Below are 115,343 nucleotides of genomic sequence, written 5' to 3' on the forward strand. Positions count from 1 at the left end.
CACCGTGCATGTTGCAGCTGCGAAAGGAGGGTGCTAAGCGCCGCCGCCCTGCAATAGGCCGCATTCAAGGCAGCGCCGGGATGCATACGGGAATGCCGTTTCTATGAGCGAACTTTCCTCGGATCAGGACGGCACTGCGGAAGGCGGTAGTCCGCAAGGGCACCGTAGGAGTCCGAAGGCGGCGCTTGCGGTCGGTGCGATCGGGATCGTGTTCGGCGATATCGGGACCAGCCCGATCTACGCCTTTCGTGAAACATTCGCGGGTCCCCATCCGCTCGCGCTCGACACTCTGCACCTCTTGGGCGTGCTCAGCCTGATCTTTTGGGCCATGACCATCATCGTATCGCTCCAGTACGTCACTGTCCTGATGCGGGCGGACAACAAGGGGCAGGGCGGTACGCTCGCGCTGGTCGCTCTCATATCGAGTCGGATCGGCCGAACGGGCTATGGCTGGCTCGCCGTCATGCTGGGCGTTTTCGCCACCGCCCTGTTCTACGGGGACAGCATGATCACGCCCGCGGTGTCGGTACTATCGGCCGTCGAGGGTCTGACCACAGTCGAAGAGAGTCTTGAGCCGCTCGTCATCCCGATCGCGCTCGTCCTTCTCATCGGCCTGTTCCTCCTCCAGCGGCGCGGTACAGCCAGGGTCGGGAAGCTTTTCGCCCCGGTGATGATCACCTATTTCGTCGTGCTGGCGGTACTGGGGCTGATCCACATCGTGCAGTATCCTGGCGTGCTGGTGGCACTCAACCCCTGGTACGCAATCCAGTTCTTCATGACCGACAAGCTGCTTGCATTCCTGGCGCTCGGCTCGGTGGTGCTCGCCGTGACGGGGGCGGAGGCGCTCTACGCCGATATGGGGCACTTCGGCCGCGGCGCGCTGCGGATAAGCTGGTTCGGCTTCGTCATGCCGTGCTTGCTGCTGAACTATTTCGGCCAGGCCGCGATGGTCATGGGTTTGGAGGCGGCAGCGGCGGCTGACGCCATTCGCAACCCGTTCTTCCTGATGGCACCGGAAGTCTACCGTCTGCCGCTGGTGATCCTGGCGACTTGCGCCACTTTCATCGCCAGCCAGGCGGTCATCTCCGGCGCCTTTTCAGTGACGCACCAGGCGATCCAGCTCGGCTTCGTACCGCGCCTCTCGATTCTTCACACGAGCGAGACCGAGCACGGGCAGATCTACATTCCATTCGTCAACTGGGTGTTGATGGTCGCGGTGATATTGCTGGTCATCACGTTCCAGAACTCGTCCAACCTCGCGAGCGCCTATGGCATTGCGGTCACCGGTGCGATGCTGATCGACACCTGCCTGATGGCAGTGTTGTTCGTCGCCGTCTGGCGCTGGAAGCTCTGGATGGCCGTTCCCATTGCGGCCGTGTTCTTCCTGGTCGATGGCGCCTTCTTCGGAGCAAACCTCCCAAAGGTGCCCGACGGGGGCTGGTTCCCGCTCTTGGTCGGTGCGATCGCCTTCACTTTCCTCACCACCTGGGCGCGCGGACGCAAGCTGATGCGCGATCGGATGAGCGAAGTGGCGCTGCCGATCGAGATCTTCGCCAAGTCCGCGATGAACAGCGCGATCCGCGTGCCGGGCACGGCGATCTTCATGGCCTCCGCCACGGCCGGCGTACCCTCCGCGCTGCTCCACAACATCAAGCACAACAAGGTGCTGCACGAGCGGGTCGTGATCTTGACCGTCGAGATCGCGGAGGAGCCCTACGTCGATCCCGAGTTCCGGACTCAGTTCGACAATCTGGGGGATGGATTCTACCGCATGGTGCTGCGCTACGGCTTCATGGAAGAAACCGACGTGCCGGCTGCGCTCAAGAAGGTTCACCACTGCGGCGGCGACTTCGACATGATGCAGACGAGCTTCTTCCTCAGCCGCCAGACGCTGCTGCCGTCGAAGAACCCGAGCATGATGATCTGGCGGGAGAAGATCTTCTCGTGGATGCTGCGCAACGCGGCGACCGCGATGGAGTTCTTCCGCCTGCCGTCCAACCGCGTCGTCGAGCTGGGTAGCCAAGTCGAGATCTAGGGTGGGGCGACGGAGCGATCATGCCCTCGTTGCAGCGTTCGCTGGAATGACGTGGTTTGTCGGACGTCTTGCGGATCAGGCCGTCGGCGGTGGGATCTGCTCTTCTTCCGTCACTCCTTCCGCCGCCAGCCCGTGCCGCAGGAGCATCGGGATCTGCGTGAAGGTGAAGAGGAAGCTCAGCGGCAGGAAGACCCAGAGCTTGGCCCAGAGCCAGTTTTCGAACGACAGCGTTGCCCGCAGCACTTCGTTGAGCGCGGCGAGGGCGAAGAAGAACAGGCCCCAGTTGCGCGAGAGCTTGAGCCATCCTTGCTCGTCTAGCCCCTCGAAGGCGGCGCCGAGGAGGATCTCGAGCAAGGCGCGTCCGCGCAGCCACCCGATTATCAAAGCCAGGCCGAACAGCACGTAGATCACCGTCGGCTTAATCTGGATGAAGCTCTCGTCGCGCAGCCAGATGGTCAGCGCGCCGAAGCCCACGATCATGGCCGTGGAGAGCCATAGCATCGGGGAGATGCGGCCGAACTTCCATTTCGAGAAGCCCAGCGCGATGACTGCGGCGACCATGAAGGCCACCGTCCCGCGGATGACCGCCGCGATCTCGCCCAAGGGGCTGGATTCGTCGGGCGCATAGAACTTGTAGGTCCCGAGGAAGACGAGCAGCGGCCCATAATCGACCAGAATGTTGAGCCAGCCGGACTTCGGCTTCGCCTCGCCTGCCATTATGCAACTCCCGCAATCACGCGCGCGACGAGGTCAGGATCGAACGGGCGCAGGTCGTCGATCTTCTCGCCCACGCCGATCGCGTGGATCGGCAGGCCGTATTGCTCGGCCGCGGCGACGAGCACGCCGCCGCGTGCGGTGCCGTCGAGCTTGGTCATGATGAGCCCGGTCACGCCGGCAACCTCCTTGAATACGTCGATCTGGCTGAGTGCATTCTGGCCGTTGGTCGCATCGAGGACGAGCACCACGTCATGCGGCGCCTCGGGATTGAGGCGGCCGAGCACGCGGCGGATCTTTGCCAGCTCGTCCATCAACTCGCGCTTGTTCTGCAGCCGGCCCGCGGTGTCGACCACCAGCGCATCGATGCCCTGTTTGGTCGCCGCCTTGACCCCGTCGAACACAACCGAGGCCGGGTCGCCGCCTTCGGGCCCGCGCACGATCGGCGCGCCGATCCGCTCGGCCCAGGTGGCGAGTTGGCCGATTGCCGCCGCGCGGAACGTGTCGCCCGCCGCCAGCATGACGCCGTAGTCTTCCTCCTGGAACCAGTGCGCGAGCTTGGCGATGGTGGTCGTCTTGCCGCTGCCGTTCACGCCGATCACCAGGATCACCTGCGGGCGCGGGAAGGCGACGATCTCGATCGGTTTGGCGACCGGACGCAGGATGGTCGCGATCTCCTCGGCCACCGCTTCCTTCAGTTCACGCTCGGAGATCTCAAGACCGAAGCGCTTCTCGGCCAGCCGCGCGCGGATGCGGGCAGCGGCGGAGGGACCGAGATCGGAAAGGATCAGCGCATCCTCGACATCGTCGAGCGTCGCGTCGTCGAGCCGCGCGGTGCCGATCGCTCCAGCAAGATTGGTCGAAAGGCGTTCGGAGGTCTTACGGAAGCCGCCGAAGAGCCGCTCGCTCCAGCTCGTCTCACTCATGAGAGCAGGCCTTTCTCGTGTCGCTGGGGGGTGACTGTCACGACCGTGCCGCTCGCGGTTCCCTCGGGCACGACGAGGCGGGCGAAGTGCGGCGCATAGCCGGTGCCGTCGCTTTCCGCGAGCACCGATTGCGGAGCGCCCATGAGCGTATCCAGCCAGACGTTCCGCGTATGGGCGACTTCGGCGCGCAGTTCGGCGGCACGCGCCTTCACCACCGTGCGTGCCGCTTGGGGCATGCGGGCGGCCGGGGTGCCTGGGCGCGGGGAGTAGGGGAACACGTGACCGTGAACGATGGCCAACTCGCGCACGATCGAGAGGTTGTCGGCGTGCGCCGCCTCGTCCTCGGTCGGAAACCCGGCGATCAGGTCGGCGCCGATCGCGATCTCGGGACGCGCCTGCTTGAGCCGGGCGACCAACTCGACGGCGTCTGTGCGCAAGTGGCGGCGCTTCATGCGCTTGAGGATCAAATCGTTGCCGTGCTGCAGCGAGAGATGGAGATGCGGCATCAGTCGCGGCTCGCCCGCGAAGAGATCGAACAGCAGCGGATCGATCTCGATCCCGTCGAGCGAGGACATGCGGAGGCGGCGGAGCTCCGGGAAGCTGTCGAGGATCGCCTGCACGAGGCGGCCGAGGGGAGGGCGGCCGGGCAGGTCGTGACCCCATGATGTCACGTCCACGCCGGTCAGCACGACTTCGGGGGCGCCCTGCACGAGATGGCCTTCGATCTCGGCGAGGGCCTGCGGAATCGTCAGTGAACGGCTCGGACCGCGGCCTTGGGGTATGACGCAGAAGGTGCAGCTATGATCGCACCCGTTCTGGACCGCGACGAAGGCTCGGGTGCGGCGCAGGGGGGCAGGCGGCGCGCGCTCGGGCGCGTTCCAAGCCCGCCGGTCGAGCTTGCGCGTGTTTGCAACCAGCCCGTCGACCTCGGGCATGCCGGCGAGCTGCTCCCGCTCGACCTCCGCCGCGCAGCCGGTGACGAGCAGGCGTGCCTCGGGCCGCTCGCGGCGCACCTTGCGGATGGCCTGCCGCGTGGTGCGGACGGCCTCGGCCGTGACTGCGCAGCTATTGACGACGACGACGTCACACTCGCCCGCGAGCATGGCGCGGATACGCTCGCTCTCGGCGATGTTGAGGCGGCAGCCGAGCGAGATCACCTCGGGGCCTGCGCTCATACGAAATCGTCCCACTCGAAGCTGCCGCGGTACGCCTCGGCCGCGGGGCCCGTCATCGTGATGCGGCCGTCCTCGCCCCAGGTGATCGTCAGCACTCCGCCGGGCAGTTGCACCTCGACCTCGCGCTCGACCAGCACGCGGCGCATTGCAGCGACGGCCGTTGCGCAGGCGCCGGTGCCGCAGGCGCGGGTCAGGCCTGCGCCGCGCTCCCACACGCGCAGGCGAATGCGCCGGCGGCTCTCCACCGTCGCGACGTTCACATTGATGCGCTCGGGAAACAGCGGGTCGCGTTCGATCTCGGGACCGAGCGTGTCCAGCGTCACTGCGTCGCTGTCCTCGACGAAGAACACCGCATGCGGATTGCCGACGTTCACTGCCGCCGGGCTCTCGAGCGGTTCCCACGCGACCGGCATCGTCAGCGTGTCCATCGCGTAGGCGAGGGGGATATCCTCCCAGCCGAAGCGCGGCACGCCCATGTCGACGCTCGCGCCGCCGTTCGCAGGCTGCACGCGGATCGTGCCGCCTGTCGTCTCGACCGAGGCCTCAGCTCCGTGGAGCAGCGCCACCGCGCGCGAGGCATTACCGCAGGCCTCGACCTCACTGCCATCCGAATTGAAGATGCGCATGCGGAAATCGGCGGCTTCGGAAGGCTCGAGCAGGATCACCTGATCGCACCCGATCCCGGTGCGCCGGTCGGCCAGCGCCGCAGCGATGGGCGGCGTCATCGCGGGCAGGCGCTCGCCGCGCGCGTCGAGCACGACGAAGTCATTGCCGAGACCGTGCATCTTGACGAAGGGAACGCGCATCGCTGGCGCATCTATGCGCCGCATGGCGGCACGTCCAGTGTCAGGCGCTCTCGCTCATCGCCTCGGTGGCGTCCGGCGTGTCTCTGCCGTCTGCGAGCCGTCCCAGCGCCCCGAGCCGCTCACGTACCTGTTCGATGGTCTCGGGGCGGCCGTAGATATAGCCCTGACCCTTGATCTGCCCCAGTTCACGCAGGCGCGCCAGGACTGCGTCGTCCTCGATTCCCTCCGCGGTGATCGGCATGCCGAGCCCTTCGCCAAGCGATACGATGGCATCGACGATCTTCGACCCGTCGCCGTCCTGCCCGATCTCGCTGACGAAGCTGCGGTCGATCTTGATCCGGTCGAACGGCAGCGACCGCAGCTGGGCGAGGCTGGAATAGCCAGTGCCGAAATCATCGAGGCTGATCTTGATACCCTGGTTACGCAGGCTGAGGATCATCGAGCGGACCAGCGCGACGTTTTCGTGCAAACAGCTCTCGGTGATCTCGATCTCGAACCGCTGCGGCGGGAAGTTGTGCTTCACCAGCAGCTTGAGCATGCGGTGGGCGAACCACGGATCGTTGAGTTGCAGCGGCGAGACGTTGACCGAGAGCGTCAGCGCCGGATCCCATTGCCGCGCATCCTGGAGCGCGCGCTCGATGAGCTGTTCGGACAGGAGCGCGATGACGCCCATGTCCTCCGCGATCGGAATGAACACGTCGGGGGAGACGAGCCCGAAGTTGGGCGAGTTCCAACGCGCGAGCATCTCGAACCCGGTAAGCTCGCCGGTTTCGAGGTCGATCTGCTGTTCGTAGTAAGGGACGAATTCGCCATTCGCGAGGCCCGCGCGAATGCCCGCTTCGAGCGCCTTGCGGAAGCGCAGCTCGTTTTCCATCTGCGCCTCGAACCAGTAGTAGCGGTTCTTCCCGCGCTTCTTGGCATGGTACATCGCGATGTCGGCGCGGTGCAGGAACGCTTGAGCCTCGAGCCGCCCGTCGAAGGGTTCGCACGCTGTCGAGGCAATCCCGACCGATACCGTGATCTCGGCGGAATGGCCGGAGATCTCGACCGGATCGGAAATCCGCGCAATCAGGCGCTGTATCAGCCGGTCGACCCGCGCCGGATTCGACACGTCATACGGGAGCACGCAGGCGAACTCGTCACCGCCGAGACGCGCGACGAGCGCCTCGTGCGGGAGGAGCGCGCGGAGGCGCCCGGCGGCTTCCCGCAGCACTTTGTCGCCGGCCATGTGACCGTTGAGGTCGTTGATCTGTTTGAAATTGTCGAGGTCGATCATGACGAAGGCGACCGCGCTTTCCGTGTCGGCACATCGCGCGATCAGCCCTTCGGCCGCAGAGGGAAGACTGCGGCGGTTGAGGCAGCCGGTCAGTGGGTCGGTCTCCGCGAGCAGGCGCGCGCGCTCTTCCGCCGCCTTGCGTTGCTCTATCTCGGCGATGAGCTCGGCATAGCGGCGCCAGCCGAAGATGATCAGCGCGATGTTGAGCAGCATGGCGCTGACGAGCAGGCTATCTGGTGCGGGGCCGGTGCCCAGCCAGTTGCGGATGGCCTTCGGCAGCACCGATCCGCCCGTGCCGACGAACATGATGATCGCCGCGGCCGCGATACCCATGGCCACGAGGTCGCGCTCGACGCTCGGAGTTTTCGGTTCTGTCTGCTCGCCCTTCGCCATAGATTCGGCGGCAGCGGCCGCCTCGCCCCCCGGATGTCGGATTGGCAGCCTATAGCCGGCCGGATTGAAGAAGAAGTTAAACACCGCGCGCGGGCGCCGGCGGTGGTCAGGCGGCGCGCGGGGCGCTATCGCGAGCCGCAGTTCCTGATCCACGATCCGAAGGAGAGTGCTCGCGTGCCTCGCTACTGGCTGATGAAATCCGAACCCGACGTCTACGGCTGGGACGACCTTGTCGCGGAAGGCGAGGGGACGTGGGACGGCGTGCGCAATTACCGCGCGAAGAACAACCTCGCCGCAATGAAGGTCGGCGACCAGGCGTTCTTCTACCATTCGAACGTCGGCCTGGAGATCGTCGGGATCATCGAGATCAGCGTGGCCGGGATCACCGATCCGACCGATCCCGAGGGAAAGTGGACGGCGGTGAAGGTCAAGCCGAAGGAGAAGCTGCCGCGGCCGGTGACGCTGAAGGAGGTCAAGGCGGAACCGGCGCTTTCGGAGATGGAACTGGTCCGCCAGTCGCGGCTGTCCGTGTCGGAAGTGCGGCCGGCTGAATGGAAGAAAATTCTTTCCATGGCAGGTATTTAACCGAACGGAACCGAGCCGTTCCCGCCAGCGTTGATCCTACAAGACGGCGCGCAATTCCGCCGCCGCGCGAAACGCAGGAGAGTTCCCCAATGGGCGAGTTCAAGGACAAGGCCAAAGGCGTCGGTAACGAAATCGCAGGCAACGCCAAGCAGGCGGCTGCAGAAATCGCGGGGAACCCCCGCCTCGATGCCGAAGGCAAGGCGCAGGAGCGCAAGGGTGAGGCGCAGAATCTCAGGGGCGACGTGAAGGGGGCTCTCGGCGACAAGGTCTGATCTATCCGCCTCCACGAAAGGGCCGCCCCGCATTGGCGGCCCTTTCTGGTATGCGGCCGCGGCCGCGAAACCGTCCCGCGGCGCGACAATCGGCAAAGCGCGGGAGCCGAATGGTTAGTAAAACGTTAATCGGTCGCCATGCGCCGATCACTGGTCCTCACCAACGAATCCGCCCGCCATCCATTCCGCGCGACCCTGCCGCCGCATGTCACGCGAACCGAGGAGATGCCGGCGGCCAATCGGTCACAGTGGCGTCCCTCGCTGGAGGACGTGCGGACTTTCGCGGCGGTCTATGTCGGGGGCGTCGTGGGGGTGACGGCGTTTATCGCCTGAGTGGTCAGTCAGCCGGCGATTCGGCCAGATAGAGCTTCCTTCCCAGCCAGCTCGACACCAGGCACATCGCCGCGCTGAGCAGGAGCTGGTCGACGATCGCCACGTCTGCCGCGCTCAGCCCCATGGCGAGCAGGGCGCCAGCCACCATCGCGCCCGAGTTTACAATGTTGTTCGCGGCGATCGTGCGCGCGGTCTGCGTCTTGGGCACGAATGTCGTCAGGAAGGCATAGAGCGGCACGACGAACATACCCCCGGCAATGGCGATTCCGAGAAGGCAGAGGAGCAGCGCTATCGCAAGCGGTTGGGCCATGAATTGGGCCACGTCCATCAGCAGGTCCCCCGGTGCCGGCGTCCACGCACGGCAGACGAGGTAGAAGGCGAGAACGAACAGCGCCATCACGATCACCGACATGGGCGAGTAGCGGGCCGAGACAGTGCCCTTGAGCAGCGCGTTGACCGACACCGAGCCGATCGCCACCCCGACCGAGAAGATCACCAGGAACAGGCTTGCGACTTCCGGGCTGGCGGTCAGCACGTTCTTGGCCAGGGGCGGGAACTGGATGAACAGTACCGCACCGATCGTCCAGAAGAAGCTGATCGCCCTGATCGCGAGGAACACCCGGTCGTCGTGCATCGTATTGCGCACGAGCACGTAGGAGGAGCGGAAGACGTTGAAGTCGATCGGCTCGATCTCTCCCTGCGCGGGAGCGGGGGGGACGTAGCGCGAGGTGAGATAGCCCAACACGGCCGTAACGAAGACCACCGCCGCTGCCGCTTCGACCGGGATCCAGCCGGCGAGGATCGTCCCGAAGAGGATCGCGATGTATGTCCCGGCTTCCACCAGCCCGGTGCCGGCGAGAACTTCCTCCGGCTTCAGGTGCTGGGGCAGGATCGCGTACTTGATCGGCCCGAAGAAGGTCGAGTGGACGCCCATCGCGAACAGCGCCGCGAGAAGGAGCGGGATCGCTGCGTCGGCCAGAAACGGATGAGGGCGGGCGAGGCACTGCCCGGCCGCGGCCGCGCATTCGACATCCTGGCACGCGATCAGCAGGCCCGCTCCGCCGACCGCCATGATCCCGATCTCGCATGCCTTCACCACGCGCACGATGCGCGCCTTGTCGCCCATGTCGGCAAGCTGCCCGGCGAGCGCCGAGAGGACGAAGAACGGCAGGATGAACACGCCCGAGGCGACGGCGCTGAACATCGCCTCCTCGGCTTCCGAATTGTAGACGACGTAGACCACGAACAGGACCATCGCCGTCTTGTAGAGATTGTCGTTGAACGCGTTGAAAAGCTGCGTGACGAACAGCGGCAGGAACCGCCGGCGGCGCAGGATGTGCGTCGATGTCGTCATGCTTCTCGCGCAGTCCCTTGCGGTTCGCGCCTCCTGTAGAGGACGAGGCGGTGCGGACAAGGGCAAAGCATGGCTTTTTCCTTCGGGATAGAGAGGCTAGGGAGATCGCCGTGCTCAACTTGCCGAACATTCTGACGCTTTCGCGAATCGTCACGATACCGCTGCTCGTGGCGCTGCTGTGGTGGCCGGGCTGGGCCTTCGGATATCTTCTCGCCTTCGCGCTCTACTGTCTGATGGGCATAACCGATTACTTCGACGGCTACCTCGCGCGGGCGAGCGGCACGGTCTCGAAGCTGGGCGTGTTCCTCGACCCGATCGCGGACAAGATCATGATCGCTGCGGTGATTCTGGTGCTCACGGCCCAGGGCTGGCTGCGCGGGCCGGTCGCCGGGGACTTCCACGTGATCGCGGGCCTCATCATCCTGATGCGTGAGATCGCCGTGTCGGGCCTGCGGGAATTCCTCGGGCCGCTGCAGGTCTCGGTGCCGGTGAGCAAGCTCGCCAAGTGGAAGACGGCCGCGCAGATGGTCTCGCTCGGCGCGTTGATTCTGGCGGGCGCGCTGCCGGGCTGGATGATGGCGTTCGGAGAGGCGACCTTCAACGTCCCGCACCTCGTCGGCATCGTCACCCTGTGGACCGCCGCGGTGCTGACGGTGATTACCGGCTGGGACTACCTGCGCGTCGGCATCAAGCACATGGATTGAAGCAGAAGGACGGCGCCTCGCCGTTCAGAGCGCCGCTGCCAGCGCTTCGCGGTATGCAGCGCGGACGCGGGGAGAGGAGCGTGCCTGCGGGGCGGGGGTCGTCACGCACAGCGTGCCGGGGCCGTCGAGCGCGAGCTGCTTCAACAATCCCGCGATCTCCGCAAGCGTGCTCTTGTTGGCGCGGGCACGTTCGGGAAGCAGCTGGAGATCGAGGTGGGTCAGCCCGAACTGGAGCAACTCGCGGTAGGCGACGCGCTCGGTCAGCCCGCGGCCGATCCGGAAATCCTGCTGCTCCGCGAGCGCGGCAAGCGCCGTGTCGATCCGGCCGATCTGCCGGCGTTCCGTATGCCGCACGCGATTCTTCGCCACGAGCCAGTCGATCGGGCCGAACCCGCTGCGATGCCGCTCGCGGCGCAGCCCCGCGACAGTGGCGCCGAAGCAACTGGACTGGCCTGGGCGGCCCGTGATCGGATCGACCTGGCCCAGCACCTGCAGATCGATGAAAGATGCGTTGATCGGCGTGACGAGGGTGTCCGCCATGGCAACGGCCCGGCGGAAGATCGGACAGTCGGCGCCCGGCGCGTCGAGTACGATGTAGTCGGCGCGCGCGTCGAGCCGGACAATTTCCTGATAGAGTTGCGCGGTGCAAGGTCTCGTCAGCACCGCATGCGCGGGCATCGGCAGGGCTGCGCCGAGGACGCGCGCGGTCCCCTCGCGGAAGGACAGGCTCCGCTCGAGCGTCGATTGGCGCCAGTCGAGGTCCAGCGCGACCACACGATGGCCGGCATGCGCCAGCGTCACTGCGCAGTGGAATGCCAGCGTCGACTTGCCGACGCCGCCCTTCTCGTTGGCGAACGCGATCACGTGCCCCGCAAGTGCGGGGCGCGAGGCGATCTCCGCCACGATCACTTTGGGATGTTCGCCGTCGGTCCAGCCGCGCGCGAGGGGTTCGCCCCCGTTATCCGAATGCTCGAGATCTTTCCACACGATGCAGCTCCCCCACCCGGCGCTTCGCGAATCGGTTTATCCACAGCTTTTAGCACGATTTCGTCAACAGTACCTTGCACTGTCTTGATGGCGTGGAGGTGACACGCCGCTGCGCCAGATTCATCCGGCGCGCAATTCCTCCGCCAGCAACTCGAAATCGGCCTTGCGAGGGGAGTTCTTGCGCCAGATGAGAGCGATCTCCCGGCTGGCTGCCTGCGACTTGAGAGGGCGGGCGACGACCTCCGTTTCGTGCAGGATACCCGCCTCGATCGCCATCTCGGGCAGCATCGTCAGGCCGAGATCGTTGTTCACCATCTGCACCAGCGTGTGCAGGCTCGTGCCGATCATGGTCGCCGACGCGCGCAGCTCGGGCCGGTTGCAGGCGGCGAGGGCGTGTTCCTTGAGGCAGTGTCCGTCTTCGAGCAGCAGCAGCCGTCCCTCGTCGATCATCGACGGTGGGATCACCGCAGGCGGGTCGCGCGGATCGTCCTTCGGGAAGGCGACGAAGAGCCGGTCGTCGGCGATGTGCGCCATCTCGACTTCGCCGGTGGCGAAGGGGAGGGCGAGCAGCACGCAGTCGACCCGCCCGTGGTGCAGGCTCTCGACCGCGTCGTTGCTCGTCTCCTCGCGCAGGAAGAGCTTGAGATCCGGGCGCTCCCTGCGCAGGCGCGGCAGGATTCGCGGCAGCATGAAGGGCGCGATGGTAGGAATCACGCTCATCCGTAGCGTGCCCGACAGCGGCTTGCCGCTCGCACGAACGAGGTCCGACAGTTCCTCCGCCTCGCGCAGCAGGCGGTGCGCCTTCTCCACCACCTGCTCGCCCAAGGCCGTGAAGCGCACCACGCGGCGGCTGCGCTCGACGAGCGTGACGCCGAGCAGCGATTCGAGTTCGCGGATGCCGGCCGAGAGCGTCGACTGGGAAACGAAGCTCGCCTCCGCCGCGCGGCCGAAATGGCCATGCTCGTGCAGCGCCACGAGGTACTGGAGCTGCTTGATTGTGGGGAGATAGGTGGCCATTGCTAGATCACGGTCCCTCTAAGGAACACATCGCTCATTCCGAGGAGCGGCTTGGGAGCCGCCGAGCGGCGTCGCGAAGACATATGTCGACGGATCACTCGGCCGCTTCCGCCTCGGCCATGTCTTCCGCCACGTCGTCGATGTGCGTCATGTTCAGCTTGCCGCCCTTGACCGCGAAGGCCAGCTTGCCCTCGACCAGCTCGAGCGCGTCGCGGCCGAAGACCTCGAAGCGCCAGCCCTGGAGCACCGGTAGCTTGCGCACGCCGGCGGCGAGCGCCTCCATTTCATCGGAGCGCGTGAGCAGCCGCGCGGCAACGTCGATCTCGCGGGTGCGGATCTTGAGCAGCAGCTTGAGCAGATCAGCGACCAGCGCGCCTTCCTTGCCCAGCGGCGCGCCGCGCTTGGGCTTGTCGGGCATTTCATCGGCAGGCAGCGGCTCGGCTTTCTCGAGCACCTTCATCAGCCGCTTGCCGATGTCGTTGTCTTTCCAGGCGTTCGAAAGACCGCGAACCTTGATGAGGTCAGCCTGCTGCTTGGGCGGATGGCTGGCGATGTCGGCCAAGGTCTCGTCACGCATGATGCGGCCGCGTGGGATGTTCTTGTGCTGCGCCTCGCCCTCGCGCCAGGCGGCGAGCGCCTTCAGCCGGCCGAGCACGGCCGGATTGCGCCCAGCCTGCCGGATGCGGCGCCACGCCTCGCCCGCATCGTTGCGGTAGTTGGCGGGGTCGGCGAGCTTCTCCATCTCGGCATCGAGCCATTCGCCGCGCCCGGTCTTCATCAGCTTCTTCAGGATCTTGGGGAAGATCTTGGAAAGATGCGTGACATCGCCGATCGCATATTCGATCTGCCGGGCCGTCAGCGGGCGGCGGCTCCAATCGGTGAAGCGGGCGCCCTTGTCGACCGTGATGCCGAGCCATGCTTCGACGAGGTTGGCATAGCCGATCTGCTCCGACTGGCTGATCGCCATCATGGCGATCTGCGTGTCGAAGATCGGATGCGGCGTCTTCCCGGTCAGGTTGTAGATGATCTCGACGTCCTGCCCGCCTGCGTGGAAGACCTTGAGCACGTCCTCGTTGTCGCACATCAGGTCAAGCAGGGGGGTGAGGTCGATCCCGTCGGCCAGCGGGTCGATCGCGGCGGCTTCTTCCTCGTTGGCGATCTGCACCAGGCACAGTTCAGGCCAATAGGTGTTCTCGCGCATGAATTCGGTGTCGACGGTGACGAAGTCGGACTTCGCCAGACGCTCGCACAGCGCGGCGAGCGCGTCGGTGGTGGTAATCAGATCGTGTATCTTCATTCTGTCTTTTCTATCGTGGGGCGGAGTACCGCCACTCGGGTGCCCGGTGCCTTGACAAAGGCCCGTGCTTCCCCTGTTAGCGCGCGCGACATGCGCAGTGCGCCATCGGTGGCGCGCCCTTAGCGCCATAGCTCCGAAAATGGAAAGATTTTAGATGCACGCCTACCGTACCCACAACTGTGCACAGCTAGCGAAGGCGAACGTCGGCGAAACGGTTCGCCTCTCGGGCTGGATCCACCGCAAGCGCGACCATGGCGGGGTGCTGTTCGTCGATCTGCGTGACCATTACGGCCTCACGCAGATCGTGGCGGACGAGGATAGCCCCGCGCTCAGTGTACTCGACGGGCTGAAGCTGGAATCGGTCGTCACCATCGATGGCGAGGTCAAGGCGCGCGCGGAGGGCACGGTGAACCCGAACCTTCCGACCGGCGAGATCGAGGTCTTCGCACGCAGCGTGACGGTGCAGAGCCGTGCCGAGGAGCTGCCTCTGCCGGTCGCCGGCGAGCAGGAGTACCCGGAGGACATCCGTCTCAAGTACCGCTTCGTCGACCTGCGGCGCGAGACCATGCACCGCAACATCATGTTGCGCAGCCAGGTCATCACCTCGATCCGCCGCCGCATGACGGCGCAAGGCTTCACCGAATTCCAGACGCCGATCCTCGGCGCCTCCAGCCCCGAGGGCGCGCGCGACTACCTCGTGCCCAGCCGTCTGCACCCGGGCCGCTTCTACGCGCTCCCGCAGGCGCCGCAGATGTTCAAGCAGCTGCTGATGGTCGCGGGCTTCGACCGCTATTTCCAGATCGCGCCCTGTTTCCGCGACGAGGATCTGCGCGCCGACCGCAGCCCCGAGTTCTACCAGCTCGACTTCGAAATGAGCTTCGTCACGCAGGAAGACGTATTCCAGGCGATCGAGCCGGTGCTCGCCGGGGTGTTCGAGGAATTTGCGAACGGAAAGAGCGTGACGCCCGCGGGCGAATTCCCGCGCATCCCTTATGCCGACGCAATACTGAAGTACGGCACGGATAAGCCGGACCTGCGCAACCCGCTGATCATCAGCGACGTGACGCACCAATTCGAAACCTCGGGCTTCGGCCTGTTCGAGAAGATCGTCGGTTCCGGCGGCCGTGTCCGCGTCGTCCCGGCGCCGAACACGCACGAGAAGAGCCGCAAGTTCTTCGACGACATGAACGACTGGGCGCGGCGCGAAGGCTTTGCCGGTCTGGGCTACGTCACCCGCAAGGGCGGCGAGTTCGGCGGCCCGATAGCCAAGAACCACGGCACCGAGGGCATGGAGAAGCTCTACGCCGAGCTCGGTCTGGGCGAGAACGACGGCCTGTTCTTCGCCGCGGGCAAGGAGAAGGACGCGGCGAAGCTCGCCGGCGCTGCCCGTACCCGCGTCGCCGAGGAGCTCGGCCTGATCGAGCAGGGCTGCTTCAAATTCTGCTGGATCGTCGACTTCCCGATGTTCGAGTATGACGAGGAGCAGAAGAAGGTCGACTTCAGCCACAATCCGTTCTCGATGCCGCAGGGCGAGATGGAAGCGCTGGAGAACGAAGACCCCCTGACCATCAAGGCGTGGCAGTACGACATCGTCTGCAACGGCTACGAGTTGTCGTCGGGCGCGATCCGGAACCACCGGCCCGACATCATGTACAAGGCGTTCGAGATCGCCGGCTATTCGAAGGAAGAAGTCGACGCGAACTTCTCGGGCATGATCGAGGCGTTCAAGCTCGGCGCGCCGCCGCACGGCGGCTCGGCCCCGGGGATCGACCGCATCGTCATGCTGCTGGCGGACGAACCGAACATCCGCGAGGTCATCGCCTTCCCGCTCAACCAGCGCGCGCAGGACCTGATGATGGGCGCTCCCTCGGTGGCGAGCCCCCGCCAGCTTCGCGACGTGCACATCCGTACCGTGGAGGCGCCGAAGCCGCAGCCGGGTGCGGAAACGCGCGTCGATCAGGCCGGAGACGCTTGAGCGGGCACTTGCCAGCGCCTTCGCCGTTCATTAGGGCGAAAGCAACATTTAACCCCAATACACAGAGGGCATAATATGAGCGATACCGCCGACCGCGTGCAGAAGATCGTTGTCGAGCATCTGGGCGTCGAAGCCGACAAGGTGACCCAGGATGCGAGCTTCATCGACGATCTCGGCGCCGACAGCCTCGACATCGTCGAACTGGTGATGGCTTTCGAGGAAGAATTCGGCGTCGAAATCCCTGACGATGCGGCCGAGAAGATCACCACCGTGGGCGACGCCACGAAGTACATCGAAGAACACAAGGGCTAGGCTTTTCGCGCTTTTCCCGTTCGCTCGAGCTTGCATTAGCAAAAGCGACGAGGGAGAGGCCCGATCCCTGTTCGCGCAGGGAGATGCAGGCTCAGCCCTAACGGGTTGGGCCTGTTGTTCTTTCTGGAAGACGTAATCGGAGAATTGCATGCGCCGTGTGGTCGTAACCGGTCTGGGTCTCGTCACCCCGCTGGGTGCCGATGTCGAGACGACGTGGAAGAACCTCATCGCCGGCAAGAGCGGGGCGGGGCAGATCACCCGTTTCGACGCGAGCAACCAGAAGTGCACCATCGCCTGCGAAGTGAAGGCGAAGGATCACGAATGGGGTTTCGACCCCGACAAGCGCGTTGACCACAAGGTTCAGCGGCAGGTCGATCCGTTCATCATCTATGGCATCGATGCCGCCGGACAGGCGCTCGAGGACGCCGGCCTTGCCGAGATGGACGACGACCTCAAGCAGCGCACCGGCGTCTCGATCGGTTCGGGCATCGGCGGCCTGCCGGGGATCGAAAGCGAATCGATCGTCCTGCACGAGCGTGGCCCGAGCCGCGTGAGCCCGCACTTCGTTCACGGCCGACTGATCAATCTCATCTCGGGCCAGGTCTCGATCAAGTACGGCCTGATGGGCCCGAATCATGCAGTCGTGACCGCATGCTCGACCGGTGCGCACTCGATCGGCGATGCCGCGCGGATGATCCGCGACGGCGATGCCGACGTCATGCTCGCGGGCGGCGCGGAAGGCACGATCAACCCGTTGGGCGTGGCTGGTTTCGCGCAGGCGCGCGCGCTCAACATGAGCATGAATGACCGTCCGACCGAAGCGAGCCGCCCCTACGACAAGGACCGCGATGGCTTCGTCATGGGCGAGGGTGCGGGCGTCGTTGTGCTCGAGGAATACGAGCATGCCAAGGCGCGCGGCGCTAAGATCTATGCCGAGGTCGTCGGGTACGGCCTCTCGGGCGATGCCTACCACGTCACGGCGCCGCACCCGGAAGGCAAGGGCGCCGAACTCGCCATGCGCATGGCGATCCGCAAGTCCGGACTTGAGCCGGGCGACATTGACTACGTCAATGCGCACGGCACTTCGACGATGGCGGACACGATCGAGCTCGCCGCGGTCAAGCGCGTGCTCGGCAACGATCTCAGCGGCGCTTCGATGAGCAGCACCAAGTCCGCCATCGGGCACCTTCTAGGCGGCGCCGGTGCCGTGGAGAGCATCTTCTGCATCCTTGCGATGCGCGACCAGATCGTTCCGCCCACGCTCAACCTCGACAATCCGGACGAGGGGACCGAAGGCGTCGATCTCGTCCCGCATGAAGCGAAGAAGCGCGAGGTTCGCGCCGTGCTGAACAACAGCTTCGGCTTCGGCGGAACCAACGCCAGCCTGGTGATGAAGAAGGTCGACTGACATGCGGCGGCGCGGCTGCATGGCCGCCGGCGCGCTCGCCGCCCTGGCGCTCCTTTCGGCCGTGATCTTCGGCAGCCTGGCGTTCGGCTCCGCGCAAGTGGAGAAGGACACGGCCTTCATCGTCCCTTCGGGCGCGACGCTGACGGCCGCTGCACGCAAGCTGGAAGACGAAGGGCTGATTACCTCTGCCGACGGCTTCCTGCTACGGGCCAAGCTGCTTGGCAGTTCCGACCCGATCCAGGCCGGTGAGTTCCGTCTTCCGGCGGGGATCGGGCTGGGCGGCATCCTTGACACTTTCCAGCATGGCGAAGTGATCCGCCGCTTCATCACCATCCCGGAGGGTACGCCTTCGATCCTCGTCCACGAGAAGCTGATGGCGGAACCGCTGCTGACCGGCGAGATCCCGGTGCCGGAAGAAGGCTCGGTCCTACCTGACACTTATGCCTTCGAACGCGGCGAGGCGCGCACGGCGGTTCTGGCGCGGATGCAGGCTGCCATGCGCAACTACCTTGCCGAAGCTTGGCCCAAGCGCGGCAAGGACATCGCGGTCGACACGATAGAGGAGGCGGTGACGCTGGCGTCCATCGTGGAGAAGGAGACTGCGTTGCCGAAGGAGCGGCGGATGGTTGCCGGCCTCTACTCGAACCGGGTGAAGGAGGGCATGTTCCTCCAGGCCGATCCCACGATCATCTACCCGATCACCAAGGGCAAACCACTCGGCCGCCGTATCCGTCAGTCGGAAATCGCGGCGATCAACGACTACAATACCTATTCGATGGCGGGCCTTCCGAAGGGGCCGATCACCAATCCCGGGCGGGAGAGCATTGCCGGGGTGCTCAATCCCGCGAAGACCGATGCGCTCTATATGGTCGCAGACGGGACTGGCGGGCACGTGTTCAATTCGGACTATGCCGCGCACCAGGAAGCCGTCGACAAATGGTTCGCGATCCGCCGCGCGCGCGGCGAGATGTGACCGGGGCGGCACCTGCGCCGCTGATCGTCACGGCGGAGCTGCCGCCGGACATTCACCGCTGGGCTACGCGACTGCGCGCGGCGCACTATCCACCAGAGCGCAACTTTCTGGAGGCGCACGTCACGCTGTTCCATGCCCTGCCACCCGGCAGCGAAGACGAAGTGAAGGATCGTCTGGCAAGGCTCGCCGCGGAGCACGCGCCCATCGCAGCGCGGCTCGAAGGCGTCATGTCACTCGGGACTGGCACGGCACTCCATCTGACGAGTCCTGAGATGCTCGCGCTGCGCAGCGATCTCGCCGCGCAATTCCATGGCCTTCTCACCTTGCAAGACGCACACGAACCGCGCCTCCACGTCACGATCCAGAACAAGGTATCCTCGCAAGCTGCGCGGGATCTTCAGCGCAGGCTGTCCGCCCAGATCGAACCACGCGCTTTCACCTTCCCGGGACTCGCGCTGCACCGCTATCGCGGCGGGCCATGGGAGTTCGTGAAGCGCTGGCCGTTCCGGGGCAAAAAGCGAGGTTGACCGGCTCGCAAGCCCGCCCTAAATGCGCCGCCTGCCCCCGCGCCGGCGGAGGCTCGCCGAACCGCCATGCGATCGGCAAATGCCCATGGGGCGGAGTAGCTCAGCTGGTTAGAGCAGCGGAATCATAATCCGCGTGTCGGGGGTTCAAGTCCCTCCTCCGCTACCATTCGCGAATCCCTTCCAAACCTCGCATTTTTGGCGGGTTTCCGCCGATCTTGAGGTGGTGCAGCGCTCCAAAATCTCACGTTTCGCGGGACCGCGGGATGGTCAGATTTGGCCATTTTTGGCCCCGTTTTGACGCCACTTGTGTGAGAATTTGTGTGATCGTTTTATCGCCTCGATTGAGCCGAGGCTTCTATGGAAAAGGACGTAAATCTAACACCTTCGCGTATCGACCAGCTCGAGAAGGGGGCGATATTCGACCCCGGAATCCCCGGACTTTGTGTAATCGTCGTGGGCCGAGCAAGAAGTCTGGCGCTTCAACGGCGCATTGCGCAAACAAAAACCATTATAGAACTGAATCTCCTATTCCGTTGCCGCCGCGCGCGAGTGGGTGCGCCTGCTAGCAGATGCGTTGCCAGTTGCCCTGCTTTCTCTTGAAGGGTTTTGCCGCGGTCGCGCTGCGTATGGGTCAGGTTGGGTCAAGCAACTCCCAGAAACGCTGCAGCGGGATCGGTACCTTCCGCCATGTGCGGGGGAACCCAGCCAGTGCACAGCACTAAGAATAAGGGGCGGCGAATTACCGCCGCCCCTGGGATTCCAAGTGGAGTACGCCGGTTATTGCGGCTCAGGCGCTGTGTCGCCCTCCTGGGGGATGGGCTCACCGGTAACGTCGTCAATTCCGTCCCCGTCCTGATCGACCGGTTCTGGCGCAGGCTCCGGCGCCGGATCGGTGGGCGCCGGTTCAGGAGCAGGTGCTGGTGGGGCGGGTTCTTCTGGTGTTGGTGGCGGCGGGGTCTCGGTGTCCTGGGCCTGGATCGCCGTTCCGCCGGCAGCGAGGGCCAAAGCCAGGGCGGCTTTGGCGAGCACTGAATTCGACATCATCATCTTCATGGATCGTCCTCTTACATCCCCTGGTAAGGGGCAGACGATTCGATCTGGAGAAGGCTCCCAAGCCTGCGGCGGGGCGAAAGGGGCTTCCGACGAGCGGCCGCTTCTAGTGCTTTTGGGCTTGCGGCTCCGTATGGATGTGTGACCCTCCGACGGGTCACGCTCTTGGCGGACGCACTGATCATTCAAGCTGACCCTCGATGCCGAAGCATAACGGCCCTCCAGAGCTGCTGTGCTCCTACACGGCGCCCCGGGTGAGGATGATGTCGTAGTGTTGGGCGCGTTCGTCGAACCGCGAAAGCACCTCTCGGGCTCGCGGCGGGACGTGACTTTGCTCGAAGTCTTCGCCCGTAAATGCCCTGACCGCCTCAATATCGCGAAACCACATGATCGTGATGAACTCGACGTCCGAATCTCTTGCGCGGCGAAAGAGCTCGATTTTCTCGAAGCCCGGTATCTTCATCTCCAGGATCTCTGGGATAACTTCTCCCGTCACGATCGCCTGATACCGATCTGCGTTTTCAGGGGTGGTATATCCATGCCAGATGCGGCTGATCACTTGCGTCTCCTAACTTCTCCACCAAGGCGAGCACCGGAACCCTGGAAACGCCATGGCTGACATCCAACAACCTCCCGCTGTGCCCGCGCCCCGCGCTGTTTCTGCCTTCCGCTCGCCTGCGCCGACATCATATCGCACGCATGGTGCGGCAGTCTCATTCCCTTCGTTGTGCGTTACGGCCAATGCCAGCGTACCGTCTCGGTAATCTGCGAGAGAAAACGAGGCAAGGTCTGTTCATATGAGCTGATGTATGCCACGTCGTGCATATGAAAGGAATGGATATGGCTACCGTGCCCGGCGAGACACAGGCCCGTGACGGCAGGATACTGACTTCCGCCATCGCGCGCATCGCCGACTTTTGGGGGCTGACCAATGCAAAACTGGGGGCGGTCCTTGGTCTCTCGGCAGCCACGATCTCGCGGCTGCGTGCAGGTAAGGCGGAGCTTGATCCGGCCAGCAAGTCCTTCGAGGCGGGGCAATTTCTACTGCGATTGTTTCGCTCGCTCGATGCCCTCCTTGGCAGTGATGACCTGGCGGCGCGTTCCTGGCTGGCTACGCCGAACCTCGATCTTGATGCGCGCCCGATCGACATGATCGACAGTTTCAAGGGGCTCATGACCGTTTGTGACTATGTGGACGCTCACCGCGCTCGCGTCTGAGTTCCGCCGCTATCGCAAGACCGTCTGGCGCGTGGTCGAAGCGCAGCATCGCATCTCGACAAATCGTCTGACCGGCAGTCTTGCCGATCAGAAACGTCTCGAGGAACTCGCTGACACCGCCAAGCCGGATCTGCCAAGAGCGGCGCGAGATATCCATTATCTCCTCGCATCACCATTCCGCTATGGTCATGCTGTCGCCAGCCGCTTTCGTCGCGCGCACGAGCGTCCCGGCATTTTCTACGCGAGCGAGCGTGAAATCACTGCAATCACCGAGACAGCCTATTGGCGGTTGCGCTTCATCAGCCGGTCCCCGGGGTTCTTGCCCGGCAATCGCACCAGCGAGCACCTGAGCTTCAGCGTCCCGCTCGCTGCGGCACGGATGGTGGATCTGACGCGTGCGCCCTTCGATGCCTGTGCCGCGGATTGGACGGATTCCGCCGACTACACCGCCTGTCAGACTCTGGCTGCTGCGGCACGCGAGGCCGGCGCGCAGGCAATCCGCGTCAGATCGGCACGTGATCTAGACGGCATCAACGTTGCGCTGTTCGATCCCAGATGCTTTGCCAAATCCGAACCGTCCCATGGGCGTAACTGGCATTTGCGGCTCGAACGCGATCGTCTGAGCGCATTCGCCGCATTTCCCGGCGACGAGGTATTGCATTTCACGCCCGAGCAGTTCGGATTGCCAGGGCTAAGCTGATGGGGGCGCTCCCCGCACGATGGACCGCGGCCAAGGAGGTCCTCGAGGCGACAGCGTTCCTTGACCGCTTCCGTGGGCCTTCCGCCAATCCTGGCTAGCGTGCAGCATCGGCTATACGGTGAAAATCTGGCGCGATACCCGTGCCGATGTGCCGGGCCTTCCTGGCCGAACGCTGCAAGCGGGAGACGGTCGGTCTGCTGGCACCAAAGACGCTGATCTCGACTGCGGCGCGCTCTGGCGAGATCGAACGGGGTCCAGCTGCGAAGCTGCTTATCCGAGGAGCACCACTCCGCTAGGGAGACGAGTGGCTTCAACGTTCAGCAGGCGTTGAAGCTGGACCACGGCGAGGTCGATCTGATCGATGTGGGACACGCACGTTACTGGCCACGCCCTCTTACTGTTGTCCGTCAACACCAGGCGGCCGGGAGAATAGCGGTTGATCTGCGGAATGGCCCGCGAGACCGGCGTTTGGCGCAAAATAAGCAGTCCGCGGCGCCACGCAAGCCGGACCAGCGGATCGGCCGGTTCCTCGCGTACATCGCCGTTTGCGGCGAACATGATCTCGCGCACGGCCTGCAGCGTCTCGCTGTGATTCGCCCCGGGCGACTTCGACCGCTCCCTTCACGCAGGTCACGCACAAGTCGCCGTCGAAGGACTGGACGTTGAACGACGCCTGGCGCGCGGTGATGATTCCGCCCGCGGCCACGAGCCGGAACGGCTGTTCGAGCCTGGCGACGGTTACGAAGGCTTCACCGCCGATCAGCTCGAGCGCCTTGCCGCCATTCGCGCGCGAGGTGCTCGATCGCGGATTGAGCTCGACATCGACGCCGGCGATCGGGCTGAATGCAAGCCGTTCGCCGGGTGCGGTACGTTCATCGGCCGTCAGTTCGGCTAGCGAAGGCCACAGGCCAAGTGGCGGATTGATCGCCATCAGTCGCTGCCAGCGCGGGCGTCACGGCCCAGACCCTGCGAAAGGGATTTCGGTCCTGCCTCGGCACCGCCGTCAAGGCCTTCATTCAGAACGTCGCGATCCACCCGATCAGACGATGCCGCCGTTCGCGAAGACCGTCTGTCCGTTGATCCAGGCGCCATCGCCGCGGCAAAGGGCTGCGATGGTGTTTGCGATGTCGGAAGGTTCGCCGATCCGGCCATGCGGCGTGCGGGCAGCGAAACCCGCGATCTGTTCGGGGGTCTTGCCATCGGTGAAGAGTGTCGTGTCGACCACGCCGGGCGCGATCGCGTTCACCGATACCATGCGCCCTGCGAGCTCCTTCGCAAGCACGTTCGCGAACATGTCCTGCGCGCCCTTGGTGGCCGCGTAGGCGCCGTAAGTGGGAAGGCGCAATTGCGTGATGCTCGACGAGAGTGCGATGATGCGGCCGCCGTCCCGCACGCGCCGCGCCGCTTCGCGCAGCACGAGGAAGCTGCCCTTCTGATTGACATCGACCATGCGGATGAAGTCCGCATCGGTCATGTCGCGGAACGGCGCCAGCCGCATGACACCGGCGTTGCTCACCACCACGTCGACACCGCCGAATGCGCGATCGTTCTCATCGAACAGGCGGCGGACCGCCGCGGGATCGCTCACATCGGCCTGCACCCAGATGGCTCGCCCTCCCGCACCTTCGATCTCGCGAACGACGCCGGCCGCGAGATCGCGGTTAACCTCGCAATTGACGGTGACCGCGTAGCCGTCCTGCGCGAGACGTTTTGCCGTCGCGGCGCCGATGCCGCGGGAGGAGCCGGTCACTAGCGCCACTTTGCCATGCGCCGTCTGCGCAGACTCAGTCGCGTGAGCGCCGGCCGCACCGATCGCCAACATTGCGGGAGCCATGGCAGCCCCCGCCAGCACGGTCCGTCGCGGTATCTCGTGTCGTCCAGCCATCGGAGTCCCTTCCTGCTCGAGTACTGTCGGGACATCCATACCCGCCAGGCCGGTCCGGAACTTGCCGAGGTCTGCGCAAAACTTGCCTGATCTTGCAGTCCGGGTGATGTTCGCTTCCGCGGATGCTATGTCCCTCGCGCTGCTGGAGGCCCGCATGAACCCGCTCAAAGACGCCGTTCGGACCTATGCCGCCGCCCATTCAAACCCCGACGGGCTCGCTCTGACCCCCGTTCCGGGGCTGCGGATGATGTGCGTCGAGGCGCCGCGCAGCGAGCTTCATTCCATCTATCGGCCGCTCATTTGCCTAGTTCTGCAGGGCGCCAAGCGCATGACCGTGGGCCGGGAGCAACGGCTCTTTCTTGCCGGGCAGTCGGTGATCGTGAGCGCCGACATGCCGGTCGTGGGGCATATCGTGCAGGCGAGCCGGAACGAACCCTACCTCGCGGTCGCGGTGGAGCTTCAGTTGGCCACCCTGCGCGAGTTCGCCGCCCGGATGGGCAGCGTCCGCCCACCACGGCCTTCGCAGACCCGCACGCTCTTCGTCGAAAACACGACCGCCGCCGTCCTCGATTGTGCGTTGCGGTTGATGCGACTGCTCGACCAGCCGGAGGCGGTGCCGCTGCTCCACGCGGGGATCATGCGGGAACTGCACTACTGGCTTCTGTCCGGCCCGCATGGCGAAGCGCTGCTGGCCCTCGCGGACCCGACCAGCCACGCGAGCCGTCTCGCCGAGGCCGTCGCGATCTTGAGAGCCGGGTATCGGTCACGCATCCGCGTCGAGCAGCTTGCGGCGGCGGCGGGAATGAGCCTCACTGCCTTCCACAAACACTTCAAGCATATGACCTCGCTCACGCCGGGGCAGTACCAAAAGCGGCTGCGCCTGATCGAAGCGCGCCGCCTCATGCTGGAAGAAGGCATCTCGGTCAGCAGTGCCGCGTTCGAGGTGGGCTATGAAAGCATCTCGCAGTTCACGCGGGAGTATGGCCGACTGTTCAAGGCCCCGCCGAAGCGCGACGTTCTGCGCATCCGGGACTCGTCGCCCGAGGTCAATGGCGCGACGCAGCGAATTTCCGTGGAGCCGTTGGCGATGCTCTGAAGCGGTGCGATCAGGGAAGCGGGAATGCACACCTCATCGCGAGCATCATCTCCCCCTGATGCCGGACCGCAGAACGGCCAGTCCGCTCGTCGCCAAAGGTAGCTGAGCGCTGATAACGGCTGCAATTGATTGCGCTTGTTCCGAAGGCAATGTTCCGGTCGCCGCTACGCGCGGCTGACCTGCCCTTCGATGAGGTGGCAAAATAAGTCTGTTGCAATTCAGCTGCCACTTGCGAGAACGCCAGCAACGGAGGATCATCATGAAGCTTAGGTCAATCTTGCTTGCTGCGACGGCAGGGCTTTCGGCATGCGCCGAGCCATCTGACAGGATCACGTCCACGCCGACGTCGCCCAGCACCGCCACCGCGCCGGGATCGGTCCTCCCGGCCGGCCCCGTGCCCACACAGGCTTCCGAGGATGCGCGGCTGCTGGCCCTGGTCGATGCAGCCTTCGACGAGGCCGTAGCGCGCAGCCCCGAGGCGCTCACCAGCCTTGGCATCAAGCAGGACTACGGACGTCTTGACGACTACACCGATGCTCACCGCCTTGGGGATATGGAACTAGCCGAAGCCCACCTTGCAAGCATCAAGGCGGAAATCGACTATGAGGCGCTCAGCCCTGAGGGCCAGCTCACTTACGACTTGTTCGAGCGAGAGGTGGAGCGTGACCGGCGCAGCCTCGAATGGCGCTGGCACAACTTCATCTTCTCAACCAATGGCAGTCCCGCAGGGGAGATTCCGGCCTTTCTGATTAACCAGCACCGGATCGACAGTGTCGCCGATGCTGAGGCATATGTGTCGCGGCTGCGCGAAGTCGAGCGAGTGATGTCGGAGATCTCCGCGAATATCCGCACGCAGGCGGACAAAGGAATTGTGCCGCCCAAGTTCGTGTTCGACCCGGTTCGGACCGATGCCGAGAACGTGCTGGAAGGCGCTCCTTTCGAAGACGGGCCTCCCAGCACACTGCTTGCCGACTTCACTACCAAGGTCGAGGCACTGTCGGCTCCGCCTGAAGAGAAGGCGCGGCTGATCGCCGCCGCGGGCGAAGCGCTAACCGGTCCATTCAAGCGCGGCTATGGCACTTTTTTCGCTGCGATGGACGCGGTCGAGCCGCAGGCGACCAGCAATGACGGCGCCTGGCGGCTGCCTCGCGGCGGCGAGTATTACGCGAACAATCTGCGTAATTCGACCACGACGGAGCTGACGGCTGATCAGATTCATCAGATCGGTCTCGACGAGGTCAAGCGGATCCATGGCGAGATGGAGGCGATCATGGCGCAGGTCGGCTTCGAAGGCACGCTCCAGCAGTTCTTCCAGCACATCAAGACCGGCGATCAATTCAAGTATCCGAACACCCAGGCGGGCCGGGAGCAGTATCTTCAGGACGCCCGCGCCTTCATCGCCCAGGTGATGGACAAGGCGCCCGAGTATTTTCACCGTCTGCCTGAGGCGGAACTGGAAGTTCGCGCGGTGGAGGAGTGGCGCGAGGCCACCGCCTCGGTCGCGTTCTACAACCGGCCCGCGCCGGACGGTTCACGGCCTGGCATCTATTACGTGAATCTTGCTGACATGACTCAGGTGCTCAAACCGCAGATCGAAGGCATCAGCTATCACGAAGGGGCGCCGGGGCATCACTTCCAGATCGCCCGCGCGATGGAGCTGGAGGGGCTGCCCAAGTTCCGCCGCTTCGGCTTCTATGGAGCCTATACCGAGGGTTGGGGACTCTATGCCGAGCGACTCGGCCGCGAGATGGGCTTCTATCAGGACCCTTATTCCGAGTTCGGCCATCTCAGCCTGGAGCTCTGGCGCGCCGTTCGGCTGGTGACCGACACCGGACTCCACGCAAAGCGCTGGTCGCGCGAGGACGCGATCCGCTACTTCCAGGAGAACTCCCTCCTGTCGGAACGCGACATCGTCAAGGAGGTCGAGCGTTACATCAACTGGCCGGGCCAGGCGACGAGCTACAAAATAGGGCAGCTGAAAATCCTCGAACTGCGCCGCAAGGCGGAGCAAGCGCTGGGCGATCGGTTCGACGTTCGCGACTTCCACGAAATCGTGCTCGGCAATGGCCCGCTACCACTCGATGTGCTGGAGGAGCGGGTCGACGCTTACATCGCTAGTTAGACGCTTGCTGCAGGTCACGCGCTCGACCGACGAGCGGCACAGCTCCAGTGCGTGCCTGGGCGGCACCCATGCGGGGCGGCTGGTGGTGGGCAGGTGCATCGATGTGTGGCCGTCCGCCAGTCGAACGTATCCTTATCCGGCATCTCCAAACGGGTGCGGATCTGATCGATGCGGATCTGTGGGAACCAGATACAGGTCTTGCCGTGGACCGGCGGTAGGGCCCCTGAGATTGTTGCGACCTGTCTAGTATAAGCGGCGGGTCGCGCCGGGGATGCGAGATCGGTCTAGGCGGCCGCGGAGGCTTTTTCCGGAGCGACGATTATCGTGCCGCCTGTCGCGCAAAGGGCCTGTCGATCAGGTCGCTGCGAATGTAAGTGCCTCGATCTTGTTTCCGTCAGGGTCGCGGATGAAGGCGGCATAGTAGTGAGCGTCGTATTCCGGCCTCAGGCCGGGCGTCCCATCGCTCGTGCCGCCGTTTGCCAATGCTGCTTGGAAGAACGCGTTGACGGCGGCGCGCGTTTCCACTTCGAAGGCGATATGCGTGCCATTGCCTACCGTCGCCTGTTCTCCATCGGCAGGAAGGTTAAGGCTGAACACCGTGATACCCGCTCCATAACCCACCGTCTTCCGGGCCGGACCTCGTCGATCTTCATCGAAGTTCCGGGGGACGGACGCGCACCGGCGCTGTGCTAGGGCCATTATGACAAGCAGCCTCCCATGGACGACTGGCATACGGGCAAAAGCGCGTTGGGCCCTGTGATCGAGGGCGATCGCCTCTACGGCCGGGGCGGCGCCGACGATGGCTACGCCATCTTCAGTACAGTCCTGGCCATATCGGCGCTCCGCGACCAATCCGCGTCGTATCCGCCGCTCAAGATCCTTATCGAGGGAAGCGAAGAATCCGGAAGCGGCGATCTTGCTCCCACCATCGAACACCTTGGCGCGAGGCTGGGCGCTCCCGGTCTACTGGTCGCCCTCGACGGGTCGTGCGGCAACTATGATCAGTTGTGGACGACCACGTCGCTGCGCGGGCAAGTCGCCGGACGCTCACGGTTCGCACCATGCGAGAAGCCGTCCACTCCGGCGAAGCCTCCGGCGTTGTCCCTCCGAGCTTTCGCGTGGCGCAGCAGCTCATTGCGAGGCTGGAGGATACCGCAACCGGTGAGATAATCGACCAAGCCTTCCACGCGCCGATCCCTTCGGACCAGCGAGATCGGGCAGTGGCAGCGTGCGAGGTCATCGGCCATCCGCATCGTGCGCTTCCCTTATCAAATGCGACTACGCCGCTTACCGGCAGCGCGACGGACCAGCTGTTGAATCGATCGTGGCGGCCACAACTCACGATCACCGGCATCGATGGCTTGCCGGACGTCGCCAATGCTGCGGCGGTGATGTGGCCCTCGCTGACGCTCAAGCTCAGCCTCCGCCTCCCTCCGACGCTTGAGGCGGTCCAGGCGAGCCTGAGGCTGAAGATGCTCCTCGAGGAGGATCCACCCTACTACTGCGATGTCGATTTCAGCATCGATATGGTCTCCCAAGGCTGGGAAGCGCCGACGTTGAGCGCCAATCTTGCCGAACACCTTGCTGCCGCCTCGCACCTGTTCTTCGGCAAGACGGCGGCAAGTCTCGGCGGCGGCGGGGGCATTCCGTTCCTTGCGATGTTGGGCGAGCGGTTTGCAGGGTCGGAGTTCATCGTGACCGGAGTCCTCGGGCCCGAGTCAAACGCGCATGGGCCTAACGAATTTCTCCATCTGCCGACAGCGCACAAGCTGACCACCGCATTGGCCTACATCCTTCACAATATGGAGGACCGCTGAGAGATGAAACTGCTTTACCAAACGCACTCGCCCTTCGCTCGCAAGGCGCTTGTCTTTGCCCATGAGGCCGGGCTGGCGAACCAAATCCACGTCGAGCATCAAGAGACGAGCCCCACACGAAGCAATCCGGCCGTCTTCGATGAGAACCCCCTCGGCAAGGTGCCGGTCCTGTTACGGGCCGGTCAGGAGCCGATCTTCGATTCGAATGTCATCTGCGCCTTTCTCGACACGCTCCATCACGGCCCGAAGCTGATCCCCTTACAAGGCGAGGAGCGCTGGGCGCGCTCTGCGCTTTGAGGCGGCTGCGCAAGGCCTCGCCGATTCAGGCATCTCCCTTCGGTGGGAGCTGGTTCGGCGCCCCGAGGCGCTGCGCTATCAGCCTCTCGCCGACGGATACGCGCTCAAACTCACTTGCACTTATGCCTGGCTCGACCGGCAGATCGATGTCGAGGAACCAGTGAACATCGGTTCGATCGCTTTGGCCACGGCTCTCGATTGGCTTGAGTTTCGGCATCTCCCTTCGTTCCGCAATTACCCCAGGCTGAGTGTGTGGCTCGATCGTTTTACGCAGCGTTCTTCGATGCTTGCGACGCCTCTAGCCGGTGAAACGCAGGACTGAAAGCTTGCGACGGAGGGACGCCGAAGGCGAGGGCGGAGACATAGTGATGGCGCAGCGGCTCGCGCCCGACATGTTCCCGCTCTCGGCGCAGGTGCGTTTCGCGTGCTTTCAAGCTATCGAGGGCGTCTACCGCCTGCGCGGCGAGGACGTGCCCAGGAAGCACTTCGACTTCGCACCGAAAGTCTAGGCGCAGGGAGCGGCGGGACTCGTTGGACGATGCTCACGCTTGCCTCGGACAGACACTGTCTTTTCTGGGCCAACGAGGCGATGCGCTGCGGACGTAGATGATACGCCCGTGTCGCCGGAATTGCCGAACGGCATGGTCTTCGACATGACTGTGCAGCAATACGCGCGCGATTGGCTGCTTCCGCAGTTCTATTTCCACTTGACGATGGCTTACGCGATTCTGCGCAACCGCGGTGTTGAGCTCGGGAAGGCCGACCTTGTTGCGCACGTGCTCGCCTACCTTCGAGCAGGAACTGAACCTGCGGAGCGGTAGATCGCTCGCGGAACGTCGCAGAAGAATACTTGGAACTGTGCGCCGCGCGGGCTCGCACACAGGCACTCTGCCCTACCGCCTTATGCGCCTTATTTGATGCACCATGCTTCTAGCGCGGGCCCCAGTCGTCATTCTTACGGCAAGGCCCGCGAGCACTGTGCCCATGACCATCGCTGGACTACAAGCCAGGAGGGGCGCTGAAGCAGGAACGACGCGAGCGAACCTGCGATGACGGCAATGACGGCGTTTAGCGCGAGGCCAATGCCGATTTGCGTCGACCCCAGCACGAGCGACTGGACTAAGACGCTTCAAAGAGAGCCGGGCCACGCTCGAGCTGATCCTCTCGAAGCTGTAGCCGGGTCGCCGCCAGAGAAGGCGCGCCACCTGGCCAGATGAATGCGGTTGGGGCGTGCCCGCTGTGCTGCTACGGCGCGCGCATGCTGGCAATCAATGACATTACCGTGCGGCTTGGCGGCCGCACCATCCTCGACCGCGCAAGCGCCGCGATTCCGCCGGGCGGAAAAGTCGGCCTGATCGGCCGCAATGGCGCGGGCAAGTCCACCTTGATGAAGGTGATCGTCGGTCAGCTCGAACCCGACGAGGGCGGGACCGAGATGCCGCGCCGTACCCGGTTGGGCTATATCGCACAGGACGCCCCGAGCGGTTCGACCACGCCGGAACAGGCAGTGCTGGCGGCCGATGTCGAACGCGCCCGATTGCTCGAAGAATCGGAGACCTGCGTCGACCCCGACCGGCTTGGCGACATTCACGATCGGCTGCTCGCGATCGATGCCTATAGCGCGCCGTCGCGTGCAGGCCGGATCTTGACCGGCCTGGGATTCGACGAAGCGATGCAGGGCCAGCCGCTCGACAGCTTTTCCGGTGGCTGGCGCATGCGCGTGGCGCTGGCGGCGCTGCTGTTTTCCGCGCCTGACGTGCTGCTGCTCGACGAACCGTCGAACCACCTCGATCTCGAAGCTACCTTGTGGCTCGAGAACTTCCTCAAGTCCTACCCTGCGACGATGGTCGTTATCAGCCACGAACGCGACCTGCTGAATAATGTCGTAGACCATATCCTCCACCTTCAGGGCGGCAAGCTGACGCTCTATCCGGGAAGTTATGACAGCTTCGAGCGCCAACGGGCGGAACGCGCGGCGCAGCTTTCCGCGGCCAAGGCCTCTCAGGATGCGCAGCGCGCCCGGCTTCAGGATTATGTCGCGCGCAACAGCGCCCGCGCGTCGACCGCCAAGCAGGCGCAGTCGCGCGCCAAGATGCTGGCAAAGATGCAGCCGATCGCCGCCCTGATCGACGATCCCTCGCTGAGCTTCAATTTCCCCGATCCCGGCGAATTGAGGCCGCCGCTGATTTCGCTGGATCTTGCCGCGGTGGGCTATGCGGCCGATGCGCCGGTGTTGCGGCGGCTCAATTTGCGGATCGACCCCGACGACCGGATCGCCCTGCTGGGCCGCAACGGCAACGGCAAGACCACACTTGCCCGCCTGCTGGCTGCGCAGCTTCCCGCGATGGAAGGGGCCATGAATGCGTCCGCCAAGATGAAGGTGGGCTATTTCACCCAATATCAGGTGGAGGAACTGGCCACGGATGCCACTCCGCTGGAGCATATGACCCGCGTGATGGAAGGCAAACCGCCCCGCGAGGTTCGCGAACAACTGGGGCGCTTCGGCTTTTCCGGTAATCGCGCGACCACCGATGTCGGGCGGCTGTCCGGCGGCGAGCGCGCCAGGCTGGCGCTGGCGCTGATCACCCGCGATGCACCGCACATGCTGATCCTCGACGAGCCGACCAACCACCTCGATGTCGATGCGCGCGAGGCGCTGGTCCAGGCGCTCAACGACTACTCGGGCGCCGTGATCCTGATCAGCCACGATCGCCACATGGTGGAACTGACCGCCGACCGGTTGGTGCTGATCGATGACGGCACGGCCAAGGACTATGCCGGAAGCATGGAGGACTATATCGATTTCGTGCTGGGCCGGAACCAGCCCAGGAAGGGTCCGAGCGCCAAACCCGCGAAGACGGGCCGCAAGGGCTCTAACAAGGCGCGCAAAGAGGCACGCTCCATCAATTCAGAGGTCGCAGCGGTCGAGAAATCCATCGCCAGGCTTCAGACTGAATGTTCCGAAATCGACCAGGCGATAAACGAACCCGCGAAATCTCCGCCTCATCTGGCCGGCAAGACTGTGAACGACCTGGTGGTGCAAAGGGCGCAGGTGGCAAGCGCACTGGAAAAGCTCGAAGCTGAATGGTTGGCGCTGGGTGAGCAGCTTGAGCGCACGGTGTAAGTTCCGGTCTTTTGGGCGGAAGAAGATCAGGCAGATGGTTTCCTATCAGCTCTCCAAGGCCCACTGGCCGTTCGGGTTTGGTCTCGTTGAAGGCGATTGTGTCCTTTTGAACAGCATCACAATCGTGGGCCGAGAAGGAAGCGGCCCATTTGCTCTCCCTTCTTCAGCTGGATGTCCCGATTCGCAAAAGCCCACTCTGACATCGTGCCGCTACGCGTCGGATTGACCACGCCGTGCCACGCTCCGCCAATGCTTCCGACGATGGTGGCGCCGGCGAGCAGCATCACGAATATGCCATGGACACGCGCATCGTATCCCGCGATCGACGGCGCGGGCACCATCGAGCCGGCCGAACGCCGCGCGTGGCTGCAGGCCGCGCTCTGGCTGTCGCAAATACCGCGCGCAGGCTCGGTGCAGCGGCTCGATCCCTCCTTCGACTTCGCGCTGGCCCTGCTCGACGGAAGCACTCGCACCGATGCGATCGGCTTCTTGCCGCTGGATAGCGGCATAAACGCAGCCGCCTTCGGCCGTGCCCGGCAGACCGAGTGGGACGATTTCCGCTATAGCGCGCTGATCGTCACCGGGATCGGACCGGAGCTGGAGGACATGCCGCTCAGCCCCTGCGGCAAGTACCATCTTCGCCTTGCGGCACAGCAGTTCGCTCTCGGTGAGGCGCCGTTCATCATCGTCAGTGGCGGCCGTGCCCAGCCGCGCGCACCAACGTGCGCTGGACCGGGACGCTACCCTATGTCGCTATGGAGGCGTACGACCGGATCCGTGTGCATGCGACAGGTGCGGCAACTTGCTGCGGCGGACCGTGACACGAACTTTGCCGAGCAGACCTGTGCGTACGACGTGTTCCGCCTCGGCCATTACATCGGCGACGGCGCAAACCCGATGCACAATTCGATCCATTCGGACGGCTGGCGTGGCGATAATCCCAATGGGTTCACGATAGATCGGGGCGTCCACGGGAGGTTCGAAGGCCGCTTTGTCGAAGGTATCGAACTCGCGCCCTCCGACATCCTTCCGCGGATCGGCGCTCCTGCCCGGTCGGAGGGTGATATGTTCGATCTCGTGCTCGCCTACCTCGACGAATCCGGGGACAAGGTCGAGGAGGTCTACGGGCTGGAACAGCGCAACGGCTTCTCGGATTTCGCTGATCCAGATGTTCGGGCGATGGTCTATGAGCGCACCGCGGCCGGGGCTGCGATGCTGCGAGACACGCTGTGCCGCGCATGGGGCAGAAAGCGCCAACCCGCCGGCCGAAGTGACGCCTTCCCCGATCGACTTCGATAATCCTGCATTCAACCCTGCGACAGGATCAGCACCCGCAGCGCCGCGCTGACGCGGCCTTCAGGCGGCGGGCTTCGCACGCGGCGGATTGGCCCGCTCTGGGTGGTCAAAAAAATCCCCTCCCGAAGGAGGGGCAGGGTGGGAGGTTGGGGCGGACGAGCTAGCCGGCGCCGAGCATGTCCATATCGGTATAATCTTGGTTCTCACCGGCCATGGCCCAGATGAAGGCATAGGCTTTGGTGCCCACGCCCATGTGGATCGACCATGGTGGAGAGATCACGGCTTCCTCGTTCGCCATGATGATGTGGCGCGCCGGTTCACGCTCGCCCATGAAATGAATCACCCGGTCGCCTTCCGGATCCTCGAGTTCGAAATAGAAATAGATCTCGGTGCGGCGGTCGTGGACATGGGGCGGCATCGTGTTCCACACGTTCCCCTCCTTGAGCACCGTCACGCCCATGACGAGCTGGGCGGAATCGCACACGCCGGGAATGACGAGCTGATGGATAGTGCGCTCGTTCGCCGCCGCGTGGCTGCCGCGATCGAGCGTGTTGCCGTCGCTCAACGCAAGTTTGCGCGTCGCGAAAGCCTGGTGGGCCGGGCAGGAGGCCAGATAGAAGCGCGCGCCGGGTCGCGAAAACTCGATCTCTTCGGCCCCTTTCGTCACGTAGAGGCATTCCTTGTTCGCCAGGACGAAGCGCTCACCGTCGACCGTAACCGCTCCTTCGGTCGAACCCACGTTGACGATCCCCAGTTCGCGCCGCTCGAGAAAGGGCTTGTTCTTCGACGTGGCGGGCGCCTGCTGGCGAGGCAACCGTACTGGATCGGACTCGACTAAAACGCCCCCGATCACGAAGCGTTCGGCGTGCGTATAGTTCAGGACGCATGCGCCCTTGCGAAACAGATTCTGGATCAGATAGCGATCGCGCAGTTCTTCGTTCGAGGCGCCCGCCATCATGTCCGGATGGGTGGCATAATAGGTCCGATCGAACATCAGGCAGTTTCCCGTTTTGTGAAAGGCATGATCGGAGAAAGCCGAAACGATGTGGCTACCGCACCGCCGGTCGCGGTGCGCTGAAGTCGAGCTTTTCTGCTGCGGCGTAGGCGTCCCACTTCTGGCGGGTGTCGAAGCCGCCGGCGCCCCGGCTCCACGCCGAACCAGAGTAGTAGACGAACGGGGTGCCCGGCATGACCCGCACGATCATCAGGTGGTTGTCCGCATCGTCGCGCACCTCGACGATCGTCGAAGGATCGACGCGCAGCGCGATCGCCATCCGGCCGTGGGTCTCGTTGTCTGGGCCCCACCAAGTCATCAGGCCCTTGGCGCGATCGACCGTCACCTCACCGCCATCCGGCCCGGTCGTGCGCCGGCCGATGCCGATGCCGACCAGCAGCGGTTCCTGGCGGTTCGACGAGAGCGTCGAGACCATTCGGGTGAAATGCGTGCCCAGCGCCAGCGTAAAGCGCCGTGTTTCGCTCACCTGACGATCGACACCGACCGGCCAGGGCGCGTAATCTACCTCGAAATCAGCCACGTCGGCGCCGCTCGCGTGCACACGGTGTGCGACATAGTTGCGCGAGGTCCACAGCTTGTTGTCGTGCCAGATGCCGAGGCCGCCAGCGCCCCGACCAGTGCCGACATTGTAGAAGTCCAGCCCCTCGCCGTGATAGGCGTGCTGGTCGCCGGTGCGCAGCTGGCGATCGGCGAAGGGCCACGGATATTGTTTGCCCCAGCTGTCGATGCCCGAACCCGAGGGCGGTTCGACCGCTTCGAGGGCATGGCCGTAGACGCGGTGCGCGGTGCGGTCGTTCTCCCACAATAGATCGTCGTAGCGATAGTCCGCCTGGACGACGACCGCGGCTGGCGCGCGGTCCGCCGGCGGTGTCAGCACCGGAGGCTTGGTCGTCATGACCGGTGGTGCTTGGTCCTGCGGCGGCGCGACGCTGGCGCAGCCCGTAGTGGCCGCGGTAGCGGCAATCAGGATGTGAGCGATCAGGGACGACCGAAGTGCCAGGTTCACGTAGCGTATCCCTCTTTGGCGGGTGAAGAATGGGGCACGATGGCGGGGGCGAGGCGCGGTGCCAGGATGTGCACGATCGCCAGCGCGATGACGTAGGTGAAGCCAATCACGACGAAGATGGAGGTGTAGCTGCCAGTCGTGTCCAGGACATAGCCCGCGTATTGCGACATCAGCATCCCGCCGATCGCGCCGGCCATGCCGCCGAAGCCGACCACCGACCCGATCGCCCGTCGCGGCATCGTATCGGACACGAGTGTAAACAGATTGGCGGACCATCCCTGATGCGCCGCGGCGGCAAGGCCGACGATCGCGACTGCGAGCCAGAGTTGATCCGCGCTGGCGGCGAAGCTTACCGGCAGCACACAGAGCGCGCAGACGAGCATCGCGATCTTGCGCCCCGCATTGACGCTCCAGCCGCGTTGAATCAGCGTAGAGGAAAGCCACCCGCCGCCGATGCTGCCGACGTCTGCTATCAGATAAATGGCGATGAGCGGCGGGCCGAACGTGCGCAGGTCGAGTCCATGGGTCTTGGCAAAGAAATCGGGTAGCCAGAACAGGAAGAACCACCAGATCGGATCGGTCATGAACTTGGCGATCGCGAAGGCCCAGGTCTGCCGAAGCGGCAGGATCGCGCGCCACCGTACGGGCCGATCATCCTCGGCCGGATCGCTGCGAATATGGGCGAGTTCGGCGGCGCCGAGCTGCTGCGACTTTTCAGGGGCACGGTAGACGGCGAGCCACATTGCCAACCAGACGAATCCCAGTGCGCCGGTGATGATGAACGCCGCCTCCCATCCCATCGCAAGAGCGATCGGGGGCACGACGAGCGGCGTCACGACCGCGCCGACGTTGGAGCCAGCGTTGAAGATGCCGGTCGCGAAGGCGCGTTCCTTCTTCGGAAACCATTCGGAAACCGCTTTGATCGCCGCGGGGAAGTTGGCCGCTTCGCCGAGGCCGAGGGCGATTCGAGCGATGGCGAAGCTTACGACGCTTCGACCGAACGCGTGTGCCATCGCAGCAAAACTCCAGATCACGATGGCGATGGCGAAACCGCGGCGCACCCCGACGCGGTCGAGAAGACGACCGGCCCCTACCAGACCCACCGCGTAGGCGACCTGAAACCAGAAGACGATGTTGGCGTAGTCGCGCTCGCTCCAGCCGAATTCGAGTTCCAGCGTCGGCTTGAGGATGCCGATGATCTGCCGGTCGACATAGTTGATCGTCGTAGCAAAGAAGAGGAGTGCACAAATTACCCAGCGTTGGTGACCGATGCGCGGCGTTGGTCCTGCTGTGGCTTCACGTTCAGACATGCTGCTCCTCTCCGGGATCGTTGGTGCTCGCCTCGTTCGCTGGAACCGCAGCCTGCATTCGATCAGCGACCAAAGAGCGGTCTCCACAACCACGACCTGGCAGCGCAGCTTTGTTCATGGCAGATTGCCTGCTCATACCCTCTCCCGCCCTTCTTTAATGACCAGGTTGTATGACGACATACAAGGTGTTGTCAAACGAGTTGGTTCGAGCTACCCATGCATCCTGCCGAGTAGTGGGGGCAAACTCCCTGAGTCGGCGTGGGAGTCGAGCAGTGAGTGTGTCTGACGGCAGCGCTGAAGAAGTACGGTTTGCGCGAAAGCGCCGGCCAACCCTGGTGGATGCGGCGTGCGAGCACATTCGGAGCAGCATTCATTCCGGCGCGCATGCCCCGGGCGAGCGGTTGCCGACCGAGGCGGAGTTCGGAGATGTGCTGGGCGTCAGCCGAACTGTCGTGCGGGAGGCCGTGGCCAGGTTGGCCGCCGAAGGACTCGTCGAGCCTCGCCACGGCAAGGGTGTTTTCGTCAGCGAAACGGCGAAATACCAGGCATTTCAGATCACACGCGATGAGCTGGACAGCCTCAGTGACGTCATCCAGCTGCTCGAGCTGCGCCTCTCGGTCGAAACCGAGATGGCGAGCCTCGCGGCGGAGCGCCGTGGTGAAGTCGACCTGATGAACATGCGGCGGCAGCTCAAGCTGCTCGCGAGCGCGAAGGGGGACATCGACGAATCGGTCAGGGCCGATGTCGAATTCCATCGGGCGATCGCGAAGGCCAGCAACAACATCTATTTCACCAAGCTCATCGATTTTCTCGGCGTGCGGCTAGTTCCGCCGCGCTCGCTCTATCTCCGCCAAAAGGAAATCCAGGCGAGTCAGAGCTACATCGCGACGATCAGCGCTGAGCATGAAGCGATACTGGATGCAGTGGTTGCCGGGGATCCTCAAGCCGCACGAATTGCGGCGCGGGCGCACATGAGTGAGAGCCTTCGGCGGCATCGTGAGCTGGAAAGCGCCGCGACCGTGGTCGATCGAGATCGTCGACGAAGCGACTGACCCCGCTTGCATCGCGGGCGTGCTGACGGGGCGCAGCTAGGATTTCAGGCACCTGAGAAATGAGGGATCGAGGGAGCTTTGTACGTAAAAAATATAGGTATGACATCATACAGGAGAGGATCTATGCAAGCCAAATGGCTCACATCCGCAGCGCTGGCTGCCATCGCGCTTCACTCGGTTGCGCCCGGGGCAGCAAAGGCGCAGACCGCATCTGCCCCGGCGAACGAGGCCGCCCAAGCGCAAGGCTCTAGCCTCCAGGGTGCTACCGCAGCGGACCGGGCAAACGACCCGGCGAGCGGCGGCCAGGAAATTGTGGTCACCGGCATTCGCGAAAGCCTTGCCCAGGCCGCTGAGATCAAGCGGGCTTCGACCAACGTGGTCGATTCGATCGTCGCTGAGGACATCGGCAAGCTTCCCGACCTGACCACCGCGTCCGCCTTGCAACGCGTGCCGGGCGTTCAGGTGGTGGTCGGCGGCAACAACGAGATCGTTGGCGTTCGCATCCGCGGCCTGACCGACATCGTCACGACCCTCAACGGCCGCGAGATCTTCACCGGGGTCGGCCGCGGCTTTGCCTTTCAGGACCTCCCCGCCGAAGCGCTTGCCGGCGTGGACGTGTATAAGTCGAGTTCCGCCGAGCGGGTCGAGGGCGGTGTCGGCGGCGGCATCAACATGCGGCTGCGGCGCGCGCTCGATTTCGACAAACTGACGATCTCCGGCAGTGCCCGCGCGACCTACGCGGCGGAAGCCGGTGCCGACAACCCGGTCAATCCCGCGATCAGCGGCCTGATCGCAAACCGCTGGACGACCGGGATCGGCGACATCGCGGCGATGCTAGGCGTGTCGTACCAGCGCAACGAATATGCCCGACCCAACGCCTGGAACGACTGGACGCGCAGTTCCGACGCCGCGCCGAACAGCACCGTGCCCGGCATTCAGACCCCAACCGGCTTCGCGGCGTCGAGCGAATACGGCACTTATGAACGGCCCCAGGCGAATTTCTCGGTCGAATGGGCGCCCGATAGTGAGACCAAATTCTATCTTGAAGGGCTTTTCGCAGGCTATCGCGCCAATGAATTTCAGGCGCGGCCGACGTTCCGCGCCTTCACCGGATCGTCGTTCGAACCCGTGGTGGGCGACCGGTGCGAGGAATTCGGCGTCGGCCCGGACGGTTACAATACCTCGGATATTCGCGGCCCGGAAAATCCCGATGGCGAGGGCACCATTCAGGAGCTTTGCAACGCGACCGGCTATACCGCGCGCGATATCGAATATTACACCGCGACGGTGGCCAATCGCGCCCGGACCGACCTGTTCCTGATCGCCACCGGCTTCGAAAAGGACATCGGCGCCCTCAATTGGAAGACCGATATCTCCTATGAGGTGTCCAAGAACGAAAACAACAGCTTCCGTGTCGATATCGGCAAGCGCATTGCCGAACTCATCCAGGTTCGCGACGTCGACCACGCCCCTCAGGCGACCATGCCCGGCAACCCGATGAACGATCCGGAAGGCCTGACTTTCACCAACGGCATGTCGGAAAATATCAACCGCAGCAAGGGCGCGCTGCTCGCGGTGGCGAGCGACTTCCGATACGATGTCGGCAGCTTTGTCGATTATGTCGAAGCGGGTGTCCGCGTCGCCCGGCGCGAGGCCAATTTCCAGCAATATCTCGGCGGCCCACCCGCACCCGGCGGCTCGTTCGTTACCCCGCTATCCGCAGCCGGACTGCCGTCGGACATTCTGGTGGAATCGCCCGGCATCCCGCAGATGAACCACGGCGCGCCCGTTCTCCAGATCGACCCCAACTATCTGCTGCAGGACAGCATCAAGAGCCAGTTGCGCGAATTTTACGGTATTTCCCCCGAAACCCCGGCGTTCGATCCCACGCGCGATTATGACGCCGAGGAGCGGAGCTACGCGGGCTATCTCCAGGTCCGCTATGAATTCCCACTGACCGACACGATCATGGTCGATGGCCTGATCGGGACGCGCGTGACCCGCACCGACCGCAGGATCGTCGGGGCGGGGCTGGTTACCGATCCCGAAACCGACGTCTCGGAAGTGGTGGTCGTGAACCGGTCCACCAGCGACACCGATTTCCTGCCGAATGCGAGCGCCCGGATTAACTTTGGCGGCGGCCTCCAGGCGCGCTTCAACTATTCGAAGACGCTGTCGCGGCCGAGCTTCGGGCAGCTCAACCCCGGCCTGAGCTATGTCGTATCCTATGTGAACACGATCCAGAATTCGGGGTCCGGCGGCAACCCTGACCTCAGGCCGCAAAAGGCAGACAGCTTCGACGCCTCCCTCGAATATTATTTCGGACAGAGCAATTACGTCTCCGCCGTCGCCTTCTACCGCGACATCAAGGATCGCGTGATTAACGGCACCGAGGTCCGCACGATCGACGGCTTGCAATATGTCATTTCGACGCCGCGCAACCTCGGCTCGGCCACGGTTAAGGGCATCGAACTGAGTGGGCAGCTGTTCCTCGATTTTCTGCCCGAGGGCCTCGACGGCTTAGGGGTTCTCGGTAACTTCACCATCGTCGACAGCGAGGCGACAACGCCGGGGGACCGGCTGGAAGGGCTGGAACTGCTCGGGGTGTCCAAATACAATTACAACGCCGGCCTGATTTATGAAAAATACGGCGTTTCGGCGCGCATCATCTACACCTATCGCTCGCAATATTATGATGGCGACATCACCAACGGCCTGTCGCTGCGGCCGATCGTCTATCCGGTCGGCCTCAACGGTATCCGCGCAGGCGGCCGGCTCGACTTCGGTCTCAATTACGACATCACCGACGCGATCACGATCAATCTCGCCGGCACGAACATCACCGGGCAGAAGACCTACTCGTTCGAAACGCGGGAGGATTTCGTTCGCGATGTGCGAAACGACGACACGACTTATTCGATCGGCGTTCGCTTCGATTTCTGACCACCGCCTTGCCCGCGCGCGCCGCCTCTGGAAGGGTCGCGCGCGAGCATCATCAATTTGCAAAACGGGAGAGTAGCTTTGCGATATCGTATCAAGGGGGCGTTCGTCGGACTTGCCTTTGCGACCATGGCCATGGGGGCCGGGTCCGCTCAGGCGCAGGCGCAACGCGCCGCCACGACGCTGATGGCGCCTGCCACGCCCCTTTCCGGTGACGTACGGGTCGATCGGGCGCAGGATAGCGTCGCCATCACCTGGCCGGCCGGTGCGGAAGGCGAGCGCGGCCAGCTCGTTCTGGCCCTTGCCAAGGATGAGCCGCTGATCCGCTCGCTCGGCATCGCCGACAAGACGATCCTCGCCGGTGTCGACCCAGCCGCCGTGGTCACCATCGGTACACGCGATCTCAAGCAGGGTTGGACCGTCTTCTTCGACAATCCCCGCAACCGCCCGTTCGACAGCTTCCCGCTCGAACTGAAGCGCGACGCGATCCGAGTTGAGCAGGCCGGCGGCTATACCAAGGTCATCGTCGACGGTGCGACAGCAGGCCCGTTCAGCGGCACTTACGAGTTCACTATCTACCCCGGGTCGCGCCTGATCCGGTCGGCGTTGGTCATGTCCACGGAGCGCGACGCCACCGCCTACACCTTCGATACCGGATTGAGTGTTGCAGAATCGGCCGATCTGCCGTGGCGCGCCATTGCCTATACCGATATGTCGGACGACCTAGCGCGCGCAACGGGCGATACCCTCGCGGAGCCTGCCGCTTCGCCAAAGGTAAGAGGGCGGATGATCATCGCCGAAGGTGCGGCCGGCGGCGCGCTCGCGCTGCTGCCGCCGCCGCATCAGTATTTCTATCCGGTGGATTACGCCAACAACGACCACAGCGTCTGGTACGGCAATGACTACCGCAATCTCGAGGGCCGCACGGGCTTCGGTGTCCGGCAGACGCTGGAGGGTGACCGTCGCTACGTGCCTTGGGTCAATGCGCCGCCCGGCACCGAGCAGGACATGGGCGTCTTTTACCTGCTCGACGACGGCGATGCCGCGAGCGCGACGAAAGCCGCCTTCGCCTATACGCGTGGCGACCGGTTCAAGTCGCTCCCCGGCCATCGCACCTTCACCAGCCATTACCATGTCGAACACGCGGTCGATTTCCTGAACCAGAAGCGTTTCCAGCAATCGACCGGAGTTCCGGCGGGGCTGGAGAAGCCGGAGTTCATCGACCGATTCAAGGCGATGAACGTCGAGATCGTCCATCTCGGCGAATTGCACCTGTCGAGGGAGGACCTCGACCGCGCGGGCGATCGGCTGACGCTCCTCAAGACCATCCACGACGAAACTGCGCGCCTTTCCGACGAGGAACTGCTGCTGCTGCCGGGCGAGGAGCCCAACGTCCATCTCGGCGGCCATTGGGTGAGCTTCTTTCCCAAGCCGGTTTACTGGACCCTTGATCGCGAGGCCGGGCAGCCCTTCGTTGAAACCGACCCGGAACTCGGCAAGGTCTATCACGTCGGATCGCCCGAGGACGTGCTGAAGCTGATGGAGGCCGAAGGCGGGCTGATGTGGACGGCCCATCCGCGGATCAAGGGATCGACCGGCTATCCCGACAAATACCGCGACCAGCCTTTCTTCAAGAGCGACCGTTATCTCGGCGGTGCGTGGAAGGCGATGCCGGCCGACTATTCGCGGGGCCGGCTAGGCTGGCGCGTGCTCGACCTGCTCGACGACATGAACAACTGGGCGGCCAAGCCCAGCGAGCGCAAGTTCACGCCTGGCGAGGTCGACGTGTTTCAGATTTCGGGCGACAGCGAACTCTACGCGCATATGAACATCAATTACCTTCGCCTGGAGGGGCCACTGCCGAGCTACGAAGCCGGCTGGCAGCCGGTCGTCGATGCGCTGCGCGACGGTGCTTTCTTCACCACCACGGGCGAGGTTCTGATCCCCAGCTTCACTGTCGACGGCGCCCAAAGCGGTGAAACGACCGCGCCGGGCAGCCAAGCCACGGTGCGCGCCACGATCGAATGGACCTTCCCACTGGCCTTCGCCGAGATCGTCAGCGGCGACGGGGCCCAGGTCTATCGCGAGCGGATCGATTTGACCGACCATGGTGTGTTCGGAACGGCGACGATTGCGAAAACGCTCGACCTCAGCGGCCGCAAATGGGCGCGGCTGGAGGTGTGGGACGTCGCTGCCAATGGCGCCTTCACGCAGCCGGTCTTCTTTGGCGAGTAGCCCATCACGCGTCGGCGCCGTAGGTCTGCCTAACAGGTTTTGCCTACGGCCCCCGCGTGACGGATTTAACGCGCCGCTTGCTCGAAGATCGCTTGTTGGGCAGGGACGCGCGCGACCGATCCTTTGGGCTTCCTGGTAAACGCGTTGGGCAAGAGCTTCTTCGCGGCAACGGATGCCCTCGATCGATGAGAGAGGGAGTGCTCGCTAGTGCTCTTCGCCAGTGCCGGCGGAACTCCCGGCCTGAATAAACGCGAGCTGCCCCTTTTGTGGATCGAGGGAGGCGAACCAATCCCCCAGATCGCCGCAAATGAGCAAAAGCTTTCAATAGCGCAAGACTTGGCGTAACAAAAAAAGAAAATTGCTTTAAAAAAGCGAAGGGACGGGGATGATCAGTCGTCGAGAGTTCGTCGGGGGAACCGCAGTGAGCATGGCGATGATGCCTGCAGCGGGGCTTGCTAGCACGAATCGAGGGCCTGTTGCCGCGGTGAACGGCGCAGTATTCAACCGCGCACCTCTGGCCGACCAGCCTTTCGCGCCATTGCCGTTGGGGGCCGTGCGCGCGAAGGGTTGGCTTGCGACGCAACTGGAGACGATGGCGCAAGGGCTGACCGGCCGGCTCGACGAGTTCTATTCGCTAGTAGGCCCGCAGAACGCGTGGCTCGGCGGTGACGGCGACGCATGGGAGCGCGGGCCGTACTGGCTCGACGGCTTGGTTCCCCTTGCTCACATCCTCGACGACAAGCGTCTCAAGGACAAGGCGCAGCCGTGGGTCGAGTTCGCCCTTCGCAGCCAGCAGCCGAGCGGATATTTCGGCCCGCCGGATGATCGCGGAACGGGTAAGGACGAGCACGGAATTCAGCGCGAGAACTCGGCGGATTGGTGGCCCCGTATGGTCATGCTCAAAGTGCTCCAGCAGCACCACGAGGCCACGGGGGATCGGCGGGTGCTAGATTTCATGTCGCGCTACTTTGCGTATCAGCAGCGGCAGCTCCCGGCCCAGCGGCTCGACCACTGGACGAAATGGGCGCGGCATCGCGGCGGCGAGAACACCGCCAGCGCGCTCTGGCTGTACAACCGGACGGGCGAGCGGTCGCTGCTCGACCTTGCGCGCACCCTCGTGGATCAGACGAGCGACTGGACCGCCGGCTTTGCCGCGGAGCAGCCGCCGACCGCGCACGGGGTCAATGTGGCCATGGGCGTGAAGCAGCCTGCGCTGGCTTATCTCCTCGATGGTCGTCCAGAGCACATCAATGCGATCCGTCACGGACTGACGTTTCTGGAGCGGGATCACGGCCAGGTTACGGGAATGTTCTCTGGCGACGAGCCGCTGCACGGTACCAACCCGATCCAGGGCACTGAGCTTTGCACCGTGGTCGAGTTCATGTTCTCACTGGAGACGCTGGGCCAGATCACCGGGGACGTGACCATTCTCGATCGTCTCGAACGCATCGCCTACAACGCGCTGCCCGCGCAGACGACCGACGACTATATGGCGCGGCAGTACTTCCAGCAGCCCAATCAGGTGATGATCAGCCGCGATGTCGAGCAGTACGCGCAGCAGCACGGCGGCACCTCTCAACTGGTCGGCCTGTTGGACGGATATCCATGCTGCACGGTCAACATGCATCAGGGCTGGCCGAAGTTCGTCCACTCCATGTGGGCCGCGAGTGCGGACGGTGGCCTTGCGGTGCTGAGCTACGGTCCCAGCAGTGCGCGCGCCACCATCGGTGGCATCGAGGTAGAGGCGGAGCAGCAGACCTCCTACCCGTTCTCCGATGAGATTAGGATCGTGCTTCAGACGGAACGGCCGACATCCTTTCCGCTCCATCTCCGGATTCCGGGCTGGGCAGAAGGAGCGACGCTCAAGGTAAACGGCCAGCATGAAACGTCAGCATCCTCCGGGCGGATAGCGCGGCTCGAACGCCTCTGGCGCACGGGCGATACCGTCGAGTTGATGTTCCCGGCAAAGATCACGCGCAGCGTATGGCACAAGCAGCTCACAAGCCTGGAACGCGGGCCGCTGGTGTTTGCCCTTCCGATAGGTGAGGATTGGCGCAAGATCGGCGAACGCGGCGGCATCGATACGTCGGAGGTCTTTCCGACGACGCCCTGGAATTACGCCCTCGAACCCGATGCCGTGGTCACTCTCGCTCGTGCTGACATGGTTTCGGATCGTCCGTGGATCGGCGCGAACGCGCCGCTCAGCCTGAGCACCACCGGACGCAGAATCCCGGGATGGGATAGATACCACCAAACCCACGGTTCCTTGCCGTTTAGCCCGGTGGCGACCGACGCGCCGGCGGAGACGTTACGGCTCATTCCATACGGAAGCACCTTCCTCCGGATGTCGGAATTCCCGATCGCGAAAGCCTGATCTCATGAACAACACGGACCTCTCGATACCCGCGCCTGGGCATGGACGCTTGACCGCCATCATGATCCTGAGTGCGGCGGGCGCCGCGCTCGGTGGCCTGCTTTTCGGGCTCGACACTGCGGTAATCTCCGGCACCACCTCCGCTCTTCAGGAGCGTTTCGCCCTGAGCGATGCTCAACTTGGCTTCACCGTAGCCTCGGCGCTCATCGGAACGATCGTGGGCTCGCTCATTGCAGGTTGGCCGTCCGACCGCTTCGGCCGCAAGGCGGTGCTCCTCACGGTGGCGATCGCCTATGTCGTGTCCTCGCTCGGATCGGCGCTCGCCGACAGTTGGGCAGTCTTCCTGGCCTTCCGCCTCCTTGCGGGGCTGGCGATCGGCGCGGCGTCGGTTATAACGCCCATCTACATCGCCGAAGTTTCGCCAGCTCACGTGCGCGGTCGCTTGGTCGCGCTCAACCAGCTCAACATCGTGTTCGGCATCCTTCTGGCCTTCATCTCGAACTACGTCATCGCGGGCCTGCTTCCGCCGGACATTGCCTGGCGATGGATGTTCGGGATTGTCACCGTGCCTTCCATGCTGTTCCTGGTGGTCACGCTGGTCTTGCCGGAGAGCCCTCGCTGGCTGGTCTCTGCTGGCCGCGACACACGGGCCCTGACGGTCATGGAGCGGCTTGGTTTCGCCGATCCCGCCGGCGACGTGCGCCATATGCGCGAGGCGGCGGTGCGCGAGCTTGCCGCGACGCGGGCCAAGGCTCGACTGTTCACCCGCGCCCATTCCTTCCCTGTGACCTGCGCCATCGCTATCGCGATGTTCAATCAGCTCTCGGGGATCAACGCGCTGCTCTACTACGCGCCGCACATCTTTGAGCTCGGCGGTGCAGCAGCCGATAGCGCGCTGCTGCAATCGATCGCGATCGGTGGCACGAATCTCCTGTTCACGATCGCGGCGCTGTTCCTGATCGATCGGTTCGGCCGGCGACCGCTGCTCCTCTTCGGCTCGATCGCCACCGCTGCCGCACTGTTTCTCGTCGCTTGGCAGTTCGAAAGCGCGCGGCCGGACGGCACGCTCGTCCTGATCGGCCTGTTAGGCTTCATCGCAGCCTTCGCGCTTTCCCAAGGCGCTGTGATCTGGGTATTCATCTCCGAAATCTTCCCGAGCGCCGTCCGCGGCAAGGGACAGGCGCTCGGAAGCACGGTTCACTGGGTCATGGCGGCGGCAATCACCTGGGCCTTCCCCGTGTTTGCAGCCCGGCTGGGAGGGTGGGTGTTCGCCTTCTTCGGCGGGATGATGCTGCTCCAGTTCCTCTGGTCCTTGAAGCAAATGCCCGAGACCAACGGCATCGCGCTGGAGGACATGAACTGGCCGAGAGTCGCTCAGTGATTGCCCGAATTCCGATTGCTCTCCCCGCCGAGCCGTAGCCGCGCTTTCAGCGACGTCTTCGTCATCCGAGCGGACGAGGAGCAGGACTGCTAAGCTGCGTGCAGCCAATCGGCCCCCCCGATTAAGGCGATGGTCGCGAATATCGGGAGAGTTTCTCCGTGCGAATCGCCAAACCGCGCTATGGTGCCCTCCATGCAAGACGACAGCATTTCGATGCCGGAGCCAGGCGCCCCGAAGGTGAGCGACCTGTGCGTGACGGCGCTTTACCGTTTCACGCCGATTGAGGACTGCGGCGCGGTGCACGGGCCGCTCGAGGAGCTTTGCCGCACGGAGGGCGTCAACGGGACACTGCTGCTGGCCAGCGAGGGAATAAACGGCACCATCGCCGGCACGCGGGACGCCATCGGGCGCGTGTTGGATCACATCCGGGGGATATCCGGATGTGCGGATCTCGACGTCAAGTTCTCTCCAGCAGCGACAATGCCGTTCCACCGCATGAAAGTGCGGATCAAGCGCGAAATCGTCACCATGGGGGAGACCGGCATCGATCCCCTGTCCAGTGTCGGAACCTACGTCGCGCCGCATGACTGGAACGCGCTGATCTCCGACCCCGACACGATCGTGATCGACACGCGCAACGACTATGAAGTCGCGATCGGCAGCTTCGCGGGTTCCATCGATCCACGCACCGCCACGTTTCGCGACTTTCCCGCATGGTTCCGCGGCCGGCGCGAACAGCTTCTCGGGCAGGGCAAGGCGCCGAAGGTCGCGATGTACTGCACCGGCGGCATCCGGTGTGAAAAGTCGACAGCCTTTCTCAAGGAGCAAGGCGTAGAAGAGGTGTTCCACCTGAAAGGGGGCATCCTCAAGTATCTGGAGACCGTCCCGGAGGAGGAAAGCCTCTGGCAAGGCGAATGCTTCGTGTTCGACCGGCGCGTGGCGGTCGGCCATGGGCTGAAGCCGGGAACGCACGAGCTTTGCCCCGCCTGTCGGCGCCCGGTGAATGCGGAAGCTGCCGCCTCGCCGCACTACGAAGCCGGTGTGAGCTGTCCGAGATGCTACCATGAGCGGACGGACGAACAGCGGGCCGGCTATCGCGAGCGCCACCGGCAGGAAGCGCTTGCCGCCGCACAAGGCCGCGATCACATCGGCGCCCGCCTTCTCGGCAAGACCGGCGCATAGGACGCCGTGACACTTCCGGTTCTCTACAGCTTCCGCCGGTGCCCTTACGCGATGCGCGCGCGGCTCGCGCTGCTCGTAAGCCGCACGACATGCGAACTGCGCGAGGTCAAGCTGTCGGACAAACCCGCAGCTTTGCGGGAGGCTTCGGCGAAAGCGACCGTCCCGGTGATCGTCGAGCCCGGCGGCCGCGTGATCGAGGAGAGCCTCGACATCATGCGCTGGGCCCTCGGCCGCTCCGACCCCGATGGCTGGTTGAAGCGGGATGATCCCGCTCTCATCGCGGCCAACGACGGACCGTTCAAACACGACCTCGACCGTTACAAATATCCGGACCGGCACGGGAGCGACGCTGCGGCGCATCGCCGCGCGGGGCTTGCCTTCCTGGCCGAGCTGAACGCGCGGCTGGAAGGCCAGGGCCAACTTTGCGGCACCGCACCGGGGCTTGCAGACATGGCGATCATGCCCTTCGTCCGGCAGTTTGCGGCCACCGATCAGGCGTGGTTCGCCGCACAACCCTTACCGCACTTGCAAACCTGGCTCGGGGGTCACGTGAATTCCGAGCTCTTCGCCGCCATCATGGTCCGCCTGGATCCCTGGAAGGCCGGTGACGCGCCCGCGCTCTTTCCGCGCGCGATCGGCTGCTCCCCCGCGAACCATTCCTCGCAAACTCGACGCTAGAGCTCAGAAGCGGACGCTGAGCGCACCGCCGATCGTTCGGAACGCTTCCGGCATGACGATCTCGGCGTGACCACGCAACAAACACTCTTGCGCCGCATGCGCTACAAATGTAGCACGCTACAAATGTAGTGCATGAGGTGATTCGCATGTTGTCCAATCTCCCGCCGCGAGAGCGCCAAATCGTCGACATTCTCTATGAGCGTGGGGCATCGACGGTGGGGGAGATCGGCGAGGCGCTGGAGGATGAAATCTCCGGCTCCGCGATCCGCGCCATGCTCAAGCGGCTTGAGGGCAAGGGGTTTGTCGAACGCTCGCAGAGCGTCCGCGGGTTCGTCTACGCACCCAGCCTGCCCGAAAAGGCGGCGCGCAAGTCCGCGCTGGGTCAGGTCGTGCGGGTGTTCTTTAACGGATCGCCGACCAGCGCTGCGGCAGCTCTGCTAGGCATGCAGGACAACCTGAGCATCGAAGAGCTCGACGAGCTGGAGCAGTTGATCGCCCATGCGCGCAAGGAGAGGAATTCGTGATGCTGACCGCTTCGCTCCTGACGAGCCTGGCTCTGAAATCGCTTGTGCTCGCCGCGCTCACGCTCGGCATTCTGAGGCTCGCGCGCGGCCGCACGCCGGCTGAGCGGTCGCTGATCGCGCATCTCGGCCTGCTCGCGATCCTGCTGCTGCCGATCGGCTCGGTCCTGCTGCCGCAATGGGCGCCGCTGCCGCAGGAGCTCCTGGCATCGAATGCGGCCGCATCGGTGGCGCCGGAAGTGCCCGCGACCGCGCATCCGGCCGATATTCCGATAACCGCCGCGGAAGCCGCGGTGGCGGCGCCTTTTTTCAGCCCGCCGACCCTCGCGGAGCTCGCGGTGTGGATATACGCGCTGCCACTCGCGCTGATGTTCGTGATGATGGCGGTCGCGGTGTTCAGGCTGTTCGCCATGCGCGGGCGGGCCGAGGTGCTGGTCGACGGGGCCTGGCTGTCGGCGCTCGCCGAAGCGCAGCGCCGGATGGGATTCAAGCACGGCACCGCACTGCTGGTCAGCGAGGAACTGCGCTCGCCGATAAGCTGGGGCGTGCTGCGCCCGACCATTTTGCTCGATCCCCGCGCGGTCTCGGCCGTTCGGGAAGCCGAGGCGATCATCGCGCACGAACTGGCGCACGTCGCCCGCCTCGACTGGGCCAAGCTCCTCATTGCGCGGCTTGCCTGCGCGCTGTTCTGGTTCAACCCGCTGGTCTGGCTGCTTGCCCGCGAGAGCCATCACTTGCGCGAGGAAGCGGCGGACGACGCGGTCTTGCTGACCGACATCGCCGGCTCGGACTACGCCACGCTGCTGGTCAACGCCGCCCGGCACGACAACCGCGCCGTGCTGATCGCCGCACATGGCGTCGCACCGGCCAAGAACTCGCTTAAGCGCCGCGTGATCCGCGTGCTCGATGCGAATGCTTCGCGGGGGCCTGCCGGCACGGGCTGGGGCTTCGTTGGTATTGCCTCGGTGCTCGCCATCGCCACGCCACTGGCGGCTTTCACGACCGTCGCCGCGGAGCGCGCGAAACTGTCGGGAGCGACTGTCGCTGATGTCGAGCCGATGTCGACGATGGCCGAGCACAATCCCGCGGCGCTCACCAGCGATGCGCAGGCAACGGTCAGCGCGGAGGATCTGGTGAGCATGCGCGCGATGGATGTAACGCCGGCCGACGTCGCCGAGGTGCGCGATAGCGGCGAAGGGTTCGACGTGGACGACGTCATTGCCGCCAAGGCGACCGGCGTCACGCTCGACTATATGGCGGAGATGCGGAGCGTATTCGGTGCCGCGGATGCGAACGAACTCGTCGGCGCCCGCGCCGTCGGCGTCGACGCAGCCTATGCCCGCGCCATGCGCGCGGCCGATGCCAGTGCCGATCTCGACGCAATTATCGGTGCCCGGGCGGTCGGCCTCACCGCCGCCTACGTCCACGAGCTTCGCGGCTACTTCCCCCGGGCCACGCTGGAGGAGCTGATCAGCATGCGTGCGGTCGGCGTCACCGGGAAATTCGTCGAGGATATGCGCGCCTCGGGCCTGAACGTCGCGAACCCCGACGACGTGATAAGCGTCCGCGCAGTGACGAGCCATCGCGGGCCGCCGCCGGGTCCGCCGCGAGGGCCGCAGGCCATCTCTGTCTCGCAGACGGGAGCCACCGCGATCGCCGGGCCCGGGGGCGTCGTGAGCACCCGCCGCTCGGAAGACGGAACTTCGACGTCGGTCGTCCCCGGCAATACGCGGTCCGATCCAAACCACGACTAACCGCCGCCCGACGTCAAAAGCCTACTGAAATTTCGACAACGCCGGTTTTCGGTGAGCGCCTTCGCTCGCCTGCCGCCGGCGCAGATAGGAGCCTGCCATGAAGATGTTCTCCAAGCCCGCGGTTCTCGCAGCAGCGCTCATGCTCGGTTCGGCCACCGCAGCGCCGAGTTGGTCGCAAGGTGGAGCGGTCAACCTGACCGACATCACCTGGACCGTCTCGGACACAGCCAGGGGCGCACCGACCCTGCGCGTTCACCACGAGAGCAGCAGCAGCACATTTCCGCTCGACGGTGGCGAGCGCGATCTCGCATCGGTCAGAGCCGCACTGGGATCGCCGAACCAAGGCGCGGTCACATTCACGATCGATCGCGAACCGGGCTTGCTGACCTGCCGCGGCACTCTCGATCGGCGCTACGACGGAAGCGGCGACTGCGTCTTTGCGCCCGATGCGGCGTTCGAGGCCGGCCTGGACGCCCGCGGCTTGCCGCCGAAAGGCAAGGAAGACTTGCTGACGGTGGCTCTGGTCGACGCGGATCTGGCCCTGATCGACGGCCTGACCCGGCAAGGCCTCTCCCCGCGTTCGCTCAACGACGTGATCGCGGCGGCTGCTCTCGACGTGACGCCCGGTTACGTCACCGGCCTTCGGTCGGCTGGTCTCGATCTCAAATCGATAGACGATGCAGTTGGTTGCCGCGCGCTCGGTATCGACGAAGCCTATGTCCGCGGGATCGTCGCTGCCGGCTACCAGCCTCGCGCGCACGACCTGATCGCGATGAAAGCGACCGGGGTCACTCCCGAATACGCGCAAAAGATCAACGCTGCGGCGCGGAATTGAGGGGGAGAGCGCAGATGAAAGCACTCATTGGGGCCGCGGCGATCGCGCTACTCGGCGCATGGCCGGCCCAAGCGCAGGATCTGCCCCACAGCGGCGACGCCCCTGCGCCCGACGCGCAGCCGGCCGCCTCGACCCTCCGGTCCGGGCAGGTCTACACCCCGGCCGACTTCGTCCGCTACGCGCCCAAGAACGCGTACGACATGCTGAACCAGGTTCCCGGGTTCACGATCCGCGACAGCGAGCAATTGCGCGGTCTCGGCCAGGCTACGGGCAACGTTCTGTTCAACGGCCAGCGACCATCGAGCAAATCCGATACGCTCGAAACGCTGCTGACCCGCATCCCCGCCGACAATGTCGAGCGCATCGAGATCCTCGACGGCGCCACTCTCGACATTCCGGGCCTCTCGGGGCAGGTCGCCAACATCGTCTTCCGGGCGGACAGCTTTTCCGGCCAATTCTCGTGGAAGCCGGAATTTCGCGCGCACTATACCGACCCGCTGTTCACGCGCGGCGACGTGTCGGTCAGCGGGCGCAGCGGTGCGATCGAGTACGAAGTCGGGCTCAACAACGACGAGTCCGCGCGCAGCGGCGCAGGGGGCGGCACGCTCATCTACGATGCCGCGGGCGCGGTCACCGAGCGGCGCTTCGAGATCTGGAATACGCATTACGACACGCCGAAGCTTTCGGGGAAGGTGACCTGGGATGGCCCGGGCACCAGCGTCGGGCACATCAACGCTCACTACCAGCGCATCTACGACCGCTACGACGAGATCGGCGAACGCACCGGTCCCGGCTTGCCCGACCGTTCCCGCATTTTCCGCGAGCGCAACGATAGCTGGAACTACGAACTGGGTGGGGACTACGACTTCGCCCTGGGCCCGGGACGGCTCAAGGCCATCGGGATCAGGCGCGTCAGCCACGAACCTTACCTTCAGGAAGCCATCACCAGCTTCGCCGACGGTTCGGCCGATATCGGCGACCGCTTCACGCAGACCGGCGATTTGGGCGAGACCATCGCCCGCGGTGAATACAGCTGGAAGATGCTCGGCGGGGATTGGCAGCTTTCGGGCGAAGCCGCGTTCAATACGCTGGAGAACGTCGCCGGTCTGTTTACCCTCGACCCCACGGGCGAGTTCGTCGAGATCCCGTTCCCCGAAGGCAGCGGCGGCGTGAGCGAGGACCGCTACGAGGGGCTGCTCAGCTTCGGCCGCAAGCTCACCCCTACGCTGTCGTTCCAACTCGTTGGAGGCGCCGAGCATTCGACTATCGCGCAGACGGGGTCGAACGGCCTGACGCGCAGTTTCTTCCGACCCAAGGGTTCGCTCTCGCTGGCCTGGACGCCGAGCGACGACTTCGACGTAGCGCTCAAGATCCGGCGGCGCGTGCTACAGCTCTCGTTCTACGACTTCCTCGCGCGGGCCTTCCTCAACGACGGGAACGCGAACTCCGGGAACAACGATCTGCGCCCGCAGCAGGACTGGAGCTACGAGGCTGAGATCAACAAGAAGTTCGGCCCCTGGGGATCGACACAGCTCCGTCTGATCTACCGCGACGTCGAAGACTATGTCGACATCATCCCGGTCGGCGATGGCGAGTCTGTCGGCAACATCGCGAAGTCCCGGGCGGCGGCGGTCGTCTGGACGAGCACGATCAATCTCGACCCCGCCGGCCTCAACGGGGTGAAGCTCGACACCAGCGTTCTCTACCAGGGGTCGCGCCTGCGTGATCCGTTCACCGGAGAATCGCGCCAGTGGAGCGGCTTCACGGATACGGAGGCAAGCATCGCCTTGCGGCACGACATCCCGGACAGCGACTGGGCCTGGGGCGGTGCGGCCGACTACTCGCACAATCAGCCGAACTATCGCAGCAATCAGGTAGACCGTATCTGGGAGGGTCCTAGCTTCGCCTCCGTGTTCATCGAGAACAAGGACGTCTTCGGCCTCACCGTGCGCGCGCAAGTCGGCAATATCCTCAATGCACGGTCCCGGCGCCACAGGATCGTATATGGCGGCCTCCGGGGCGAGACGCCGATCACCTCGATCGAGGAGCGGGACCGGCTGATCGGTCCGATCTTCTCGTTTTCCGTGCGGGGAAAGTTCTGATGACCCAAAAGGCGTCGGTCAGGGAGAGCAAGATGAGCGAACTCACAACTTCGCCGGTCGGCATTGCAACTGCACGAGGGCGGGGGCCGGCCGAAGAGGGTCCAACGCGCCAGCCCCATAGGAGCATGCTCCGCTGGATTGCAGCCGCCTTCTGGGCCTTGACGTTGATGCTCGCATTCGCGGCGAATACACCGGCATCTGCCCGTAGCGTGACTTCGCTGCCCTGGAGCGCGGCACCTTCGACCGTAACCGTGAGCGAAAGCCGGACTTTCCGCAGCGGCGATGCCACGCTCGCCGGGACGCTCTATCTGCCAAAGGGAGGGCGGGCCCTGGCGGCCGTGGTCGTCACGCACAGCGCCTCGAAGTCGCTGGGCGATGCGGTGCTCTACCAGCACCTGAAGGAGATGCTGCCGCCGCTCGGTATCGCGGTGCTGACCTACGACCGGCGCGGCAGCGGACGATCGGGCGGAAGCCTGAAAGACAGCGATTACACCATGCTCGCCGACGATGCGATTGCAGCAGTACGGATGCTCAAGGCCGATCCGCGGATAGACTCGGAGCGGATCGGCATCTGGGGATTGAGCCAGGGCGGCTGGCTGTCGTTGCTTGCAGCCGCGCGCAGCTCCGATGTGCGGTTCGTCGTGTCGATCTCGGCGCCCGTTGTGACCCCCGATGTGCAGATGATGTTCCGCTCAGAGAACAGCATGCGCATCAGCGGGCATTCGGATGCCGAGATCGACCAGATGCGCGCGATGCGCCAGGCGGTGGACGATTACATGCGCGGGACGGGCGATCGCGCGACTGCGCAGGCGCTGGTCGACGCGGCCAAGGACAAGCCGTGGTTCGATCTGCTCTACATGGGCGAAACCGTCGGGGATCGGGCGACATCGCGCTGGCGCAAGGAGATCGAGTACGATCCGCTGCCGACGCTCGATCAGGTCGATGTGCCGGCGCTGATCCTGTTCGGCGCCAACGACCCGGTCGTTCCCGTGGCGACCTCGGTCGCTCGGATCAACGCCCGGCGGAGCCCGAACCTCACAGTGCGCGTGATAGCGGGCGCGGACCACCACATGGCCACATCGATGACTCCCAAGGCGCAGATGAACCCCGCGCAATCGCAGTGGGCCCGGCCCGAAGCGGCGGAGTATTTCTCGACACTGGCAAGCTGGTTTGCCGGCCAGGAGATCGCGACCGCGCCGAAGTGATCAGGGTGCGGCGACGACCGCGTCCTGCCGCTTTTCCGGCCGAACGTATATCGAGGAGAAGCAAGGCGATATCTCCTTCAGCTGCGCCTCGATCTACTCGATCAGCCGTTCGCCTTCTCCCATCGAGACGCGATCGTCGAAGTCCGCGCTGACGGCCACGAATATCGCGTCGGGTGCGGTATGGATCGTCCGGACGTGATTGACGCTGGTGATGTTCGGATGGCTCTCAATGGCTGCGCGTATCCCGCGGACCACGGTCGGATCGGCGCTCTCGCCGATGATCAGACCCTTCGCCTCGCGCGCGAGGAGGAGGGCCACGCCGGTCAGTACCAGGCCGATCAGGATCGAGGCCAGGCCGTCGATCCGCGGGTCGCCGAAGTGATGGCTGGCCCAGACGCCAGCAGCCGCCACGGCGAGGCCGACCAGCGCTGCACTATCTTCGAACAGCACGACGAAATGCCCGGGATCCTTGGAGTTCACGACAGACTGCCACCAACCCTCGGGGTGGGGCCGGGCGGCAAATTCGCGCACTGCGGATCCTCCCTCCAGCAGGAAGGCGACGCCCAGCACCACGTAGTTGATGGTCGGATCGCGGAGCGGCTCAGGGTCCATGTAATGCATGGTCCCCTCGTAGATCGACACGCCAGCGCCGACCGCAAAGATCAGCATGGCGACGACAAAGGCCCAGAAGTAGAGCTCGCGCCCATAGCCGAACAGATGCATCCGGTCCGGCGCTCGCCGCGCGCGACCTTGGCCATAGAGCAGGAGAACCTGGTTGCCGCTATCGACGAGTGAGTGAACCCCCTCCGTCAGCATCGACGACGAACCGCTGATCGCAGCGGCGATGAACTTGGCAACGGCGATCCCGAGATTGGCCGCGAGCGCGCCGTAAAGAACGATGTTGTCCTTGAAGTGGGCTGCTCGCGGTCGCCGGGTCACGCCAGATCCTCCATCCGCTCGCGGAGTGGCGAGCCTCGAGCGTGCCTCACCCCTGCAGCTTGCCCGCTATATCGGCGACCAGGCGGCCCTGAAATCTCGCGCCTTCCAGCTCGTTCTCGCTCGGCTGGCGCGAGCCGTCGCCCCCCGCAATCGTCGTCGCGCCGTAGGGAGTGCCGCCGGTGATCTCGTCGAGAGTCATTTGTCCGGCGAAGCTGTAGGGTAGGCCGACGCAGATCATGCCGAGGTGCATCAGGTTCGTGTGGATCGCCATGAGGGTCGTTTCCTGTCCGCCGTGCTGGGTCGCGGTGGAGGTGAACGCGGATCCGACTTTTCCGTTCAGCGCGCCGCTCGCCCAAAGGCCGCCAGTCTGATCCAAGAAATTCGCCATCTGGGATGCCATCCGGCCGTAGCGTGTGCCGACCCCGATTATGATCGCGTCGTACTTCGGCAGGTCATCGACCCGCGCGATCGGCGCCTCTTGATCGAGCTTGTAGCCGGCATCTCGCGCGACCTCTTCCGGCACGAGTTCGGGCACGCGGCGGATGTCGACCTTGGCACCGGCAACCCCGCGTGCACCTTCGGCCATGGCCTTCGCCATCGTTTCGACGTGGCCGTAGGTGGAGTGATAGAGCACGAGAGTCCGAGGCATGGTTCGTCCTTCCTGAACGCGTGTCGCAAAACCGGTGACCTGCCCTCAACGCGCCGAGGTGACGAGGTTTCCGTGAAGTGGGCGCAGCACGCGGTCGCGGACGCGTGGACCGCTAGGTGCCTGCGCGCACGAAGCGAGGTATCTCCCTCTTCCAAAATGGGCGCACGTGCCTCACAGGCGGTCGGCACGACAGCGGAGCCGGGAAGAAGTCCTCGATGATTGATGAGAAACTGCAGCCGATCTTCGATGAGGTCCTTCGCCGCAACGCCGGTGAATCCGAGTTTCTGCAAGCCGTGCAGGAAGTGCTCGAAAGCCTCGGGGCAGTCGTCGCCAAGCATCCGGAGTATGCCGACAATGCCTTGATCGAACGGATCTGCGAACCCGAGCGGCAGATCATCTTTCGCGTGCCGTGGGTGGATGATCGGGGCGAAGTGCAGATCAACCGCGGGTTTAGGGTGCAGTTCAATTCCGCGCTTGGGCCGTACAAGGGCGGCCTTCGTTTCCATCCGTCGGTGAACGTCGGGATCATCAAGTTCCTCGGCTTCGAGCAAATCTTCAAGAATGCGCTTACCGGCTTGCCCATCGGAGGCGGCAAAGGCGGGTCCGATTTCAATCCGCGCGGCCGATCCGATGGCGAGGTCATGCGGTTCTGCCAGTCTTTCATGACCGAACTGTACCGCCACATCGGCGAATACACGGACGTGCCGGCAGGCGACATCGGCGTCGGCTCACGCGAAATCGGATACCTGTTCGGCCAGTACAAGCGGCTCACGAACCGCTACGAAGCCGGCGTCCTCACCGGCAAAGGACTTGTCTACGGCGGCTCGCGCGCACGTACCGAGGCGACCGGCTACGGGACGGCATACTTCGTCCAAGAAATGCTGGGGACCCGGGCAGAAGATTTCGACGGCAAGCGCGTCGTCGTTTCGGGCTCTGGCAATGTCGCGATCTACACGATCGAGAAAGTCGCGGAATTTGGCGGGAAAGTCATCGCCTGCTCGGATTCCGCAGGCTACGTGGTCGATGAAGAAGGCATCGACCTCGATCTCGTCAAGCAGATCAAGGAGGTGCGCCGCGGGCGGATCTCGGAATACGCCAAGCTCAAGGGCAGCAGCACCTCGTATATCGAGGGCGGGTCGATCTGGGAGGTGCCCTGCGAAGTGGCGCTGCCATCCGCCACGCAGAACGAGCTTACCGGGAAAGACGCTCGCGTTCTGATCGAACATGGTGTGCTCGCAGTCGGCGAGGGTGCGAACATGCCGTGCACCCCGGAGGCGGTGAAGCTGTTCCAGGCAGCAGGTGTCCTTTTCGGCCCCGGAAAGGCCGCAAACGCCGGGGGCGTCGCAACGTCGGCCCTGGAAATGCAGCAGAACGCCTCGCGTGATAGCTGGACTTTCGAGCAAACCGAAGAGCGGCTTGCCGCCATCATGCGCGACATCCATCGCCGCTGCGCGGAAACCGCAGATGAATACGGAAAACCTAGCGATTACGTCCTGGGCGCGAACGTGGTCGGTTTCGTCGGTGTGGCAGAGGCGATGAAGGCCCTGGGCGTGGTCTGACGACTGGCCCAGTCGACCACACTCAAGCGGCCGCGCGCGCCCACTCATCGCACACGGGAACATGCTGCAGCGGGAATGTAGGGCACTGATTGCAGTGGCGCTGCTGAAATGTTGTCGTTCGCCGAATGGGCGAATTCCGGCGGATGCCCGCCTAGAGCTCGGTAACCCTACCTATGTAATTGGGTTCTTTCACGTATTTTCGTGAGGGTATCCTCTTCTCTACCATGGAGCAGCACTCGATTCTGGGTGCCGGCGGGGGCTCTAGATCGCCGCCGTTCAACTTGTGGAGAAGATGAGATGAAGACCGAAAGCAAGACCTTCGCCTTCCGCCTCGCCGGTCGCGACGCTGCGCCCGAAGGCAAGTGGGCCGTACGTAAAGGTCCGGCGATTGCCGGCTGCAGCGAAGTTGAACGCCTGAACTATCGCGAAGGCGACACGGGCGTTTTCTGCTGACGCCACGACTACGGCCCCGGGACGAGTCCCGGGGTTCGTTGCCGCAAAACGGGAGCTTCATCATGACCGACAATCACAGGACCTTCGCCTTTTGCCTCGCGCGACGCGCCGATGGTGCGGGTACCGCCACGCCTTGGCGAGCACGCAAGGGGCCGTCCGTGGCAGGGTGCACCGGCGTGCCCTTCGGCGATTACCGTACCGGAGATATCTTCAATCCGGACAGCGGCTTTCTTTGCTGACCCGGACGCGCGGCTTGCTTGTGCTTGACCGGCTGGGGACGCGCAGGTGAGCGAAGCGGCCATACTGATCGTCACGCGCAGCGACGATGTCCACGCCGACCGCGTGGGCGTGCTAATCGCCGCGCGCGGCGAGCCCTGCTTTCGCATCGACCTCGACCGCTTCCCGCGCGACTACAGTCTCACGATGGCGCTCGATGAAACGGGCTGGAGCGGTACACTCTTCTGTCGCGCGTCCGGCACAACGCTCGACCTTTCCGCGGTGCGATCGGTGTGGATGCGCAAACCTGCCGACTTCGCATTTGCCGCTGAACTGTCCGCGCAGGAGAAAGCGTTCGCCGATGGCGAGGCCAATCACATGCTGCTCGGTTGGCTGAACAGCCTCGACTGCTTCTTCATGAGCCATCCGGTCGCCCTGCGTGCGGCGGGATGGAAATGCGAACAACTGGTGCGGGCACGCAGGATGGGTTTCGCGGTGCCGGCGAGCATGATCGGCAATCGGCCAGACGAGGTCCGGCCGTTTATTGCAAAGGGCGCCGACGGGGCGATTTTCAAGACCCTGTCGACACCGACGTTGGCTGCCGAGCACGTGCAGACCGAAGACCGCATTGCCAACGGCCTGCACACCACGCTGGTCCAGGTCGATGACCCCGAACTCGACAGCATTGCGGCCCTGCCTAGCCTGTTCCAGCACTACATCGAAAAGGCCCATGAAATCCGGGTCACGGTCGTAGCAGGGCGGATCTTCGCGGCGCGTATCGATTCCCAGGCGAATGAGCGCACGCGCGTGGATTTTCGTCACTACGACGCCGAAATCGCATATACCGCAGTCGAATTGCCCGAGGATCTCGCTACGCGCTGCTGCGAGTTCGTTGCCAGTTACGGACTGGCATATGGTGCGATCGACCTTATCGCCACACCGGACGGAAGGCATGTCTTCCTCGAGAACAATCCGGTCGGACAGTTCGTCTTCGTCGAAGAGCTTGCCCCCGCGCTTCGGATCGCCGAAGCCGTGGCCGAAGCGCTGATCGCGGGCGGGTAACGTGGCTTTTGCAACCGCCGCCGCGGCCCTGTATCTCGTAACCTGCTTTACACTAGCTGCCGCGGCAAAGTTTCGCGATTTCGCGATGTTCGCCGCGACAGTCGCTGAAATCGCGCCCCAGCTTCCCGCGCGTGGCACCGCGGGGATTGTAGTCGCGGTCGAGTGCCTCGTCGCCCTGACGATCGGCGGTGGGCTGATCATGGGCTCGAATACTTGCGTTGCCGCTGGCGGGGCGGTCGCCGCCGCCAGCGCGGTGCTGTTTGCAGGCGCGATCGTGATAGTATTGCGGCGCGGCGATGCCGTGGCATGCAACTGCTTCGGCGGCAACGAAGCGATCGGGCCGGCCAGCTTGTTCGGGCCGGCGCTCGTCGCGATCGCGGGACTCTTTGTGGTGGTCGGCGACGCTTGGCCTTCTTCGCCCGCGGTCTGGGTCGTCAGTTCGGCGGCCGGTGTCTACCTGATGATCGCCCAGCGCCTCCTGCCTCTACTGCATTCCAGCAACTACGTGTCGTGGTACCCATGAGCGATACCGAGGCGATCGCCGCCTTTCTTGCGGTCGCGGCGACGACCAATCTTGCGCTGGTCGCGCATCTCTTGCGCGGCCGCCGCGGCGACGGTGGCGCGCCGCCGGACCTGTTGTTTCCAGCAGGCGCTCGCGTGGAGAATTTCACCGGCAAAAGCCGCGCCGGAACCTCGGTATCAATAGCTGCGGGCGAGACCGCCTACGTAATCGTGTTCCTATCGAAAGGCTGCCCCAAGTGCCGCGCCGCTGCGCTTGGCGTGGCGGCCGCGGCCGCACGCACTCCGGGCCGCGGCGTCGATCTGTGGGTCGTCACCGCCGAGCGGCTCAAGGCTGCCGACATCGGCCAGGACCAGGAATTCGAAGCGCATTTCCTCGATATGGCGGGGATCGCCTATGCGATGCTCAACCCGCGCCGAGCCTCGCCCGCCTACTTGTTCATCGCACCAGACATGGTGGTCGAGGCAGGCGGCTTCATCGGTGACGATAACTGGCAGAGTTTCCTCGCACAGCTCGCCGAGCAGGTGTGATGGCGTCAATCGCCAATTATCCCTGCTTCCCAGCGCGGCATCATTCGATGAGGGCCGGTCCGCCGCAGATGACACGCCTCCCGGGTGGCAATGCAGGCGTCAAACCAATCATCCTGCTCGCCGTCGCGCAAGCCGCCGCCGACCGATGTCCGCAGCATCTCAGCGATCTGCCAGGCTGCCATTTCCACCCTCGTGTCGCGCACGACCGGGAGGCCGAGATCGGCAAGGTCGTCTGCGGCCAGCGGAAAGCTGTGCGAATGATAGCCGTGCATCAGATGGCTGACGATCCTGTCCGCGTCGCAGGACGGATCGGCGCCCAGACGTCGGCCGATGAGATCGCGGCAGATCGTCTCGACTTCGCGGGTGGCGCGGTAGAAGGCAGTGAGTGTGGGCGGAAATATCGCAGCGGTCATGGCGGCCAGTGCCGACAACCGCGCCTGCTCGTCCTCTTGTCCGAACCATTCGCGTGCCATCTCGGCGAAGCGGCGGACGTCCTCGGTCGATATTGCTCCGGGACTGCCGCTATCATCCGCGATCGGCCCTTGGAGCGAAGGGTCGACGGGCGAGAAGATCGCGCATGGGCCTGCGACGATCTCATGTGCGGCGAGGGCGACTATCGTGCCCGACGATTGGCACCTGTCGGGCACGATTGCGCCGAGGTGCTCGGTTGCGTCGGCGAGCAGCAGCCCGATCCGGCGCGCACCATCGACTGCGCCACCCTTGATCCAGAGCAGTATGTCGAGGCGCGACGTATCGCCCATCGCGGCCAAGGTGTCGTACAGCATCGGCAACAGATCCAGATCGATATGCGATGCGGCGAGGACGACGACGCGGCTGCCGCGCCGCTCCTCGATATCGGCAATTCGTTCCGCCAGTGTCATGTCCCGCTCTCCACATGGATGATCGGTTTTCGACATAATTCGGCTAGCGGGCTCAGCCCAATTACAGGCCAGTAATCGGTGAGGGGAAGCGCCTCGTCGGCCAGCGAAGCGCCGTTGCGATGACGCTACGGCGTTATGGCGAGATGCTCTGGCCGCGCGGCGCGCCGATGATCCGCGTACAGGTGATCGTGTCGCTGCTGCTCGTCGCGGTCGGCAAACTCGTGCTGCTCGCTGCACCGTTCTTCTACAAGGACATAGTCGATAGGTTGTCCGCGCCGGGTGCGGTTACCGTGCCGGTCCTGTTGGTGGTCGCTTACGGTTCAGCTCGGCTGATCACGCAATCGATCGCGGAACTGCGCCAGTTGACGTTCATCCGCGTGGCACAGCGCGCGATCCGATTGACCGCGATCGAGGTCTTCCGCCACCTTCATTCTCTTTCGCTGCGCTTCCATCTGGACCGCAAGAGCGGCGGCATTGCGCAGATCGTCGGCCGCGGAACGGTTTCGATCGAGTTCCTCGCCGAGCTCGTCCTGTTCACTCTGATACCGACAGTGATCGAGCTTGCGGCGGTGATCGCAATCCTCGCGAGCGGATACAGCGCCGGATATGCACTGGCGACGCTGGCAACGCTCGCTGTCTATCTGTCACTCACGGCGTTCGGCGCTCGCTACCAGGTGAGGCTGCGGCGCCAAACCAACGCGCTCGACGTCAAGGCAAGCATCGCCGCGATGGACAGCTTGCTCAACTACGAAACCGTCAAGTATTTCGCCGCCGAGGAAATCGAAGCCGACCGCTACGACCGGGCGCGGCGCGCCTACGAACGGTCGGCGGTACGCGCGAAGCTGGCTGAAACGCTGATCGGCGTATTCCAGGCGGCGGTTTTGGCGGCAGGCGCCATCGTCGTCATGATCATGGCCGCGCACGGCGTCGCCGCCGGGCAGATGAGCATTGGCGACTTCGTCCTCATCAACGCTTTTCTGTTGCAGCTTTACGCCCCGTTGGAGGCGCTCGCGACTGTCTATGGCGGTGTGCGCCAAGCCTATACCGACGGGGAGGCGATGCTTGATCTGCTGGCGGTGTCGCCCGAGGTGCGTGACGCCCCAGATGCACGCGAACTGAGGGTCTCGAGCGGTCATGTCTCGTTCGATAACGTATCGTTCGCTTACGATCTGCGGCGGCCCATCCTCGAGGGCGTGTCGTTCGAAATTCGGCCCGGTCAGCGGGTTGCTGTCGTCGGCCCGAGCGGGAGCGGCAAATCGACCATCGCACGGTTGCTGTTTCGCTTCTACGACGCCGAGGCCGGATGCATTGCGATCGACGGGCAAGACATCAGCGAGGTGACGCAGCAAAGCCTACGCCGCGCGATCGGGGTCGTGCCGCAGGACACCGTGCTGTTCAATGACGATGCCGCCTACAACATCGGTTATGGTGCGACGGACCTGCCAGCGGCCGAAGTCGAAGCCGCGGCCCGCGCGGCGCGTGTCCACGATGCGATCGAGCGGTTGCCCGACGGTTATGCGAGCATCGTCGGAGAGCGCGGGCTGAAACTGTCGGGCGGCGAGAAGCAGCGCATCGCGATTGCGCGAGTGATCGTCAAATCGCCCCCGATCCTGATCTTCGACGAAGCCACGAGCGCGCTCGACACACGCACCGAGCGCGACATCCAGGCCAGTCTCGATCGTCTCGCCAACGCACGCACCACGCTGGTCATCGCGCACCGCTTGTCGACCATCGTGGATGCCGACGAGATTCTGGTACTGGTCGCGGGCCGTATCGTCGAGCGCGGACGTCATCCCGACCTGCTCGCCGCCAACGGTACTTATGCGGCGATGTGGCGCCAGCAACGCCGCGACGGCGACTAACGGCTGGTGCTTGAGTCAGCATCCCCAGGTGGGGGCGGTGTTATGCCTGCCGCGCGGTGTCGGTCATCGGGTCGGCGAGTTCGCGGGGCGACGCTTCGCGGATGCCGGGGAGGGTTGAGGTCTGGCGTTCGATCAGGCGGTGGACGACGGGTCTGGCCGGCCCGATGTGCAGCTCGTGTAGGTCGCGGGTGTTTTGCGCATCCTCGTGCGTGCGCCGCTGGTTGTGGCGCACGTAGTCGAGCCAGGTGGCTACGTGGTAGCGCTCGAGCCACAGCTCGGGTTCGCCCAGGTCGCGAAGGAGGGTCCAATGCTTTGCACCGTCGCGCCTGCGGATGCGCCTTCGCTCGTGCATGACGTTGAGGAAGCGCGGGATATCGCCGGGCGCGATGCGGTATTCGATCGTGACCACGACCGGGCCGCTGCGTTCGTCGACCGGCACGACGGTCTCGGGCTCCGACCAGTCGCGCAGGGCCAGGTTGAGGTCGCGCGCAGCGGGCAGGGGGAGCACTAAGCCGGCGAGAATCGTGAGCCCCTGGACTGCTGCCGCCACGAGCAGGGCGAACTGCACCCCCTGCGCGTCTGCGATGCCGCCGAACAGGACTGCGCCGCCCGCCATTCCGCCGAACGCGGCCATTTGATATAGCGACAGTGCCCGCGCCACGACCCAGCGCGGCGCGGAAAGCTGCACCGTTACGTTGAAGGTCGACAAGGCCAGAACCCAGCCGCCGCCCGCCAGCGCTAGCGCTGGCATGGTTAGCAGCATGGTTTCGCTGAGCCCCGCGACCGCGCTGCCAATCACCAGCGCGCCGGCCGCAACCCGAACGATCGATTCCACGGACATGCGGTCGCGCAGCCGGCGCACCATCAGTCCGCCGCCCACCGCGCCGATCCCGAATGCGCCGAGCAGCACGCCGTACGTCAGCGAGTCGCCCACGATCACGTCGCGTGCGATTAGCGGCATCATCGCCGGGACCGCACTGGCACCGACACCGAACAGAAGGGCACGCATGAGCACCGTGCGGATGTCTGGCGACATCGCGACGTAGCGTACGCCGGCCGCCATTGCATGACCCAGCGCCTCGCGCGCCAGCACGCGCTCCTCCCGGACAGGTTGCCACCGCGCCAGAACCGCGATCAGCCCGAGATAGCTGACCGCGTTGGCGACGAACGCCGCCGCGGCGCCTGCCGCCGCGACGATGGCGCCGCCGATCGCGGGCCCGAGGCTGCGTGCGATGTTGAAGCCCATGGAGTTGAGCGCAACCGCACCCGGCAGCGCGGCGCGCGGCACCATGTCGCCTACCGAAGCCTGCCAGGCCGGCCCGTTCATCGCAGCGCCGCAGCCGAGGAGGAAGGTGAAGAGGAGGAGCAGCCACGGCGTGATCCAGCCGGCGAAGGTGATCGCCGCGAGAGCCACGGACACCAGCAGCATGAAGCCTTGCGCTGCGAGCATCACGCGCCGCCGATCGAGATTGTCGGCAACCGCCCCGGACCAGAGCGACAGCAGCAGGATGGGGAGGGCGGTAGACGCCTGGACCAGCGCGACCATCTGGGGTGACGGGGTGAGCGAGGTCATCAGCCACGACGCACCGACCGACTGGATCAGCCCACCGAAATTCGATGCCATGCTGGCGATCCACACCGCGCGAAAAACGGGGAACGAGAGCGGTGAATTCGGCGCCGGATCAGCCATGTCGCCCAGATGCGCGCTCCGGCCGCCCATGCCAAGCCTGCAGGGGCGGGGAGCTCGCAGTTCCGGGTTGCGAGGCTATAGCCTTATCGCGCCGTGATGGCCGATGGTCTCGGCGGCAAGCTCCTGGCCGGCAGCAACGGCGTCGGATGCGTTGGTGCCGCTGATGCGGGAAGCCAGGAAGCCGGCGTTGAAGGCATCTCCGGCGCCGCTGGAATCCACGACCTCAACGCAGGATGCGGGATAGTAGCGGCACGCCCGCGAGCCCGATTTCAAGATGCAGCCGCGCTCGCCGGCCTTCACGACGACTTCCTCGCACCCGGCCTCGTGCCAGCGGTCCGCGATCTCTACCTCCGACTGCCCGGCGCCGTGCAGTTGGCGCTCGTCGACATCGGTGGGCAAACCGATCGTCGCCGAGCGCATCGCGCTGGTAGATACCTCCCGCGCGAGCGCGAGATCGGGCCACAGCGCGGGCCGGAAATTGCTGTCGTAGGCGACGTGCAGGCCGGCAGCCTTTCGCTCGTGCGCGAGGTTCAGCAGTTGCTCGCGGCCGCGGTCGCCGATGATCGCGAGCGTGATGAGGCTGAAGTAGACCAGATCGCATTCGGCCGCTCGGTTCAGCGATTCCGCCATGCCCGGCATGGCGAACATCTCGCGCGCCGCGCTGCGATCGCGGCAGTACAGGAAGCTGCGTTCGCCGTGTTCGTCCAGATGGATCGCGTAGATCCCCGGCGAACGGTCGGGGTGGCGGTGCACGTGAGCCGTGTCGATGCCTTCGGCCTGCCACGCAGCGACCAGAGCGTCGCTGATGGGATCGACACCCACGGCCGTCACGAAGGCCACGTCGTATCCGCGACGCGCCATGTGAACGGCCGTGTTGAGAGTGTCGCCGCCGAAGCGCAGTCCGCTCCCGCCATGCCCGTGATATTCGAGCATGGCTTCCCCGAAGATGAAGGTTTTCATGGCGGACCGTCGCTACGCCGAAAGGCTCAGGAAAAGAAGGTTCCGCCGTTGATGTCGATGTTGGCGCCGGTGACGAACGCTGCATCGTCGCTCGCCAGCCAGGCGACCGCTGCCGCCACTTCGCCGGCATTGCCTTCGCGCCGCAGAGGCGTGGCGGCCGCGACGTTCTTGCGCACCTCGTCCTTGGTGAAGGTGTCGTGGAACGTTGTCGCGATCATGCCCGGGCACAGCGCGTTCACTCTCACGCCGCGCGGGCCGAGCTCCTTTGCCATGGCCCGCGTGAAGGTCATCACGGCGCCCTTCGACGTGGCATAGGCGCAAGCGCCCGGTCCGCCGCCGTCGCGCCCCGCCTGCGAGGCAAAGTTCACGATCGCCGACCCCGCCGGCATATGGGGCACGACGGCCTTCGTGGTGAGGAACGTCGACGTCACGTTGAGCTGCATGACCTGATTGAAGAACTCCTCGTCCATCTCGGCCAGCGGGCGGCGTTCGACCATGCCCCCTGCAACGTTGGCCAGGATGTGGATCTCCTCGCCGAACGCATTGCGCACCTCGGCGACGAGTTGCGTGACCTCATCCGCCTTGGTCACGTCCGCCCGCACTTTCACGGCCGTGCCGCCCGCGCGCTCGATCTCCGCAACGGTTGCACTCGCCTTGTCGTCGTCGCCGCGGAAGTTGATAGCGACCCTGGCGCCCTGCTTCGCCAGTTCCAGCGAGACTGCGCGGCCGATGTCGCGGCCTGCCCCGGTTACGATCGCTACCTTGCCGTTGAGCTTTGTCATGAGTTTTCCTGTGGTTGCGTTTGATTGATGGAATGTCGAGTTAGGTCGCGGCGGGCTTGAGCGGCCTGATCTGCGGGCACAGGACGAGGACCGACACCACCGTCAGGATCGCCAGCGCCGAGCCGACGACGAAGGCCGGCGCGTAGCTTTCGACCGTCAAGATCGGGATCAGGAAGTTGAGTCCGACCACCGCCAGTTTGGCGGCGGTGCCCGCGAACCCGGCCAGCGTCGCCACCGACTTGCCCGAGTAGAAGTCGCTCGGCAGCGTCTGGATATTGCCCACGGCGGTCTGGAAGCCGAACAGGATCGCAGCCATGAGCAGGACCGCGATGAGCGGCGTTGCGGCCACGATCGTCAGCAGCAGCGAAACGAGCATGATCGCGCCGCCGAGTGCGATGACGGTCTTGCGGGTGCGGTTGACCGTCCAGCCGGCGGCGATGCGGTTCTGGGCAAGAAGGCCGCCGAACCATGCGCCGAACATCGCCCCGACGTAGGGCATCCAGGCGTAGAGGCCGATCTCCGCGACCCCGAAGCCGTAGGTCTCGGAAAGATAGAGTGGCAGCCATCCGACGAAGAGCCACCAGATGGGATCGAGGAAGAACGAAGCGAGGATGACGCCCCAGCTTTCCTTGCGAGAGAGGATCTCGCGCGAATTCGGCGCGTAGCTCGCCGCTTCCTCCGTATCGAGGCTGCGCTGGCCGGTCAGGATGTAGTTGCGTTCCTCGGCGCTGATCCACGGGTGCGCTTCGGGCCCCGTCTTGTAGATGATCAGCCAGGGGATCAGCCAGAGGAAGCCGAGCGCGCCGACCGCGATGAAGGTCGCCTGCCACGAATCGAGGAACACGAAGAGATAGGCGACCACGGGTGCCGAAATGATCCCGCCGATCGCTGCGCCCGAATTGAAGATCCCCTGCGCAAGCGCGCGCTCGCTGATCGGGAACCACTCCGCATTGGCCTTGGTCGCGCCAGGCCAGTTACCGGCTTCCGACAGGCCCAGCAGCCCACGGAAAATCGAAAAGCTCGCCAGCCCCGCGGCCGCGGCGTGGAGCATGGTCGCTGCGGACCAGACCACGATTGAAAGGACGAAGCCGAGCCGAGTTCCGATCCAGTCGAAGATCTTGCCGAACAAGGTCTGGCCGAATGCGTAGGCGAAGGTGAAGACGTTGAGGATGATCGCGTAATCGAACTTGTCGAGGCCGAGGTCCTCGGAGATCTCCGGCCACAGGAAGCCCAACGCACCGCGGTCGATGTAGTTGACCACGGTGGCGACGGCGACGAGCGTGACGATCAGCCAGCGCAGGCGATTGTGCATCATCGTGCTCCTCCGGCATTCAACTCGATGACGGCCGCGAAGCCGGCCCACGCCAGCGTTTCTCCATCGAGCGTAACCTGATGGCGGGCGCTTTCATCCGTATCGTGCGACACCGCGATCGCGACGCGGCGGCCGTCCGCCAGTGTCAGACGAACCACGTCGGCGCCGTTGATCCGGTCGTGCCGCATGGTGCGGACCCGACTGCGGCTGGCGACGGTCTGTTCCGCAGCACCGTCGTAGCGACCGTGGCTCTCGAGCAGGGAAACGAACGCGTGGTCGCGCTTGTCGCGTGCACGCAGGATCACCATCGGCTCGCGGCGCAAGTTGAAATCCGGATCGTTCGCGCCGCTCTCGCCCAGGATCGCCTGAACGCTGCCGTCGGTCACGAACCGGTAGGTATAGAACCTGCCGTCGAGCAGCCAGGTCATCGCCGTATCGCCCGCTTCGGGCTGCGCCGCTGCATCGACCCAGATGTGCTGATAGCCGTTGTCCTCGCCCAGCACGGGGCGGGCGCCGATGTGGCTTTCGACCGGGAAGCCCAACTCCATGATGTGGCCCTGATAGTGGAGTGGCAGATCGTAGCTGTGGCTGGCGTCGCTCTCGGCGCGCATCAGATCGAGGACCGTGGGCTCCTCCAATCCAGGGATGTCCGCCATCATCAACGTCCGCTGGAGGGCCACGCCTGGCTGGACGTTCTCGACGCGTGCACTGCTCACCTGAAGCCCGGGCTGGTCCGAGAAATAGAGCTGCTCTGGAGCTATCGTTTCCCCGAGTTCGTGGTCCCCGTCGAAGTGACTGCGCATATCGACGGCGACGGTGTTGTGGGCGATCGTCTGCTTCGCCCAACTCTCGTTCTCGGGCAGATAGCGGCCGCCGCGCTTCGCTTCGATGTTGAGGAACCGTGCCGCGCCGTAATCGCGAACGATCTCGTTGCCGTTGTCGTAGAGCTGCCAACTGAGCTTGTCGAAGTGGCCGTGACCCATGCCCTGGGAGGTGTTCTTGGCGACCAGCACGGTATGTTCGGGGCCGCTGCCGCGGCGCAGGACTGCAACCGCCCCGCGGTCTCCATCCGGTCCGTCGCGCAGCAGCAGCGAGCGGAAAGGAAACGGCTTCGCCTTGCCGGCGGCGAGATCGCGTGCGACCAGCCGGCCGCCCTCGCTCAATACGGTACGCCCCTGAAATTCCGCAATCGACAGCAAGGCCGGATCGCGCGTTCGCTCGTAGGCGATGGCGACGCCGTGATAGAGCTCGTCGGTCCTGAGGCTCTTGTCCTTCATCGCGTCATTGAACGGGAAGAAATACCCGCCGTAGGTGAGCTGCACGGTGGTATAGAGCGCCTTGAGCAATATCCCGTCGCGGTGTTCGAAGATGCGCCGTTCCGGATCGTTGCGCGCGATCGCGTCGGCAAAGACCATGAACGGCAGCAGCGCATAGCGCTGATAGTATGGCCCTTCCGCATAATAGCCGTCGGGGGAGAACAGCAGCTCGGTCTGGCGCAGGAAGCCGGACGTGCCGCTCTTGTCCGAGCCGAGCAGTGCGCGTTCGACCATGTCCTCGTCGCCCAGCAGGTAACCAGTCATGCCGACGCCGGCGGTTGCCCAGGTCGCGTGATTGTGGATCCGGTCGAACGTGGCGCGCGAGTCCACCGAAAGGAACTCGGCGGCCCGGCGGAAGACCTGATCGTCGATCCGTTCGCGCTCCGCCTCGCTCAGCGTTCCCCGGATCTCGCCATAGCCTTGGACCGCGTAGACCAGCCACACCGCGTCGTTGAGGACCTGCCAGAACAGGCGGCCCGGGTTCTGGTTGTGGCGCGCGGGGTGGTCGCCGAGCGTCGGGTAGAGCTCGGCATAGGCGAGCAGCATGTCACGGACATAGTCGGCATAAGCCTGCTCGCCGGTGATGCGGTACAACTGCCCGGCGAGATAGATCGCCTTGTAATTGCGCTTGTGCTGTTCGTGCGTGTAGCCGCCGCCCGGGTCTTTCGGCACCGGGACGACTATCCCTGCGGCCATCATCTCGCTGACGAAGCTGCGCGCCTGCGCAAGTTCGGCGCGATAGAGCGGCGGCAACTCGGCGTCGGTCGCCGACAGCGCAGGGGAGGGCGGGGCGGCCTCGGCGACTGCGGGGGCCGCCAGGGCGAGGGCAGTGGCGGCGAGGAGGGACGTGCGACGGATCATTCGGCAGCCCTCCCGGCGAAGGTGTTTCCGGCAAGCTCCACCCGCGGCGCGCCGTCGAAGACAAGCTCCTCGAACTCCGGCTCAGGGGTGCCGGCGAAGGTGTTGCCGGTTACCGCCGTTCTTGGCCGGCCGACCGTGTGAACGACCCGCAGTCGGGCTGAATCGGCGAAGGCGTTACGGGCCACGCGGGCGGTCTGGACGCCGTGGAGCAGGATCGAGGCGTCGTTCGCGGCCGCCTTGCCGACGTTGGAGAGCGTGTTTCCGGAAATCTCCACAAAGGGACCGAACGTGCTCTCATCGGTACCACCGCGATACACCTGAGCGATCGGGCCGCCGATATCGGCGAAGGTGCTGTCGGCAATCGTGAGGTATTCGAGGTTGTACTGACCGAAGTCTTCGGTCTCCGCGGCGGCGGAAACGATCGTGCCGGAGATGCCGGAAAACTCGCTGGCACGGATCGTGACGCGGTCGGCGAGGGCGCTCTTGCCGAGGGTCAGCACGTTGAAGGACTTGTTGACCGTGAGGTTGCGCACGGCGACGTCTTGCATCTCGACGAGCATGTTCGCGCCGGCGCCGGCAGTGTTCGTCCGGATCACCGAATTCCCCACCGAGTCGTCGGCCTGGCCGCCGTCGATCGTCAGATGCTGAAGCTGGAGGCGGCCGTCTTCGCCGAGCTCGAAAAGGGCAGGGCGGGTGAAGCGAACGATCGCCTCATCCCCAGGCGCGGCCGGGGCGCCATTTATGGTCAGCGTCTTGTCGACTGGGATCACCTGAGTGACGAGATATTCGCCTGCCGCGAGCAGCAGCACGTCGCCTTCGCGCGCGGCGGCAACCGCGTCGACCAGCGAGTCCTCGCCGGGCGAAACCTCGTGCACCGCGCCGGAGGAGCCGAAGGCGCGCTCGGCGTCCGGCTTCTCGTACCAGGGCACGCCCACTTGGGAGAGGGCGACGGGCTGGAGGTCGCGCGGGGCGCCGACGTCGGCGAGAGCGGGGTCGACGGGGTAGAGCAGCCCGTTTTCTGCGCGAGCCAATTCGCCCGGCTGCGCTTCGATCTGCGGGGCCGGGGCTGTCTCGGGTTCTCCCAAGAGGATATTCCCCTGAAGGTCGATGCCCGAGATATCGTCTTCGACCTGGAAGAGGTTCGCATCCGTGGGGCTGATGAAAAGATTGGCCCGCATCAGCGAGTTGACCGGCGGTGCGGAGCGTTCTTCGTCCGCGCCGGCGGCGAGGGTCACGCGTGTGCTGTCGACGACGGTGTTCCGCTCGATCAGCGCGCTCTCGACCTGGACGTAGCGGTTTACCGGCGAGTTCGGCACGCCGTTCATCACCGTCAGCGCGCTGGCGAAGCCGGTTCCGCGCAGCCCCTCCATATAGTTGCCGCGGACCGTCTGGTTGCGGTTGATGACGCGGATGCCGCCCGTGTAGTCCTTCCCATGTCCCAGGAAGACGTTGCGCTCGACGACGTTGTCGTCGCCGTGCCGCAGGGTGAGAGTCCCGCGCGAGCGGAGGAAGAGGTTTTCCCGGTAGACGTTGCCGCCCGACTTGGAAGAGATGATCTCCACCTCGCCGTCGCATCGGTCGAACACGTTCCGCTCTACGATCGTACCCGAGCGGAACATCGAATACTTGCTCGTCCCGATGCGTATGGTCTCGCCGCCATTCGAGCCGAGCACGGGCCGCGGGCCGAAGTAGTTGCGATCGATCCGGTGGCCGTTGTTGCGGCTTTCCGGCGTGTCGAGCCGCACCGCCAGCGTCACGCCCTTGTTGGTCTTGCCGACCAGATGGTTGTGATCGAACCGATTGTTCGTCCCGTAAATCCCGACCCAGTAGTCGGATTCGTAGCGGTCGGGCTTGCTGAAGTGGTCGATCACCACCTGGGTGACCCGGCTGTTGTGGGCGACATCGTCCTTGCTGCGCCGGAACGAGATCACTTCGCCGCGCGGGCTATAGCCGTCGCGGAACACCAGGCCGCTGACGACGATGTACCGGCCGCCGATCCGCAGGTTCGATTGGCCGGTGAGGATGACTTTCCCGGGCTCTTCCGCGGTCAACGTGATCGGCGCGCCCTCGCGCCCCTTGCCGGTGACCACGAGATCGAAATCGCGCCATTCCCCGTTGGCGAGCACGATGACGTCGCCAGCGGCCACCTGCTCCAGGGCCTCGGCGTATTCGTCCTGGTCGCGAACAAGATATTGCTCGGCGCGCAGCGGCGCGACCGCTGCAAAGACGAGCGCGAGCCACAGGCTCAGCCGACCTAACATGATCACCCTCCCACGCGTTTTCCGCTTGTAAGGCGACCATAGGGCCTGCTGCCCTGCTGTCAATCAGTTTGGCATGCCAAACTGATGTATCTCTGTCATACCAATGTGGTCAGCCGATCCGGGCCGAGGCGAGGAAACGCTCACGGCTCTGCAGGGCGCGCTGCTGAACCGCCTCCAGCGCCATCTTCTCCGTCGCATCGAGCATCGCGGTGATAAGGCGGTGGAAGTGGTCGCGCATGGCGGACCGGGCGGCTGCGGAATCGCGCGCGCGCAGCGCCTCGAACACCGCCCGGTGCTCGTCGGTCCGGGTCTCCGCATCGTGCACGCAGACCGCCTCGTACGTGGCCTTCACGTCGGGGATCTCTTCGCGCATCCGCCACAGCGATTTGATCGTGTGAACCATTGCGGCGTTGTTCGACGCTTCGGCGATCGTCAGGTGGAACGCCTCGTCCGCCTCGTTCGCAGTATCGTTGTCCGGAGAGCGCATCTGCTCGATGAGTTCCTCGAGCCGCGCAATCGCTTCGTCGGTGATGTTGTGCGCGGCCAGTGCCGCCGCTTCGGATTCGATCAGCAAGCGTGCCTCGGTGACTTCGAAGGCGCTCGCCTTTGGCAGCGTCACCCGGCTCGCGGGCTGGGTTTCGCTCACGTAAACGCCGGAGCCGGTCTTGATCTCGAGCCGGCCAACGGCCTGGAGCGCGATCTCGGCCTCGCGGATCGTGACCCTGCTGACCCCGAGGCGTTCGGCCAGTTCCCGCTCTCCGGGCAGCCGGGTGCCGGGCGGGAACGCGCCCTCGTCGATCAGCTCAGCGATCTGTTCCGCGACCGATTGGAAAAGCCTCTTACCGCTCATACTCACCTTCGCACGAATTGCCTGCAGGATCTCCTACACCAATTGCCCTAAACAAATCGGCAAGTTTGTTCCAGTTGGAGCCGTGCTAGAACCGTGCCCGAATCCCCGCATAATAGCGCGGACCGTAGACATGGACGGCTCCGAAGTCGTTGATCGTGCCGCGATAATCGGTCCGGGGCTCGTTGAAGAGATTGAGGCCTTCAACCGTCAGACGCAGGTTTTCATTCAGCGCGTAGGAGATGCGCGCCTCGAACACGCCCGCGTCGTCGACATAGCGCACGCGGCCGGGGGTCCCGACAAACTGCTGGAAGTAGCGGCTGCGGTACTTGTACACACCCTGGAACTGCAGCTTGCCGATCTTGTAGTAGGCCTGCGCCGACAGAACGTGCTTCGAAAGGCCGAAGATCCCGGAGGGCGGGATCAGCGCCTCGCTCGTGGAGGTCGTCCCGTCCTCGTTGACCGTCGTTATCGCGCCGAGCGTATCGTCGTGAATTTCGAAGTCGGAATCGGCAAAGTTGTAGCTGAGCTTGAAACCAAGGCCGTCGAGCGGCTTGGGCAGATAGCTGAAGCGGTGCGCCGCGGTGACCTCGATCCCGTAGATCGTGCTCATCTCGTCGCTTGTATTGAGGGTGGTGACCAGCGTTTCGAGTTCCTCCCCGTCGACCACGAAAGTTTCGAACCGGCCGATCGTATCGAACCCCCCGTTGAAGCTCTTGTAGTATCCGCCGACGGCCAGAATGGTGTCTTCGTTGGGATACCATTCGATCGCGGCGTCGAAGTTCCACGACAGCAGCGGATCGGTGAAGGGATTGCCCGTCGCATTGGCGGTGCCGATCGCATCTTCCACCGAGTAGATCGGGCTGCCGTCGTCGATCAGCGCATTGAACGTGCGGCCATAGCCGAGCGCCGACGGGTCCGGGCGCGAGAGGGCGCGGTAGACGGCGAAACGGGCGAGCAAGTCGGGCTGCAGTTCGCCCGTGATATTGAAGCTGGGCAGAAATTCAGTGTACGATCCGCCACCGGTGACGCCCGTCAGCGTATCGGTATCCTCGACGATGTCGACCAGTTCGCCTGTGTCGGGATCGTAAACCGCGGACAGCTGACCGCGGAAGCCGTTCGAGCGCACCTTGGTGTTGATGACACGAAGGCCGAAGTTTCCGCGAACCGGAAGGCCGATGTCGCCGTCGAAGTTTGCTTGGAGGTAACCAGCCCAGCTCTTCTCGTTGACGTCGCTGTTCTGGATGGAGTCGAAATCCCCGGTTGGATAGATCGGGATGCCGTCCTCGTCGAAATGCAGCTCGCCCGTCGGGTCGTTCTCTTCGAGTGTCCGGGCGAGACAAAGGGCGTCGAACGTCGCGAAGGTGTTGGTGGTCGAGACCACGTTGCCCTGGGCGTCGACCACCGTGACCAGCGGATTGCCGCCGCTGACGGCGGACATGAAGCCGCTTTCCGGGAATGGCGTGCGGCACTCCTGATTGGCGACCGCCAGCGCGTCGTTGCTGTAGATGTGTTCGAAGCGGCTCTTTCCAGCCGCGCCCGGAACATCGCGATACTTCAATTCCTGAAAACGGACGCCGCCCTGGATGCTCGAGAGGAAGCCGTCCATCTCGTATTCGAGATCGCCCCGCGCGGCGAACACGCTGTTGTACCGATCCTGCTCCAGATCGGCCCGCAGCCGAGCGGAGTCGCGGTAGAGATCGTGGTTGTTGACGTCGAAGTCCTGCACCACGAAGTTCAGCGTATCCGAACCGTTCTGCCGGATGAGGTAAGCGGTTTCGACACGGTCGTTGTTCGTATCGCCGTCGCTCTCGACCGCGAGCGGATACTGATCGGGATTGCCGAAGATATCGAGCCCGTCTCGAATTCTCATTCGGACCTGCACCGCTTCCTCGATGCGATGGGTCTGCGAGTACGAGACGTCGCCCGAAAGGCGGAGCCGATCGCTCGCCTGCACCGAGAGCGAGAGCCCGCCGCCGTAATACTCCTCGTCGCGCTCGAGATATTCGCTGTTGCTCTCGATGCTGGTCTCGCCGGTGAACTGGAGCAACTCGCCGTAGGGTCCGGTGATCAGATCGTAATCGAGGTGGTGGCCATCGCCCACGCCATCCACGCGGCGGCCTTCGGAAAAGTTGAGATCGTGTCGCTGCTCGCGGAACAGGCGCTTGGAATACTGGAAGTCGGCATTGATATCGACGTCAGGGCTAGGCTGCCACTGTAGTGCCCCGAAGAAGGAATCGCGTGTGTCGTCGGTGATATTCTGGCGAAACGAATAGCTGTTCCGCGCGATCACGAAGTCTTCGGTTCCCGCCAGGTCGGGCCGGTCCGAGTTGCAGTTTCCGGTGGCGAAGACGCCGCTCGAAGTGTCGCCGGGATCGTTCTTGCAGTAGTTGAGCGTGTTGCTGACGTTCGCTTCCTGCTCGGGATTGGTCGATTCGTTGTGCGAGTACCCGAGGGAGATCCCCAGCTCGCCCGCGCCGATCTGGAACTGGTCGACATAGCTTCCGGTCGCGCGGAAGCCGATATCCTGAAACCGCTGGTCGGCATCGATGTCGAGGTTGTCGGGGTTGATGTTGAGCTTCAATTCCCCCTGGATGCGGCGCTTGCCGTAATCGAGCGGCTTCACCGTCTCGAGAGCGATCTGCCCGGCCACGCCGCCTTCGATCATGCTGGCCGACTGGGTCTTGTAGATCCCGACCTTGTTGAACAGTTCGGAAGGGAACTGACTGAAATTGACCGACCGGTCGCCGCTGCCGTTGGTCGCAATCCGCCCATTGATCACAGTCGAGCTGAGGAACGGACCCAGGCCGCGAATGGCGATTTCGGTGGCGCCGCCCTGTTCGCGGTGAGAGCCGGCGCCGGTGAGGGTTTCCAGCGCCTCGCCAATCGACAGGGCGGGGAGGTCGCCGATCTCGTCCGCCACCAGCGCATCGACGATCAGGTCGTCGTTTCGCTTGGTGGCAATGGAATCCCGGATCGTCTCGCGAAGGCCGGTGACGACGATCGTATTCTCGTCGGCCGGGGGCTCGGCTGCGGCGTCGCTGTCCTGCGCATAGGCGGGGAACGCGATGACGGTGGTGCTCGCAAGAACGGCGCCCAAAGACAGGCGTCGGATGCCCAGGCTCGGCGTTGCAAAGCAACGAGTCATTTCGTCCCTCCCCAGAGAAGTGTTGGTTATTTTGGGAGGTAGCATAGATCGGCCGGCCTACGTGTCAACCTATATGGCATACCTGTTGTAAGCAATCTATCATGCCAATTATGAAGCAGTCTCGCGCAGCACGGCCTCGGCAGCCTTGTTGGCATAGGGCGGACGTCCGAAAACCAGGAGCGCAGCAGCAGTGCGTTGCAGCGAACAGCGCTATCCGACAGCGGCGCGCATCAGCCAGTCGCGAAAGGCACGCATGGCGAGGGTGTCGTGGCGGGACATCGCCCGGGTGAGCCAATATGCGCCGCAGTTCACTTGCGTCGGAAACGGCCGGACGAGGCGTTCGGCTGCCAGCTCGTTCTCGAACATCTCCGCCGGCGCGAGCGCTACGCCGCGCCCGGCCAGCGCTGACGCGATCATCAGGGCCGAGCTGTCGAAGACCGGTCCACGCAGGGCAGGGCAGTCCAGCCCCACGGCAGCGAACCAGCGCGGCCATTCTTCGGCCCGGTAAGAACGGAGGAGGTTCTCCCGGCTCATCGCCTCGGGCCCGTCCAGTCGCTCTGCGATCGTCGGCGTACAGAGCGGCGTCAGCGGGGCCTCCATGATCCTGTCGGCATGCGTCCCGTGCCATGCACCGTCGCCGAAGCGGATCGCGAGATCGAGCCCTTCGCCCGCCAGATCGACCCTGTTGTTGTTGGTCATCAACCGCAGATCGATATGCGGGTGTGCCTGCGTGAAGTCGTCCAGCCGCTCCAGCAGCCATCCGACCGCGAACGTGCCGACGACGCCGACCGTCAGGACTTCCGTCATCCGGCCGCCGGCGTAGCGGTCCAGCGTTGCACCGATGCGGTCGAAGGCGTCCCGCACGACCGGGACCAGCGCCTGCCCCTCGTCGGTGAGCATGATGCCGCGCGGAAGGCGGCGGAAGAGCGGGGTTCCGAGGCGGCGCTCCAGCAGGGCAACCTGATGGCTCACCGCACCCTGGCTGACGCAGAGCTCGTCCGCCGCGCGTGTGAAGTTCAGATGCCGGGAGGCTGCTTCGAAAGCGCGCAGGGCGTTGAGGGGGAGCTGGGCACGATCCATGAGCGTCATCATGAAAGCAACTCATGCCTCTGTCGAGAAATGATGCTTTGTCAGCTGCGGTTGAGTTGTTCACCAACGCGTGGAGTTCAGATCTTCCAAGGAGATAACGATGAGATCAGCCATGAGTGTGATTGCGGCCTTGCTTGCGGCCGCCACACCTGCCCATGCCGCAAGCGATCCTCTCCTGAAGCCGATTGCTCCCGAGCGGGCGCAGGAATGGCTAACGCCGCAGCCGCCGGTGCAGATCTTCGGAAACACTTATCTCGTCGGCTTCGGCGGCCTGAACATTGCGCTCATCCGCACGAGCGACGGGCTCATCCTGCTCGATGGAGGGCTGCCGCAAGGCGTTCGCCAGATCGAGGCCAACATTCGCGCCCTCGGTTTCGAACCCAGCGACGTGAAGCTGATCCTCAGCACCGAGCCGCACTACGACCACGCCGGCGGGCTCGCAGCGCTGGCGCGCGACACCGGTGCGCCGGTGATCGCCGGCGCCGAGGCGGCCGAGGTGCTCCGCGCCGGAAAGAGTGGCCCCGACGATCCCCAGATGGCCTGGCTTCCGCCTTTTCCCGCTGTCGAGAATGTCCGCGCCGTCCGCGATGGCGAGGAGCTCCAGGTCGGCGACGTCACCGTCACGGCGCTCGCGACGCCCGGTCACACCCCCGGCTCGATGAGCTGGACCTGGCGTTCCTGCGAAGCCGATCGCTGCGCGGATATCGTATTCGCCTCCAGCCTGACACCGCTGGCAGCGGGCGACTATCGGTTTTCGGCACCGGCGAACCGGAGCGCCGCCGCGCGCTTTCGCGAAACCTTCCAGCGATTGCGGTCGCTGCCCTGCGGCATTCTCTTGACGACGCACCCTGGCGCGTCGGGCGGCGAGGCGAAACTGGCCAAGCTTCTGCAGGACCGGGAGCCGAACCCGTTCATCGATCCGCAGGCCTGCGCGGCCTACGCCGACACCTACGAACAGGCCTTCACGAGGCGCCTCGCCGAGGAAGTTGGGAAGGGGCAGGTCGGCGCCGATGCTCACACCGGCGCATGAGTTCTCCCCCGCATCTATGTTCTCCCCCGCATCTATGATGCAGTCCGAAGCGCAGTGATGGAGGTCTTCTCCGCGTGAAAAGCGGAGAAGATCTACTTCTTCGGCTTGGAGGCGCGCAGCTTGCCGCGGTGGGCGTTGAGGTCGAAGACCTCGCCGGGGCCGCCGTCGTCGTTCTGGAGCAGGCCGAGGCGACGCGCGACTTCCTGGTAGGCCTCTTCCTCGCCGCCGAGGTCGCGGCGGAAGCGATCCTTGTCGAGCTTCTCGCCCGTGGTCATGTCCCACAGGCGGCAGCCGTCGGGGCTGATCTCGTCGGCCAGGATCAGACGGCTGTAGTCGCCGTCCCACATGCGTCCGAACTCGAGCTTGAAATCGACCAGGCGAATGTCGATCGCGGCGAACATGCCGCACAGGAAATCGTTGATCCGGATCGCCATGCTGGAGATGTCCTGCATCTCCTCGTTCGACGCCCAGTTGAAGCAGGCGATGTGCTCCTCCGCGATCAATGGATCGCCGAGGCCATCGTCCTTGTAGTAATATTCGATCAGCGTGTGCGGCAGCGGCTCGCCTTCCTCCAGCCCGAGGCGCTTGGAGATGCTGCCCGCTGCGACGTTGCGCACGACCACCTCGATCGGCACGATCTCCACCTGGCGCACGAGCTGCTCGCGCATGTTCAGCCGGCGAATGAAGTGCGTTGGAATGCCGATATGGGCGAGGCGGGTGAAGACATATTCGCTGATGCGGTTGTTGATCACGCCCTTGCCGTTGATCGTGCCCTTCTTCTGTGCGTTGAAGGCGGTCGCGTCATCCTTGAAGTACTGGATCAGCGTGCCTGGCTCGGGGCCTTCGTAGAGGATCTTGGCCTTGCCTTCGTAAATCTGGCGGCGACGAGCCATCGGGAATTCCTTGCGCGCAAAATGACGGTGCCCCGGCGCGCGAAGCAGATCGGGCTTCGCGTGAACCGGGGCAGGAAGCCGCCCATACGCCGATTGCCCGGCGAAGGCAATTGCAGCGGGCCAGCCATCGGCCGCGGCAACGGCCTATCGCGCATCCCGGTTCCGATGATACACGGCACCGTGAATCGTCTCGCGCGGCACGGGCGCCGAGGAAGGCGCGTAATCCGTAGGTTGGATGGGCTGGTGATCACTGTGACGACAAGGCGGCGCGAGGAGGCTGCTCACCGCGACGCGCCGCGCACCGGACCGTGCCGCGCAGGCCCGCGTGCACGGGCGGCTGGACGCGAGACACGCATTGACTAGCCCCGCGCCGGGAGAATACCGGCCGGACCCGAAGCGGCGGGCGCTCGCCATCATCGCGGCTGTTGTTCTCGAGCTGCTGCTGATTGCGCTGTTGCTGTCGCTGGGCTTGCACGATCCGGGGCAGCCGGAGGCGGAGTCTACGCTGGTGCGGTTCCAGGCCCGCTCCGCTTCGGAAAATCCCGAGGAAACCCCTGAGGCCGAAAGCGAAGACACGCAGCAGCCCGAACCCGCCGAACGCCCGCCAGCCGAACCGGAGCCGGCGGATCAGCCGTCGGTCCAGAGTCCGCGCCCCGCCGAACCGAGCCCACCGGCACCCGTCGTGCAGGTGGCACCGTCTTCGTTCGATCTGTCGAAAGTGAAGACGCCGTCCTCGCCGCGCGCCGCCGCCAGCGGCCCGCCGGTGGGACCGCCGGACACGGGTTCGAGCGGCGATACGCCGCGCGTCGGCACGGCACCGAACGGAGAGCCGCTCTACGCCGCTTCGTGGTACCGCGAGCCGCGCCCGGGCGAGCTCCGCGGATACCTCTCGACCGCGACAGGGCCGGGGTGGGGCCTGATCGCCTGCCGCACCGTGCCCGACTTCCGCGTCGAAGACTGCGTCGCACTCGACGAATATCCCAGCGGTTCGAACATCAATCGGGCGGTGTTGGCGGCCGCATGGCAATTCAGGGTGCGCCCCCCGCGGCTCGGCGGGCAGTACCAGGTCGGCACCTGGGTGCGGATCAGGATCGATTACGATCTTCAGGGGCGTTGAGGGGCGCTCTGCGAAGTGCCGCCAATCAGCCGCGATGGCGCCCGCGGCCGGCCAGGAGAGCCGCTGCCGCCGCGGCGAGGCCGGCGCTCCCGAGAACCTTGTCCCGCCTTCGATTGAGCGACATCTGCAGGCTCTTATCGGCCGCCTGGCCGTCGAAGCGCCCGTGCGCTCCGGGATCGCCTGGCGGGACATCGAACAGGTTATCCACCCGGCCGGGCTCCATCGGCTCAGGCGAGGACTGGCTCGAGATGCCGTTCTCGGCGAGATAGTGGTCGAGGAGTGGGGAGGCCAGCTTGTCGCCAAGGATGGTCTGCGTCGTCGTGCTGCCGACCCAGACCTCCTTGCGCCCGGCGTGCGCGGCGAACCGGATCGCGCGCGCCGCGACCTCCGGCTGGTAGATCTTTCCGACCGGGCGAGGTCTGCCGTGGATGTGCGCCCGCGCCCAGTCGAACTGCGGCGTGTTGATCGCGGGCAATTGCACCATGGTGACCTGGACCTTGCTACCGCGGTGCTCGAGCTCGGGCCGGATGGAATCGAGAAAGCCCTGCAACGCGTGCTTCGCGCCGCAATAGGCCGACTGCAGCGGAATGCCGCGATAGGCGAGGGCGGAGCCTACGAGCACGACGGTGCCCCGGTCGCGCGGAAGCATGCGCTTCAGCGCCGCGCGCGTGCCATGGATCTGCCCGAAGTAGGTGACGGCGGTGACGCGTTCGTACTCTTCCCAGCTCATGTCCATGAAGGTGGAGAAGATGCCGGCGAAGGCGTTGTTCACCCACACGTCGATCGGCCCGAGTTCCTGCTCGATCCGTTCCGCCGCCGCTTCGACGGCATCGCCGTCCGCCACGTCGACCGTGATGCCGAGCGCCCGCGAACCCGCTGCTTCCACCTCGCGCACCGCGTTGTCGAGGCGCTCCTGCCCGCGTGCAAGGATGGCCACATGGGCACCTGCACGCGCGAACTCGCGAACTGTCGCACGTCCGACGCCGGCGCTTCCGCCGGTCACGACGACGACGCGGTTCAAACCGCCATCTCCGGAGCCTTGCCGATCATGTCTGGTGAACGGAAGCCCGCGGCGCCTGTTCCGAGGACACGCGCCAGAGCCACTGGCTCAAGCGCTTATTAGGGTTGCCGAGGTTCTGGCGAGCTTCTCCGAATGTCGCCGATCGGGTTATCCGAACGCGCTGCGTCTCACCAGTAGGGCACGACGCCATAGGTTCCGTAGTAGCCGTAGATCGTCTCGCCGTAGACGCGGTGGTCCGGTCCTCCGAGCAGGCGCACTTCGGCCGCGTCGTAGTTCGGCGCGTCTTCCAGGATTTCCTCGTTCAAGGGCACGGTATAGCCTCCGCGCTCGAGATCGTAGTCGAGCAGCGGCCACGGCACCGGATGGAGTTTGGCGCCGATGCCGAGAAACCCGCCGAACGACATGATCGCATATACGGTCTTGCCGCTGGTCTTCTCGATCGACAGGTCGTCGACATGGCCAAGCCGGTTGCCGTCGCGGTCGAATACGGGCGTCCCGATAACGCGGCTCGACAAGATCAACGGATGATGGAGATCGCGCGGTGCATCGTCTGCGGTCTGGTTCATGAGAGTGGTCTCCTGGCCTGGGCAGAAATGGATCACACCGCAGAAACGCACGGCGCGAACGTTCGCTCCCGTCTACCGATGACGGGAGCGGCGCCTGACTCCTCAATCGGCTGGCCGAGTGCGCGCATAGATGCTCGGCGGCACGCCGACATGGCGCGTGAAAGCGACGCTGAAGGCGCTCGCCGAGCCGTATCCGACACGCCGTGCGATCTCGCCTACCGAGATTTCCCGGCCGCGAAGCAGATCCTTCGCGAGCACCATGCGCCAATGGAGCAGATATTCCATCGGAGCCATGCCGACGGTTCGCCGGAAGCGGTCGAAGAAGGCGGAGCGCGACATGGCGGCCGCTCTTGCGAGGGCTGCGACCGTCCATGGCGTGGCCGGATGTTCGTGCATCCGCCTTATCGCCGCCGCGACCCGATCGTCCCCGAGGCCCTTCAGGATGCCACGTGGGCAATCCGGCGCGCATGAGCGCAGAGCCTCGATGAACAGCACTTCCATCAGCCGCGCCAGGATCACCTCTCGCCCAGGGCGGTCCGCGCGGGATTCCTGGACGGCAAGCTGAATGAGCGTGGTCAGCCGTTCTTCACCGCGGGCATGGATCAGCGCAGGGAGGAGCGTTACCAACAGCGCGGCATCTGTGGAACCGAACGCGCAGTAACCGACGAGCATGCGGACGTCCGGCTCTGCGGCCGGATCGCCCAGGCGGAAGACGTTCGGGCGGATCTCGATCGGCACGCTGTCGACGCCCGCAGCCGGCGTTGCCGTGGTGCTGGACGACGCGAAATCGTACGCCGCCGGAAGCAGGACGAAATCGCCTGTCTCCATGACGAGCGGCTCGCGGCCCTGCACTTCCAGACGGACCGATCCTTCCAGCAAGGCGCAGAAGAAGGCTTGCCCCTGCTCAGAGCGGCGCACCCGCCACGCACCCGCCCCCTCGATGAACTTCGAAAAGGACAGATCGGGCTGCAGCAGTTCGACGACCTGGGTGAGAGGATCGCCCAGTTCCGGACGCTCGCGAACGAGTTCGGGACGTTCGATTATAGAAGGTCGGCTGGCGAATTCCATCTTGAGCAATGTCAACGATAGGAGACCATATGTCGACCATACTGATCACCGGATGCTCGTCGGGCTTCGGCCTGGAAATCGCACGCCACTTCGCGGATCGCGGGTGGGATGTCATCGCCACAATGCGATCGCCGCGGGACGACGTGCCGCTCCCGTCGGAGAGAGTGCGCATTCTCCCGCTCGATGTAACCGACCCGGCAAGCATTGCGGCCGCGATCGAGGCGGCGGGCCCGATCGACGCTCTCGTCAATAACGCCGGCATCGGCTTCCTCAACGCGGTCGAGGGAACGCCCATGGAGGCCGTCCGCGACATCTTCGAAACGAACACGCTGGGCACGATCGCAATGACGCAGGCGGTGCTGCCGCAGATGCGCGAGCGCAGGGCAGGGGTAATCGTGAACGTGACCTCGTCCGTCACGCTGCGATCGCTCCCGCTGCTCTCGGTGTATACGGCCAGCAAGGCGGCGGTGAACGCGTTCACCGACAGCGTCGCGCTCGAGCTGGCGCAGTTCGGCGTTCGAGTCCGCGTCGTCCTGCCGGGGCGTGCGCCTGACACCCGCTTTGGAGACAATGCCCGTGCGCGCATGACGAGCGGCTTTCCCGAGCCTTACGGCGAGCTCGTGCAGGCCGTCTTCGCGGGCTGGGAGGAGGATGCCGGGCCCGTCACGTCGGCGAGCGACGTTGCGGAGGCCGTGTGGCAGGCGGTCGTCGACGACGCCTCGCCCGCCCATATTCCAGCCGGCGCTGACGCGGTGGCGTGGGCGCAGGGGCGCTGAGATGAAGGCGTCCGGCGCGGAGGCGACTCGCGCCGGACCCGCAGGCATCGTCTACGGCTCATGTCTGCTGGAGCAGGTGGCTACTCACGGCCGCTTGTTATAAGGGGCCGCCATGATGATCCGCCGCCTCGCCCAGCTCTACGCCGGGCTTCTCCTCTACGGCCTTTCCATGGCGTTGATGGTTCGCTCCGTTCTTGGGCTCAATCCCTGGGACGTTTTCCATCAGGGCGTGGGTGAGCGCACACCCCTGAGCTTCGGCACGGTCGTCATCGTCACCGGCGCGGTTATCCTTCTGCTCTGGATCCCCCTCCGGCAGCGGCCGGGCATCGGGACGATCAGCAATATGATCGTGATCGGTCTCGCCGCAGACCTCGGCCTCTGGCTCATTCCGGAAGTCGAATCGCTGGCCGTTCGCGCCGCGATGCTCGGCTTCGGAATCATCCTCAACGGCGCGGCCACCAGCGCCTATATCGGCACAGGCCTGGGGCCAGGCCCGCGCGACGGCCTGATGACCGGGCTGGCGGCTCGCACCGGCTGGCCGATCGGCATGGTCCGCACGGGCATCGAGCTCTCGGTGCTCGCGCTGGGGTGGATCTGCGGCGGCACGGTGGGTGTGGGCACGATCCTCTATGCCGTCGCCATCGGTCCGATCGTCCACGCGACGCTCCCGTTCTTCACGATTGCTGCCAAATCGGACGAAAGCGACTCCGAGGCCGCGCCCGACCCGGCATGAAACCGCAGGTGCAGTCGAAGCAGATCGACTGGCGTGGCTGCTCGTGTTTGGCGCTCATTCCACCACGACCGATGCGGTAAAGGTATAGCCGACGCCGTAGACGACCTTGATGGCGGACGGGAGGCCGGTGGCTCGCCCGATCTTGCGGCGCAGGCGGCTGACGACAGCATCCAGATGGCGGTTGTCGAAGTGGCCGTGGGGCCGGGCGAGCGCCGTCACGAGGTCTTCTCTCGCGCAGGCCTCGCCCTGACGATGGCACAGCAGGTTCAGGAAAGCGAACTCGGTTGCCGTCAGCTTCAGCGCCTGCCCGTCTGGTGCGATCAACGCCCAGTTGGCAGTATCCAGGACCCAGCGCCCCTTGTCGCTGCCCTCCGTTGTCGGGAGATTTCCGGTTCGCCGGAGCAGGCTGCGGAGAGCGGCTTCGATCTCTCGCAATGTGCTGTGCTTGACGAGATAGATGTCGGCGCCGCTGTCGAAACCGCGGACGCGGTCTGCGCTGTCGCCGAACGCGGTCAGCATGATGATACCGCAGTCGTGACTCTGGCGGATCTCCGCGGCCAGGTCGAAGCCGTTTCCGTCGGGTAGTCCCACGTCGAGGAGGATGACCGCGGGCACTGGGTCGTCGGCCAGCGCAGAGCGCATGTCCCGCGCAGTCCCGGCCCTTGTGACCTCGAAACCGCGCAGTTCGAGAAAGTCGCCGAGATCCTGGCGCAAGCGCGGCTCGTCCTCGACGATCAGGATCCGGGTCACGCCGTCGCGCTCTCGTAAAGGGGCTGGCAGTCATGCTCGGCCGGCAACGGGATACGCACGACTGCCGCGGTTCCGCCATCCTCGCGGGCTTCGAGATCCAGCGTCGCACCGTGGTAGGCCAGGAGACGGCGGGCGGAATAGATTCCCAGGCCCGTTCCCATGATGGCTTTCGCGTTGGATGCCCGGAAGAAACGGCGGCCGACTTTGCCCATTTCACCTTCGGGAATGCCCATGCCCCGGTCGCGCACCTCGACGACGAGGCAGTCCCGCTCTTCATGCGCGGCGATCCTCACCGGGTAGTCGTTGGGCGAGTACTTGAGCGCGTTGTCGACCAAGTTGATGAGGATCGTGACCATCATCTCCGCATCGGCACGGAAAGCGATGTTCGGATCGTGCGCGGCGACGTCCAGCCGATCGCTGCAAGCTCTCATTTCGAAATGCCGCTGCACTTCCGCGATGACAGAGCCGATCCGGATCGGCTCCGGCCGGTACGTGCGCTCGCGATCGTCTGCCATGAACCGGTCGATCAGGGCGAACAGGCGATCGAGCGCTTCGTTTATCCCCGCAAGCCGCTCGCGCTTTGCCGCCGGCGACCTGTCGCCGGCGAGGCCGATCATTTCGGTAGCGTTGCGAATGACCGCGAGCGGGGTGCGGAACTCGTGGCTGACGACCCGCATCAGATCCACCTGTTCCTCCCGCAAGGCGCGCTCGGCTTCCAGGCTCGCGCTCAAGCGGCCTTCGAGCCGCCGCCGCTCCTGCACTTCGCGCGAGAGGCTGTCGTTCTTCTCGCGCAGATCTGCGGATAGCCGCGAACTCACCATGAACAGCAGGCATGCGAAAAGCGCGATCAGAAACAGCGTGCCCTGCAGCAGATACCACGCGTTGCGGTCCGCCAGGACCGGCGCGCTTTGGAAATCGGCGGGCAGGCCAAATTCGAGAATGCTCTGAACGATGCTCGCCAGCATGTATTCGGCAAGTACGGCGATCATGGCCCAGCGCAGAAGCGGCGGTTGCGTACGGTCGCGGGCGAGGCCCAAACACATGACCGACATGACGATCACGGTGAAGATGGTCGAGGCATGAATTCGGGCCGCCACGTCGCCTGGGTCCACCGTCATGATCGCGCTCCACGCGGCGACGTGAGCGATCAACAACGAAATGCCGATCCAGCTATATCGCGGCTGCCCCAGAAAGCGGGCAAGACCCTCGGCCAACAGGACGAGACCGAGCTTGATGATCGTGTTGGGAATAATGATTGCCCAGTCGCCCGGCTGGTCTCCGCGCAGGAGCATCAGCAACACGCCCACCGCCATCGCCACGAAGCCGGCCGCCAGAAACTTGAGTTCGTAGAGATGCCGCCATGCGCGCCAGGCGAAGATCCAGACCAGGGCCTGGAGGCATGCGGTCGCCAGCGTGACGATCAGTATTGTTTCTAGATCGAGCATGTGGGCCGCGTGTGCATGAAGTGCCTTATTCTCAACTTTAGTCATCTACTCAATGGTTTACGTTTCATTAACTATACAAACCGGCATTCTCCCACTGGCAGAATTGGTCAGAATTTACTGGAATTGATCGGTGGAACTGGCGGTCTTCGTACCGCTAGTTTGGCCGCACGACATGACGAAGCGCAGGGCGTCACGGGGCACAATCCGCAGCATCCGCTCGGATGATTCGCTCCCTCCATTCGGAATGGCGGCATCTTGCCAGATCAGGGGAGAAATATCATGGGTGCCACCCGCGTACCGAAATTGCTTGCCGCCGCCACCCCCTTCGCGATCGCGGCGGCTCTGGCGCTACCGGCGCCCGCCCAAGCCGACGCAACGGCGGAATGCAACGCAAATGCGGGTCCCGACGGTATTCCGGGGAACGCCGATGATCCGATCGAAACTCTGGAGTGCGGCGAGAACGCCACTGCTGCCGGCGAGGCCGGCACCGCAAGCGGGGCAAACAGCACCGCCAGCGGCTATCACAGCACCGCAATGGGCGGCGCTAGCACGGCGAGTGGCCGCGATGGCGTCGCGGTCGGGTATGACAGTGCCGCCTCGGGCGAAAACAGCATCGCTATCGGGGCCGTAAGCCGCGCCGAGGGCGCCAACAGCACAGCGATCGGCCAATCCAGCCGAGCCCTCAGCGCGAACAGTATCGCCATCGGCCAGTCCAGCCGTGCTAGCGCTGACAATTCCACTGCGATCGGTCGATCCGTCAGGACCGAAGGCCTGAGCAGCACCGCCACCGGCCATGCGAGTTTCGCGAAGGGTGACTACGGCACCGCCAACGGCGCTGAAAGCCTCGCGGAGGCTGAATCCAGCACCGCGATCGGCTATTATGCCCAAGCCGGAGGTCGGTGGGGGGAACCGCATTACAATGCTCGCACGACTGCCATCGGCGCCAACGCCGAGGCGGGCGCGACCGCCGACGGGCAGACCGACGCGACCGCGGTGGGCGAGAGCGCCACGGCCAATGCCGTTGGCGCCTCCGCTTTCGGCCAGGGCGCAAGTGCCACCGGCAACGGCGCGGTGGCGCTGGGGCAGGGTTCGGTGGCGGATCAGGTGAACACGGTGTCGGTCGGTTCGGCTGGCACCGAGCGGCGGATCGTGAACGTCGCTGAAGGTGTTGCTCCCACCGATGCGGTCAACCTTGGCCAGCTGCAAACGGCGATCGCTGCCTCCGGCACGGGCTTGATTGTCAGCGATAACACCCACGGATTCGGCGCGCCGAGTGCGACCGGCCCCTCTTCGCTCGCTGTCGGCGAGGGCGCCGACGCCTCCGGCGGCCGCAGCACCGCTGCAGGCTTGAGCAGCGAAGCCAGCGGCGACAACAGTACCGCGATCGGGGACACGAGCGGCGCCGAAGGTCCGAACAGCACCGCGGTCGGCACGTTCAGCTATGCCACTGGCGCAAACAGCACGGCGGTCGGCCAAAGCTCCCACGTCACTGGCGCGAACAGCACCGGCACCGGCCAGGACACTCGCGTCACGAGCGACTTTGGTACAGCGAACGGTGCCCAAAGCCTTGCGGTGGGCGAATTCAGCACTGCGATCGGCTATCGCGCCCAGGCCGGCAATGTGTGGGCGGGCCCATTCTCTCGCTCCAATGCCCGCACGACCGCCATCGGTGCCAATGCCGAAGCGGGTGGGACCGCCGATGGACAGACCGACGCGACCGCCGTGGGCGAAAGCGCCAGGGCCAATGCCGTCGGTGCCTCCGCCTTCGGCCAGGGCGCGAGTGCCATTGGCGACGGCGCGGTGGCGCTGGGGCAGGGTTCGGTGGCGGATCAGGCGAACACGGTCTCGGTCGGTGCCTCGGGGGCGGAGCGGCGGATCGTAAACGTCGCTGACGGTGCCATTGCCGCGGGTTCTACCGATGCGGTGACGGGCGGACAGCTCTTTACCACCAACGGGAACGTCGCGATCAACGCCGCCGATATCGACACCACCAACAGCCGCCTCGCCGCAGCGCTAGGCGGTGGCGCGGGGGTCGATGCGAACGGATTGCTGACACCGCCGAGCTATGTCGTCCAGGGTGGGACCTATGCGGATGTCGGCGGCGCGCTGGGCGCCCTCGACGCGCAGGTAACGACCAACACCGGCGCCATTTCGGTTCTCCAGGGGCAGGTTGCTGGCGGGTCGATCGGCCTCGTCCAGCAGGACTCGGCAAGCCGTGCGATCACGGTCGGCGCGGCGACCGACGGCACGGTGATGGACGTCGGCGGGACTGCGGGCGACCGGATTGTGACCGGCGTGGGCGCCGGCACGGTCGCCGCCGGATCGACCGACGCTGTCAACGGATCGCAGCTCGACGCGACCAACCAGGCGGTTGCGGCGGCCCAGGGAACGGCGGACAGTGCGCTTGCTGGCGCCACGACGGCGCAAGCAACGGCGACCACCGCGCTGAACGATGCCGCCGCGGCACAGAGCACCGCCAACACGGCACTGAGCAATGCCGCCAGCGCGCAAGGCACGGCGGACACGGCGCTGAGCAACGCGGCCGCCGCACAAGGAACGGCAGATACCGCGCTCGCCGATGCGGCGACGGCTCAAGACACGGCGGACACCGCGCTGGGCAATGCCGCGGCCGCGCAGACGACTGCCGACACGGCGCTCGCCAACGCTGCGACGGCTCAGACCACCGCGGATACGGCCCTGGCGAACGCGGCCACTGCCCAGAGTACCGCCGACACTGCCCTGACGAACGCCGCGACCGCGCAGGCGGCGGCCGACAATGCGGCAAACGAGGCGGCGCTCGCCCGGACCGAGGCCTCCACCGCGCAAACGCGGGCGGATGAGGCGCATACCCTCGCGAACCAGGCGATCGCCAGCGGCGCGGTGACCAAGGAGACGGCGGAGCTCGCGCTCACCAATGCCGCCAACGCGCAGGCCGCCGCCGACGACGCGGCAACCCGCGCCGATACGGCCCAAGAGGTCGCAGTGGCGGCGCGGACCAATGCCGACCTCGCCCGGTCGATCGCCGAAAGCGCTTCGGCCAATGCCCAAGTCGCCAAGGCGACTGCCGACGAGGCGCTGGCGCGCACTGACTATATGGCGATCAACGGCAGCGGCGACAGGCCGACGGCGACCGGCGCGAACGCTATCGCGATGGGCTCCGGGGCGAACGCCAGCGGCGATGATGCCGTCGCCATAGGCAACGGTGCGCAGGCGACCGACGGTGCGGCCGTGGCGATCGGGCTCGGCAACGTCGCTTCGGGTGACGGGGCGGTCGCGATCGGCGATCCCAACTTGGCGACCGGCCGCGGTGCGGTCGCGATCGGTGCGGACAATCGCGCGACCGGGCTCGCCGCGGTGGCGATCGGCGCGGACAGCGTGGCGGAGGGGCAGTCGGCAATCGCGCTCGGCAGCAATGCCCAGGCGACGGCCGCCGGAGCAGTCGCGATCGGCGAAAATGCAGTGGCGAACCGTGCGGGTCAGGTCTCGCTCGGATCCGCCGCTTCGACCTATACGCTGGCCGGGATCGGTTCTGCGGAGAGCCGCGCGGCGCAATCCGGCGCGGTGAGCTACGTCACGTCGGATGCAGCGGGCAATCTCGCGCTGGCGGATTTCGGGCCGGGCGACATCGCGGATATCCGCTTCGATCTCGACCGCGACCGCCGCGACGCGCGCTCCGGCATCGCTGCAGCGATGGCGATGGGCTACGCGCCGATGCCTTCGGCGCCGGGCCGGACCAGCTACGCACTCAACGGCTCGACCTTCCGCGAGGCGCAGGCGATCGGCGGCGCGATCTCCCACCGGCTGGACACCGAGGAGCCCTTCGCGCTCACCGCGGGCTTCGCGTACGCCGGCCACGGCAACAACGCCGTCCGCGTCGGCGTGGCCGGAGAGTTCTAGCCCGTAAACCTGCCGGCACGAGCGAGTGGAGCGGTTCATCGGCTTGGCGCCGGGCACATCCTGCCGGCGCCACATGACCGCTGTTGCGAGCCGGCGAACTCGTGACACGGCTGTGTGCGGCTCGGCTCACTCTGGTCGCTCCTTGGCCCATCAAGCGCAGCCGTGCGCTCGTGATCGAACCATACGCTGGCCGCATCGGTGATCCGTCGGCACGGTCCCCGCGACTTTGCACCACCAAGTTGCACCGCTTCCAATCGGGCGGATCCCACCCGCCAGATTAGTTCTCGAGGCTTGCGTTTAATGTCACGTTGTATCATTGCGCACGGGCAATGAACCAGATTTCCTTACCCGTCGCCGCTGCACCAACCGCACCCATCAGCATCCCCGGCGTTCGGCAGCGCATCACCTCGATCGACGCGCTGCGCGGGTTCGTCATTCTGCTCATGCTAGTCGATCATGCGCGCGAGTTCTTCTATTATCATGCGCAGGTCAGCGATCCGATGGACATCGGCGCGACGGATCCGGCGCTGGCGCTGACGCGCCTTACCGCGCATCTGTGCGCGCCGGTCTTCGTAGCGCTCACCGGATTGGGAGCCTTTCTCTACGGGGAGTCCCGAGGGGGAAGGGCGGCCGCGTCGGAGTTCCTGCTGAAGCGCGGGCTCTTCCTCATCGCGCTCGAGCTCACCATCGTAAACTTTGCCTGGACGTTCGATCTCACGCCTGCGCGGATATTCCTCCAGGTCATCTGGGTGATCGGGCTTTCGATGATCGCGCTGGCGGGCTTGCTGTACCTTCCGCGCCGCTGGCTGGCCGCCTTGGGGGTCGCCATTGTCCTCGGACACAATCTGCTCGATCCGATCGCGTTTGCGCCGGGCGAGGTCGGCTACGTGCCGTGGGCCGTGCTGCACGACCGCAGCGTCATAGACCTGCCGTGGGGCGGCGATGCGCGTACGTCCTACCCGCTCTTGCCGTGGATCGGCGTGATTGCGCTCGGCTATGCTGTCGGCGCCTGGTTCGGAGGCCATCTAACGCCAGCCGACCGGCAGCGGCGGCTCGTGCGGCTGGGCACCTGCATGCTCGCGCTCTTCGCGGTCCTGCGCACGATCAATCTCTACGGCGACCCGCTGCCGTGGACGGCGGGGCCGACCTCGCTCCACACGATCCTGAGCTTCCTCAACGTGACCAAGTATCCCCCGTCGGCCGACTTTCTGCTGCTGACGCTGGGTCTAGGGTCGCTGATCCTGGCATGGTTCGAGCGCCTTCCGGAAGGCGCCACGCGGCGGCTGGTCGTCTTCGGATCCGCGCCGCTCTTCTTCTACATCCTGCATCTCTACCTGCTGCACCTGCTCAATCTGGCCGCGACCGCGATCTGGGGACCCGGCGACGCGGCGCTGTTTAGCCTCTCCAGCATCGGCGCGCTCTGGGCGCTCGCGGCGGCGGTGGCGATACCCTGCTGGTTCGCCTGCCGCTGGTTCGGACGGGTGAAGCGAAGCAGCGGCCGGTGGTGGATGCGCTACCTCTAGCCGCACGCCACCGAAGAGGGCGGAGCCTGTTGACAACACGGTCCTCATTGGTCAGTGCGAAATGATACATCATAACTTTTAAGGGCATTCCCTTGTTGCATCGATCCTTCGCAGCGGCACTTCTGCCGCCGGTCTTGCTGTGCGCCAACTCCGCATCCGCCCAGGCCGGCGAGGCGGACACTCCACCTTCCGAAGATGGCGTGATCGTGGTGCTCGGCACGCGCCAGGCGCAAGCCGACCCGACCCTGTCGTCGGGGGCGGTGGCCGAGACCATGTCGCAATCGAGCCGCGCGATCGAGCGGGACCTCCTGACCGAAGCGGGGGTCTACCGGCTGTCCGAGGCGCTGGAACTGGTGAGCGGCGTCAGCAACCAGAACAATCGCGGCGGTGTGATGGACAACTTCGCGATCCGCGGCTTCCTCGGCTCACCCGATGGCGGCGCCGAGTACTACGTGGACGGGTTTCTGGCGAACCGCGGAATGGCTCCGCCCCGTGATCCCGCTACGACCGAGCGGATCGAGCTGCTCAAGGGCCCCGCCGGCGCGCTGTTCGGCGACATCGATCCGGCCGGCCGGGTCAACATCGTCAGCAAGACTCCGAGCTTCGAGCCTTCGGCCCACGCCATCCTCACCTACGGATCGTTCGACACTCGCCGCGCGGAGGTGGACGTGACCGGCCGCGTGACCTCCACGCTGGCCGCGCGGCTCGTGGTCGCCGCCGAGGACAGCGACGGATGGCGAGACCACGTTCCTCTCGATCGGCGAGTGGTGGCACCCTCACTAACCTGGCGGCCGAGCGATAGCGTTCGCATCACCTATGTCGGAGAGATCACGCGCTTCGACACGATGTTCGACCGCGGCATGCCGGCCATAGACGGCGATGCCAATGCCCTGCCGCGCGAGAACTTCTACGGCGAGCCGGACGATGGGCTGACGCACTTCCGCAACGAGAGGCACCAGCTGACCGGCTTCGCGGAGCTGGGCGGCACGTGGCGACTTAACGGCGGGATAGCATGGCGGACTGGATCGCTCCGGGGCTTCTCTTCCGATCAGTCGCGGCTGGTCGACGGGCGGACGCTCTGGAGGCAGAGGCGCTCGCGCGATTTCCTGGTGGAAGACCTGTCGGCGCGGCTCGAGCTCTCAGGCCGGATCGGCAGCCACCGCCTGAGTGTCGGCGCCAAAGGTTACATACTCGACTACGCCGAACGCTGGATGCGCCGCAATCCGAGCGCCGAGAACCCTTATGCGATCGACGTGTTCGATCCGGTCTACGGGACGCCCCCGCCCGAGCTTCTGCCCTTTACCAACAATGACGAGAACCGCTGGTCGGGGACCATTTACGCCGAAGACATGTGGGAGGTGAGCGACCGCCTGACGCTGGTGGGCGGCGTACGGCTGGATGCCTATCGCCAGCGCATCGTCAACAACCGCACGGGCGAAACCGGCCGCGCGATCGACGAGCCCGTCAATGTCCGCATCGGAGGGCGCTATCAGCTCAGCGACGTCGTCGCGCTGCACGCGAACTGGGGCGAGAGCTTCCTGCTCAATTCGGGCACCGACCGCGACGGGCAGGGCTTCGGCCCCGAACGCGCCGAGGGATGGGAACTGGGCGGCACCGCAAGCTGGTCCGGAATCGATCTCGCGCTTACCTGGTTCGATATCCGCAAGCAGGGCATCCTCACCAACGATCCCGTCGATCCGAATTATCTGGCACCCGTGGGCAGCCTCGACAGCCATGGGATCGAAGTGGACCTGTCGGCAAAGCTCGGGCCGCACTGGCAGATCGTCGGCAATTACGCCTGGACCCACGCGCGCGCCGACGACAGCAGTTTCGCCACCGACAACGTCCTCAACGTGCCCGAACATGCCGGCACCGTCTTTGCAGTCGGTGAGTTCGTGAACGAGGCGGGCCGGGGCCTTACGGTCAGCGCCGGCTTCAACTACGTCGGCGCGCGCCCGGGCGCGATCGACGCGAGCGGGCTCGTCCTCCCCGACTATGCCAAGGTGAAGGCGGCGGTGACTTACGCTTTCTCGCCCCGGCTGAGCGTCCGTGCGGAAGTCGACAATCTTCTCGACGAGCGGTATGCCCACAGCTCCTACAGCCCCTTGTGGATCTTTCCCGGCCAGCCCCGGACCATGCGCGTGTCGCTTCGCATGGGATTCTAAAGCCGGTCGTTACACAGGCGAGGCGTTCGGCGCTTCCGGCAACGTTCAAAAGCACTTGTTCATCACGCATCAGCCACCGCGCGACCGAGGCGACCTGTCGAAGGCGATCACATCTCCCCGGACGTGCCTTCGTACGACGAGGGAGAGCTACGAGCCGTCGCCGTCGGCCGGGTTCCGTGGACCTGCTTCCTCCAGTGTTGGGCGCTTCTTCGTTCCTGTATCGGTGAGCCCCGCGACTTCGTCGGCTGCCCAGGCGCCGCGTCGTCCTAGCGGCTCCGGCGGCCCGGTCGTGGTATCCCGGGCGGATTGATGCTCGATCTCGCTGTTCAACTCGGCGCCGAAGAGGAAGACGTAAGCCGACAGGTACATCCAGGTGAGAAGCATGATGATGGCGGCGAGTGATCCGTAAGTCTCACCGTAATCCGTCAGACGCGTGGCATAGAAGCCGAAGCCTGCGGTCAGCAGCAGCCAGGTTACGGCGGTGAACAGCGATCCGGGTGTAATCCATTCCCAGCGAGCGTCCTCGCGCGAGGGACCGAAGCGATAGAGGGTTGCCGCGACGGCGGCCGCAACCAGCCCTAGAACGACGTAGCTGACGCCTTTCCCAAGAAGGAGGACCGGCGCGGCCACTGGCGGCAGCAATTCATCCAGGGCTTGAACCGCCGCGGTCGTAGCCAGGCCCGTGAACGCGAGCAGCACTGCCGCTACGGTGATGGCGATTGCAATCAGGTAGAAGCGGAGCAGGCTTCGCTTCTCATCCTCCCCGTAGGCGATGTTGAGCGCGCTCATGATCGCTCCGGCGCCATTGCTTCCGCCATAGGCAGCGACCACGAGTGCCGCGACGAGGCCGTAACCCTTGGCCTGGGCCGAAGTCTGTACGACGCCGAGCATCAGCCGGCCAATCAGCTCTGCGATATCGGCGGGAAGTATGGCGGTCAGGACGCGCATATGGCCGACCACACTGCCCGGATCGGCGATCAGGCCGTATGCAAGAGCGAGAACTCCGAGCAGCGGCACGACGGCGAGAAAGCCGTAGTAGCCTACGCCAGCGGCGACCAGGCCGACATTGTCCCCCCAGGTCGCGGACCAGGTGCGGGCGAGAATTTCCTTCCACCCTGGAAGGGGCATCCGCCAGGGTGTTTCGGCCTGTCGGCCGTGCTCGTCGGAAACGTCTGCCCGGCGCATGTCGACACAGCGGAAAATTCGCTCCTCGGTTCCACCTAAAGCGTCGCCGGCCTGCTTGCCCACGATCAGGCGGGCCAATTTATCCGGCCATTTGCGATATGCAGAACGTTTGCACGGGCGGAGTGACGGCATGGACGCCCCGGCCGCGCCGGGCCAAGTCTGACCCCCGCGAAAATCACTTCTGCGTCTGGATCAGCTCGATCCGATGGCCATCGGGATCCGCGACGACGGCTATTCTGTGGCCGGAGAGTATAACGGGGTCGAGACTGATCGTTGCTCCGCACTCCACCATCTTCTCGAGTGCAGCCTCGATCTTCGTGACATAGAATCCGGTCGGTCCGTTCGCGTTGCCCGGTTCAAGGTTTCGCCCGTCTTTCCAGCGGCACAGGACAAGCGCGGCGCCCGCCACCGACGGCGTGAGAATGACCTCATCGAACGCACCGGCGTCGATCCGGCGTTTCTCGGTGAAGCCGAGACATTGGCAATAGAAGCCGGATGCGCGCTCGAGATCCGCCACGAATATCTTGTAGAACGCTGGCCGGGTCTGCTCCATCACCTTACTCCTCGATGTAGGCGATCGCCCCGAAGCGGCGGTTGCCGTAGACGAGGGCTTGCGGTTCCTGCCCAAGCATCACGCTGCTGACCGAGCAGGCAAAGACGCGGTGCGTTCCGATCACGTGAGACTGCAGGACATTGCAGAGCATCAGCGAAGCCGCGTCGCGGAGCGCCGGCGGCCGCCCGTCGCCGAACTCCCACGCGCCGTGTTCGAAGCGTGCGCAGCCGCGCACGCCGGTTATTCCGGCGAATGTCCTTGCCAGCGCCGCTTGACTTGGCCTGAGCGTATTGAGGCATAGCTCGCCGGCCGCGAGGACCGCATCGTGCGCCGCCGCTTTGCGATTTACCGACAGCAGGATGGACCGCGGATCGGTCGAGAGCGAGGTCACCGCCGTCACCGTCATGCCGTAATCGCTGCCGGCGTGGTGTGTGGTGACGATGTGAACCGCGCTCGCCAGGCGGGCCATCGCTTCGAGAAAATTCTCTAGAGGTTGGAGCTCGGTTCGGTTCGCCGGGAGCGAGAAGCGCTTCTCGGGAGGCGCCTCGTCAGGCGCTGGGGGCCGAGTGCGGAGTTCGCTCATGCAGGGGCGCCTGGTGAGAAGATGGGAAGGGGGAGGGCACCCGGCATGTGTCGGCCGCCCTCCTGCACCGTCGGTCAGGCGGCCAGCGCCGCGCTCGACTGGTAGTTCATCATCGCATCGTAATTCGTGCGATAGAACATGTCCTTGATCTCTTCGTCGACGCCTTCGAGCGTGCTTTCGAATTTGCCGACCGGATCCTTAGTCCCTTCCGGGTGGGGGTAGTCGCTCGAGAACATGAAGAGCTCCGCGCCGCCGTCGCGGATCATTTCGCCGACGTCCTCACCCGGGAAGGGGGTGAACTTGACGGCGCGGCGAATGAACTCGGACGGAAGCATCTCGAGTTCCTGGACGTATGGGTCCGTCCGCTTGAAGGACTTGTGCGCGTAGTCGAGGCGGCGAAGGAAGTCGGGGACCCAGCCCGCGCCGGACTCGATGACGCCGCCGCGCAAGCCCGGATAGCGCTGGAACATGCCGTCGTAGACCATAGCGGTGAGAAATTCCTGCGGCGCGAAGCAAAGCGAGGTGAAATCCGCAAAACGCAGATTCTCCCCGCCGCCGTGGAGGTCGGGCGCACGTTCGCGGCCATTGTTGTGGTAGCCCTTCGGCTGGGTCTTGGTGCCCGTTCCAATGTGGACCATGAACGGGATCTTCCGATCCTCAAGCATTTTCCAGAACGGCGCGTGATCGGGATGGCCGGGGGACATGCCGCCGCAGGGCATCGGCGCGACGCCCACCGCACCCGCACCTGCATCGATTGCGCGCTTGGCTTCGGCAAATGCCAGGGCAGGATTGTCGAGCGGGACGTAGGCGACGTTGACCAGCCGTTTGTCGCCATCGCAGAACGCCTGCTGCGCCTTGTTGGCAGCCCGAACGATGGCGTACTTCTCTTCTTCGCTGTCGGCCTTGCCCATCGCGGCGAGGCAAGCCGTCGTGAAGACGAGCTGGCTGGTAAAACCATACTTGTCGAGCATGCGGGCCCGCTCGCTTGCGTCGAACGCGCCGAACGCCATCCACCCCTTGTCGCCTGAGATCGGATCTTCGGCCGCGGCTGCATCTGCTTCCGGATCGTCCGTGCGCGCTTTCGCCTTTTCGATCATGCCGACGACGCGGCCCGACTTATCGGCCTTGTAGAGGGTGCCGTACTTTTCCCGCAGTTCGTCGCTGTCGAGAAATTCGTAGATCCAATCGTCGGTTTCCATGGTGTGGCTGTCAGCGTCGTTGATGACGCGCCCGTAGGCGTAATTCATAGATCATCTCCCAATTTGAAACGCAGGCCCTTCAAAAATCTGTCTCGCCGCGAACAGGGAGGGCGGTCATCCCAGTTGCGGCTAAAAATGGAGCGGGCAGCTGCGGCGACGGATGCTGTCCGCATTCGCCGCCCGCTCCAGTCGTCAATCACCAAGGCGGACTCGGAGAGTGAGGCCCGCCTGGCGCTCGCGGTAACGAGAGAGGTACTGGGCGTAGCCGCCCGAGGTGTCGGCCGAGTTCGGCGTGATCAGTGTCGCATACTGCTGGTCGGTGATGTTGCGGACGAAGCCGCGCAGTTCGAACAGACCATCGGCGAAAGACAGCGCTGCCGAGGCGTTCCAGATCCCGTAGGCGGGCTGGATCGTCATGGGATCGCCCGTGGCCGAGAACTGCTCGTCGTCTTGCCAGGAGTAATCGGTGGCAAGCAGCAGGTCCACGTCGTCCGCAACCGGCGTCTCGAAATTTGCCGCGACGTTGAACTTGAACTCGGGCGAGTTGGCCAACTGGTTGCCATGAACGTCGATTACGGGGCGCCCATTGACGAGGCGACAGCCGTTGCTGAGCGTCGGCACGGTATAGGCATAAGGGCATGAGAGTCCGTCCAGATCACGGTACTCGCCGTCGACGTACGCAGCGTTCGCCGACAGGTTCAGGCCCCGAACCGGCCGGACCGTGAGCTGCGCCTCGACGCCTTTGGTCACAAGGCCGCCCGCGTTGGTGGTCCGGAAATCCGGCGGATTGGTGCTGGTGTCGTAGATCTGGGTCTGGAAGTCTTTGAACTTCTCATAAAAGACTGCCGCGTTGAAAGTCGCCGCTCCGCCGAGGAAGCGCGACTTCACGCCCAGATCGTAAGCCATGACGGTCTCGGGGCGGATCAGCGGGCTGACGTCGGGCTGGACGATGCCGGTCGAGGCGAGCCCTGGTCCTTTGTAGCCGCGCGCTACGTTGGCGTAGACCATGACATCCGGGGCAACGTCATATTCGCCCGTGATCTTCCACGAGAAGTTGGTCGAGTTGCCGCGTTCCACCGTATCCCCTGCGACACTGCCGATGATCGCCGAGGAGCCGGGAAGGGCGCCGGGCAGGTCGTAGGCGACACGGCGGGCACGCAGTTCGTCATGCGTCAGGCGGCCGCCCACCCGGATGCGGAAAGTGTCTGTTGCGTTCCAGGTGACCGAGCCGAATCCCGCGTAGCTCTTGCTGACGAAATCGGTTTCGATGACGCCAACGACCAACGGGGCCGGCGCCGGACCGAGCAGGCGCCCGCCGGCACGGAAGAGGACATCGTTCTTGCCGCGGAAGTAATACAGACCGGCGAGCCATTCGATCGTCTGCCCCGGATCGGAGGCAAGCCGCAGCTCCTGGCTGAACTGCCGATAACGATAGTCGCCCCCGTTGTAGTCGAAGCGGTCGAGCGGCGTCTGATCGCCATCGAAGTCGAGGATGTGGTGATTGTCGCGCACACCTGTGATCGAGGTCAGCGACATGCCGCCGAGATCGATGTCGACTTGCCCCGTAAGACCCTTGTAACGGCGCAGCGGCGCGCCGGGGTACGTGCCGGTTGGCCTGCCAAAGACGACCGAGAGATTGTCCGGACCGGGTTCGATTCCGTATTGGCCCAAGTAGTTCGCGAGATTGGCGTTCTCGCCGAGCGTCAGCGCGGTCGAGAAGCAGCAGACCGATGTGTCCTTCGCGTAGTCGCCGGTCACCAAAATACTCACGGCGTCGCTCGGCTCGAACAGGACTTTGCCGCGAAAGCCGTAGTTGCGTGTACCGTTGTAGTCTTCGCCCAGATACGGGTTGTGGATGAAGCCGTCGGTGCGGTTACGGAAGCCGACGAGGCGCACGGCCAACTGCTCGCCCATCGGCAAGTTGACGATCCCGCTGTTGCGAAACTCTCCGTCGGTTCCGACGGTGGCGGACATCTCGGCGGCGAACTGGCCGAGGCGCGGCGCGTTGGTGACAATGTTGACCAGCCCCGCCGACGCGTTCTTGCCGAACAGGAGACCCTGCGGCCCCTCCAGTACTTCCACGCGGTCGATGTCGATGAGAGATGCGGCTGATTGCGGCTGGCCGAGCACGACACCATCGACGACGGTCGAGACGCTTTGCTCGACGGTCGAGGAAAACGATGACGTCCCGATTCCGCGAACGGCAAAGGCGGACGACATCGGCATGGGGTTGTCGCGGAACGTCAGGGTAGGCGCAATCCGCGTGAGATCGCGCGAATCTACGATCTGCAAGGTTTCGAGAGCCTCACCACTAGCGACGGTTATTGACTCGGAGACGTCCTGGACGTCCTCGACCCGCTTGCGTGCGGTGACAAGGATGACGTCCCCGGACGGTACTGTGCTGCGGGCGGAGTCCCCCTCTGCTTCCTGAGCGGCAAGCGGCGTCGCGCCGAGCATGCCCGCGGCCGCCACGGTCGCAAGCGCGCCTGCGTGCCCGAAAGCCTTCTTATTCATATCTCTCTCCCATTGCGGACTCCTTGAGAAGTCTTGCGAGGAACTTGTCACGTAAATGGAGAAGGTGTCAATACGTAAACAGGCAACATAGTCGTGCAAGATGCACGGTCTCGCGATTCGCAAAACAGATTATGGAGTTTCGGTCAGTAGTCTGCTTCTCGAAGATTCATCGCCCCCCCTCTCGCGTGCTTGGCCGCTCGAGGGGAGCCCTCACTCGGGGCAAAGCGCCTGCTCGCAAGGCGCTGCGGCAGAGCGTGTTCGGATCTGCGCCGGGAAAGCACCGTGCCGAGGTGGCGGATGCCGAGCACTCCGAACGCAACCTGTGTTATTGACAAGAAATCAAATACCGGGGTTTATCTGATTTCAGCGACAGCGAGAATCCAGGTCTGGATCGGGCATCAAAGAGAACCGCACCAATGACGCGAGGGACAAGATCGCCCCATCGTGCGCCGGGCGCGGCTCACCTTTCCATTCCCGCTGCTCCACCTTATGGTCCGCTCCATGAGTGAAGGCGCGCGCGAAGTGGAACTACAGCCCCGCATGCGCGCGCAGGATCGCGTCGCAATGATGGTGCTGGAGGCGGATCGTCAGATTAATTCCGGGCGATCGGCGCGAATTGCTCCCGCCGATATCGCGGCTGACCTGGGGACGAGCCGGTCGCTGGTCTATTCCTACTTTCCTGATCTCAACGCGCTGCTCATCGCTGTGCTCGACCGCCATGCGGACCTGCTGCTGGAGGCTCGTCTCGATCGAGCCGCAGATCGACAGGACATGCTGGCGGCTGCGACCGATAGCGCCAGCATCTATCTCGATCACATCGTCACGCACGGTTCGGCGATCGAGCTCTGTTTTCGCGAGCGGTGGCTCGTTCGCCACCTGCACGGCCGGATGAAAACGCTGGCCAACAGCGTCCTCCGGAATCTGGCACGCAAGGTCCAGGGTGAGCTACGCTACGGTCCGCGCGAGGCGCTGGGCATCGTCCAGATTCTCCAGGCCATGCCCGAAGAGAGCGCACGGCTTGTTCGCAGCGGCGATATCTCGCTGGAAATGGCGCATGATCTTTGCCGCCGGCATATCACGGCCTCACTTGAGGAGCTGCGACCCCAGCCCTAGCGCCCGTACCTAGGCGGCGCGCTGGGCGTTGCTGCTAACGCAGCCCATCACCATCGGCAGGCACAAGCGGATTCCGGCCTCGATCGATAAGTCGCGATTGGCGATGAGCCTGCCCGTCCGCAGGCAGAGCGCAGTGACCAGCCGGTTGCTGCCGAGCGCCTCCTCCTTGCTCATTCCGTAAGTCATCGACATCGAGTTGATAATCGGATCGGTCAGCATCGCGCGCGTCGCCGCGCGTTCGCGCCGCAGGATCTCGCGCACCTCCGTCTCGAGCAGAATCGACTGGAGCAGAGAGCCCCGCCGCCCGGCTTCGTTCAGGTAGTTTACGGTGGAAAGGACGATCTGTGTGATCCGGTCCTGGCCACGCAGTACGACGCCCTGCCTTGAGCGTTCGAACTCGCGGATCTCGCGCCGCGCCAGTTCTGCCAGCACGTCGACCCGGCGGGCGAAGCAGTTGTGCGCCTGCGCCTGCGAAATGCCGGCTTCGCGCGCCAGGCGGTTGAGGCTGAGCTCATCAACACCCTCCTGCTCGACGATGTGCGCGGCGATTTCGAGTAACTGCGCCCGACGTTCCTCTATCGGCAGACGGGTGCGTTTTGTCTTCGACAGCATGGGCTTGGGCTTACTGGTACCGGGCTCGTACGCGGGAAGTGGTGGGCGAATACGGGCCCGTTCCTTCGCAGAGAGCCGCCAGTAGCTGCGCTTTGGTCGCGGCACCTCGAGCCGATCGCACATTTTCGCCAGACCACCCGGCGTGAGGCCAAACGCATCGGCGATCTCGCTGAGCGGCGAGGACCAGACGGCTTCGAACAGCTTCGCGCGATCCACCGATGGTCGAACTTTGCCTTTCACCAACGCCTCCCTGTGCAGCCACCCGCGCCGATCCGGGCGAGCATCGAACAAATCTGAATCCAAAGTACCGTCTCATAGCGCTAGCTATCCGACAGCACAGCCGTAGCCCATGTCCTATCTGCCGTTCCGCGATTCCGCATCTGGGGAGACGGGGTGGGCCTATTGCCGCTCGTCTAGCGACGCTGCGACTATCCGTTCCGCCTCTGCAAACAAGGCAGGGTCCACCTTAGCCTCGGAAGCCGCGGCGTTCTCCTCCACCTGCTCCGGGCGAGAAGCTCCGACGATCGCGGAGGCGACGTTCGGCTCCCGCAGGACCCAGGCGAGCGAAAACTGCGCGAGGCTGAGCCCGGCCTCCTGCGCCACCGCCTTGAGGCCCTGCACCGCTTCGAGCACAGCGGGCCGCATCAAGCGGTCCATGAAGCCACCCATCTCATCGCTGGCCGCGCGGGTACCTTGAGGCGGCGGCGCTTCGGGCGAATATTTGCCGGTGAGGACGCCCTGTGCGAGCGGGGACCAGACTATCTGAGAGATGCCGTTGGCGGCGCAAACCGGAATCACGTCATTCTCCGGCTTGCGCCAGAGCAGCGAATACTGAGGTTGGCTCGAGACGAACCGCTCCACGCCGGGAAGCTCCATCGCAGCCTCGATCCGGTCTGCAGGCCACTCCGAAAAGCCGATGTAGCGCACCTTGCCGCTGCGGACCGCCTCGCTCAGCGCCTCCATCGTCTCCTCCAGAGGCGTCTCTTCGTCGTAGCGATGGCACTGGTAGAGGTCGACATAATCGGTGCGCAGGCGCTGGAGCGATGCGTCGAGCTGCTTCTCAATCTGCGCCCGCGATAAACCGCGATCGGTCTCGGTCATGGGGAAGTAGAGCTTGGTCGCAAGAATGTAGCTGTCACGCGGGCGGCCGGAGAGCGCCTCACCGAGGAAGCTCTCTGCAGCGCCGCGGCCATAGATGTTGGCTGTGTCGATGAAGTTGATGCCGGCGTTCAGCGCGGCTTCGAGGCAGCTTCGCGCCTTCTCGGCTCCAACACCCACGCCGTACGTCAACCAGGACCCCAGTGAGATTTCGGACACCTGAAGCTGGCTCGAACCAAGCTGGCGATACTTCACATGCATTCTCCCGATCTATTCTCGTGATGCTGTTTGGCGCCGCGGTCGTGGCGTCATCATTTCGGACATTTTTGCGGATGGCGGCCGATTCTTACCAGGACTTTCGCGTTTTGGGTCGCATCTCCGGGGGGAAGGGAGGTGGTCAGCCGATTTTCGATCGGGGGCGCATTTTCGAAGCTCGGCACCACCGTTTCGAACGACGGATATCACGTGGCCGACTTAAGCTTTGAAGACAGGAAATCAGGGCGTTCGTACGGTTGCTGCGCGAGGCGGCGTCATCGGCCGTCAGCTCCGCCGGCCCGTAAAACGAATATCCGTCCTGAAGATAGGCAATGGTGCCCAGGGACGGAGTCGAACCGCCGACACTGCGATTTTCAGTCGCATGCTCTACCAACTGAGCTACCTGGGCGCACTCTGCGAACGTCCCCCGAAAGGGCCGGCGAGCGGTTGGAAGCGGCCCTATGGCGAAGGGCGTGGAGCTTGGCAAGGGGGGAATCAGTCCTCCTTCGCGATCTCCTCCGGCGCTGCCGGACGGCCGGGAACGGCGTAGCCGTCGTTGAACCATTGGGCCAGATCGCGGTCGCGGCAGCGGGCCGAGCAGAACGGCGCGAATTCATCGCTGCGCGGCTTCCTGCAGATCGGACAGGGCTTCGGCTTGCTCATGAGGCCACCGCCTGCGCGAAACCGCCTTCGAGCGCAAGGGCGGCGTCGGCCGCTATCCGCACCTCGCGACCCGTGCGCCGGGCGAGCTCCTCGCGCCATTCGGGCCGCAGCGCGGCCTCGACCGCGGGATGGCAGGTGAGCAGCAACGCACCCGGTTCCGCCACCCGCTCTGCCTGGCGCAGCAGACGGCGCGCGGCAAAGGCCGAGCGCGAGAGGCGCGCGAGATGGAGCAGGGAAGGACGCTCCAGCCGCGCGACGAGCTGGACGAAGCCGAAGCCGTTCATTGCGGTCCGTTCGTGGGGCCAGCCGTCGAGCGCGGCCCCCAATGCCTCGTCCACCGCGCGCCGGTCCGGCTTGGCCTGCAGCGTCGGAAAGTCGATCCCGACCGATCCGCCGAGATCGAAGCGGCGGAACGCCTCGGCTAACGGCGTCACGGCAGCGAGCGCAAGCTCGCGCGGCGGCAGCGTCCCGTCGATGTCGACCACGGTCATCCCGGGTGTCGGTGCGAAGAGCAGCGTTCCGCCCGCGAAGGCGATCGTCGCGTCCAACGCCTCGCCGGTCAGTTCATCCCAGCCGCATTCGGGGAAGCGGTGCACGGCCTGCACCGCGTGTCCTTCCGCTTGCAGGCGTTCGGTGAGGGTGGGGCTGGCCGGAACCTTGTCGCTGGGCCGCGCCTGCGCGAGCTTGGTCCGCCCGCGCTCGCCGATCGCCGCGCGGACAACCTCGACGCGGATAGCTGCGCCTTCGCTTGCCTCGCGCGGCAGGCGATCGACCAGCGCTTCCTCGCCGCTCGCGAACCGCACCGTGCCGCGAGCCGCGCCCGCCGCACGCGAGACCAATGCCGCGTCGCCCACCTGTCCCGCCGCGAGCCGTCCCGGCCATTCGACCCGTGCCTGGACGATACGGTCGCCGGAGAGACGCACCGCGCGGTGCTCGCCGATGCCTTCCTCGACCAGCCAGTCAGCCAATGCGGAAGCCCGCGGCCTTGAGCAGCGCGCGGGTCTCGAACAGGGGCAGGCCGACGACGCCCGAATGGCTGCCCTCGATCCAGGCAATCAGCCCTTCGGCCGCGCCCTGGATGGCGTAGCCGCCCGCCTTGCCGTGCCATTCGCCGCTGGCGATGTAGGCGTCGATCTCCTCGTGGCTCAGCCGCTTGAAGCGCACGGTCGTCTCGCTGATTTTCTCGCGTAGCGTGCCGTCGGGCGCGCGCAGGGCGATGGCCGAGAGCACGCGGTGGCGCCGGCCGGACAGGAGATCGAGGCACGCACGCGCGGTCGCCTCGTCCTCCGCCTTGGGCAGGATGCGCCGGCCGGCGGCGACCACGGTGTCGCCTGCCAGGACATGGCCATCGTCGCTCGCCGCCGCGGCCGCCTTCTCGCGCGCCATGCGCACGGCGTAGATGCGGGGGAGCTCGCCCTTCAGCGGCGTCTCGTCGATGTCGGCCGGTGCTACGCGCGCAGGCTCTATGCCGAGCCGCGCCAGCAGTTCGCGGCGCCTCGGGCTGGCGGAGGCAAGAATGAGGGAGGGTGTTGGCACCCCCGCGCGCTTACTGCGGGCCTGGCCCGCCGCGTCCGGGCATGAAGCGATAGGTGATACGCGCCTTGGTAAGGTCGTAGGGCGTCAGCTCGCACAGGACCTCGTCGCCGACCAGCACGCGGATGCGGTTCTTGCGCATCTTGCCCGCAGTGTGGCCGAGCACTTCATGACCGTTTTCGAGCTCCACCCGGAACATCGCGTTTGGCAGCAGTTCCACTACCTTGCCGCGCATTTCGAGGAGTTCTTCTTTGGCCATGCAGTGGTTCGTTCCATATGATTTTGAGTCGAGTAGGGCGCGCCCTTTAGCGGCGGAAGGCGGAAAAGGGAAGCCCGCCGAGCGCAGAGGGCGCAAACTCCTGAATCGTTCGTCAATCCTGGGGAAAGCATCGCGCGACAATTCGTTACGCGGGCGGGGATTGCGCGTCCGGCTCGCCCTTGGCAGTTCGCCACTTGGGGAGGAGGCGCAACGAGATACGATAAAAGGACGCTGCACCCTTGCTGAAACTTTCCGCCACCGCATCGCTTCTCGCCATTGCTGCGTTCGCCATCGCCCCGGCACCGGTCTGGGCGCAGGATTCAGGCGCGGGCGGGGCTGCCGAAGGCGAAGAGGAAATCGTCGTCACCGCCGAGCGTATCCGGGGGCAGGTCGATACCGACGTGCCGCCGGTGTTCGAGCTCGATGCGGAGGAGATCGGCTCCTACGGCGCCGGTTCGATCGAGGAACTGATCGAGCAGCTCGCACCGCAGACCGGATCGGGCCGCGGACGCGGCGAAGGGCGCCCGGTGTTCCTCATCAACGGCCAGCGCTCCGGCGGCTTCCGCGAGTTCCGCCGCTACCCGCCCGAGGCGATCCGCAAGATCGAGGTCCTGCCGGAGGAAGTCGCGCTCCAGTTCGGCTATCCGGCGGACCAGCGGGTGATCAACATCATCCTGCAGGAAAACTTCGCCTCGCGCGAAGTCGAGGTCGAGTACGGCATGCCCGACCGCGGCGGCACCGGGAACGGCGAGATCGAGATGTCGCAGCTCACGATCAGCGGCAACCGGCGCCTCAATATCGGCATGGAGTACAACACCACCAGCCTCCTGACCGAAGACGAGCGCGACATTGTGCAGACCCCCGGCAGCACGCCGACCGTGGCGGGCGATCCCGATCCGGCCGCGTTCCGCAGTCTGCGCGGATCGTCGGACACCTGGGAAATCGACGCGACGCTCAATTCCAGCCTTGGCGAGGCGCCGGGCTCGGGCACGTTCTCGGTGAACGGCGGCGTCGAGCACTCTACCGGCCGCTCGCTCTCCGGGCTCGACGTGGTCACGCTGACGGCGAACGGCGAGAGCGCGGTTCGCACGATCGACGACGATCCGCTCACGCGCCGCAACAGCTCGACCACGTTCTCGCTCGGCGGATCGATCATCAAGCCGCTCGGCGAGTGGATGTTCGACACGACGCTCGATGCGAGCCGGACTGAACGCACCACGCTGATCGATCGTCGGCGCGACACGAGCGTCCTGCAGGACATGGTGGACGCGGGCGAGCTGGCGATCGACGGCCCGCTGCCGGCGATCCCCAGAGCAGGCGCCGACCGGGCGGAGAGCACGTCCTACGCCGCCGACGTGAAATCCACGTTGCGCGGTACGCCGCTCATGCTGCCTGCCGGCGAGGCGAACCTGACCTTCGACACGGGCTACTCGTGGAACCGCATCGACAGCACCGACACGCGCACCGACGCTGACGACCTGTCGCAGACGCGCGGCAATCTTTCGGCCGGCGTCAATCTCGGCCTGCCCATCGCCAGCGCGCGCGAAGGCTTCCTCGGCGCGCTGGGCGAGCTTAGCCTCAACCTCGCCGCGGGGGTCGATCACTTGTCGGACTTCGGCACCCTGGCGGACTACACCACGGGGCTTTCGTGGAAGCCGACCGAGCGTCTCTCGCTCCAGGCGAGCTATATCTGGCGCGAGGCAGCGCCGAGCCTGTCGCAGCTCGGCGACCCGATTGTCACCGAGTACAACGTGCCGGTCTACGACTTTGCAACCGGGCAGAGCGTGCTGGCGACCGTCGTCAGCGGCGGCAATCCGAACCTCAGCGCGGAGACGCAGCGCGACATCAAGGTCTCGGCGAACTACGAGATCGACCTGTTCGACCGTGCGAACATCGTCGTCGAATACTTCCGCAACCGTTCGGACGACGTGACGCAGAACTTCCCGCTGCTCACGCCCGCGATCGAGGCGGCGTTCCCCGACCGCGTGGTGCGCGATCCGGCGGGCAACCTGGTATCGATCGACCGGCGACCGATCACCTTCGAAGGCACCAAGAGCTCGCGGCTGCGCTACGGCATCAACCTGTTCGGCCGCGTCGGCAAGGAACAGCCCGAGGGCGGAAGCGGCGAGCGGCGCGAGCGGATGACCTTCGCGGCGCCGGCCTCGCAGGGCGAGGGGCAGGGCGCCCGCCGGCCCGGCGGGCTCGACCCCGCGCAGATGGCCGAGCTGCGGCAGAAGTTCTGCGCCACCCCCGAAGGCGAGACGCCCGATCTCTCCGGCCTGCCCGAGCGGATGCTGGCGCGGCTCAAGGGCGAGGACGGACAGATCGACCCGGCCAAGGTCGCCGCTCTCCGCGAGCGGATGTGCAGCGCCGACGGTGCCGCGCCTGGCGCGCGTGCCGAACACGGCGAGGGCGCGCGCCGCGGTGGCGGGGGCGGGATGCGCTTCGGCCGCGGCGGCGGCGGCGGAGACGGGCAGGGTCGCTGGAATCTTGCGCTCTACCACTCGATCGAGTTCGAGAACGAAGTGCTGGTCGCGCCGGGCGGGCCGGTGCTCGACCAGCTCAGCGGCCAGGCCTTCGGCAACGGCGTGCCGCGCCACAAGATCGAGCTTCAGGGCGGGCTGTTCTACAAGGGCCTCGGCCTGCGCCTCTCCGGTGATTACCAGGCGGCGACGCGCATCGACGGCAGCGGCATGCCGGGCTCGCAGGACCTGTTTTTCGACGACATCGCCAAGTTCAACTTGCGCGCCTTTGTCAATCTGGAGCAGCAGGAGTGGCTGACCGACGGCACGCCCGGCTTCTGGAAGGGTTCGAGGCTCTCGTTCAGCGTGGACAATCTGTTCGATGCGCAGCAGCGCGTGACCGACAGCAGCGGCGTGGTGCCGCTCAGCTATCAGCCGGCGCTGATCGACCCGCTCGGCCGCACGTTCGAGATCGAATTCCGCAAGCTGTTCTAACCGGCTTCGGCGAGCGCGGTCCCGGCCGCGACCGCGCTCGCCCAGGCCCACTGGAAGTTGTAACCGCCGAGCCAGCCGGTCACGTCGACCGCCTCGCCGATCGCGTAGAGCCCGGGCACGGGCCGCGCTTCCATTGTCTTGGAGGAAAGCTCGGCCGTCGCGATCCCGCCGATCGTAACCTCCGCCTTGGCGAAGCCCTCGCTGCCGTTGGGGTGGAAGCGCCAGTCCGCCAGCCGCGCCTCTGCCTTGCGGAGCTCTTTGTCGGGCAGATTGCCGAGGTCGCCATCGAGCGCGATCCGCTCGGCCAGGGTCGCCGCGAGCCGGTCCGGCAGCGCATCGGCGAGTGCGCTCCGCACGGTGCCGCGCCGATTGGCGCGCTTCGCTTCCAGCAACCAGCCCGCGGCGGCGTCCGGAAGAAAGTCGATCCCGATCTCGTCGCCAGGGCGCCAGTAGGAGGAGACCTGCAGGATCGCCGGCCCGGAGAGCCCGCGATGGGTAAACAGCGCCGCCTCGCGGAACGCCGCCTTGCCGCAGCGCGCGACCACGTCCGCTGAGACGCCCGAGAGCTCGCGGAAGAGCACGTCCTCGCCGCCCAGGGTCAGCGGCACGAGGGCAGGACGCGGCTCGACCACCTTGAGGCCGAACTGCCGCGCGAGGCGGTAGGCGAAGTCGGTCGCGCCCATTTTCGGGATCGAGGGACCGCCCGTGGCGATCACCAGCGCCGCCGCGGAAAACGAGCCGCCTGACGTCATGACGCGATACCAGCGGCCGTCGTGCGAGACTTCCGATACCTCCTCGCCGCAGCCGATCTCCACCATGCCGCCCGCCGCCTCCGCCTTCGCGCATTCGGCCAGCAGCATGGCGACGATCTGCCGCGCCGATCCGTCGCAGAAGAGCTGTCCCAGCGTCTTTTCGTGCCAGGCGATCCCGTGCGCCTCCACCAGCGCGAGGAAATCGCGCGCGGTGTAGCGGCTCAGCGCCGACTTGGCGAAGTGCGGATTGGCCGAGAGGTAGCGGTCGGGCGCGGTGTTCAGGTTGGTGAAGTTGCACCGCCCGCCGCCGGAGATGAGGATCTTCTTCCCCACCTCCGCCGCGCGTTCGAGCACGAGCACGCGCCGCCCGCGCTGGCCGCCGACGGCCGCGCACATCAGCCCGGCGGCGCCTCCGCCGAGAACGATAGCGTCATAGGTCTGCATTCCCGCCGCGGTAGAGCCGCCGCACGGAATGGCAAGCGCGTCAGATCGCGCGGTCGCCCGCTTCCCCGACCGATTCGATATCGCGGCCGAGGCCTTTCACCGTGTTGCAGCCGGTGAGCACCACGACCGATGCACCGAGCGCGGCAACGGCGATCAACTTCTTCAACATCGTTCAAACTCCGGTTCGCCGATCCGTGCCGCGCCATACGCGACCGGACGGACGGTGAAAATGCCCCATGAAACATTAACCGCGCTTGGCCGCGTGGGTTCGCTGCCGGTTCCCATTTTCGGCGCAGCGCTTATGTGAACGCCATGCCCCCGACGCGCGTTCCCTCTTCCGCCGGCTCCCCCTACGACCCGCGCGGCGCCGAGCGCTTCAACGAGGAGCGCGCGACCTACACGGTCAAAGGCGACGCGCAGCCGGACATCGAGGCGGGCGTGCAGGCGATCCGCGAGACGGTGAAAACCCTCAAGCCAAAGCCCGGCGTCTATCGCATGCTCGATGCGCGCGGCGACGTGCTCTACGTCGGCAAGGCGCGCGCGCTGAAGAACCGGGTCGCGAACTACACCCAGATCGCCAATCTCTCGAGCCGCCTCCAGCGCATGGTCAGCCAGACGCGGCGGATGGAGATCGTCACCACCAACAGCGAGGCGGAGGCGCTGCTGCTCGAAGCGCAGCTCATCAAGCGCTTCCGGCCGCCCTACAATGTCCTGCTGCGCGACGATAAATCGTTTCCCTTCATTCTCTTGCGGGCGGATCATGAATATCCCCGCATCATGAAGCACCGTGGCGCGCGGCGGGCGAAGGGCGACTACTACGGCCCCTTCGCCAGCGCCGGATCGGTCAACACCACGATTAACGCGCTGCAGAAGCTATTCCTCCTAAGGTCCTGTACCGACAGCTTTCTCGAGCGACGCGACCGGCCCTGCCTGCTCTACCAGATCAAGCGCTGCTCCGCCCCCTGCGTCGGGCGCATCAGCACCGAGGATTACGGCGAGCTCGTGCGCCAGGCGAAGGACTTCCTCGGCGGCAAGTCGTCAGGCGTCCAGCGCGAGATCGAGCGGCAGATGGAGCAGGCGGCCGAAGCTCTCGATTTCGAGCGTGCGGCCATGCTGCGCGACCGCCTGCGCGCCGCGACCGCGATCCAGAGCAGCCAGGCGGTGAACGCCGCGGGGGTGGGCGATGCCGACGTCTTCGCGCTCGCCAGCAAGGGCGGGCAGGTCGGCATTCAGGCCTTCTTCGTTCGCGGCGGACAGAACTGGGGCCACCGCGCCTTCTTCCCCACGCACACGCAGGACGTCGACGACGCGGACGTGCTCACCGGCGTGCTCGCCCAATTCTATGAGGAAGTGCCGCCGCCGCGCACCGTGCTGGTCGACCGCGCGCTGCCCGAGCAGGCGCTGCTCGCCGAGGCGCTGTGCGAAGTGGCCGGGCACCGGGTCGAGATCTCCGTCCCCCAGCGCGGCGACCGGCGGCGGCTGATGGCGCAGGCCAGCCGCAACGCCATGGAGGCGCTCGACCGGCGCCTGGCCGAAAGTGGAACCAAGGCCAAGATCAACCGAGAACTTGCGGAATTCCTTGAACTATCCGAACCGCCGCAGCGGATCGAGATCTACGACAACAGCCATATCCAGGGCGCCAAGGCCGTCGGCGCGATGGTCGTCGCCGGGCCCGAAGGCTTCCTCAAGAACCAGTACCGCAAGTTCAACATCAAGACCGCGCAGACCGACGACGACTTCGCGATGATGCGCGAGGTGATGACCCGGCGCTTTGCGCGCGCGCTGCGCGAGGACCCCGACCGCAGCCAGGAGCGGGGGAGCGGCATCTGGCCCGATCTCGTCCTGCTCGACGGCGGCAAGGGGCAGATGTCGGCGGCGCGCGACGCGCTGGAGGAGCTCGGGATCGAGGACGTGCCGCTGATCGCCATCGCCAAGGGCCCGCACCACGGGCGCGAGGGGCGCGAGGTGTTCCATTTCCCCGACGGGCGCGAGAAGACCCTGCCGACCAATTCGCCGTTGCTGTTCTACCTCCAGACCCTGCGCGATGAGGTCCACCGCTTCGCCATCGGCGCCCATCGCGCCAAGCGCAGCCGCGCGATCTCCGCCTCGCCGCTCGACGAGATCCCCGGCATCGGCCCCTCGCGAAAACGCGCGCTGCTGCTCCACTTCGGCACCGCCGGGAAAGTGCGCGCCGCGGCGCTGGACGACCTGAAGCGCACCCCGGGCATCAGCGCCGGCGTCGCGCAGAAGATCTACGACTTCTACCACCCCGCGGGGTGAGGCAACGCCGGCCGGCGCTTACGGGATTTCCCCGGGTTCGGCTGCATTCGGAAACGCGATGTTTACGATATTCCGGTAGCGCCGACCGCCGGTTAGGAATGATTGCATTGCCCTTGGCACGAGAACTGATCGGATCCGAAAGGCTCCGCCACGCGGCCATCGCCATCCTTCTGGCGGTGGTGGTTGCTGCCACCACGATTCTTCGTCCGCTAGACATCACCGTCTGGTCGCTCCAGGCCAAGCTGTTCGATCACAGCCCCACCTCGGAATTCGTGTTCGTGGAGGTGGAGAAGGGGCCGGATTCGCAGGCCGGTTCCGAGAACAGGCGGCTCCTGCGGACGATTCGGCGGCTCGAGCACGCCGGCGTCGCGCGCATCTTCATCGACATGCCGATCCAGCGCAGCAATTCGCTCAGCATCGATGCGGAGCTGCGGAGTGAGCTGGTGCGCTTGGCCGATAAGGTCGTGCTGACGAGGGCCGTGCGTGAGGATTTTGCGGAGAGGGGATCAGTCGGGGCGAGCGATCGGTTCTTCCAAAGCGGAATGCGGGTCGTTAGCAACGACTATAAGACGGACTTCCTCGGGTATGTGTGGGGGGTTAAGGCATCCTATTCCAACGGAACGATTGAACTTCCGACACTCTGGAACGCGATGGTCCCCGAAGTCTCCCGCAAGGAGATCTATCCCGACTATGCGATCGATACGGACGCGATTCCCCGCTACAATTTGAACAGGACGCCAAGTCTAAGCGAGCAGGAGACCGCGCTGTTTGGCGGCAAGACCGTGGTCTTGGGACCGCAGGGCAATGTCTCGAGGCTCGTGCGAATACCAGGACGGGGGGTCGTACCCCCAAGTCTGATCCATATCATGGCTGCGGAAACGGCCGCGCGGGAATCCGGGCAAATCCTGTCCTGGCTGGGAATGGTCGGCGGCTTCGGCCTTAGCCTTGTGGTCGGTTTGATCGCCTGTCGTGGGAACGCGCACCGGAAGGTGCTGTACGTCCTTTGGACCACAGCGCTTCTCATCCTCGTCGTCGTTACCGCGCAACTGGGGATTCGCGCCGAGTTCGCAGGGCCGTTGGCGCTCACAGCGGTTTACTCCGCATGTCGATTACTGGTTCGATTCAAGAGACGGCACCTATTCCTCGAACCGCGGAGCAAATTGCCGAACTTCGTTGCCTTGCAACGGGACTTGGGTGACGAGCACGTGGACAGGACGACTGCCGTCGTCGTGGCCAAGATCGCACGCTTGGACGCCATTTTTGCGACGCTGACGCCAGCGGATCAGGGCAGGTATCTTCGACAGCTTGCCTCTCGACTGGCCCTTGGAGATGCTGGATCGAGAATCTACTACGACGGCGGCAAATACTTTGCGTTCGCGGTTTCCAGCGAAAAGTATCAGGACCTACAGGGACATCTCGAAGGTCTGCGGGCCGTTGCCTCGCAGTCGATCACGGTTTCGCATCGCGTGCTTGACGTATCGATGACCATCGGCGTCGACCGATCCTCTGACAAGTCAGTCTCGAGCCGCCTGAGTTCGGCGATCGCCGCCGCGGATCAGGCGCGCGAGGCCTATCGGCCGGTCTTCGTCATTTCGGACTTCGCGGCCGAAAGCGAGGAATGGGACTATTCGCTCCAGGCGCGGCTGGAAAGCGCGCTGTCGGAAGACCGCATCTCAATCAAGCTCCAGCCCCAGGCGGACTTGCGGAGCGGACGCATCGTCGGGGTTGAAGCCCTCGCGCGATGGGTCGACGAAGAGCGGGGCGAGATCTCGCCCGCGCGCTTCATCCTTCAGTGCGAGCGCGTGGGGCGTCTCGACGATCTGACCAAGCGTGTTCTGCTCAAGAGCCTGCGTGCGGCGGAGACCCTGCGCAGCCACGGTCACGAACCGAAGATCTCGATCAATGTCTCCGCGATCCAGTTCGTCGACAGCCGCATCGCCGATCTGATTGAGATGAACTTGGCGGCGCATTCGGCTGATCCGGCGAAAATGACGATCGAAGTCACGGAAACCGCCCGGATTGAGGATTTCTCCGCAGCCCGCGCCGTGTTCGAGCAGATCAAGCGGCTCGGCGTCTCGTTCTCGATGGACGACTTCGGCGTCGCGAGCGCCAATCTCGAGGCCATGTTCGAGCTGCCGTTCGACGAGATCAAGATCGA

Annotated in this window: 97 protein-coding genes, 2 tRNA genes and 3 pseudogenes (1 of these 102 running past the window's edge); 51 read left to right on the plus strand and 51 right to left on the minus strand. The window is 64.9% G+C overall.

Going from position 1 to position 115,343, the window contains the following annotated elements:
• Positions 1-103 precede the first annotated feature (103 nt).
• Complete coding sequence (locus tag AC3A5N_RS11820) at positions 104-2,035, plus strand: potassium transporter Kup (RefSeq protein WP_487737523.1); 1,932 nt, start codon at positions 104-106, stop codon at positions 2,033-2,035.
• Positions 2,036-2,110: 75 nt separating this feature from the next.
• Here AC3A5N_RS11820 and AC3A5N_RS11825 read toward each other — a convergent pair whose 3' ends face one another.
• From AC3A5N_RS11825 to AC3A5N_RS11845, 5 genes are read right to left on the minus strand one after another with little or no spacing between them, the layout of a single operon-like run.
• Complete coding sequence (locus AC3A5N_RS11825; RefSeq protein ID WP_487737524.1) at positions 2,111-2,752, minus strand: inner membrane-spanning protein YciB; 642 nt, start codon at positions 2,750-2,752, stop codon at positions 2,111-2,113.
• A complete protein-coding gene (gene ftsY, locus AC3A5N_RS11830) occupies positions 2,752-3,675 on the minus strand; it encodes a signal recognition particle-docking protein FtsY (protein ID WP_487737525.1) in 924 nt (307 codons plus the stop codon). Before ftsY ends, AC3A5N_RS11825 begins: the two co-directional genes overlap by 1 nt.
• Positions 3,672-4,850, minus strand: a complete 1,179-nt coding sequence (locus AC3A5N_RS11835; protein ID WP_487737526.1) for a MiaB/RimO family radical SAM methylthiotransferase — start codon at positions 4,848-4,850, stop codon at positions 3,672-3,674. Before AC3A5N_RS11835 ends, ftsY begins: the two co-directional genes overlap by 4 nt.
• Positions 4,847-5,656: a diaminopimelate epimerase gene (gene dapF / locus AC3A5N_RS11840; protein WP_487737527.1), complete on the minus strand. Its 810-nt coding sequence runs from the start codon at positions 5,654-5,656 to the stop codon at positions 4,847-4,849. The genes AC3A5N_RS11835 and dapF overlap by 4 nt, the downstream gene beginning before the upstream one ends.
• Positions 5,657-5,696: 40 nt before the next feature.
• Complete coding sequence (locus AC3A5N_RS11845; protein WP_487737528.1) at positions 5,697-7,265, minus strand: putative bifunctional diguanylate cyclase/phosphodiesterase; 1,569 nt, start codon at positions 7,263-7,265, stop codon at positions 5,697-5,699.
• Between the two features lie 252 nt (positions 7,266-7,517).
• Between AC3A5N_RS11845 and AC3A5N_RS11850 the strand changes: the two genes are divergently transcribed.
• From AC3A5N_RS11850 to AC3A5N_RS11860, 3 genes are all read left to right on the plus strand, one after another.
• Positions 7,518-7,910, plus strand: a complete 393-nt coding sequence (locus AC3A5N_RS11850; protein ID WP_487737700.1) for an EVE domain-containing protein — start codon at positions 7,518-7,520, stop codon at positions 7,908-7,910.
• Between the two features lie 89 nt (positions 7,911-7,999).
• Positions 8,000-8,182, plus strand: a complete 183-nt coding sequence (locus tag AC3A5N_RS11855; protein ID WP_487737529.1) for a CsbD family protein — start codon at positions 8,000-8,002, stop codon at positions 8,180-8,182.
• A 138-nt stretch (positions 8,183-8,320) separates the two neighbouring features.
• Positions 8,321-8,515, plus strand: coding sequence for a hypothetical protein (locus tag AC3A5N_RS11860; RefSeq protein WP_487737530.1), 195 nt, complete (start codon positions 8,321-8,323; stop codon positions 8,513-8,515).
• A gap of 4 nt (positions 8,516-8,519) precedes the next feature.
• On the opposite strand, the gene AC3A5N_RS11865 is transcribed toward AC3A5N_RS11860, so the two are convergent.
• Positions 8,520-9,869, minus strand: coding sequence for an MFS transporter (locus AC3A5N_RS11865; protein WP_487737531.1), 1,350 nt, complete (start codon positions 9,867-9,869; stop codon positions 8,520-8,522).
• A 110-nt stretch (positions 9,870-9,979) separates the two neighbouring features.
• Here AC3A5N_RS11865 and pgsA point away from each other — a divergent pair, with 110 nt between their 5' ends.
• Positions 9,980-10,573: a CDP-diacylglycerol--glycerol-3-phosphate 3-phosphatidyltransferase gene (gene pgsA, locus AC3A5N_RS11870; RefSeq protein WP_487737532.1), complete on the plus strand. Its 594-nt coding sequence runs from the start codon at positions 9,980-9,982 to the stop codon at positions 10,571-10,573.
• 24 nt (positions 10,574-10,597) lie between these two features.
• Here the strand turns inward: pgsA and AC3A5N_RS11875 are convergent, their stop codons facing one another.
• The 3 genes from AC3A5N_RS11875 to rnd all read right to left on the minus strand — a co-directional run bounded on the left by AC3A5N_RS11875 (position 10,598) and on the right by rnd (position 13,874).
• Complete coding sequence (locus tag AC3A5N_RS11875) at positions 10,598-11,560, minus strand: division plane positioning ATPase MipZ (protein ID WP_487737533.1); 963 nt, start codon at positions 11,558-11,560, stop codon at positions 10,598-10,600.
• 120 nt (positions 11,561-11,680) lie between these two features.
• Positions 11,681-12,577 (minus strand): hydrogen peroxide-inducible genes activator, encoded by an 897-nt coding sequence (locus AC3A5N_RS11880; protein WP_487737534.1) that lies wholly within the window; start codon positions 12,575-12,577, stop codon positions 11,681-11,683.
• Positions 12,578-12,671: 94 nt separating this feature from the next.
• The gene (rnd, locus tag AC3A5N_RS11885; protein ID WP_487737535.1) at positions 12,672-13,874 is read right to left on the minus strand and encodes a ribonuclease D; all 1,203 of its coding nucleotides are present in this window, start codon (positions 13,872-13,874) and stop codon (positions 12,672-12,674) included.
• Between the two features lie 154 nt (positions 13,875-14,028).
• Here rnd and aspS point away from each other — a divergent pair, with 154 nt between their 5' ends.
• The 6 genes from aspS (at position 14,029) to AC3A5N_RS11915 (ending at position 19,235) form a co-directional block, all read left to right on the plus strand.
• Entirely contained in the window at positions 14,029-15,849 is a 1,821-nt protein-coding gene (aspS, locus tag AC3A5N_RS11890; RefSeq protein ID WP_487737536.1) for an aspartate--tRNA ligase, read from the plus strand.
• A 75-nt stretch (positions 15,850-15,924) separates the two neighbouring features.
• On the plus strand, positions 15,925-16,161 hold the full coding sequence (locus tag AC3A5N_RS11895; protein ID WP_047805955.1) for an acyl carrier protein: 237 nt from the start codon (positions 15,925-15,927) through the stop codon (positions 16,159-16,161).
• 148 nt (positions 16,162-16,309) lie between these two features.
• Positions 16,310-17,569: a beta-ketoacyl-ACP synthase II gene (gene fabF, locus AC3A5N_RS11900; RefSeq protein WP_487737537.1), complete on the plus strand. Its 1,260-nt coding sequence runs from the start codon at positions 16,310-16,312 to the stop codon at positions 17,567-17,569.
• A 1-nt stretch (position 17,570) separates the two neighbouring features.
• Entirely contained in the window at positions 17,571-18,542 is a 972-nt protein-coding gene (gene mltG, locus AC3A5N_RS11905; protein ID WP_487737538.1) for an endolytic transglycosylase MltG, read from the plus strand.
• Positions 18,506-19,069: a 2'-5' RNA ligase family protein gene (locus tag AC3A5N_RS11910; protein ID WP_487737539.1), complete on the plus strand. Its 564-nt coding sequence runs from the start codon at positions 18,506-18,508 to the stop codon at positions 19,067-19,069. The genes mltG and AC3A5N_RS11910 overlap by 37 nt, the downstream gene beginning before the upstream one ends.
• Positions 19,070-19,158: 89 nt before the next feature.
• Positions 19,159-19,235: transfer RNA gene (locus AC3A5N_RS11915), tRNA-Met, on the plus strand.
• 611 nt (positions 19,236-19,846) lie between these two features.
• Here the strand turns inward: AC3A5N_RS11915 and AC3A5N_RS11920 are convergent.
• Together AC3A5N_RS11920 and AC3A5N_RS11925 are read right to left on the minus strand one after the other, a co-directional pair.
• Positions 19,847-20,122, minus strand: coding sequence for a hypothetical protein (locus AC3A5N_RS11920; protein ID WP_487737540.1), 276 nt, complete (start codon positions 20,120-20,122; stop codon positions 19,847-19,849).
• A 235-nt stretch (positions 20,123-20,357) separates the two neighbouring features.
• Complete coding sequence (locus tag AC3A5N_RS11925) at positions 20,358-20,678, minus strand: antibiotic biosynthesis monooxygenase family protein (protein ID WP_487737541.1); 321 nt, start codon at positions 20,676-20,678, stop codon at positions 20,358-20,360.
• Between the two features lie 281 nt (positions 20,679-20,959).
• Between AC3A5N_RS11925 and AC3A5N_RS11930 the strand changes: the two genes are divergently transcribed.
• Both AC3A5N_RS11930 and AC3A5N_RS11935 read left to right on the plus strand, forming a co-directional pair.
• The gene (locus tag AC3A5N_RS11930; RefSeq protein ID WP_487737542.1) at positions 20,960-21,337 is read left to right on the plus strand and encodes an antitoxin Xre/MbcA/ParS toxin-binding domain-containing protein; all 378 of its coding nucleotides are present in this window, start codon (positions 20,960-20,962) and stop codon (positions 21,335-21,337) included.
• On the plus strand, positions 21,309-22,037 hold the full coding sequence (locus AC3A5N_RS11935) for an RES family NAD+ phosphorylase (protein ID WP_487737543.1): 729 nt from the start codon (positions 21,309-21,311) through the stop codon (positions 22,035-22,037). Before AC3A5N_RS11930 ends, AC3A5N_RS11935 begins: the two co-directional genes overlap by 29 nt.
• Positions 22,038-22,431: 394 nt before the next feature.
• Here the strand turns inward: AC3A5N_RS11935 and AC3A5N_RS11940 are convergent, their stop codons facing one another.
• Both AC3A5N_RS11940 and AC3A5N_RS11945 read right to left on the minus strand, forming a co-directional pair.
• Positions 22,432-22,968, minus strand: coding sequence for a FecR domain-containing protein (locus tag AC3A5N_RS11940; RefSeq protein WP_487737544.1), 537 nt, complete (start codon positions 22,966-22,968; stop codon positions 22,432-22,434).
• A gap of 108 nt (positions 22,969-23,076) precedes the next feature.
• Complete coding sequence (locus AC3A5N_RS11945; RefSeq protein WP_487737545.1) at positions 23,077-23,922, minus strand: SDR family oxidoreductase; 846 nt, start codon at positions 23,920-23,922, stop codon at positions 23,077-23,079.
• A 127-nt stretch (positions 23,923-24,049) separates the two neighbouring features.
• On the opposite strand from AC3A5N_RS11945, the gene AC3A5N_RS11950 reads away from it, so the two are divergent.
• Positions 24,050-25,018 carry an AraC family transcriptional regulator gene (locus AC3A5N_RS11950; protein WP_487737546.1) on the plus strand — a complete coding sequence of 323 codons (969 nt, stop codon included), beginning with the start codon at positions 24,050-24,052 and terminating at the stop codon, positions 25,016-25,018.
• A gap of 259 nt (positions 25,019-25,277) precedes the next feature.
• Entirely contained in the window at positions 25,278-27,140 is a 1,863-nt protein-coding gene (locus tag AC3A5N_RS11955; protein ID WP_487737547.1) for a DUF885 domain-containing protein, read from the plus strand.
• 354 nt (positions 27,141-27,494) lie between these two features.
• Here the strand turns inward: AC3A5N_RS11955 and AC3A5N_RS11960 are convergent, their stop codons facing one another.
• Positions 27,495-27,737: a VOC family protein gene (locus tag AC3A5N_RS11960; protein ID WP_487737548.1), complete on the minus strand. Its 243-nt coding sequence runs from the start codon at positions 27,735-27,737 to the stop codon at positions 27,495-27,497.
• Between the two features lie 108 nt (positions 27,738-27,845).
• Here AC3A5N_RS11960 and AC3A5N_RS11965 point away from each other — a divergent pair.
• A pseudogene (locus AC3A5N_RS11965) lies at positions 27,846-28,061 on the plus strand (M20/M25/M40 family metallo-hydrolase); the annotation flags it as partial.
• 80 nt (positions 28,062-28,141) lie between these two features.
• On the opposite strand, the gene AC3A5N_RS11970 reads toward AC3A5N_RS11965, so the two are convergent.
• Complete coding sequence (locus AC3A5N_RS11970) at positions 28,142-28,393, minus strand: hypothetical protein (RefSeq protein ID WP_487737549.1); 252 nt, start codon at positions 28,391-28,393, stop codon at positions 28,142-28,144.
• A gap of 60 nt (positions 28,394-28,453) precedes the next feature.
• Between AC3A5N_RS11970 and AC3A5N_RS11975 the strand changes: the two genes are divergently transcribed.
• From AC3A5N_RS11975 to AC3A5N_RS11990, 4 genes and pseudogenes are all read left to right on the plus strand, one after another.
• Positions 28,454-28,957 carry a zinc-binding metallopeptidase family protein gene (locus tag AC3A5N_RS11975; protein WP_487737550.1) on the plus strand — a complete coding sequence of 168 codons (504 nt, stop codon included), beginning with the start codon at positions 28,454-28,456 and terminating at the stop codon, positions 28,955-28,957.
• Positions 28,958-28,960: 3 nt separating this feature from the next.
• A complete protein-coding gene (locus AC3A5N_RS11980) occupies positions 28,961-29,254 on the plus strand; it encodes a glutathione S-transferase N-terminal domain-containing protein (protein WP_487737551.1) in 294 nt (97 codons plus the stop codon).
• A gap of 368 nt (positions 29,255-29,622) precedes the next feature.
• Positions 29,623-30,075, plus strand: a pseudogene (locus AC3A5N_RS11985) (DUF1993 family protein).
• Positions 30,076-30,512: 437 nt separating this feature from the next.
• Positions 30,513-32,378, plus strand: coding sequence for an ABC-F family ATP-binding cassette domain-containing protein (locus tag AC3A5N_RS11990; RefSeq protein WP_487737552.1), 1,866 nt, complete (start codon positions 30,513-30,515; stop codon positions 32,376-32,378).
• 116 nt (positions 32,379-32,494) lie between these two features.
• On the opposite strand, the gene AC3A5N_RS11995 is transcribed toward AC3A5N_RS11990, so the two are convergent.
• Positions 32,495-32,665 (minus strand): hypothetical protein, encoded by a 171-nt coding sequence (locus AC3A5N_RS11995; protein WP_487737553.1) that lies wholly within the window; start codon positions 32,663-32,665, stop codon positions 32,495-32,497.
• Between the two features lie 4 nt (positions 32,666-32,669).
• Between AC3A5N_RS11995 and AC3A5N_RS12000 the strand changes: the two genes are divergently transcribed.
• Positions 32,670-33,677, plus strand: coding sequence for a hypothetical protein (locus AC3A5N_RS12000; RefSeq protein ID WP_487737554.1), 1,008 nt, complete (start codon positions 32,670-32,672; stop codon positions 33,675-33,677).
• Between the two features lie 157 nt (positions 33,678-33,834).
• On the opposite strand, the gene kduI is transcribed toward AC3A5N_RS12000, so the two are convergent.
• Genes kduI through AC3A5N_RS12015 form a run of 3 tightly spaced genes read right to left on the minus strand, consistent with a single transcriptional unit; the run spans position 33,835 to position 37,005 of the window.
• Positions 33,835-34,668, minus strand: coding sequence for a 5-dehydro-4-deoxy-D-glucuronate isomerase (gene kduI, locus AC3A5N_RS12005; RefSeq protein WP_487737555.1), 834 nt, complete (start codon positions 34,666-34,668; stop codon positions 33,835-33,837).
• Between the two features lie 55 nt (positions 34,669-34,723).
• A complete protein-coding gene (locus tag AC3A5N_RS12010; protein ID WP_487737556.1) occupies positions 34,724-35,695 on the minus strand; it encodes a DUF4861 family protein in 972 nt (323 codons plus the stop codon).
• Positions 35,692-37,005 (minus strand): MFS transporter, encoded by a 1,314-nt coding sequence (locus AC3A5N_RS12015; RefSeq protein ID WP_487737701.1) that lies wholly within the window; start codon positions 37,003-37,005, stop codon positions 35,692-35,694. Before AC3A5N_RS12015 ends, AC3A5N_RS12010 begins: the two co-directional genes overlap by 4 nt.
• 272 nt (positions 37,006-37,277) lie before the next feature.
• On the opposite strand from AC3A5N_RS12015, the gene AC3A5N_RS12020 reads away from it, so the two are divergent.
• From AC3A5N_RS12020 to AC3A5N_RS12075, 12 genes are all read left to right on the plus strand, one after another.
• Positions 37,278-38,057: a FadR/GntR family transcriptional regulator gene (locus AC3A5N_RS12020; RefSeq protein ID WP_487737557.1), complete on the plus strand. Its 780-nt coding sequence runs from the start codon at positions 37,278-37,280 to the stop codon at positions 38,055-38,057.
• A gap of 123 nt (positions 38,058-38,180) precedes the next feature.
• Positions 38,181-41,000 carry a TonB-dependent receptor gene (locus AC3A5N_RS12025; protein ID WP_487737558.1) on the plus strand — a complete coding sequence of 940 codons (2,820 nt, stop codon included), beginning with the start codon at positions 38,181-38,183 and terminating at the stop codon, positions 40,998-41,000.
• A gap of 78 nt (positions 41,001-41,078) precedes the next feature.
• Positions 41,079-43,232: a CehA/McbA family metallohydrolase domain-containing protein gene (locus tag AC3A5N_RS12030; RefSeq protein WP_487737559.1), complete on the plus strand. Its 2,154-nt coding sequence runs from the start codon at positions 41,079-41,081 to the stop codon at positions 43,230-43,232.
• Between the two features lie 484 nt (positions 43,233-43,716).
• Complete coding sequence (locus tag AC3A5N_RS12035; protein WP_487737560.1) at positions 43,717-45,606, plus strand: beta-L-arabinofuranosidase domain-containing protein; 1,890 nt, start codon at positions 43,717-43,719, stop codon at positions 45,604-45,606.
• A gap of 4 nt (positions 45,607-45,610) precedes the next feature.
• Positions 45,611-46,987 (plus strand): sugar porter family MFS transporter, encoded by a 1,377-nt coding sequence (locus tag AC3A5N_RS12040; protein ID WP_487737561.1) that lies wholly within the window; start codon positions 45,611-45,613, stop codon positions 46,985-46,987.
• 192 nt (positions 46,988-47,179) lie between these two features.
• Positions 47,180-48,169, plus strand: a complete 990-nt coding sequence (gene trhO / locus AC3A5N_RS12045) for an oxygen-dependent tRNA uridine(34) hydroxylase TrhO (protein ID WP_487737562.1) — start codon at positions 47,180-47,182, stop codon at positions 48,167-48,169.
• Positions 48,170-48,175: 6 nt separating this feature from the next.
• Complete coding sequence (locus tag AC3A5N_RS12050; protein WP_487737563.1) at positions 48,176-48,847, plus strand: glutathione S-transferase; 672 nt, start codon at positions 48,176-48,178, stop codon at positions 48,845-48,847.
• 146 nt (positions 48,848-48,993) lie between these two features.
• Positions 48,994-49,371: a BlaI/MecI/CopY family transcriptional regulator gene (locus tag AC3A5N_RS12055; protein WP_487737564.1), complete on the plus strand. Its 378-nt coding sequence runs from the start codon at positions 48,994-48,996 to the stop codon at positions 49,369-49,371.
• Positions 49,371-51,122 (plus strand): M56 family metallopeptidase, encoded by a 1,752-nt coding sequence (locus AC3A5N_RS12060; RefSeq protein ID WP_487737702.1) that lies wholly within the window; start codon positions 49,371-49,373, stop codon positions 51,120-51,122. Before AC3A5N_RS12055 ends, AC3A5N_RS12060 begins: the two co-directional genes overlap by 1 nt.
• A 97-nt stretch (positions 51,123-51,219) precedes the next feature.
• A complete protein-coding gene (locus tag AC3A5N_RS12065; protein WP_487737565.1) occupies positions 51,220-51,957 on the plus strand; it encodes a hypothetical protein in 738 nt (245 codons plus the stop codon).
• Between the two features lie 14 nt (positions 51,958-51,971).
• Positions 51,972-54,059, plus strand: coding sequence for a TonB-dependent receptor plug domain-containing protein (locus tag AC3A5N_RS12070; protein ID WP_487737566.1), 2,088 nt, complete (start codon positions 51,972-51,974; stop codon positions 54,057-54,059).
• Positions 54,060-54,268: 209 nt separating this feature from the next.
• Positions 54,269-55,264: an alpha/beta hydrolase family protein gene (locus AC3A5N_RS12075; protein WP_487737567.1), complete on the plus strand. Its 996-nt coding sequence runs from the start codon at positions 54,269-54,271 to the stop codon at positions 55,262-55,264.
• On the opposite strand, the pseudogene AC3A5N_RS12080 reads toward AC3A5N_RS12075, so the two are convergent.
• Together AC3A5N_RS12080 and wrbA are read right to left on the minus strand one after the other, a co-directional pair.
• A pseudogene (locus tag AC3A5N_RS12080) lies at positions 55,265-56,203 on the minus strand (cation diffusion facilitator family transporter).
• A 46-nt stretch (positions 56,204-56,249) separates the two neighbouring features.
• Positions 56,250-56,852 (minus strand): NAD(P)H:quinone oxidoreductase, encoded by a 603-nt coding sequence (wrbA, locus tag AC3A5N_RS12085; protein ID WP_487737568.1) that lies wholly within the window; start codon positions 56,850-56,852, stop codon positions 56,250-56,252.
• A 215-nt stretch (positions 56,853-57,067) separates the two neighbouring features.
• On the opposite strand from wrbA, the gene gdhA reads away from it, so the two are divergent.
• The 6 genes from gdhA to AC3A5N_RS12115 all read left to right on the plus strand — a co-directional run bounded on the left by gdhA (position 57,068) and on the right by AC3A5N_RS12115 (position 61,192).
• The gene (gene gdhA / locus AC3A5N_RS12090; protein WP_487737569.1) at positions 57,068-58,411 is read left to right on the plus strand and encodes an NADP-specific glutamate dehydrogenase; all 1,344 of its coding nucleotides are present in this window, start codon (positions 57,068-57,070) and stop codon (positions 58,409-58,411) included.
• A 297-nt stretch (positions 58,412-58,708) separates the two neighbouring features.
• A complete protein-coding gene (locus tag AC3A5N_RS12095) occupies positions 58,709-58,864 on the plus strand; it encodes a hypothetical protein (protein WP_487737570.1) in 156 nt (51 codons plus the stop codon).
• Positions 58,865-58,926: 62 nt separating this feature from the next.
• Positions 58,927-59,103, plus strand: coding sequence for a hypothetical protein (locus tag AC3A5N_RS12100; protein ID WP_487737571.1), 177 nt, complete (start codon positions 58,927-58,929; stop codon positions 59,101-59,103).
• 46 nt (positions 59,104-59,149) lie between these two features.
• Entirely contained in the window at positions 59,150-60,142 is a 993-nt protein-coding gene (locus tag AC3A5N_RS12105) for an ATP-grasp domain-containing protein (protein ID WP_487737572.1), read from the plus strand.
• A 1-nt stretch (position 60,143) separates the two neighbouring features.
• Positions 60,144-60,665, plus strand: coding sequence for a MauE/DoxX family redox-associated membrane protein (locus AC3A5N_RS12110; protein WP_487737573.1), 522 nt, complete (start codon positions 60,144-60,146; stop codon positions 60,663-60,665).
• Positions 60,662-61,192, plus strand: a complete 531-nt coding sequence (locus AC3A5N_RS12115) for a thioredoxin domain-containing protein (protein WP_487737574.1) — start codon at positions 60,662-60,664, stop codon at positions 61,190-61,192. Before AC3A5N_RS12110 ends, AC3A5N_RS12115 begins: the two co-directional genes overlap by 4 nt.
• Positions 61,193-61,197: 5 nt before the next feature.
• On the opposite strand, the gene AC3A5N_RS12120 is transcribed toward AC3A5N_RS12115, so the two are convergent.
• The gene (locus AC3A5N_RS12120) at positions 61,198-62,073 is read right to left on the minus strand and encodes an SDH family Clp fold serine proteinase (protein ID WP_487737575.1); all 876 of its coding nucleotides are present in this window, start codon (positions 62,071-62,073) and stop codon (positions 61,198-61,200) included.
• 119 nt (positions 62,074-62,192) lie between these two features.
• Between AC3A5N_RS12120 and AC3A5N_RS12125 the strand changes: the two genes are divergently transcribed.
• On the plus strand, positions 62,193-63,935 hold the full coding sequence (locus AC3A5N_RS12125; protein WP_487737576.1) for an ABCB family ABC transporter ATP-binding protein/permease: 1,743 nt from the start codon (positions 62,193-62,195) through the stop codon (positions 63,933-63,935).
• 40 nt (positions 63,936-63,975) lie between these two features.
• Here AC3A5N_RS12125 and AC3A5N_RS12130 read toward each other — a convergent pair whose 3' ends face one another.
• From AC3A5N_RS12130 to AC3A5N_RS12170, 9 genes are all read right to left on the minus strand, one after another.
• Positions 63,976-65,625 carry an MFS transporter gene (locus AC3A5N_RS12130; RefSeq protein ID WP_487737577.1) on the minus strand — a complete coding sequence of 550 codons (1,650 nt, stop codon included), beginning with the start codon at positions 65,623-65,625 and terminating at the stop codon, positions 63,976-63,978.
• Between the two features lie 75 nt (positions 65,626-65,700).
• Positions 65,701-66,585, minus strand: a complete 885-nt coding sequence (locus tag AC3A5N_RS12135) for a sugar kinase (protein ID WP_487737578.1) — start codon at positions 66,583-66,585, stop codon at positions 65,701-65,703.
• Positions 66,586-66,611: 26 nt separating this feature from the next.
• On the minus strand, positions 66,612-67,367 hold the full coding sequence (locus AC3A5N_RS12140) for an SDR family NAD(P)-dependent oxidoreductase (protein ID WP_487737579.1): 756 nt from the start codon (positions 67,365-67,367) through the stop codon (positions 66,612-66,614).
• A gap of 40 nt (positions 67,368-67,407) precedes the next feature.
• Positions 67,408-68,682 (minus strand): MFS transporter, encoded by a 1,275-nt coding sequence (locus tag AC3A5N_RS12145; RefSeq protein ID WP_487737580.1) that lies wholly within the window; start codon positions 68,680-68,682, stop codon positions 67,408-67,410.
• A complete protein-coding gene (locus AC3A5N_RS12150; protein WP_487737581.1) occupies positions 68,679-70,856 on the minus strand; it encodes an alginate lyase family protein in 2,178 nt (725 codons plus the stop codon). The genes AC3A5N_RS12145 and AC3A5N_RS12150 overlap by 4 nt, the downstream gene beginning before the upstream one ends.
• Positions 70,853-73,117 carry a chondroitinase-B domain-containing protein gene (locus AC3A5N_RS12155; RefSeq protein ID WP_487737582.1) on the minus strand — a complete coding sequence of 755 codons (2,265 nt, stop codon included), beginning with the start codon at positions 73,115-73,117 and terminating at the stop codon, positions 70,853-70,855. Before AC3A5N_RS12155 ends, AC3A5N_RS12150 begins: the two co-directional genes overlap by 4 nt.
• Before the next feature lie 109 nt (positions 73,118-73,226).
• Positions 73,227-73,967, minus strand: a complete 741-nt coding sequence (locus tag AC3A5N_RS12160; protein ID WP_487737583.1) for a FadR/GntR family transcriptional regulator — start codon at positions 73,965-73,967, stop codon at positions 73,227-73,229.
• Between the two features lie 85 nt (positions 73,968-74,052).
• Entirely contained in the window at positions 74,053-77,064 is a 3,012-nt protein-coding gene (locus tag AC3A5N_RS12165) for a TonB-dependent receptor (RefSeq protein ID WP_487737584.1), read from the minus strand.
• Between the two features lie 258 nt (positions 77,065-77,322).
• Positions 77,323-78,192, minus strand: coding sequence for a LysR substrate-binding domain-containing protein (locus tag AC3A5N_RS12170; RefSeq protein WP_487737703.1), 870 nt, complete (start codon positions 78,190-78,192; stop codon positions 77,323-77,325).
• 109 nt (positions 78,193-78,301) lie between these two features.
• Between AC3A5N_RS12170 and bla the strand changes: the two genes are divergently transcribed.
• Complete coding sequence (gene bla / locus AC3A5N_RS12175) at positions 78,302-79,231, plus strand: subclass B3 metallo-beta-lactamase (protein WP_487737585.1); 930 nt, start codon at positions 78,302-78,304, stop codon at positions 79,229-79,231.
• A gap of 92 nt (positions 79,232-79,323) precedes the next feature.
• Here the strand turns inward: bla and purC are convergent, their stop codons facing one another.
• Positions 79,324-80,124 carry a phosphoribosylaminoimidazolesuccinocarboxamide synthase gene (gene purC, locus AC3A5N_RS12180; protein ID WP_487737586.1) on the minus strand — a complete coding sequence of 267 codons (801 nt, stop codon included), beginning with the start codon at positions 80,122-80,124 and terminating at the stop codon, positions 79,324-79,326.
• A gap of 355 nt (positions 80,125-80,479) precedes the next feature.
• On the opposite strand from purC, the gene AC3A5N_RS12185 reads away from it, so the two are divergent.
• The gene (locus tag AC3A5N_RS12185) at positions 80,480-81,241 is read left to right on the plus strand and encodes a hypothetical protein (protein ID WP_487737587.1); all 762 of its coding nucleotides are present in this window, start codon (positions 80,480-80,482) and stop codon (positions 81,239-81,241) included.
• Positions 81,242-81,266: 25 nt separating this feature from the next.
• On the opposite strand, the gene AC3A5N_RS12190 is transcribed toward AC3A5N_RS12185, so the two are convergent.
• From AC3A5N_RS12190 to AC3A5N_RS12200, 3 genes are all read right to left on the minus strand, one after another.
• On the minus strand, positions 81,267-82,262 hold the full coding sequence (locus AC3A5N_RS12190; protein WP_487737588.1) for an SDR family oxidoreductase: 996 nt from the start codon (positions 82,260-82,262) through the stop codon (positions 81,267-81,269).
• A 167-nt stretch (positions 82,263-82,429) separates the two neighbouring features.
• Positions 82,430-82,828 carry a PRC-barrel domain-containing protein gene (locus tag AC3A5N_RS12195; protein ID WP_487737589.1) on the minus strand — a complete coding sequence of 133 codons (399 nt, stop codon included), beginning with the start codon at positions 82,826-82,828 and terminating at the stop codon, positions 82,430-82,432.
• Positions 82,829-82,930: 102 nt separating this feature from the next.
• Positions 82,931-83,896 carry an AraC family transcriptional regulator gene (locus tag AC3A5N_RS12200; protein WP_487737590.1) on the minus strand — a complete coding sequence of 322 codons (966 nt, stop codon included), beginning with the start codon at positions 83,894-83,896 and terminating at the stop codon, positions 82,931-82,933.
• Between the two features lie 29 nt (positions 83,897-83,925).
• Between AC3A5N_RS12200 and AC3A5N_RS12205 the strand changes: the two genes are divergently transcribed.
• Both AC3A5N_RS12205 and yczE read left to right on the plus strand, forming a co-directional pair.
• A complete protein-coding gene (locus AC3A5N_RS12205) occupies positions 83,926-84,672 on the plus strand; it encodes an SDR family oxidoreductase (protein ID WP_487737591.1) in 747 nt (248 codons plus the stop codon).
• A 112-nt stretch (positions 84,673-84,784) separates the two neighbouring features.
• Positions 84,785-85,405, plus strand: a complete 621-nt coding sequence (gene yczE, locus AC3A5N_RS12210; RefSeq protein WP_487737592.1) for a membrane protein YczE — start codon at positions 84,785-84,787, stop codon at positions 85,403-85,405.
• A gap of 54 nt (positions 85,406-85,459) precedes the next feature.
• Here the strand turns inward: yczE and AC3A5N_RS12215 are convergent, their stop codons facing one another.
• Both AC3A5N_RS12215 and AC3A5N_RS12220 read right to left on the minus strand, forming a co-directional pair.
• Positions 85,460-86,155 (minus strand): response regulator transcription factor, encoded by a 696-nt coding sequence (locus AC3A5N_RS12215; RefSeq protein ID WP_487737593.1) that lies wholly within the window; start codon positions 86,153-86,155, stop codon positions 85,460-85,462.
• Positions 86,152-87,600: a sensor histidine kinase gene (locus AC3A5N_RS12220; protein ID WP_487737594.1), complete on the minus strand. Its 1,449-nt coding sequence runs from the start codon at positions 87,598-87,600 to the stop codon at positions 86,152-86,154. The genes AC3A5N_RS12215 and AC3A5N_RS12220 overlap by 4 nt, the downstream gene beginning before the upstream one ends.
• 279 nt (positions 87,601-87,879) lie before the next feature.
• Here AC3A5N_RS12220 and AC3A5N_RS12225 point away from each other — a divergent pair, with 279 nt between their 5' ends.
• The 3 genes from AC3A5N_RS12225 (at position 87,880) to AC3A5N_RS12235 (ending at position 95,185) form a co-directional block, all read left to right on the plus strand.
• Positions 87,880-91,497, plus strand: coding sequence for a beta strand repeat-containing protein (locus AC3A5N_RS12225; RefSeq protein WP_487737595.1), 3,618 nt, complete (start codon positions 87,880-87,882; stop codon positions 91,495-91,497).
• Between the two features lie 329 nt (positions 91,498-91,826).
• Positions 91,827-93,020, plus strand: a complete 1,194-nt coding sequence (locus AC3A5N_RS12230; protein ID WP_487737596.1) for an acetyltransferase domain-containing protein — start codon at positions 91,827-91,829, stop codon at positions 93,018-93,020.
• 92 nt (positions 93,021-93,112) lie between these two features.
• Positions 93,113-95,185 carry a TonB-dependent siderophore receptor gene (locus AC3A5N_RS12235; RefSeq protein ID WP_487737597.1) on the plus strand — a complete coding sequence of 691 codons (2,073 nt, stop codon included), beginning with the start codon at positions 93,113-93,115 and terminating at the stop codon, positions 95,183-95,185.
• A gap of 147 nt (positions 95,186-95,332) precedes the next feature.
• Here AC3A5N_RS12235 and AC3A5N_RS12240 read toward each other — a convergent pair whose 3' ends face one another.
• The 5 genes from AC3A5N_RS12240 to AC3A5N_RS12260 all read right to left on the minus strand — a co-directional run bounded on the left by AC3A5N_RS12240 (position 95,333) and on the right by AC3A5N_RS12260 (position 101,219).
• Positions 95,333-96,448 (minus strand): YihY/virulence factor BrkB family protein, encoded by a 1,116-nt coding sequence (locus AC3A5N_RS12240; RefSeq protein WP_487737598.1) that lies wholly within the window; start codon positions 96,446-96,448, stop codon positions 95,333-95,335.
• Positions 96,449-96,545: 97 nt separating this feature from the next.
• A complete protein-coding gene (locus AC3A5N_RS12245) occupies positions 96,546-96,923 on the minus strand; it encodes a VOC family protein (RefSeq protein ID WP_487737599.1) in 378 nt (125 codons plus the stop codon).
• A gap of 4 nt (positions 96,924-96,927) precedes the next feature.
• Positions 96,928-97,506 carry a flavin reductase family protein gene (locus AC3A5N_RS12250; RefSeq protein ID WP_487737600.1) on the minus strand — a complete coding sequence of 193 codons (579 nt, stop codon included), beginning with the start codon at positions 97,504-97,506 and terminating at the stop codon, positions 96,928-96,930.
• A gap of 74 nt (positions 97,507-97,580) precedes the next feature.
• On the minus strand, positions 97,581-98,753 hold the full coding sequence (locus AC3A5N_RS12255) for an amidohydrolase family protein (RefSeq protein WP_487737601.1): 1,173 nt from the start codon (positions 98,751-98,753) through the stop codon (positions 97,581-97,583).
• A gap of 144 nt (positions 98,754-98,897) precedes the next feature.
• Positions 98,898-101,219, minus strand: coding sequence for a TonB-dependent receptor (locus AC3A5N_RS12260; RefSeq protein WP_487737602.1), 2,322 nt, complete (start codon positions 101,217-101,219; stop codon positions 98,898-98,900).
• A gap of 540 nt (positions 101,220-101,759) precedes the next feature.
• Between AC3A5N_RS12260 and AC3A5N_RS12265 the strand changes: the two genes are divergently transcribed.
• Positions 101,760-102,332 carry a TetR/AcrR family transcriptional regulator gene (locus AC3A5N_RS12265; RefSeq protein ID WP_487737603.1) on the plus strand — a complete coding sequence of 191 codons (573 nt, stop codon included), beginning with the start codon at positions 101,760-101,762 and terminating at the stop codon, positions 102,330-102,332.
• A 9-nt stretch (positions 102,333-102,341) separates the two neighbouring features.
• Here the strand turns inward: AC3A5N_RS12265 and AC3A5N_RS12270 are convergent, their stop codons facing one another.
• The 7 genes from AC3A5N_RS12270 to infA all read right to left on the minus strand — a co-directional run bounded on the left by AC3A5N_RS12270 (position 102,342) and on the right by infA (position 106,752).
• A complete protein-coding gene (locus tag AC3A5N_RS12270) occupies positions 102,342-103,184 on the minus strand; it encodes a hypothetical protein (RefSeq protein ID WP_487737604.1) in 843 nt (280 codons plus the stop codon).
• A 159-nt stretch (positions 103,185-103,343) separates the two neighbouring features.
• Entirely contained in the window at positions 103,344-104,297 is a 954-nt protein-coding gene (locus AC3A5N_RS12275) for an aldo/keto reductase family protein (protein WP_487737605.1), read from the minus strand.
• A 333-nt stretch (positions 104,298-104,630) separates the two neighbouring features.
• Positions 104,631-104,706: transfer RNA gene (locus tag AC3A5N_RS12280), tRNA-Phe, on the minus strand.
• Between the two features lie 86 nt (positions 104,707-104,792).
• The gene (locus tag AC3A5N_RS12285; RefSeq protein WP_487737606.1) at positions 104,793-104,960 is read right to left on the minus strand and encodes a DNA gyrase inhibitor YacG; all 168 of its coding nucleotides are present in this window, start codon (positions 104,958-104,960) and stop codon (positions 104,793-104,795) included.
• Positions 104,957-105,928: a ribonuclease gene (locus AC3A5N_RS12290; protein WP_487737607.1), complete on the minus strand. Its 972-nt coding sequence runs from the start codon at positions 105,926-105,928 to the stop codon at positions 104,957-104,959. The genes AC3A5N_RS12285 and AC3A5N_RS12290 overlap by 4 nt, the downstream gene beginning before the upstream one ends.
• Positions 105,921-106,496, minus strand: a complete 576-nt coding sequence (locus AC3A5N_RS12295; RefSeq protein WP_487737608.1) for a Maf family protein — start codon at positions 106,494-106,496, stop codon at positions 105,921-105,923. The genes AC3A5N_RS12290 and AC3A5N_RS12295 overlap by 8 nt, the downstream gene beginning before the upstream one ends.
• A gap of 10 nt (positions 106,497-106,506) precedes the next feature.
• Complete coding sequence (gene infA, locus AC3A5N_RS12300; protein WP_047806247.1) at positions 106,507-106,752, minus strand: translation initiation factor IF-1; 246 nt, start codon at positions 106,750-106,752, stop codon at positions 106,507-106,509.
• 239 nt (positions 106,753-106,991) lie between these two features.
• Between infA and AC3A5N_RS12305 the strand changes: the two genes are divergently transcribed.
• Complete coding sequence (locus tag AC3A5N_RS12305) at positions 106,992-109,709, plus strand: TonB-dependent receptor domain-containing protein (RefSeq protein ID WP_487737609.1); 2,718 nt, start codon at positions 106,992-106,994, stop codon at positions 109,707-109,709.
• Here AC3A5N_RS12305 and AC3A5N_RS12310 read toward each other — a convergent pair.
• Complete coding sequence (locus AC3A5N_RS12310) at positions 109,706-110,905, minus strand: BaiN/RdsA family NAD(P)/FAD-dependent oxidoreductase (RefSeq protein ID WP_487737610.1); 1,200 nt, start codon at positions 110,903-110,905, stop codon at positions 109,706-109,708. The genes AC3A5N_RS12305 and AC3A5N_RS12310 overlap by 4 nt on opposite strands.
• A 40-nt stretch (positions 110,906-110,945) precedes the next feature.
• Positions 110,946-111,074 carry an entericidin A/B family lipoprotein gene (locus tag AC3A5N_RS12315; RefSeq protein ID WP_487737611.1) on the minus strand — a complete coding sequence of 43 codons (129 nt, stop codon included), beginning with the start codon at positions 111,072-111,074 and terminating at the stop codon, positions 110,946-110,948.
• Positions 111,075-111,217: 143 nt separating this feature from the next.
• On the opposite strand from AC3A5N_RS12315, the gene uvrC reads away from it, so the two are divergent.
• Both uvrC and AC3A5N_RS12325 read left to right on the plus strand, forming a co-directional pair.
• Positions 111,218-113,185: an excinuclease ABC subunit UvrC gene (gene uvrC / locus AC3A5N_RS12320; RefSeq protein ID WP_487737612.1), complete on the plus strand. Its 1,968-nt coding sequence runs from the start codon at positions 111,218-111,220 to the stop codon at positions 113,183-113,185.
• Between the two features lie 113 nt (positions 113,186-113,298).
• On the plus strand, positions 113,299-115,343 hold the 5' portion of the coding sequence (locus tag AC3A5N_RS12325; protein WP_487737613.1) for an EAL domain-containing protein. It continues 259 nt past the right edge of the window; the window shows 2,045 of its 2,304 coding nt (coding positions 1-2,045); its start codon is at positions 113,299-113,301; its stop codon lies beyond the right edge, outside the window.

The sequence above is a fragment of the Pelagerythrobacter sp. Soil_C_18 genome (genome assembly GCF_057657235.1).

Bases quoted from the DNA above. Each gene is read 5' to 3' on its own strand.
- AC3A5N_RS11820 (WP_487737523.1), top strand. From the start codon at position 104: ATGAGCGAACTTTCCTCGGATCAGGACGGCACTGCGGAAGGCGGTAGT.
- AC3A5N_RS11825 (WP_487737524.1), bottom strand. From the start codon at position 2,752: ATGGCAGGCGAGGCGAAGCCGAAGTCCGGCTGGCTCAACATTCTGGTC.
- ftsY (WP_487737525.1), bottom strand. From the start codon at position 3,675: ATGAGTGAGACGAGCTGGAGCGAGCGGCTCTTCGGCGGCTTCCGTAAG.
- AC3A5N_RS11835 (WP_487737526.1), bottom strand. From the start codon at position 4,850: ATGAGCGCAGGCCCCGAGGTGATCTCGCTCGGCTGCCGCCTCAACATC.
- dapF (WP_487737527.1), bottom strand. From the start codon at position 5,656: ATGCGCGTTCCCTTCGTCAAGATGCACGGTCTCGGCAATGACTTCGTC.
- AC3A5N_RS11845 (WP_487737528.1), bottom strand. From the start codon at position 7,265: ATGGGTATCGCGGCCGCGGCGATCATCATGTTCGTCGGCACGGGCGGA.
- AC3A5N_RS11850 (WP_487737700.1), top strand. From the start codon at position 7,518: ATGAAATCCGAACCCGACGTCTACGGCTGGGACGACCTTGTCGCGGAA.
- AC3A5N_RS11855 (WP_487737529.1), top strand. From the start codon at position 8,000: ATGGGCGAGTTCAAGGACAAGGCCAAAGGCGTCGGTAACGAAATCGCA.
- AC3A5N_RS11860 (WP_487737530.1), top strand. From the start codon at position 8,321: ATGCGCCGATCACTGGTCCTCACCAACGAATCCGCCCGCCATCCATTC.
- AC3A5N_RS11865 (WP_487737531.1), bottom strand. From the start codon at position 9,869: ATGACGACATCGACGCACATCCTGCGCCGCCGGCGGTTCCTGCCGCTG.
- AC3A5N_RS11880 (WP_487737534.1), bottom strand. From the start codon at position 12,577: ATGGCCACCTATCTCCCCACAATCAAGCAGCTCCAGTACCTCGTGGCG.
- rnd (WP_487737535.1), bottom strand. From the start codon at position 13,874: ATGAAGATACACGATCTGATTACCACCACCGACGCGCTCGCCGCGCTG.
- aspS (WP_487737536.1), top strand. From the start codon at position 14,029: ATGCACGCCTACCGTACCCACAACTGTGCACAGCTAGCGAAGGCGAAC.
- AC3A5N_RS11895 (WP_047805955.1), top strand. From the start codon at position 15,925: ATGAGCGATACCGCCGACCGCGTGCAGAAGATCGTTGTCGAGCATCTG.
- fabF (WP_487737537.1), top strand. From the start codon at position 16,310: ATGCGCCGTGTGGTCGTAACCGGTCTGGGTCTCGTCACCCCGCTGGGT.
- mltG (WP_487737538.1), top strand. From the start codon at position 17,571: ATGCGGCGGCGCGGCTGCATGGCCGCCGGCGCGCTCGCCGCCCTGGCG.
- AC3A5N_RS11910 (WP_487737539.1), top strand. From the start codon at position 18,506: ATGGTTCGCGATCCGCCGCGCGCGCGGCGAGATGTGACCGGGGCGGCA.
- AC3A5N_RS11920 (WP_487737540.1), bottom strand. From the start codon at position 20,122: ATGAAGATGATGATGTCGAATTCAGTGCTCGCCAAAGCCGCCCTGGCT.
- AC3A5N_RS11930 (WP_487737542.1), top strand. From the start codon at position 20,960: ATGGCTACCGTGCCCGGCGAGACACAGGCCCGTGACGGCAGGATACTG.
- AC3A5N_RS11935 (WP_487737543.1), top strand. From the start codon at position 21,309: ATGTGGACGCTCACCGCGCTCGCGTCTGAGTTCCGCCGCTATCGCAAG.
- AC3A5N_RS11940 (WP_487737544.1), bottom strand. From the start codon at position 22,968: ATGGCGATCAATCCGCCACTTGGCCTGTGGCCTTCGCTAGCCGAACTG.
- AC3A5N_RS11945 (WP_487737545.1), bottom strand. From the start codon at position 23,922: ATGGCTGGACGACACGAGATACCGCGACGGACCGTGCTGGCGGGGGCT.
- AC3A5N_RS11950 (WP_487737546.1), top strand. From the start codon at position 24,050: ATGTCCCTCGCGCTGCTGGAGGCCCGCATGAACCCGCTCAAAGACGCC.
- AC3A5N_RS11955 (WP_487737547.1), top strand. From the start codon at position 25,278: ATGAAGCTTAGGTCAATCTTGCTTGCTGCGACGGCAGGGCTTTCGGCA.
- AC3A5N_RS11970 (WP_487737549.1), bottom strand. From the start codon at position 28,393: ATGCGGATGGCCGATGACCTCGCACGCTGCCACTGCCCGATCTCGCTG.
- AC3A5N_RS11980 (WP_487737551.1), top strand. From the start codon at position 28,961: ATGAAACTGCTTTACCAAACGCACTCGCCCTTCGCTCGCAAGGCGCTT.
- AC3A5N_RS11990 (WP_487737552.1), top strand. From the start codon at position 30,513: ATGCTGGCAATCAATGACATTACCGTGCGGCTTGGCGGCCGCACCATC.
- AC3A5N_RS12000 (WP_487737554.1), top strand. From the start codon at position 32,670: ATGCCATGGACACGCGCATCGTATCCCGCGATCGACGGCGCGGGCACC.
- kduI (WP_487737555.1), bottom strand. From the start codon at position 34,668: ATGTTCGATCGGACCTATTATGCCACCCATCCGGACATGATGGCGGGC.
- AC3A5N_RS12015 (WP_487737701.1), bottom strand. From the start codon at position 37,005: ATGTCTGAACGTGAAGCCACAGCAGGACCAACGCCGCGCATCGGTCAC.
- AC3A5N_RS12025 (WP_487737558.1), top strand. From the start codon at position 38,181: ATGCAAGCCAAATGGCTCACATCCGCAGCGCTGGCTGCCATCGCGCTT.
- AC3A5N_RS12040 (WP_487737561.1), top strand. From the start codon at position 45,611: ATGAACAACACGGACCTCTCGATACCCGCGCCTGGGCATGGACGCTTG.
- trhO (WP_487737562.1), top strand. From the start codon at position 47,180: ATGCAAGACGACAGCATTTCGATGCCGGAGCCAGGCGCCCCGAAGGTG.
- AC3A5N_RS12055 (WP_487737564.1), top strand. From the start codon at position 48,994: ATGTTGTCCAATCTCCCGCCGCGAGAGCGCCAAATCGTCGACATTCTC.
- AC3A5N_RS12060 (WP_487737702.1), top strand. From the start codon at position 49,371: ATGCTGACCGCTTCGCTCCTGACGAGCCTGGCTCTGAAATCGCTTGTG.
- AC3A5N_RS12065 (WP_487737565.1), top strand. From the start codon at position 51,220: ATGAAGATGTTCTCCAAGCCCGCGGTTCTCGCAGCAGCGCTCATGCTC.
- AC3A5N_RS12070 (WP_487737566.1), top strand. From the start codon at position 51,972: ATGAAAGCACTCATTGGGGCCGCGGCGATCGCGCTACTCGGCGCATGG.
- wrbA (WP_487737568.1), bottom strand. From the start codon at position 56,852: ATGCCTCGGACTCTCGTGCTCTATCACTCCACCTACGGCCACGTCGAA.
- gdhA (WP_487737569.1), top strand. From the start codon at position 57,068: ATGATTGATGAGAAACTGCAGCCGATCTTCGATGAGGTCCTTCGCCGC.
- AC3A5N_RS12095 (WP_487737570.1), top strand. From the start codon at position 58,709: ATGAAGACCGAAAGCAAGACCTTCGCCTTCCGCCTCGCCGGTCGCGAC.
- AC3A5N_RS12100 (WP_487737571.1), top strand. From the start codon at position 58,927: ATGACCGACAATCACAGGACCTTCGCCTTTTGCCTCGCGCGACGCGCC.
- AC3A5N_RS12115 (WP_487737574.1), top strand. From the start codon at position 60,662: ATGAGCGATACCGAGGCGATCGCCGCCTTTCTTGCGGTCGCGGCGACG.
- AC3A5N_RS12120 (WP_487737575.1), bottom strand. From the start codon at position 62,073: ATGACACTGGCGGAACGAATTGCCGATATCGAGGAGCGGCGCGGCAGC.
- AC3A5N_RS12125 (WP_487737576.1), top strand. From the start codon at position 62,193: ATGACGCTACGGCGTTATGGCGAGATGCTCTGGCCGCGCGGCGCGCCG.
- AC3A5N_RS12130 (WP_487737577.1), bottom strand. From the start codon at position 65,625: ATGGCTGATCCGGCGCCGAATTCACCGCTCTCGTTCCCCGTTTTTCGC.
- AC3A5N_RS12135 (WP_487737578.1), bottom strand. From the start codon at position 66,585: ATGAAAACCTTCATCTTCGGGGAAGCCATGCTCGAATATCACGGGCAT.
- AC3A5N_RS12140 (WP_487737579.1), bottom strand. From the start codon at position 67,367: ATGACAAAGCTCAACGGCAAGGTAGCGATCGTAACCGGGGCAGGCCGC.
- AC3A5N_RS12145 (WP_487737580.1), bottom strand. From the start codon at position 68,682: ATGATGCACAATCGCCTGCGCTGGCTGATCGTCACGCTCGTCGCCGTC.
- AC3A5N_RS12150 (WP_487737581.1), bottom strand. From the start codon at position 70,856: ATGATCCGTCGCACGTCCCTCCTCGCCGCCACTGCCCTCGCCCTGGCG.
- AC3A5N_RS12155 (WP_487737582.1), bottom strand. From the start codon at position 73,117: ATGTTAGGTCGGCTGAGCCTGTGGCTCGCGCTCGTCTTTGCAGCGGTC.
- AC3A5N_RS12160 (WP_487737583.1), bottom strand. From the start codon at position 73,967: ATGAGCGGTAAGAGGCTTTTCCAATCGGTCGCGGAACAGATCGCTGAG.
- AC3A5N_RS12170 (WP_487737703.1), bottom strand. From the start codon at position 78,192: ATGGATCGTGCCCAGCTCCCCCTCAACGCCCTGCGCGCTTTCGAAGCA.
- bla (WP_487737585.1), top strand. From the start codon at position 78,302: ATGAGATCAGCCATGAGTGTGATTGCGGCCTTGCTTGCGGCCGCCACA.
- purC (WP_487737586.1), bottom strand. From the start codon at position 80,124: ATGGCTCGTCGCCGCCAGATTTACGAAGGCAAGGCCAAGATCCTCTAC.
- AC3A5N_RS12195 (WP_487737589.1), bottom strand. From the start codon at position 82,828: ATGAACCAGACCGCAGACGATGCACCGCGCGATCTCCATCATCCGTTG.
- AC3A5N_RS12200 (WP_487737590.1), bottom strand. From the start codon at position 83,896: ATGGAATTCGCCAGCCGACCTTCTATAATCGAACGTCCCGAACTCGTT.
- AC3A5N_RS12205 (WP_487737591.1), top strand. From the start codon at position 83,926: ATGTCGACCATACTGATCACCGGATGCTCGTCGGGCTTCGGCCTGGAA.
- yczE (WP_487737592.1), top strand. From the start codon at position 84,785: ATGATGATCCGCCGCCTCGCCCAGCTCTACGCCGGGCTTCTCCTCTAC.
- AC3A5N_RS12220 (WP_487737594.1), bottom strand. From the start codon at position 87,600: ATGCTCGATCTAGAAACAATACTGATCGTCACGCTGGCGACCGCATGC.
- AC3A5N_RS12225 (WP_487737595.1), top strand. From the start codon at position 87,880: ATGGGTGCCACCCGCGTACCGAAATTGCTTGCCGCCGCCACCCCCTTC.
- AC3A5N_RS12230 (WP_487737596.1), top strand. From the start codon at position 91,827: ATGAACCAGATTTCCTTACCCGTCGCCGCTGCACCAACCGCACCCATC.
- AC3A5N_RS12245 (WP_487737599.1), bottom strand. From the start codon at position 96,923: ATGGAGCAGACCCGGCCAGCGTTCTACAAGATATTCGTGGCGGATCTC.
- AC3A5N_RS12250 (WP_487737600.1), bottom strand. From the start codon at position 97,506: ATGAGCGAACTCCGCACTCGGCCCCCAGCGCCTGACGAGGCGCCTCCC.
- AC3A5N_RS12255 (WP_487737601.1), bottom strand. From the start codon at position 98,753: ATGAATTACGCCTACGGGCGCGTCATCAACGACGCTGACAGCCACACC.
- AC3A5N_RS12260 (WP_487737602.1), bottom strand. From the start codon at position 101,219: ATGAATAAGAAGGCTTTCGGGCACGCAGGCGCGCTTGCGACCGTGGCG.
- AC3A5N_RS12265 (WP_487737603.1), top strand. From the start codon at position 101,760: ATGCGCGCGCAGGATCGCGTCGCAATGATGGTGCTGGAGGCGGATCGT.
- AC3A5N_RS12285 (WP_487737606.1), bottom strand. From the start codon at position 104,960: ATGAGCAAGCCGAAGCCCTGTCCGATCTGCAGGAAGCCGCGCAGCGAT.
- infA (WP_047806247.1), bottom strand. From the start codon at position 106,752: ATGGCCAAAGAAGAACTCCTCGAAATGCGCGGCAAGGTAGTGGAACTG.
- AC3A5N_RS12310 (WP_487737610.1), bottom strand. From the start codon at position 110,905: ATGCAGACCTATGACGCTATCGTTCTCGGCGGAGGCGCCGCCGGGCTG.
- AC3A5N_RS12315 (WP_487737611.1), bottom strand. From the start codon at position 111,074: ATGTTGAAGAAGTTGATCGCCGTTGCCGCGCTCGGTGCATCGGTCGTG.
- uvrC (WP_487737612.1), top strand. From the start codon at position 111,218: ATGCCCCCGACGCGCGTTCCCTCTTCCGCCGGCTCCCCCTACGACCCG.